Annotated in this window: 64 protein-coding genes and 1 riboswitch; of the genes, 47 read left to right on the forward strand and 17 right to left on the reverse strand. The window is 37.9% G+C overall.

From position 1 onward, the window contains the following. The first annotated feature begins 388 nt into the window (after positions 1 to 388). Positions 389 to 473, forward strand: a riboswitch (cyclic di-GMP riboswitch). 81 nt (positions 474 to 554) lie between these two features. Both ACI48O_RS19250 and ACI48O_RS19255 read left to right on the forward strand, forming a co-directional pair. After that, positions 555 to 1,841 carry a DUF5667 domain-containing protein gene (locus ACI48O_RS19250; RefSeq protein WP_435563471.1) on the forward strand — a complete coding sequence of 429 codons (1,287 nt, stop codon included), beginning with the start codon at positions 555 to 557 and terminating at the stop codon, positions 1,839 to 1,841. 238 nt (positions 1,842 to 2,079) lie between these two features. After that, complete coding sequence (locus tag ACI48O_RS19255; protein WP_435563472.1) at positions 2,080 to 4,362, forward strand: sensor domain-containing protein; 2,283 nt, start codon at positions 2,080 to 2,082, stop codon at positions 4,360 to 4,362. A gap of 101 nt (positions 4,363 to 4,463) precedes the next feature. Here ACI48O_RS19255 and ACI48O_RS19260 read toward each other — a convergent pair whose 3' ends face one another. Next, positions 4,464 to 5,378, reverse strand: coding sequence for a VanW family protein (locus ACI48O_RS19260; RefSeq protein WP_435563473.1), 915 nt, complete (start codon positions 5,376 to 5,378; stop codon positions 4,464 to 4,466). Between the two features lie 137 nt (positions 5,379 to 5,515). Here ACI48O_RS19260 and ACI48O_RS19265 point away from each other — a divergent pair, with 137 nt between their 5' ends. The 3 genes from ACI48O_RS19265 to ACI48O_RS19275 all read left to right on the forward strand — a co-directional run bounded on the left by ACI48O_RS19265 (position 5,516) and on the right by ACI48O_RS19275 (position 8,164). Next, positions 5,516 to 5,893, forward strand: a complete 378-nt coding sequence (locus tag ACI48O_RS19265; protein WP_435563474.1) for a PH domain-containing protein — start codon at positions 5,516 to 5,518, stop codon at positions 5,891 to 5,893. 214 nt (positions 5,894 to 6,107) lie between these two features. After that, complete coding sequence (locus tag ACI48O_RS19270; RefSeq protein ID WP_435563475.1) at positions 6,108 to 6,665, forward strand: transposase; 558 nt, start codon at positions 6,108 to 6,110, stop codon at positions 6,663 to 6,665. After that, entirely contained in the window at positions 6,662 to 8,164 is a 1,503-nt protein-coding gene (locus ACI48O_RS19275; RefSeq protein WP_435563476.1) for a YifB family Mg chelatase-like AAA ATPase, read from the forward strand. Before ACI48O_RS19270 ends, ACI48O_RS19275 begins: the two co-directional genes overlap by 4 nt. Before the next feature lie 27 nt (positions 8,165 to 8,191). Here ACI48O_RS19275 and ilvB read toward each other — a convergent pair whose 3' ends face one another. The 9 genes from ilvB to ACI48O_RS19320 all read right to left on the reverse strand — a co-directional run bounded on the left by ilvB (position 8,192) and on the right by ACI48O_RS19320 (position 16,034). Continuing rightward, complete coding sequence (gene ilvB, locus ACI48O_RS19280; protein WP_435563477.1) at positions 8,192 to 9,889, reverse strand: biosynthetic-type acetolactate synthase large subunit; 1,698 nt, start codon at positions 9,887 to 9,889, stop codon at positions 8,192 to 8,194. A 195-nt stretch (positions 9,890 to 10,084) separates the two neighbouring features. Beyond that, complete coding sequence (locus tag ACI48O_RS19285; protein WP_435563478.1) at positions 10,085 to 10,516, reverse strand: Hsp20/alpha crystallin family protein; 432 nt, start codon at positions 10,514 to 10,516, stop codon at positions 10,085 to 10,087. Positions 10,517 to 10,689: 173 nt separating this feature from the next. Continuing rightward, positions 10,690 to 12,513, reverse strand: a complete 1,824-nt coding sequence (locus tag ACI48O_RS19290; protein WP_435563479.1) for a diguanylate cyclase — start codon at positions 12,511 to 12,513, stop codon at positions 10,690 to 10,692. A gap of 128 nt (positions 12,514 to 12,641) precedes the next feature. Continuing rightward, on the reverse strand, positions 12,642 to 13,127 hold the full coding sequence (locus ACI48O_RS19295; protein WP_435563480.1) for a sigma-70 family RNA polymerase sigma factor: 486 nt from the start codon (positions 13,125 to 13,127) through the stop codon (positions 12,642 to 12,644). A 376-nt stretch (positions 13,128 to 13,503) separates the two neighbouring features. Further along, complete coding sequence (locus ACI48O_RS19300; RefSeq protein ID WP_435563481.1) at positions 13,504 to 14,280, reverse strand: SGNH/GDSL hydrolase family protein; 777 nt, start codon at positions 14,278 to 14,280, stop codon at positions 13,504 to 13,506. A 192-nt stretch (positions 14,281 to 14,472) separates the two neighbouring features. Continuing rightward, complete coding sequence (locus ACI48O_RS19305) at positions 14,473 to 14,859, reverse strand: rhodanese-like domain-containing protein (protein ID WP_435563482.1); 387 nt, start codon at positions 14,857 to 14,859, stop codon at positions 14,473 to 14,475. A gap of 136 nt (positions 14,860 to 14,995) precedes the next feature. Beyond that, positions 14,996 to 15,292, reverse strand: a complete 297-nt coding sequence (locus tag ACI48O_RS19310) for a rhodanese-like domain-containing protein (protein ID WP_435563483.1) — start codon at positions 15,290 to 15,292, stop codon at positions 14,996 to 14,998. Positions 15,293 to 15,334: 42 nt separating this feature from the next. Continuing rightward, on the reverse strand, positions 15,335 to 15,694 hold the full coding sequence (locus ACI48O_RS19315; protein ID WP_435563484.1) for a rhodanese-like domain-containing protein: 360 nt from the start codon (positions 15,692 to 15,694) through the stop codon (positions 15,335 to 15,337). A gap of 79 nt (positions 15,695 to 15,773) precedes the next feature. Continuing rightward, positions 15,774 to 16,034, reverse strand: a complete 261-nt coding sequence (locus tag ACI48O_RS19320) for a metal-sensitive transcriptional regulator (RefSeq protein WP_435563485.1) — start codon at positions 16,032 to 16,034, stop codon at positions 15,774 to 15,776. A gap of 249 nt (positions 16,035 to 16,283) precedes the next feature. On the opposite strand from ACI48O_RS19320, the gene ACI48O_RS19325 reads away from it, so the two are divergent. Beyond that, positions 16,284 to 17,945 (forward strand): CoA-disulfide reductase, encoded by a 1,662-nt coding sequence (locus ACI48O_RS19325; RefSeq protein ID WP_435563486.1) that lies wholly within the window; start codon positions 16,284 to 16,286, stop codon positions 17,943 to 17,945. 403 nt (positions 17,946 to 18,348) lie between these two features. Further along, the gene (locus ACI48O_RS19330; protein WP_435563487.1) at positions 18,349 to 18,804 is read left to right on the forward strand and encodes a hypothetical protein; all 456 of its coding nucleotides are present in this window, start codon (positions 18,349 to 18,351) and stop codon (positions 18,802 to 18,804) included. Between the two features lie 81 nt (positions 18,805 to 18,885). On the opposite strand, the gene tagU is transcribed toward ACI48O_RS19330, so the two are convergent. Beyond that, the gene (gene tagU / locus ACI48O_RS19335; protein WP_435563488.1) at positions 18,886 to 19,821 is read right to left on the reverse strand and encodes a polyisoprenyl-teichoic acid--peptidoglycan teichoic acid transferase TagU; all 936 of its coding nucleotides are present in this window, start codon (positions 19,819 to 19,821) and stop codon (positions 18,886 to 18,888) included. A gap of 249 nt (positions 19,822 to 20,070) precedes the next feature. Here tagU and ACI48O_RS19340 point away from each other — a divergent pair, with 249 nt between their 5' ends. Next, positions 20,071 to 20,526, forward strand: coding sequence for a hypothetical protein (locus ACI48O_RS19340; protein WP_435563489.1), 456 nt, complete (start codon positions 20,071 to 20,073; stop codon positions 20,524 to 20,526). 96 nt (positions 20,527 to 20,622) lie between these two features. Here ACI48O_RS19340 and ACI48O_RS19345 read toward each other — a convergent pair whose 3' ends face one another. Further along, complete coding sequence (locus ACI48O_RS19345) at positions 20,623 to 21,255, reverse strand: SdpI family protein (RefSeq protein ID WP_435563490.1); 633 nt, start codon at positions 21,253 to 21,255, stop codon at positions 20,623 to 20,625. Positions 21,256 to 21,257: 2 nt separating this feature from the next. Continuing rightward, positions 21,258 to 21,539: an autorepressor SdpR family transcription factor gene (locus ACI48O_RS19350; protein WP_435563491.1), complete on the reverse strand. Its 282-nt coding sequence runs from the start codon at positions 21,537 to 21,539 to the stop codon at positions 21,258 to 21,260. Between the two features lie 201 nt (positions 21,540 to 21,740). Between ACI48O_RS19350 and ACI48O_RS19355 the strand changes: the two genes are divergently transcribed. The 3 genes from ACI48O_RS19355 (at position 21,741) to ACI48O_RS19365 (ending at position 27,213) form a co-directional block, all read left to right on the forward strand. Then, complete coding sequence (locus tag ACI48O_RS19355) at positions 21,741 to 22,139, forward strand: VanZ family protein (RefSeq protein ID WP_435563492.1); 399 nt, start codon at positions 21,741 to 21,743, stop codon at positions 22,137 to 22,139. A 129-nt stretch (positions 22,140 to 22,268) separates the two neighbouring features. Continuing rightward, entirely contained in the window at positions 22,269 to 23,450 is a 1,182-nt protein-coding gene (locus tag ACI48O_RS19360) for a galactokinase (RefSeq protein WP_435563493.1), read from the forward strand. Positions 23,451 to 23,721: 271 nt separating this feature from the next. Beyond that, positions 23,722 to 27,213 carry an Ig-like domain repeat protein gene (locus tag ACI48O_RS19365; protein ID WP_435563494.1) on the forward strand — a complete coding sequence of 1,164 codons (3,492 nt, stop codon included), beginning with the start codon at positions 23,722 to 23,724 and terminating at the stop codon, positions 27,211 to 27,213. A 1,012-nt stretch (positions 27,214 to 28,225) separates the two neighbouring features. Here ACI48O_RS19365 and wecB read toward each other — a convergent pair. Both wecB and ACI48O_RS19375 read right to left on the reverse strand, forming a co-directional pair. Further along, on the reverse strand, positions 28,226 to 29,374 hold the full coding sequence (gene wecB / locus ACI48O_RS19370) for a non-hydrolyzing UDP-N-acetylglucosamine 2-epimerase (protein ID WP_435563495.1): 1,149 nt from the start codon (positions 29,372 to 29,374) through the stop codon (positions 28,226 to 28,228). A 161-nt stretch (positions 29,375 to 29,535) separates the two neighbouring features. Beyond that, on the reverse strand, positions 29,536 to 31,419 hold the full coding sequence (locus ACI48O_RS19375; RefSeq protein WP_435563496.1) for a peptidoglycan recognition protein family protein: 1,884 nt from the start codon (positions 31,417 to 31,419) through the stop codon (positions 29,536 to 29,538). Between the two features lie 275 nt (positions 31,420 to 31,694). Between ACI48O_RS19375 and ACI48O_RS19380 the strand changes: the two genes are divergently transcribed. From ACI48O_RS19380 to ACI48O_RS19435, 12 genes are all read left to right on the forward strand, one after another. Then, entirely contained in the window at positions 31,695 to 32,819 is a 1,125-nt protein-coding gene (locus ACI48O_RS19380; protein ID WP_435563497.1) for an acyltransferase, read from the forward strand. Between the two features lie 260 nt (positions 32,820 to 33,079). Then, entirely contained in the window at positions 33,080 to 33,955 is an 876-nt protein-coding gene (gene galU / locus ACI48O_RS19385) for a UTP--glucose-1-phosphate uridylyltransferase GalU (RefSeq protein WP_435563498.1), read from the forward strand. A gap of 561 nt (positions 33,956 to 34,516) precedes the next feature. Then, positions 34,517 to 37,093, forward strand: a complete 2,577-nt coding sequence (locus ACI48O_RS19390) for a YfhO family protein (protein ID WP_435563499.1) — start codon at positions 34,517 to 34,519, stop codon at positions 37,091 to 37,093. 80 nt (positions 37,094 to 37,173) lie between these two features. Then, positions 37,174 to 38,166, forward strand: coding sequence for a glycosyltransferase family 2 protein (locus ACI48O_RS19395; RefSeq protein ID WP_435563500.1), 993 nt, complete (start codon positions 37,174 to 37,176; stop codon positions 38,164 to 38,166). A 9-nt stretch (positions 38,167 to 38,175) separates the two neighbouring features. After that, positions 38,176 to 38,571 (forward strand): GtrA family protein, encoded by a 396-nt coding sequence (locus ACI48O_RS19400; RefSeq protein ID WP_435563501.1) that lies wholly within the window; start codon positions 38,176 to 38,178, stop codon positions 38,569 to 38,571. Positions 38,572 to 38,868: 297 nt separating this feature from the next. Then, entirely contained in the window at positions 38,869 to 44,367 is a 5,499-nt protein-coding gene (locus ACI48O_RS19405) for a PA14 domain-containing protein (RefSeq protein ID WP_435563502.1), read from the forward strand. Positions 44,368 to 44,640: 273 nt separating this feature from the next. Beyond that, the gene (locus tag ACI48O_RS19410) at positions 44,641 to 44,793 is read left to right on the forward strand and encodes a YwzD family small protein (protein WP_435563503.1); all 153 of its coding nucleotides are present in this window, start codon (positions 44,641 to 44,643) and stop codon (positions 44,791 to 44,793) included. Between the two features lie 430 nt (positions 44,794 to 45,223). Continuing rightward, complete coding sequence (locus ACI48O_RS19415) at positions 45,224 to 46,552, forward strand: glycosyltransferase family 2 protein (protein ID WP_435563504.1); 1,329 nt, start codon at positions 45,224 to 45,226, stop codon at positions 46,550 to 46,552. A gap of 330 nt (positions 46,553 to 46,882) precedes the next feature. Continuing rightward, positions 46,883 to 48,508, forward strand: coding sequence for a hypothetical protein (locus ACI48O_RS19420; RefSeq protein WP_435563505.1), 1,626 nt, complete (start codon positions 46,883 to 46,885; stop codon positions 48,506 to 48,508). 168 nt (positions 48,509 to 48,676) lie between these two features. Continuing rightward, complete coding sequence (locus ACI48O_RS19425) at positions 48,677 to 49,405, forward strand: WecB/TagA/CpsF family glycosyltransferase (RefSeq protein ID WP_435563506.1); 729 nt, start codon at positions 48,677 to 48,679, stop codon at positions 49,403 to 49,405. Between the two features lie 227 nt (positions 49,406 to 49,632). After that, positions 49,633 to 50,697: a glycosyltransferase family 4 protein gene (locus ACI48O_RS19430; RefSeq protein WP_435563507.1), complete on the forward strand. Its 1,065-nt coding sequence runs from the start codon at positions 49,633 to 49,635 to the stop codon at positions 50,695 to 50,697. A 186-nt stretch (positions 50,698 to 50,883) separates the two neighbouring features. Continuing rightward, on the forward strand, positions 50,884 to 51,945 hold the full coding sequence (locus ACI48O_RS19435; protein ID WP_435563508.1) for a glycosyltransferase family 4 protein: 1,062 nt from the start codon (positions 50,884 to 50,886) through the stop codon (positions 51,943 to 51,945). A gap of 96 nt (positions 51,946 to 52,041) precedes the next feature. Here the strand turns inward: ACI48O_RS19435 and ACI48O_RS19440 are convergent, their stop codons facing one another. Together ACI48O_RS19440 and ACI48O_RS19445 are read right to left on the reverse strand one after the other, a co-directional pair. Further along, on the reverse strand, positions 52,042 to 53,061 hold the full coding sequence (locus ACI48O_RS19440) for an LCP family protein (RefSeq protein ID WP_435563509.1): 1,020 nt from the start codon (positions 53,059 to 53,061) through the stop codon (positions 52,042 to 52,044). 131 nt (positions 53,062 to 53,192) lie between these two features. Next, entirely contained in the window at positions 53,193 to 53,828 is a 636-nt protein-coding gene (locus ACI48O_RS19445) for a YigZ family protein (RefSeq protein ID WP_435563510.1), read from the reverse strand. Between the two features lie 601 nt (positions 53,829 to 54,429). Between ACI48O_RS19445 and ACI48O_RS19450 the strand changes: the two genes are divergently transcribed. From ACI48O_RS19450 to ACI48O_RS19565, 24 genes are all read left to right on the forward strand, one after another. Continuing rightward, entirely contained in the window at positions 54,430 to 54,618 is a 189-nt protein-coding gene (locus ACI48O_RS19450; protein ID WP_435563511.1) for a hypothetical protein, read from the forward strand. Then, on the forward strand, positions 54,593 to 55,318 hold the full coding sequence (locus tag ACI48O_RS19455) for a response regulator (protein ID WP_435563512.1): 726 nt from the start codon (positions 54,593 to 54,595) through the stop codon (positions 55,316 to 55,318). The genes ACI48O_RS19450 and ACI48O_RS19455 overlap by 26 nt, the downstream gene beginning before the upstream one ends. A gap of 526 nt (positions 55,319 to 55,844) precedes the next feature. Further along, the gene (essC, locus tag ACI48O_RS19460) at positions 55,845 to 60,473 is read left to right on the forward strand and encodes a type VII secretion protein EssC (protein ID WP_435563513.1); all 4,629 of its coding nucleotides are present in this window, start codon (positions 55,845 to 55,847) and stop codon (positions 60,471 to 60,473) included. Further along, positions 60,466 to 60,717: a ubiquitin family protein gene (locus tag ACI48O_RS19465; protein WP_435563514.1), complete on the forward strand. Its 252-nt coding sequence runs from the start codon at positions 60,466 to 60,468 to the stop codon at positions 60,715 to 60,717. Before essC ends, ACI48O_RS19465 begins: the two co-directional genes overlap by 8 nt. Positions 60,718 to 61,578: 861 nt before the next feature. Next, positions 61,579 to 61,875: a WXG100 family type VII secretion target gene (locus ACI48O_RS19470; RefSeq protein WP_435563515.1), complete on the forward strand. Its 297-nt coding sequence runs from the start codon at positions 61,579 to 61,581 to the stop codon at positions 61,873 to 61,875. A gap of 27 nt (positions 61,876 to 61,902) precedes the next feature. Beyond that, positions 61,903 to 62,214, forward strand: coding sequence for a pore-forming ESAT-6 family protein (locus tag ACI48O_RS19475; RefSeq protein WP_435563516.1), 312 nt, complete (start codon positions 61,903 to 61,905; stop codon positions 62,212 to 62,214). A 105-nt stretch (positions 62,215 to 62,319) separates the two neighbouring features. Then, positions 62,320 to 63,672 carry a DUF6382 domain-containing protein gene (locus tag ACI48O_RS19480; protein WP_435563517.1) on the forward strand — a complete coding sequence of 451 codons (1,353 nt, stop codon included), beginning with the start codon at positions 62,320 to 62,322 and terminating at the stop codon, positions 63,670 to 63,672. A 21-nt stretch (positions 63,673 to 63,693) separates the two neighbouring features. Further along, positions 63,694 to 64,461 (forward strand): PP2C family protein-serine/threonine phosphatase, encoded by a 768-nt coding sequence (locus ACI48O_RS19485; protein ID WP_435563518.1) that lies wholly within the window; start codon positions 63,694 to 63,696, stop codon positions 64,459 to 64,461. A 57-nt stretch (positions 64,462 to 64,518) separates the two neighbouring features. Continuing rightward, the gene (locus tag ACI48O_RS19490; RefSeq protein ID WP_435563519.1) at positions 64,519 to 66,468 is read left to right on the forward strand and encodes a protein kinase domain-containing protein; all 1,950 of its coding nucleotides are present in this window, start codon (positions 64,519 to 64,521) and stop codon (positions 66,466 to 66,468) included. A gap of 61 nt (positions 66,469 to 66,529) precedes the next feature. Then, entirely contained in the window at positions 66,530 to 67,006 is a 477-nt protein-coding gene (locus ACI48O_RS19495; protein WP_435563520.1) for a hypothetical protein, read from the forward strand. Positions 67,007 to 67,023: 17 nt separating this feature from the next. Further along, entirely contained in the window at positions 67,024 to 71,991 is a 4,968-nt protein-coding gene (locus ACI48O_RS19500) for an Ig-like domain-containing protein (RefSeq protein WP_435563521.1), read from the forward strand. A 117-nt stretch (positions 71,992 to 72,108) separates the two neighbouring features. Then, on the forward strand, positions 72,109 to 72,429 hold the full coding sequence (locus ACI48O_RS19505; protein WP_435563522.1) for a hypothetical protein: 321 nt from the start codon (positions 72,109 to 72,111) through the stop codon (positions 72,427 to 72,429). Positions 72,430 to 72,472: 43 nt separating this feature from the next. After that, on the forward strand, positions 72,473 to 73,630 hold the full coding sequence (locus ACI48O_RS19510) for a hypothetical protein (protein ID WP_435563523.1): 1,158 nt from the start codon (positions 72,473 to 72,475) through the stop codon (positions 73,628 to 73,630). Between the two features lie 15 nt (positions 73,631 to 73,645). Next, a complete protein-coding gene (locus ACI48O_RS19515) occupies positions 73,646 to 74,368 on the forward strand; it encodes a hypothetical protein (RefSeq protein WP_435563524.1) in 723 nt (240 codons plus the stop codon). 21 nt (positions 74,369 to 74,389) lie between these two features. Continuing rightward, a complete protein-coding gene (locus ACI48O_RS19520) occupies positions 74,390 to 74,839 on the forward strand; it encodes a DUF5085 family protein (RefSeq protein WP_472850885.1) in 450 nt (149 codons plus the stop codon). A 1-nt stretch (position 74,840) separates the two neighbouring features. Beyond that, positions 74,841 to 75,290 carry a DUF5085 family protein gene (locus ACI48O_RS19525; protein WP_435563526.1) on the forward strand — a complete coding sequence of 150 codons (450 nt, stop codon included), beginning with the start codon at positions 74,841 to 74,843 and terminating at the stop codon, positions 75,288 to 75,290. A 38-nt stretch (positions 75,291 to 75,328) separates the two neighbouring features. After that, positions 75,329 to 75,853, forward strand: a complete 525-nt coding sequence (locus ACI48O_RS19530) for a YfjD family protein (RefSeq protein ID WP_435563527.1) — start codon at positions 75,329 to 75,331, stop codon at positions 75,851 to 75,853. 84 nt (positions 75,854 to 75,937) lie between these two features. After that, entirely contained in the window at positions 75,938 to 76,669 is a 732-nt protein-coding gene (locus ACI48O_RS19535; protein ID WP_435563528.1) for a hypothetical protein, read from the forward strand. A gap of 19 nt (positions 76,670 to 76,688) precedes the next feature. After that, entirely contained in the window at positions 76,689 to 77,405 is a 717-nt protein-coding gene (locus ACI48O_RS19540; protein WP_435563529.1) for a hypothetical protein, read from the forward strand. A gap of 24 nt (positions 77,406 to 77,429) precedes the next feature. Then, entirely contained in the window at positions 77,430 to 78,158 is a 729-nt protein-coding gene (locus ACI48O_RS19545) for a hypothetical protein (RefSeq protein WP_435563530.1), read from the forward strand. A 340-nt stretch (positions 78,159 to 78,498) separates the two neighbouring features. Next, positions 78,499 to 78,639 carry a sporulation histidine kinase inhibitor Sda gene (sda, locus tag ACI48O_RS19550; RefSeq protein WP_435563531.1) on the forward strand — a complete coding sequence of 47 codons (141 nt, stop codon included), beginning with the start codon at positions 78,499 to 78,501 and terminating at the stop codon, positions 78,637 to 78,639. Positions 78,640 to 79,356: 717 nt separating this feature from the next. After that, entirely contained in the window at positions 79,357 to 80,199 is an 843-nt protein-coding gene (locus ACI48O_RS19555) for a DegV family protein (RefSeq protein ID WP_435563532.1), read from the forward strand. Positions 80,200 to 80,299: 100 nt separating this feature from the next. Next, positions 80,300 to 83,581 carry a CapA family protein gene (locus ACI48O_RS19560; protein WP_435563533.1) on the forward strand — a complete coding sequence of 1,094 codons (3,282 nt, stop codon included), beginning with the start codon at positions 80,300 to 80,302 and terminating at the stop codon, positions 83,579 to 83,581. 397 nt (positions 83,582 to 83,978) lie between these two features. Continuing rightward, complete coding sequence (locus tag ACI48O_RS19565) at positions 83,979 to 85,391, forward strand: ATP-dependent helicase ComFA (RefSeq protein ID WP_435563534.1); 1,413 nt, start codon at positions 83,979 to 83,981, stop codon at positions 85,389 to 85,391. Positions 85,392 to 85,602: the final 211 nt, after the last annotated feature.

Below are 85,602 nucleotides of genomic sequence, written 5' to 3' on the forward strand. Positions count from 1 at the left end.
TCTAATTTGGTTTTTTGTTTTTCAACAATAAACATTCTTACCAAATTAACCTACGATTTTACGAGTAAGGAGCTAGTTTCGTTCATGATAACTCGGCGCCACAGCGCCTGTGGGATCTCTCGTGACACCTTTTCCCGCAGGAGTCTCGCACCTTCCGCTCCAATCAACAGCGTGCTCAAAATCAACATTGTTCTTTAACAAAGCTTTTAAAAAAGAAAGTTTTGTCAAAATAATAAACCCTCGCCTATTCCTATCGTACCTCTAAAATAATAATCAGCATATGGCATATCTTAAACATTTATTAAAATTCACGATTTGGATAAAATTTCCGACTAAATTACTATTTTAAAACAGTATCTCTATTCCTTATAATTTAAGTGACAATTAAAATCCGAAAGGGCAAACCTGGAGAAATTCAGGGACGCAAAGCTATAGGGGCTAAAGTCGAATGATTATGCCAGCCAGTTGCCGAAGAGCTAGCTGTTAAAAACTTCGGATCTATGTTCTCCTGAGGAATTTTAATTTGTTAATTATTTTATGGAGGTAATAACATCATGAAAAGAAGGATTTGTACAGCTGCGCTAACGTTAGTTTTTGCAATGGGAACTTCTGTTAGTGCCAATTCAGAAGCAGGCGACACCGCGGGTATTACACCAGATGAATGGCTTTACCCAGTGGACCAGCTTGCTGAGGAAATCGAGTTAGCGTTAACAACAGATTCAGAAGCAGAAGCGGCTCTATTGTTAGAACTGGCTGATGAGCGTTTAGCCGAAGCCGAGGTTCTTACAATCGAAGAGAATGCCGATGCCCAAGAAGCGGTTGGCACGGAACAGGACTCCACGGACGTCGAAACCGATGAATTAGTGGAAGAGACAATAACTGATTATACTGAAATACTTGATGAAGCCCAAGATGCGGTGACTGAAGTGATTGAAGACGAGGAAATTGATGATGAAGCTAAGCAAGAGCTGGCAGACCAATTAGAAGAGGCAACGGATATCGACGAAGACCTTGCTGATCAAATTGGCGAGGATCTAGTAGATGAAGTTGTAAAGATTCAGGACGAAGCTTATCTTGTTGCGAATGTGGTGCTCGGATTTGATGCTGAGCTTGTTAAATCCTTGCGCGGACAAGAGCTTGGCTATGGCGAAATCGCTAAAGTGATCGCTTTAGCTGAGGTTAGCGGCAAAACAGCGGATGAAATCGTTGCATTAATAAATGCTGGTGAAAAAGACTTCGGGGAAGTGTTGCAAGAACTTGGTGTTACGATGACTCAAGTAAAAACAGCAGCCCTTACAATAAAAATGGAATATCTTGAGCAGGAGATTGAAACTGCTCAAGCGGATGGCAATACGAAAGTATCTGAAAAATATACAAAAAAATTAGAACAGCTCACTGCTAAAAAAGAAAAGTTAGCATTGAAATTAAATCAAGGCGACCTTGATGATGAGGCTGAGGTTGAGGCCGATGATTCTGGGGACCAACAGGCTGTTACGGAAACTGGTGATCAGGCGACTGAAGGTGCTGGAACAGAAACTGATTCACTTGATATTTCCGCTCAAACTGTTCAAGTAGAAGCAGGTTCTCAAACAAAACAGGGTGCAAAGCAAGCAGTTGACGAAGCAAAGCAAAGCTCCGAAACCGCAAAAGGGCATGCGGATCAGGCAAAGAAACAAGCTGAAGTAGCAAAGGAACAGGAAAAACAAGCCGCGGAGGCAGCCAAACAAGAAGCTAAGCAAGCTGCGGAGGCAGCAAAGGAACAAGCTAAGCTCAAGGCCGAAGCCGCCAAAGAACAGGGAAAGCTGAATAAAGAGGATGCGAACAAAACGAAAGAAAAATAACTTACTATCATGTTAACAAGTTAATAAGGGTAAAGGTCCCGACTTCTAAGGTATAAAAGCCTAAAAAGAAGTCGGGTCTTTTTTGATTTTTCTATGCCAGTTAGTGAAATGCTAAATATTATCAAAAACTTACACATTAACAAGTGAATCGGGATTTTTGCATTGTCACGGTGAAAAACCATCTATAATATAGAATTACATAGAAACCGTATACAGATTTGATTAAAGGAGCATCCATGTGAAAAACCCACAGTTATCTTTAAGTGTTCCAAAACTACTGGCGCAAATGATTTTAGCATATATTATAGGTTTTATTCTTCATCATCAATTCGTGGATGAATGGATTCATCGTCAAAACTTCTCTGACGGTTTAGAGGAACTGTTGGTGTTTACTTCGTTTCTGTTCATTACTGCACCAATTTTTTATTTGATCGTTTATCGGTATTTAAATAAAAAAAGTAAAGAAGGGTACCATTTTTTACAACAATACAATCAATTAATGGAAATTTTAGATGATTCCCCGATTGGTGGATTTGTATATGGAAAAGACGGTTTTGAGTATGTGAATAAAAAATATTGCCAAATTGTTGGTGTAAAGGAAAAGGATATTATCGGAAAAAGATTTCTGGAGGCTAAACTTTTTGATGATGAAACAAATAAATTATTAAGTAGTAATGCCCAAAAACGATTTCATCATCAATTTGTTCCAGATTACTATACAGTCTCTTCTCGCCAAAAAAATAACGCAACATTGTCGCTTGAATTCCGCTCAAAGCTAGGAAACTTAAACGGCCGTCCGGTCATTTTTGGAACAGTCATCGATGTTACCGAAAAGATGAACTTAGAAATTTCGCTTAAAAAAAGTGAGCAATTGTATCGGCGATTATTTGAAGCTAATATGGACATTGCGTTAATTTTAGACAAAAAAGGAACGATCGTCGAAGTCAACAAAGCCGGTGAAGATGCATTCGGTTATGAAAAGTCCGAAATAATTGGCCAATCGTTTAATGGTTTTATTTTTGAACAGGGACGGCCGGAAGCATGGGATGTTTTTGATAAGGTCCTTCAGGGCCAGTCTATTCGCTATGAAACAAAAGTGATTGGCAAGAAGAATCAACAGGCTTCAATAGCAATCAGCATCATGCCCATTTATTTAGATGAGGAAATAACGGGAGCATTTGCTTATGTTCGTGATATTACCGTGCAGCGGGAACATTTGAATACGATCCAAAAAATGGCCTATTACGATTCCTTGACCGGGCTGCCTAATCGCCATTATTTTACCGAAGAATTTAATCGTCTCATTGATGAAGCTGGCAGTAAACATAAACGTGCTGCTCTTTTGTACCTAGATCTTGATCGGCTCAAAATGGTTAATGATAATTTAGGACATTTGGCTGGGGACAAGCTGCTGCAGATGACAAGTTGTCGATTTAAGGAGGTCATAAAGGAGCGGGGCTTCATATCAAGATTGGGTGGAGATGAGTTTACCGTCATTGTTCAATTTTTTGAATCCATTGAGGAAGTAATCGCCATTGCCGATGACATAATTACAAGTTTTGTTGAACCTTTTGGAATCGAAGGGAGCTCTATTCAATCAAAGGTAAGCATTGGGATAGCACTCTTTCCAGAGCATGGTGACAGTTACAAGGGGCTCATCCAAGCTGCCGATAATGCAATGTTTCATGCAAAGCGATTGGGAGGAAACCAATACAAAATATTTAATTCTGCATACAGTTCACACAGCAAAAAGCTGTTTGAATTTGAAAATGATTTTTCGAGAGCTATAGAAAATCAGGAGTTTTTTCTAGTCTATCAGCCAAAATTTGATGCCGATATTCATACAATAAGGGGAGTAGAAGCATTATTACGCTGGAATCATTCGCAAAAGGGTGAAATTTCTCCGGGTGATTTTATCCCGATGGCTGAAGCAACCGGGTTAATTGTTCCGCTCGGTGAATGGGTGTTACGAGAAGCATGCCGCCAGGCCAAAGCATGGGAGGCTTCAGGTTTCGCCCCGTTCCGAATAGCAGTGAACGTCTCTGCTTTACAGTTTCAACAAACGAATTTCCCAGATAAGGTAAGTGAGATCTTAGCTGAAAATGATTTAGACCCGAATTGGCTTGAAATTGAAATTCCGGAAGGAACGTTAATGGAAGAAAATGAAGTTGTCCATTTTGGAGTTTCTAGGCTGAAGGAAATGGGAATACATATTGCTCTTGATCACTTTGGAACCGGATATTCTTCCTTCAAATACTTGAAGCAGTTTCCATTACACACACTTAAGATTGATCGCTCATTTATTGAGCGGGTCCATCTTCATAAACAACGGGCAGCCATCGTCCAAGCAATTATCCAATTAGGGCAGGGCCTGGGTATACAAGTAGTTGCCGAAGGTGTGGAGACAGCGGATGAATTAGCCTTCCTTCAAAACCAAGGAATCGATGAAGTCCAAGGCTACTACATCTCAAAACCACTCCCTCCAGCCCAACTAGAAAAACTCATCCCACCACAGCATTAAAGCAGTGGGGGACAGTCCCCCGACAAAGTAAAGCGTCACACCAGCACCGCGCCGGGGGACTGTCCCCCGCTGCACTAAAGTATTAAAAACACCTGCTCTTATTATGAAGGAGCAGGTGTTTCTTCTGGTAATTCGCCTATCATTCGCCGGATTTTCCGCGGGATATAATTAATGCGGTCTGAAGAAAGAATCAAAACGACCATTTTCCCTTCACCAGCGTGGGCCCGAATCAGAATCGGTTGATTGTATTTGTTACGAAAAGTAAAATCAGGTCCGTACCAGCTGACCGTTGCATCACGACCCTCTGGGACATAGGGAACCCTTTTACTATGCGAATAGCGTTCCAAGACATCCAGCCCGGATTGATCCACTGCATTATACAATGTAGACGATACCTGGCAGATTCCACCGCCGATCCCCTCTGAGAGCTCGCCTTTCACAATAATTGGCGCAGACATATAGCCCTTCTCTTTAGTCCGTTTACCAACCACTCGGTTAAAAGAAAAGCTTTCTCCCGGAAACACAACAAAATTATTAATGGCAGCAGTCGCTAGGGAAATATTATGAGACCGTTCTTGATTGTGAGAATTATAAAAGGTAACATAATGGCCAATAACCTCTGTCCTTATATCTGATATCAATTCACTGTCTACTCGAGGAATAATTCGTTGAACCGGAACTTCAACTGTTGCTGGTCCTTTACCATACAAGTAGCGATAAAACTGTTCTGTAAATTCTCTTCGGTCTAACGAAACACCCGGTTTTTCGGATATGATATTGCCGCCGCGATCAAGCCTAGCATTAACAGGCTCTTTTTTGATTTGTTGATTCACCTGGTCTTCAAGTTGATCCAAACCTTTTTCATTAAAAAAAGGAAACAGAGAAACAGGCAGAAAAAAATCAGACCGGTTTACCACGGCGATCGTCTCGCCATTTTGGCTGATTGATAAATTATCTGCCGGTACCTCTACCGTACTACTTAATAATATAAATGGAAAAAGCCATATTAAATTCAATATCTTCACCCCATAGTTAGTATGAGTAAGATCTTTTTTTTAATGTAGTTAAAAAATATTTCAATAAAAAAAGGTAAATAAAAAAGAAATAAAGAAAAAATAAGAGATAAGATTATTTTGTGAAGGAGAAAATTACTATGGGACTACTAGATGGTTTTATCGGAAACGTTTCTGAAGTAGAGGTTGAAGAAGTAGAAAAAGAACTGCAAAAAATTGTTACAGATAATGAGCATGTTGAAAAGGCCTATAAACTTATTCGTGACTTATTGGTGTTTACCAATTTAAGAATGATCTTAATAGATAAACAAGGAATGACAGGGAAGAAGGTAGAATACCATTCAATCCCTTATAAAAGCATTACCCACTTTAGCGTCGAAACAGCGGGAACCTTTGACCTTGATGCAGAACTTAAAATATGGATTACCGGCTGGGAAGAACCTATCCTAAAACAATTCAAAAAAGACAAAAGTATCTTCGACGTCCAAAAAGCACTAGCCACCTACGTAGCAAAATAGCAAAACAAAACCGCTTCACCACATTAAAGCGGTGGGGGACAGTCCCCCACTGCTTTAACGTATTAAACTCTGATCCTACCAACACACACTAATATTGACTGATTTAAGGTGGATGAATTATGATAACGGTAATTAACCTTCCATTTTCAAACTTGATTAGCCGCCCCGTTACCCTCGTCACCCCTCAAACAAACCCATATAAGGAGGACCCCTCATGTCAAGAAAACCCCGCCCGTGGTATCCGGGACATGCCCATCACATTTACGCTCGCGGCAATAAACGTGCATTAATCTTCCATGAACCCCAAGACAACTTAAAGTATTTAGAAATATTCGAAGACGTCCGCGAAAAGTATCCATTTACTCTTCATTCCTACTGCCTAATGCCCAATCATCTTCATCTTCAGCTTGAGACCCCCGCAAACTACATACCTGAGATAATGAAAACGGCCCATTCACTTTACGCCATTTATCTCAACAAAAAATTAGACATCGATGGTCACGTCTTTCAAGGCCGCTACGGTTCAAAAATCATCCTATCCGATCAATATTTCCTTACCGTCAGTCGCTACATTCACTTAAATCCAGTTGAAGCCAATATAGTAACCAAACCCGAAGACTATCTATGGAGCAGCTATGCCTCTTATATTAACCTCACCGACAACCCTCACATCGACCGCACTAAAACCTTCTCTTATTTTCCCGAACCTCCCCATGAAACCTATCGTGAATTTGTGGAGAGAGAAGATGAACTAGGGGATGAAGGCATATGACAACAACCATCACAAGCATTGGCCTAAAAGGGCTGGAAGGATACCGGATCCATGTTGAAGTCCAGATCCAGCAGGGGCTAGAATCAATTACAATCGTAGGCCTCCCAGATGCTTCTGTCCGCGAATCGAAAAGACGTGTCGCTGCTGCTCTCCATTCGGCTGGTTATTCCTTAATCGGGCAAAAAATCATGATAAACCTCTCGCCCTCTGAGCTCAGGAAAAATGGTCCTTTGTTCGATCTTCCTATCGCAATTGGAATATTACAAACTTTAAATCTCATCCCTGCTTCATTAACAGATCAAACCGCTTTCATTGGTGCGTTATCACTTGATGGTACGATCCAGCCAGCCAACGGAATGCTGCCAGCCGTCATAGCGGCACAAAAACTTGGCATCAACCAAATATATATCCCTTACGACGAAAATCTGCCTTTCCTTCATTTTGAAAAAATAAAGATCATTTACGTGTCTTCATTAACTGAGGTTATTCAACATATCTCAGGTCAGCCCGCCCAGTTTATTATCCCTGACAAACCCAAAGGCCAAGAGCCTCCCAAACAATCCCACCTAGACTTCCAAAAAATCATCGGTCATAGTTACGCTAAATTTGCTTTAGAAGTCGCAGGGGCAGGAGGGCATCATCTATTAATGACCTGCCCTCCAGGGTGCGGAAAAAGTCTACTCGCAGAAAGCTTCCCTTCGATCCTGCCACCATTAAGCACTAAAGCCAAACTAGAAATGATTAGCATCTATCAATTAGCTGGGGCACCAATCCCAGATTATCATTATCCACCTTATCGGAGCCCCCACCATTCAGCCTCAGGTGTCTCCATTATTGGCGGAGGGCAGAATCCGAAGCCGGGTGAAATTTCACTAGCTCATCGAGGGATTCTATTCCTTGATGAAATGGCTGAGTTCACGAAAAAGACGCTAGAAATGCTTCGGCAGCCGTTGGAAAGTGGAGTGGTAACGATTTGTCGGGTCCGATCGACTGTCTCATATCCGGCCTCCTTTATACTTGTCGGTGCAATGAATCCATGTCCCTGTGGCTATTCAGGTTCAAACTCCCGCTACTGCTCCTGTTCAAAAAAGGAGATTTTTTCTTATCAAAACAAACTTTCAGGTCCAATCAGAAACCGCTTTGATATTTTCCTCAATCTGCAACCTGTTGAACTAAGCAGCTCACTAACAGATAATCAAGAAACATCCAGTCAAATTCGAAAAAAAGTAACAGATGCAAGAGAGCGGCAATACCAACGATATGGTGAAGAAATCAACAATAACCGTGTTCCTTTTGAGACATTAATCAAGGACCATCCAATGAGTCACAGCCAATTACAATACCTTCAAGAAATATCCATTAAAAGAAACTGGAGTAATCGTGTCCAAATTAAAATTATCCGACTCGCGCGAACCCTGGCCGACCTCAACCATACCAATAAAATCACCGACCAAAACCTAATCACCGCCATCAAACTAAGAACCCCTTCAACACACTAAAGCAGCGGGGGACAGTCCCCCGCTGCTTTAACGTGATAAAATAAGCTGGTCGTTGCTATGGTTCGGTGGTACAATCGGATACACATTTTCTTCTTCCACTACATTAAATTCCATCAAAACCGGCCCATCCTCAAGAAATGCTTTTGCAATCATTTCTCTTGCCTCTTCCTCGGTACTTGCTTTAAACCCTTTGATTCCATAAGCTGCTGCCAGCTTCACAAAGTCCGGAGAAGTCATTTTTACTGAGGAATACCGGCGTTCATAAAACATTTCCTGCCACTGCCTAACCATACCCAAATAGCCATTGTTCATAATCGCAATCTTAATTGGCAATTGGTATTGTACAGCAGTAATCATTTCCTGCAGATTCATTTGAAAACTGCCGTCACCTGAAACACAAATAACATCCTTCATCGGGCTCCCAACAGCAGCACCAATCGCAGCCGGAAGTCCATAGCCCATCGTCCCTAATCCACCGGAGGTTACCAACGTTCTAGGTTTGGTAAAATTATAATTGTTAGCCGTCCAAATTTGATGCTGTCCAACATCGGTAACAACAACTGTATCTTCTCCGGAAAACTCATCGAGCATTTTAATCACGTTTTGGGGTCTTAAAATACTATTCGACTTATCAAAAAGAGGGACCGTTCGTTTCATAACAGAAGTCTCGCTAACCCAATCCTTGATGTTTTCTCTGACTAAGCCGAAGTCTAGCTTTTCATTTAAATAATTTAGAAACTCCTTTGCATCACTGACGATAGGTAAATCGACCTGGATGATTTTATTGATTTCTGCGGGATCAATATCCACATGGACTTTTTTCGATTTTGGAGAAAATCCGCTAATTTTCCCAGTTACCCTGTCACTAAACCGTACCCCAATCGATACCAAAAGGTCGCAGCGATGAACTGCTTTGTTTGAGGCAAAGGTACCATGCATGCCCAGCATACCTAAGTGCAATGGGTCAGACACCCTCATTGCACCAAGCCCCATTAAAGAGCTCACTACAGGTATACCAGCTTTCTCAACAATTTCTCTTAACACTTGAGCTGCACCGGAAATTATTGTGCCTCCACCAATAAAAAATACAGGTTTTCTTGCACTTTCTATGTATTCAACTGCTTTTTCAAAAGTTTTTTCATTAAAGTTTTTAACAGGCTTGGGTTCAGGATAAGGCATCGCCATCAAATTTGAAAACGACCGGCTATTAAGAACTTCTTTAGATAGTTCAATAACAACAGGGCCAGGTCTTCCTTCGGTTGCGACAAAAAAGGCCTGGTTTATAACCGCTTGAAGTTCATTGACACTTAACACGGTAAAGATATGCTTAGTAATCGGGACATTTACACCTACAAGATTTAGATCGTCCGGGGACTCGCCGCTGATTTTATTAAAATGGTATTGTCCTGTTATCACCACAATAGGAACGGAATCACTATGAGCTGTTGCAATTCCTGTCACGCCATTCGTTATTCCTGCTGCAGAGCTTAATAGAACAACGCCAGGCTTCCCAGTTGCACGTGCATAACCGTCAGCAGCATGAACGGCAGCCTGCTCGTGCTTCAATTGTACATATTTGAAAAATGAATGTCCCGAAATTACATGATGAAAAGGAAGCAAGCCATCACTTTGACATCCAAATACATTTTTTACTCCTTGTGAAGCTAGTGACTCAATTAATAAGTCGGCACCAGTTAGCTCTTTCAAATCTATCAATCTATTCACCTAATTCCCAGTTTTTTAATAGTTTAAATTATCAGATAGAATTTGTATGTGAGTTTAGTCATAATAACATGGCTTTTTATGTAAAAAAGACCGCATTCAGATCAAATAAAACTCTGAATGCGGTCATTCGTCTCGCATGTAGTGTTGTAGTAAAAATCATTAAGCGTGTACGGCCCATTTTACTAGCCCAATATCTTAATGAATTTCAATCCGCTTCCGGTCAGGGTTTGAAATCATTAGCTTAGGGCATTTTAGCGTTAAGACGCCATTATTGAACGTAGCTTCTATTGTTTTGTCATCAATGTCCTCAACAAAGAAACGACGTACAAATTCGCCATAATGTCTTTCCTGGCGGATGTAGTTTTCTTTTTCGTCTTTGCTACTAGCTTCCCGTTTAGCTGAAATGGTTAAATAGTTGTTTTCATATTCCACGTTGATGGCTTCCTTTTCAAAACCAGGCATTTCAGCCTCAATGACATATTGATCTCCCGTTTCTTTGATGTCGGTTCTGAATTGATGAATGTCACCTCGGACAGATGCAAGGAAATTATCGTTGAAGAAATCGTTGAAAGAATCCCACATCTCACCCAAATCGCGATTTTTCCGTCGAGGTAAAAGACCGGCCATTCTAGATTCCTCCTTTCCTATGCAATTGTAATACCTTACACCTATATTTTACTCCTCTAAAAAATGAACATCAAACATATGCAATTGGCCACAGACCACCACCGAACCACAAAATACCACCACAATTTACTGCTTTAAAGGAGTGGGGGACAGTCCCCCACCACTGTGACGCGTTAAATTATGTATTCTGCTCCAGTTATAATCTCTTGTTGTTCTTGGATCATTTCGATGAAGGCTTCGACGAATCTTGGGTCGAATTGCTTGCCTGAGCAAGCTCGTAATTCATCGATTGCCTCATCAATTGTCTTTGTTTTTTGATATGGCCGCTCCGTCGTCATCGCATCGAACGAATCAATGATACACAATATCCGGGCCAGCTTCGGAATATTTTCGTCCTTTAACCCGAAAGGGTAACCGCCCCCGTCAAACCGCTCGTGGTGAAGCTCTACTAAAGGTAAAACATTCATCCAGTTCTTGTTGGTAGCAATAATCTCTTTCCCGAACGACACATGATTCTTAACTAATGCCCATTCTTCAGGTTCGAGCTTATCTTTTTTTAATAAAAGGTACTTCGGTATTTCTAACTTTCCGATATCATGTACTAACGCACCAAGGGCCAAAATATTTCGTTCATGCTCACTTAAATTAAGCTTTCTAGAAAAATCAATCGCATATTGGCAGACACGTTTGCTGTGCCGGTAAGTTTGAACATCCTTTGATAGAAACAACGATAATCGCTGATCGGCGCGCTCGAGCTCCTCCTCAATAAGAAAAGAAGTTTTCGCTAATCTCTCTTCAAATATCTGAACCATGTTTTTCCCATGTGCCTTAGACATATACATCGCTTGGTCTGCTTTATTCAACAGCTCGGAACTATTATAAGTATCCTTTTCGAGCTCCGCAATTCCGGCTGAAAAGGATAGACAGCCGTAGGGAAGCACTTCAACCCCTTCAACATAGGTATCATTGACTCGTTTCCTAACTAGATTAATAAAATGATATGCCTCCTGACTATTGGCACCCGGCATCAAAATCGCAAATTCCTCACCGCCATAACGAGCAGAAATAAATTGCTTCGCCACAGCATAGGAATCGATTATTTTCCCAAATGTATTCAGCAATTGGTCTCCTTTGATGTGCCCATATAAGTCATTAAACTTTTTGAAATCATCAAGATCCATGAGCGCCAAGCTTAACGGTTGATTTTTATTTTTAGCATTAGAAATCTCTTTTTCCAAAATTTCTTTAAAGCTACCATGATTATTTAATCCGGTCAGGTAATCCAATCTAGCTTTCGTTGAAACATCCTGGAAAAGTTGAAAGTTCTGATTGAATGCTATTGACAGCAGCATGGCAATACAAACAAACAAAAATAAACCGAATAACCCTTCATTACCAATTAATATACCCAATACAAGCGAAAATAAAAGAGTATAAGAATAGCTGATTAAGAACGTTTTATCCATTGTAAAACCGTCAAAAATCGCTCGGCTATTTTCTTTATTTAATAGGCAGAAATAAATAAACGTGAGAACGATATTAACCAAGAAATATCCACTTAACGCTAGAACATAAGGGAGTAAATTTGCTGAACCAATCTTTCCAATCTCACCACCGAACAGGATGAAAATATGGAAAGAAAAGATAATCATAAAGGTGTAAGAAGCAAAATTAAATACATGCTTCCACCAAACAATCTTCGTTTTCCAAATTCCAAAAATAATCGAATGCAAAAACAGGACATTCAAAGAAAGGAGTGGCCCATATAAAAATAAAATAGCTAAAAATACAGCTGAGTCCAGTGAAATATTTTTCTCGTAAGGAGGTATTGTAAACATGAAATGGCTGAGAATCAAAATTGCAAACAGAAATGCAAAGGTACTAGCAGAATGAATAGAGTCACGGAAATCAAATTGCTGCATAACAAAAAATAAGCCAATACCCGTTAACGAGACGACTGTTACATAGATTCTAGATAATGGTATTCTTCTTGCCATATGTATATCACTCACATCTATACAAAATTGAGGGAGAACCGAACAAACGACTTCTCCCTCACATCAATATTATAGAGGTTCATGAATATTTCGAAAAGAACAGTTTTTTGACAGGATTAAGAAAGTGTCTACTTAAAGTACATCTTTAGCTTTTCCCTCGCCCCTTTCCTCCACATCTTAACTGTGGAAATCGATACCTTTTCAAGCTCTGCGATTTCCCTTACACTCAGCCCCTTTATACAAGTATTTAAAAGCCAGTTCCTTTGCTGATCGGTCAAATCTATTAAAATAAAATCCAATAACTCCACTTCAAAAGGCTGACCAGAGTATGGGCCGCTGATGGATTCCCAAAACTCATCCTTCGGATAAACCGAACGGTCCGCTAACCGTTTGGCTTTTGTAAGCTCTGTTAAAAATAACCCTTTAATGTACGTATACGCATAATTTTTAAACTCACCTTTTGCAGGATTAAATCGCAACCGTGCCTCCCACAACCCAACAAGCCCCAATTGGAAAAATTCCTCCTTGTTCCTGTAAATATGCAGTGTATGCATAATCTTATAAATCATTGGTTCATATAAATGAGCCAGTTCCTCAAAGCTCTCCACGGTCATATTCCTTCAGGAAAGCGCGCCTGCCATTTGATTCCCGGGTAACATAACCATAACTTTTTGAAAAAGTAATGCCGAATTCTGAAAATGCACTTTTCTCTACAGATTTTGCTATTTTCCGTCTATAAAAATGTAAAACTAGTATCAAAAACCTTTAAATTATTAAAAAACACCCACATGTGAGCGTTCGATTTAATAAATATAAAAACTGTCACAAAATAGACAAAAACAAACAAACATGTATGCCACTCCCGACAATAATTGTAAAATTGCCCAGGAAATTTGTAGAAGGAACCAAATTATTTCCAGGGTTGAAAGTGGTTTTTTGTCAACAAAAAAACGGTTACTCCTCAAAAAATGGAGTAACCGCCATTATGTACTACTTTTTAATTAAATAAGCACTAACATACTCACACCAAACCTTATGTCCTTCTTCGTTAGGTGCGCTTTGGTCAGGTAATAAATAGGATTTAATATCCTCGGTATTCGGGTCAGGCCATAAACTCCAATGATCTAAATAGGTAAGTTGTTTTTCTGTTGCGTAATTTTTCAACTTATTAACTTGAGCAGGATAAATGCTGGCTTGAAAAATAGGGTAGGAGGGTTGTAATATAATTTCAGCCTTAGGTGAAGCTTCCCTAATTGTATCAATTGTTACCGACAAATTAGACAACGTGTCCTCAATACCAACTTCCCCATTGCTTTTTAATATAAAAGGCTCCAATAACACCATGTCAGCCTTCAAAGAAGCAAGTTCAACATGCTTTTCCTCTTCAATAAATTCAGCAGAGGTCAAGTCATATTCCTTGATTTCAACAGTAAGATGATCAGCGCCGAATGCTTCAAGTAATCTACTTTTTGTTTGAGCAGCCCAGCCAGTTTCTCCTCCTAGAGCAGACGATCCGGCGATGACAATTTTGAATGGTTGATTTTGTGTTAGTGTTTGTTTAAACCTTTCAACACTATTTTCTGGCCAATTACCGGCTAAAGGAAGAAGCTCGTCGATAACTTCTTTTTGAGAATCAGCTTTCGTTAAGTCGTCATTATTTTGCTCTGCTGCCTGAAGCACAGTAGTCTTTTCGCTCCAGTAATAATGGCTTGCTCCGATAAAAATAATGCAAACAATAGCGTAAAATATAGTTAAATAGGTCTTCATTATTATCGAACCCCAATCCCAACCAATAATTGATATAGTTTAAAAATACTAGTTCAATTATGACAAATAGAGAAAATATTGGCAATTGGATTTGAGCTGTTTCATAAATAAAATAGAAAAATACGCCAATAAAATTTGCATATCCATTACAAACAAAAAGCGACTGTCGAAAAAACAGTCGCTTTACTACGTTTATTCTATGTCTCCAGCCCAATCATTCATTCCACCCACAACGTTAACAAGGTTGGTGAAACCATACCCCTGCAGCTGTTCTGCCGCCGTAACACTGCGATTTCCACTTCGGCAAATGATTACCACTTCTGAATCCTTTGGAAAATCAGCCGTTTCTTCACTTAATGTACTTAATGGTAGATTGGTCATTCCAGGTATATGCCCTGCAGCAAACTCGTCCGGCTCACGAACATCAATAAAAACCATATCACTTTCCGGACTTTCCATTTTATTTGCGAGTTCATCAGTTGAAATGTTTTGAATTTCAGTGCTGCTGTTCATAAATTGAAAGCCAATAAAACCAACAAATAGGATAATAACGAGTCCAAATACAATTTTTTTCCCCATGTGATTGTTCCTTTCCTGATCGCAATTTTTTTAAAAAAACTAGCCGACAATATCTATTCACCCAAATTTTAATGGTCAACGCGAAATTAAACAATGTCTAAAAAATGGACATTATAGTTGTATCATAAAAGAGGTCTTACTCGATTTCTCCAAACCAGCTCATCATACCTCCGGTCATATTCGTCACGTTATAACCCCAGTATTCTAAAAATCTTGCAGCTTGGCTACTTCTTCCACCAGATAGACAAACAATAATATACTCTTTCGATTTGTCTAATTCATTCATTTTAAATTCAACAAGTCCAAGTGGAATATTCACCGCACCAGGGATTTTCCCCCCAGCTACCTCAGCTGCCTCACGGACATCGATAATATTAAGTGGTGTTCCTTCTTTTAATAGCTCTTCCACTTCTTGTGCTGAAATTTGCTTCATCTTGCTTTTCTCCTCCAACATTTTACGCAATACGTATTTCTTTTAGTTCCAGGCGCTCATACCGCCCTTTACATTAATTACTTTTTTGAATCCAGCTTTCTTAAGCAGCTTGCTTGCCTTATTGCTTCTCATTCCACTTTGACAAATGACCACGATTTCTTTTTCCTTAGAAAGAGCATTTGTTTTCTGTCCTAATTGGTGTAATGGAATATTTTTAAACTGGCGAATATGATTTCCTTTATATTCACCAGGTGTACGCACATCAATGAACTGGATATTGTTATTGGTTAAATAACTTTTCAGTTCAGTCGTTGTAATTTGCTTTACACCTTTAGTCGGAAGCATTCTCAATACTAAAAGCAAGACAAGGCCCCCGAAAATGGCTATATTAATTAAATCCATTCTATCTTCCTCCAAAAATTATACATTTACCCGTACAGGTATACAATTGTGCAAATAAAAAAGGAATAATCCTTTTTTATTAACGACTTTTGACTAGTAAATCGACTGCTTCTTTCACTAGCTCCTCAGAATTTTGCCCTTTAATTTCAGCATCTTTAACGCATCTAATTAAATTTGAACTAACGACAACTCCAATTGTACGGTCAATCGCCGTTCTGGCGGCCGAAAGCTGAGTGATAACATCTTTACAATCTTTATCTTCTTCCATCATTCGCAGGATTCCACGTAATTGACCTTCAATCCGCTTTACACGGTTTTTAATTTTATCATTATAATCCATCTTATTCCCTCCTATCTTTGAAAAACTAAACCATTTCCAAAATAGAACTAGATTTATAATATACCCTAAAGGGTATAATGTCAACCTGATATCTACGTTTACAATATTATAACAAAAAATTGATTATTATTAGGATAACCAAAATATAAACTTTGATATAACCTTGAAAATAGGGATAATTTCGAGAGCTAAATTCCTTCTTGATAGGGGGAGGGGTATGAGATATGATGTGGTTGGAGGTGGATAAAAATGGGTAAAAAAATAGTCATTGTTGGTGGTGTTGCAGGTGGTGCAACCGCTGCAGCAAGGTTACGAAGAATCGATGAAGAAGCTGAAATTGTCTTATTTGAGCGGGGGGAATACATTTCCTTTGCCAACTGCGGCCTTCCATATTACATAGGGGAAGTGATCGAGCAGCGTGAAATGCTCCTTGTACAAACAGTAGAAGGAATGAGCCGAAGATTTAATTTGGACATTCGTAATTTAAGTGAAGTAGTAAAAATCAATCGTGACGAAAAAACTGTTTCTGTAAAACATGTTGTAACAGGCGACACTTATGAAGAAAAGTATGATGCTTTACTTTTATCACCAGGGGCTAAACCGCTCGTGCCAAACTTCCAAGGATTAAATGAAGCGAATAACGTTTTTACGTTAAGAAATATACCAGATACAGATAATATTAAAGACTTTGTAGATAACAAGAAGCCGAGCCACGCAGTCGTAGTAGGTGGTGGATTTATCGGACTTGAAATGGCTGAAAACTTGGTTGAACGCGGAGTAAAAGTAACGATTGTTGAAATGGCCAATCAAGTCATGGCGCCAATCGATTTCGAAATGGCGGCCATTGTTGAACAGCATCTTAAGGATAAAGGTGTTGAGCTTATTTTAGAGGATGGCGTTAAATCAATCGAAGATGCCGGTAAAGCCCTCTTTTTATCAAGCGGTAAACGGATTGCAACGGACATGATCCTATTATCGATAGGAGTTAGACCAGAAAATCAATTAGCTGTTGATGCAGGCTTGGATGTCGGCGAACGCGGTGGCATTAAAGTAAATGAGTACATGCAAACAAGTGATGAAAGCATCTACGCCATTGGTGATGCCATTGAAGTTACGGACTATATCAATGAAAATCCGGCGATGATTCCGTTAGCTGGACCGGCTAATCGTCAAGGGCGGATCGTCGCGAACAATATTATTAAAGGAAATAAAGAGAAATATCCGGGCACACTCGGAACTTCGATTGCCAAAATCTTTGATCTTGCTGTTGCGGCAACAGGAAACAATGAAAAAACATTAAAGCGTCTTGGAATCGACTATGAAGTCGTTCATATTCACCCGGCAAGTCACGCTGGCTATTATCCTGGTGGCAGCCAAATTGCCTTAAAGCTCATATTTGACCGCGAGACTGGAAAAATTTACGGGGCTCAAGCTGTCGGTGCTAACGGAGCTGACAAGCGCATCGATGTCATTGCGACTGCCATCAAAGGCGGTTTAACCGTTCATGATTTAACCGAACTGGAATTAGCCTACGCTCCACCGTTCTCATCAGCAAAAGATCCGGTCAACTATGCAGGCTATGTTGCCTCAAATATTATTGACGAAGGCATCGAAACCGTTCAATGGCATGAGATCGATGAAATCATTGCAGGAGGCGGCCTGTTAATCGATGTTCGGGAACCGGTGGAGCGAGAAAACGGCTTTATTAGCGGTTCCGATTGTATCCCGTTAGATCAACTTCGCCAAAACATAAACGAGCTTCCTAAAGACCAAACGATTTATGTGTCTTGTCAGGTAGGGTTAAGAGGATACTTAGCGGCGAGAATTCTATTAGCTCACGGTTTTAAGGTTAAAAATCTCGATGGCGGTTGGAAAACTTATTGTCCTGTAAAGAGCAAAAGTGAAGGTTAAATAGTTGGAATTTTGAGTAGGCCCGGTCGGTGAACCGGGTCTATTTTTGTCGAATGGCAAGTAAATCTTTGATTTTGGCAAGTAAATCTAAAAAACGGCAAGTAAATTATAGATTTTGGCAAGTAAATCTGAAAAACGGCAAGTAAATCGTGATTTTTGGCAAGTAAATTTAAAAAACGGAGTAAATCGCGATTTGGCGATTAAATCACAAAAACGGCGAATAAATCAAAATTTCGGCGATTAAATCACAAAAACGGCGATTAAATCACAAAAACGGCGAATAAATCACAAAAGCGGCGATTAAATCAAATCCCACCCGATAAAAACTTCAAAAATCCACCCACTAAACAAACCCCACATAAATCCTACAATCCAAAATATACATAGTACAAGGTGATGCACTGTGAGAAGACGGAAAAATCCACTTATCCCTATTGCGATTGCCATCGCAGTCATTGGAATTGCCGTTGCGAGTTTAGTGGGATCGGTAAAAAGCAAACCAGAAAAGCTGGTTGAGCAATTTTTCGAGCTTGAGCAGGAAGGGGATTTTGGCAGTTCATGGGAACTCTTTCATTCGCAAATGAAAGAACGGTTTAATAAGGATCAATATATTCAAAGCCGGGCCCACGTATTTATGCAGGATATGAGCGCCAAAACCTTTACATTTGAGCTTGGCGGCACAGAAAAGCTTGATAAATGGAAGGTAGCAGACGGAGCGCCGAGTTTAAAAAATGTCCATGAAGTTACGGTGTTCCAAACCTTTCACAGCCGGTTCGGAAAATTTACGATTGAGCATCCGTGCTATGTTGTTCAAGAGAAAGGGGAGTGGAGGCTGCTCTGGGATTATAAGCAGGAGTGAGATGACAATAATAGCGACACATTACACACAAAAAAGCCACTGGTGCATCCATCACCAGTGGCTTTCACTATTTTACTATTTTTACTCTGCCTTTTTATTCAACTCTAAATGTGTCTTCATAATCTCTTGCACACGCTGTTTCTCCTCATCTGACACAACTAAATAATAAATCTTATTAATCATTGTCCCAGTTCCTGAGATCGTAACATGTTCAATATTTTTGCTGGCATTTTTATAATTTTGTTGAATATCAACCATTTCGCTGAAGGTAATATTTGTTTTGACATTATTTCCTAAAGCCTCAAATATGGACCCATAGTTCGTGATAGAATTTAAACTGGCACCCTTACGAATAACCCCTTGAATGATTAGGCGTTGCCGCTGCTGCCGTCCGAAATCTCCGTTAGGATCCTCTTTCCGCATTTGTGAATACAAGAGAGCATCCTGCCCATCTAAGCTGATCTCACCGATAGGAAAATCAACTCCGCCATAAGAAAAATCAAGATTATTATTAACTGTAACTCCTCCAACTGCGTCAACAATTTCCTGAAAGCCTTCCATATTAATTGTCATATAATAATCAATCGGGATATCAAGGAAATTTTCTACAGTGTCCATCGACATCTCTGGTCCGCCAAATGCATAAGCGTGATTGATTTTATCTTCCTTACCTCGTCCAATAATTTCTGTACGAGTATCACGTGGAATACTTAACATTTTAACTGAATTTTGATTAGGATTAACAGTAAGAACAATCATCGTATCGGAACGACCTTTGTCTCCTGCTCGCTCATCCACCCCTAGCATTAAAATCGAGAATGGAACTTGCTTCTTCAAAGAAACCTCTTCTGTGCGTTTGTCTGTTTTACGATCAAGTGGGTCATGAATATCCTCTAATGCACTAGATAATGATCTATAGAACATAAACCCATAGATACAAAGTCCAAGAAATAGTACTGATGCAATAATAGCTGTTATCCTGAGCCATTTTGGCTTGCGTTTTTTATTTACTGCCATTTATGAGAAACCTCCAAAAGTATTTACAATTTTAATTATAGTTCTAACAATACCAAAAAATTCCTAAAGTGAAAACTAAAAGAAGGCTTCTATCGTGAATTTTTCTAATACAAAATGTGATTAATAGATTTATCTATATTAAACCTTCATTCATACTAAAAATGGAAAACTATGCTACTATAAATGGGACAAAAATGACACGAAACTATGTATATAAAATATAGTAGGAAGGAAGAGGAGAGAGTAGCTATGAAGGGAGCAAAATGGTCCAAGGAAGCTATTGGTAAAATTGACCAAGTAGAGCAAAGAATCGACAGGAATACGATAAGAAAATTAAAACTCGACCTATTAAAAAAAGTGATATTGAGAGTGGAAGAGTTTTCAGTTCAATCATGTACCCAATGCGAGGAAAATAAAGAAAATCTCAACAAACTCATAACAATCGTGGTGAATATTGCAAACGGAAAACCCCAGAATATCAAGGAATACAACACGATTCTAATGGGAATCATCAAGCATTTAAAAAAAGCCCATGGCTTGGTCGAACGGGGCCAGTACATGAATCAATGGATCGTTTTAGGATTGATATTTGGTGTCGCTTTTATATATTTTAGTATTTATGCTGTATCATTCGGGTTAATGTTAGGGATTGGGATTGGTGCCATGTTGGATGAAGATGCGAAAAAGAAAGGCAAGCTCATATAAAGCTTAGCAATAAGAAGCAACTACCCAGCAAGATTCTGTCCGTGTCTAAGCAAAAAAACAGGGAAGAGCCTCGCTATGCTCTTCCCGTAAAACATTCTATGAAAGCTTCTTAAACAACCAGTAAGAATAAATGTAGGGTGCAATAATGATTACTGCAATCACCCCGATAATCACCGCTTCTTTAAAAGCTCCGCTTAAAAAGGTAGCAAGTATTAAAATAACCCCGCCGCCAAAAAATATCTTTCCTCCCAAACGATGCGTTTTTCTCCAAACCTCGTCATTACTGAGTGTCCACGGAGTTCGGATCCCCAGGAAGAAATTCGATCTTACCCGTTGCATCACATTCCCGAGCACAATGAAAATGGCGCCAGCGATTATTGTTCCTAAGGAAGACATAGGAATGTCATAGCCTAAGCCTATTAAAATAACGATGATGTTTAACCCAAAGAATAAAGTCAGCAATGAGTTAAAGATCATTTGATAGCTGCTTGAAAAATATTTATAATTGGCTCTTCGCGGATCGATTTTAGGTAAAAAAGCCACTGAAATATACAAAAGGGTCATTATTCCCACTTGTGTTAACATCGCATTAAACTTGGAAGAATATCCATTTGCTTCTCCATTAAAACCCCAATGTGTTGGTAACTCAGCTGGGAGCTTTGGATAAGCGATCGACCAAACTATAACGGTTAGGATGATCATTGCAATCGGAAAGACATGCTTCTTCATTATCAATTCCCCCTCTCTTCCTGTTGCCCAGTTCGTGTGAATTTCAAAGCCCAATTCATTAAGTCCTGAAAAACAGTCGTGTTTAAAGAATAAATGATGTATTGTCCTTTTTTCTCATCCTGAATTAATTCAGCGTGCTTTAAAATCTTTAAATGCTGAGAAATACTTGGTTTTGATATATGGAAGTGATCAGCGATTTCTCCTGCGGTTAAATCACGTTCCTTAAGTAAGTCAAGAATTTGCCTTCTTGTCGGGTCGGATAGGGCCTTAAAAGCAAGATTCAATAGGACCATCTTCTTTCAATTTAATTAGTTAATTAGTTATTTAACTAAATACTAAACCATAAGCAACATAAATTCAATAGTCATTTTAAGCTTGTGGTTTAAATAAAATGTAAACCTGTATATCCTTTTTTAACCTCGACTATAATGTCTCAATATAGAGGATTAGGGAGTTGGTTTATGTTGTTTAGGTGTACTCTTTCTATGTTATGGGGAGTTACCATTTTATTATTAACCTGTGTTTCAGATTTCTTTGGTCTGCTTCAGATGGAAACAATCCAAATTCGCTGGACGTGGCACCCAGAATTTTCTCAGCTTCTACAAATTCCTAAAACACTGGAGCAGAGTTATCTGCTCCAAAAATGTGGTCATATCTTAGCATTTCTTATTTTAACGATTGTGGTTCCAAAAGTTACGAGAAAAACCGGAGTGTATTTAATCATTTTTGCCTTTTTAACAGAATTGCTTCAGCTTTATTTTGGTCGGAGTGGAAGGTTCTTAGATGTTGGCTATGATACGATGGGGATTCTCCTTGGATTGTTCATCTCGCAAAGGGCAATACCATTCCTTCTATCCAAAAACAGGAGGATAATAGAAGTGTAACGATAGAAAAAGTTAATTGTTTCCACAATTCAAGAATAATTCATTGACGAGGTGGCAAACTTTGAATACGCTTATAGTTGGAAAGGGATTTCTCAGTAATATCAATCTCTTTAATGAGGAGTGGTTTACGTGGATTATCGCGCCCTTGCATCTGACTTTCAAGCTTCTTTTTCCCAAGGAGCAGACCGTTATTTCTTTTCTCCAGGCCGAGTAAACATCATTGGAGAGCATATGGATTACAATGGTGGCCATGTTTTCCCTTGTGCGATCACATACGGAATATATGGTGCTGTTAGTAAACGAAATGATCGATTGATACGATTATATTCAACAAATTACTCAGAGCAAGGCATCATCGAATTCACTCTTGATGATCTAGATTATAACCATGTCCATGGTTGGGCTAATTATCCTAAAGGAATGCTTTATTTTTTAAAAGAAAACGGTTATAACATACCACATGGTTTCGACTTACTCATTAAAGGAAATATCCCAAATGGTGCTGGTTTATCTTCATCAGCGTCTCTTCTTATGCTAATTGGAGAGATTATTCATAAACTGTTTGATCTTAACGTTTCAAGGCTTGATCTTGTAAAAATGGGGAGAGCGGTTGAAAATGAATTTATTGGGGTCAGCAACGGGATTATCGACCATTTTATTATCGCTTTCGGAAAAATGAATCATGGAATACTTCTAAATTGCCATACCTTCAACTACGATTACGTACCTCTAAATCTTCAACATTATAAAATCGTCATTATGAATTCAAATAAACACCATGAATGGACAGAATCGAAGTATAATGAACGCCGTGACGAATGTGAGCACGCCCTTCGTCATTTGCAGGGAGCCATAAATATACTTTCTCTAGCCGATTTAAATATGGTTCAATTTGAAAACTTCAAGCATTTAATTCCAACAAAAACGCTCGAAAAACGAGCCAAACATGTAGTAACAGAAAATGAGCGGGCTTTAAACGCCGTCAAAGAGCTCAAGCGTGGAAACCTGCCTGCTTTAGGGAAATTGATGAATGAATCCCATCTTTCACTTCGAAATGATTATGAAGTCACGGGTATTGAATTGGATACCTTAGTTGAGGCCGCCTGGCAGCAACCGGGAGTTCTTGGAGCAAGAATGAATGGAACTGGATTAGGAGGCTGTGCAATCGCTATTGTTGATGAAGATGAGATTGATCAGTTTATTGAGCGGGTTGGGGAGATCTTTCGTAAAAAAATCGGCTACGAGGCAACGTTCTATGTGACAGCAGTTGGGGATGGGGTAAAGGAATTGAATGTTGGGTCAGTTCACTAAATTTTTTCAATCTGATTTATCAATGATAATAACCATAATTTACAATAAATATAATCTATATTGAATAATTTGCTGCCAATTAATCAACTCGGCAGCATTTTTCTTTTAATTTAATTAACATGAGATAAAAGGGAGTCTACTAGTAACGTTATTTGCTATTATAACTGATAAAATTCCCGCATAATGTAATTTACTAGTTTTTGTAAAAAAAGTCGGTAATTAATGTATAATGAAGAGAAATATCAAAAAGTGTAAAAGGAGAGATTTATTTTTGGTTAGATTGATAGTTTTTAGTACATTTATTTTATTATTTTTTGTACCAACAACTTCCTTTGCATCTACTAATACGGATAGTGCCAGTTCTAATTCAGAAGAGCTAATCAATGCATCATCTAGTACAAATAGTACTGAGTTAGGTATTGAAGCACCTACTATCGAGAATACTGTAACCGTTACGAATGTAACTCAAGATTTGGAACCACCGGTTGTTCAAAACATCGAAGTGAGTCCGGTTGAGGCAACAATAGGAGAAGCAATTACTGTCAAGGCAAATGTCACAGATGACTTGTCTGAAATGGACTTTGTATATGCATCAATCCATAATGATGCGGCAGGAGAGGGCTTTGGAATTGTATTAAATTATAATGAAGCAGAAGGAAAATGGGTAGGAACGTATGTTGTAGAATCTATTACTCTAACAGGAGAATATACAGTAAAGATATATGCGGTAGATAAGGCAGGTAACAATATCTGGCAACCTGCAGGGCAAACCGTAACTGTATATAAATTAGATGATGATTGGGAAGCACCGGTAATTGAAAACATTGAAGTTAGTTCAAATGCAGTAACTTCGGGCGATCAAATATCAATTATAGCTAATATAACGGATTTTCAATCAGGTATAAGTGTTGTGTGGGCCAGTCTCTACTCACCTAATGGAGATCAATACCCAGTAGAGTTAACCTATGATGAAACAACAGGAAAATGGGTTGGAACCTATCTGTTTGGACCAACTTCAATGTCCGGAGACTGGAAGGTTGAGGTATTTGCAAGAGATCAAGCAGGAAATGATCAAACTCAATATGCCGACCAGTCCATTTCAGTAGCCAACCCTGATGGCGATTGGGAAGCGCCAGTTATTGAATCAATTGATGTGAGTCCAGGTACTGTAATGGCGGGTCAAGAACTAACAATCTCGGCATCTATTACCGATAACAAATCATTATCTTATGTTTTTGCAAATATAAGAAGTGATGACGGGGGTGAATATCTTCAATTAATCTATGATGTAACATCAGGAAAATGGGTAGGACGGTATCTTGTTAGGTCAAATACTAGTCCTAGTACATTGCAAATTGAAGTAAACGCAAGAGATGCAGCTGGAAACTTAGTTTCGCAATATGCTGACCAGTTGGTTACCGTTGAAAACCAAAATGGCGATTGGGAAGCACCGGTAATTGAAAATATTGAAGTGAGCCCATCCGAAGCTTCTGTAGGAGAAGAAATAACCATTAAGGCTGATGTCACAGATAATTCTTCTGGAATGCTATTCGTTAGTGCAGTACTTTATTTGGCTGAAGAATATGAAATGTCATTTGAATTAACTTACGATGAAACAGAAGGAAAATGGGTCGGCAAATATGTTGTTCCACAAAATGCTGCTCCGGGAGAATGGAATGTTGGTGTATTGGCAGGAGATGAAGCCGGAAACTTTTCAATCCAAAACACGGATATATTGGTTACCATCAATAACCCGAATGGCGATTGGGAAAAACCGTTAATAGAAAACGTTGAAGTAACTCCAAACCAAGCAACAGTTGGACAAGATATAACCATTAAGGCAATTGTTACAGATAATAGAGGTTTAAACAATGTCATTGCGACTTTATATTTCTTGGATAGTTATGGGTATGATGAAATTGCATTAACGTATAATCCTACAGAGGGAAAATGGGTAGGAAGCTATCTTATTAACTCTTATGCTGTACCAGGAAAATGGGAAATCGAGATATTCGCAGCAGATTATGCTGGCAACTATGAATGGGCATATGCTGATCAGTTAATTGATGTTGTAAATCAGAATGGTGATATGGAAGTGCCAGTTATTGAATCATTGACCGTTAGCCCGGGTACGGTGGCTAGAGGAGACGAGATCACCATCCAGGCCAATGTTACAGATAACTTTTCTGGTATAAAAAGTGTTGAAGTATATATTATGAAACCAAATGGCTGGGATACTGTAGAACTAACCTATGATGAAAATCAAGGCTTATGGGTTGGAACATATCTAGTTAACCAAGATGCAGCATTTGGTGAGTGGGATTTTGATTTTTATACACGAGACTATGCAGGTAATATAACGAATAAATTTTTTGAAAAAATAATAACGATTGTTGACGCAGAAGTTGTCATCGAATCTCCAAAATATGGCGATGCGCAATGGTACTATAGCGTAGGTAACTTCTACAATGCAGTATACTTTGCAGGCCTTGCTTTAGCTGAGGGAGATAAACGCCCAGAAGTTCAAGACCTAATGAACGTGGCATCAGCCGGATTGTTAAAAGTAGCAGGATCCATGAGTGCTTTAGATGCTAAAAATTCATATGAGCTATTAGTGAATACAGCAGGAGTACCGGTGGCAGTTAAAGCAGAAGCAGAAAACAGATTAACTCAAGAGCCAGAGGTTATTTCAGCAAGATATAGCGATGCGCAATGGTATTACAGTGTAGGTAACTTATACAACGCCGTATACTTTGTGGGATTAGCAATAGCTGAGGGAGATAAGCGTCAAGAAGTTCTAGACCTAATGAACGTCGCATCAGCCGGTTTATTAAAAACAGCTGAATCGATGAGTGCTTTAGATGCTAAGAATTCATATGAACTATTAGTCAATACAGCAGGAGTACCGGCAGCTGTTAAAGCAGAAGCAGAAAACAGATTAACTCAAGAGCCCGAGATTATTTCAGCAAGATATAGCGATGCGCAATGGTATTACAGTGTAGGTAACTTATACAACGCCGTATATTTTGTGGGATTAGCAATTGCTGAAGGAGATAAGCGCCAAGAAGTTCAAGACCTAATGAACGTCGTATCAGCTAGCTTATTAAAAACAGCTGAATCCATGAGTGCTTTAGATGCTAAGAATTCATATGAACTATTAGTGAATACAGCAGGAGTACCGGCAGCCGTTAAAGCAGAAGCAGAAAACAGATTAACTCAAGAGCCTGAGATTATTTCAACTAGATATAGCGATGCACAATGGTATTACAGTGTAGGTAACTTATACAACGCCGTATACTTTGTGGGATTAGCAATAGCTGAAGGAGATAAGCGTCAAGAAGTTCTAGACCTAATGAACGTCGCATCAGTCAGCTTATTAAAAGCAGCTGAATCCATGAGTGCTTTAGATGCTAAGAATTCATATGAACTATTAGTGAATACAGTAGGAGTACCGGCAACCGTTAAAACGGAAGCAGAAAGCAAATTAACTCCAGTAGTTATTTCAGCCAGGTATGGGGATGCTATATGGTACTACAGTGTAGGCAATTTATACAATGCGGTATACTATGCAGGATTAGCAATAGCTGAAGGAGATAAGCGTCAAGAAGTTCAAGACTTTATGAACGCAGTATCGGCACAGTTGTATGAAGCAGCAGCAACCTTGAACGAAGAGGGTGCAACATATGCATACCAGTTGTTAGCAAATACAACTGGAGTACCTGAAAATATAAAATTAGCTGCAGAAGAGTGGTTAGTGAACTAATTAAGGTACGGTTATTAAAGAGGTTTAATCGGAAGTTTTGTGTACAAATAGGCATAACTAGCAGAAACTAGCTAGTTGTGCCTTGATTTAAAAAAGAAGAGATTCCTTTAAATGTAGTAGAGATTTTGATGATGGAGTCCAACAATTCTACTAATGTTTTTATGTAAAAATTTGAACTTGCGTTTTTCTAGATTACTAATATAAAAAGACGACTCACATTCTGTTTACTGAATGCAGATTCGTCTTTTTTTGTTGGGATATCTCAAGATTGCTTTGTTTATTACCTAGAATCTTTAATATTCTTTTCAATTTCACAGTGAATTTAGCCATTATACCTAGTAATTCTTGACAATAGGACCCCAGGATTTAACTGTCCCTCACCTTCGGGTACTGTAAGAAACAACTTTCTAGTTCAACTACCTCAATAGCTTTTGACAATAATCTATTTCATCCTTTTCAATTGTAATCTCAACAGTTTTATTGATTAACATTTCTTATAGGACCAAATTCCAGAACTGAGTTAAAGAGATCGGTTCGATTATTTCCTCTTCCGGTGCAATATTAAGAAAATATTAAATGACATGTCATATATCGTACGCTCCATCACTTTCACATTAAATAGCTCATAAATTGACTTTAACTATAGGAATTTGAAAATACAAATCGGACCAATGGCTTTACGAGAATTTCATAGATCGTCATATATGGTCTAAATATCATTCATTGATGGTTGGAGTGGGAGGGTTTATTAAGACTTTTGTCCAATGTGTAAATCCCAAAAAAGGTATTAATAAAACAAGATGATAACAATATTGAGGAGTTAGAATTTATGGAGATGGGAAATTTTAATATGTATAAAGTGTACAAAAGCACGAGTTCTTAATAATAAAAGTTAGGTTTTTAAAAAGAAATTATAAATTTACTCAATTATTTAAGTACAAGACTCATTTTAAAAAACCTGTGTGGATAATATCCTACACAGGTTTTCCCATAATCTATTGACATAAAACTTTTATTTTTCTCCAAAATCCGTCGGGCGATCCTTTTTCAGTTCAAAATGATAGAGAATGGAATCAACGATTCGCTTTGAGGCAGTTCCATCCCCATATGGGTTTGATGCTTTTGCCATTTTATCATGGGCTACCTTATCGGATAGAAGTTCATTGGCAAGATTAAAAATCGTTTCCTCATCGGTTCCGGCAAGCTTAAGTGTTCCAGCTGCAACTCCCTCAGGGCGCTCGGTTGTATCCCTTAAAACTAATACAGGCACTCCTAATGATGGTGCTTCCTCTTGGACACCCCCGGAATCCGTTAAAATCAAATAAGCTCTTGAAGCAAAGTTATGGAAATCAATAACATCGAGAGGTTCAATTAAGTGGATACGGTCATTTTCACCAAGAATTCGATTCGCGATTTCTCTTACTACAGGGTTCATATGTACTGGATAAATAACCTGAATATCATCATGTTTTTCTGTTAACCTTCTGATTGCCGTAAACATATTTTCCATCGGCTTTCCAGTATTTTCACGACGATGAGCCGTCATTAAGACGAGTCGATCATTTCCGATCTTATTCAAGACTGGATGAGAATACTGTGGCTTTACCGTTGTTTGCAAAGCATCAATCGCGGTATTACCGGTTACAAAGATGAATTCATCCGGCTTATTTTCAGATAAAAGGTTCTTCTTTGATTGATTAGTTGGGGCAAAGTGAAGGTCTGCCAATACCCCCGTTAATTGGCGATTCATTTCTTCAGGATATGGAGAATATTTATTTCTTGTCCGTAATCCTGCTTCAACATGGCCAATCATCGTTGAGTTATAAAAGGCAGCTAAACTTGCTACAAAAGTTGTGGAAGTATCTCCATGAACTAACACAATGTCAGGTTTTACTTCCTGAATGACTTTGTTAAGTCCTTCAAGACAACGAGTGGTTACATCGACTAGGGTTTGTCTGTCCTTCATAATGTTTAAATCATAGTTCGGAACAATCTCAAAAATATTTAAGACCTGATCTAGCATTTCACGGTGCTGAGCCGTAACGGTTACAATTGATTCAATTTGTTCATCGTGTTTTTCTAATTCTTTAACAAGAGGCGCCATTTTAATGGCTTCGGGTCTTGTGCCAAATACAGTCATAACCTTAATTTTGTTATTCATGATTACCTCCAAAACTTTTCAATGAAATTTTTATAGTCTTTAATTAATCTGTGTAATCAACAACTTTGATAATATCAGATTTACATTAAAAACAAAAATGTTTTAAGAAATCAAATTAAATAAGAAAAGATGAGCTAAAATACGCAGCCCATCTTTTTTTATTACTGTTGTTGAGTTGTAACCCACCAACCGCGAGTATCGCGAACCCATTGTGCATTTTTCTCAGCAAGATCAAGGCCTGCAAAGGCACCGGTTCGAATTCGGTAATATCTTTCGAATCCTCCGGATGCTTCGTATGCTGCCCACCATCCTCTTTTAGTGAATTGTTCTAAGGCTTGTTTCGCTGTATCGTCTCCAAGAAAATCTCCTGTTCTAATACGATAGTTGTATATTGGTTCACCGAACTGCTGAGAAGTTGCCCACCAACCCCTAGTTATAACACGCTCAAGTGCGATTTTTGCGGCTTCATCTCCTGCAAACCCACCCGTTACAATTCGGTAAACGCCTGGACTTGTTGGTTCGTAGTAAGCCCACCAGTTAGTGTCACGTTGTAAACCCTCGAGTGCACTCTTAATGTTTTCTTCACCAACAAATTCACCTGTAACAATGCGATACATGGAAAATGCAGGTGTTGTCTTTTCATAAGTCATCCACCATCCGGTCTCGGACTTTACAGCCTCAATTGCTGCTGCAACATTATTTTCACCGGTAAACTCTCCTGTTCGAATCCGGTAATATGGAACTGTACCTTCAACAGGCTCATATGTTGCCCACCATCCAGTTTCAGCGCGAAGAGCATCGAGTTTCTCCTTTACTTTCCATTCACCGAGGAATGCACCAGTTAAAATAGCATAATATCTATTTTGAGGATCAAGTGCACCATATTCCTGCTTAACCAAGGAAATAAATTGTGACCAACCATTATTTAAGATAATACGGGGACAGTATTTCCCGGACCAGTCGCGATGTGGCTTTATATTTTCGATAGGAATATTAGTTTGATCCATTAAATAGGCAATCAGCTTTCTAGCATTTTCCTCTGCTTTTTGGTAGTTGCCGTCAACATTTTCGGTTATTTCAATCCCAATAGAAGTACGGTTTCCTGGTCCTTCATCATCACCTGCGTGGAAGCCTGATTCATTTAAAGGGAGATGCTGAATAATTTGAGTGTCATCAACGGTGAAATGCCAGGATACCCATGACTCTGGATTTGTTTGGGCCTGGTTTATAAGGTACTTGGCATGCATTTCTGCGTTTGCCCCTACAGCAGTATTTGCTGTGTTATGAACCGTGATATAGTCCGGTTTTAAGGTTGTTTCTGGTCGTACACTTTTATTTCCTGTCGGGATAAACATTTTTTTAAACGGAACTCCGTTGATGGTTGTTGTATCAAAAGTGCTAATAGTGTCTTCATAGTGTGCCTTTAGGGTTGTTATCCAAACCTGTTGAGAATTATAATCCACCAAATACCAGTTGCCAGCTTGCTTTACAACATTTACTGTTGATGGAGCAATGGTCTCTTCCGTTTTAAAATTGGTAAAAGGCTCACTATAGATATTAACTGTTTCCTCAAGAGTAAGCTTGGCATTCTTCGGATACAAATCCCTTAATTCAACCACATTTTCATCGTTATACACCCATCTTGGTCCCAAGTATGAGTCAATTAAGAACCATTGTCCCTTTCTTTGTTTGGAATGAACTACTTGAGGGCCAAGTCCCCCATCTATCTTTCCATTGGGATAGGAATACAGATAAATGCTGTTATTATTGTAAAGGATGTATTCTCCGCTTTTCTCAAAATTGGCATAAACCAACGTTGAAAATTTTCCAGGTGCTGGAGAGAAAATTTCGCTCTTACCATTTTCAACAGAAATGATGCTAAAATCTGTTGTCTCGGTTTGCACTATAGTGTCTGCTTGGTCCGTGCTGTTAGCTGAGGTGCTTTGAATATTTGTCAGAGTTAATCCAAATAATAGCATTACAACAACCAGGGCTTCTATTAATTTTTTCATAGTATTGTGTACAGTCCAGGACTGTTTTGTCACTCCTCCTCATCCTATAAATAAATTATTTTACTAAACTATTGATTATGAAACTAACCAATATTCTTTAATTATACCCAAAGAGGAAATTATTACAATTCCTTCTATGAAATTACAATAAGTGGTTTCATTCAATTTTATCAAAGTCCTTAATTCTCTAGTAAACTACTTAGTCTCTTTGTTTGCGTGGGAAATACAAGGGGAAAATCCCTCTAATACTAAGTTGACTTATAATATATAATGTTATTGTTAATTGTATATTATGGAGGTATATTATTTTGAAAAAAGAAAAATTAGATGAGGTAGAGATATTCCGAGGGCTTGCATTTTTAGCAGTAGTGTTTCAACATGCAATGGCTTCAATCTTTTATCGGCCTGATATAAGTCTTGAAAATATTACAATTGGAACAACTTTTTTAGGATTAACAAGATTTGCGGTCCCTTTGTTTGTTTTTATTTCTGGTATTGTGTTGTTTTACAATTATAATGCAAAGCTAAATTATCGAAGCTTTTTGCAAAAGAGATTTATACAAATCATTATTCCTTATTTTTTGTGGACTGTAATTTACTTTTTGTGGGCAAGTCTTTTAAACGGTGTTGGTTCTTCTAGTACAGGGACCCAAGTTCTAACCATTGTTAAGCTTTCATTAACCGGTACAGGTTATTATCATTTATGGTTTATGGTCATGATTATCCCATTTTATTTACTCTTTCCAGTGTTTAGGATATTTTTATCAGGAAAGAGAAAATTTACTACAAATCTTATGGTTGTAACAGTTATTTTCTTAATGAATTTAGGTTTGGTCTATGCTTTATCAAGAGGAATGATGCATTCTGATAATCCAAACTTGGGCTTTATTTTTAATTATTTAGATCGTAATTTTATTTTTTGGATATTCTATTTTATATTTGGTGGTTTTGTAGGACTGTACTACCAACAATGGAAGGATTTTGTTCAGAAGGTTCGAATTTTGAGCCTGATTGGATTAGGAATATGTATGTATTTCATTTATTCCGATATAGCAAAGATTAATTTGAAATTAACAGGTGATAATTACATTTGGAGTGCAGGTGTAACCGGGCCACTAAAGCCGTTTATGATGATCACGATTATCCTATTAATCATCCTTGTGTTTTCTTTTTCAGCAAGACTGGTGCTAAAACAATCAAAGTTAACACAAATATTAAATACTTTTGGTAAATATTCGTTTGGAGCTTATCTCATTCATGCTTTTGTTTTACGTTTTACAAACCAGTTTTGTTTGAGTTATTTGGGAATGACTAATATATATTTCCAAACAATTATTTCGTTTATTTTTTGTTCTTTAATAAGCGTGGCAATATGTTTTCTAATAAGCAAAATAAAAATCCCATTTGGTGAAATGATGGTTGGAAAAGTATAAATAATAAATAGTTTAAACAGAGGAAAGCACTCTAAAGCCCTTTTCGGAAAGTGAAATGGGCTTTTATTATGGCTTTTTTTTGACTTTATTTGAAAAGACTTATTTTTCCATTGGGATAAGATAATAATAGGTTGTATAAATCGTTTTCTTATGAAATAATTTTTATGTCAAAAATACTGGTAATTGAGGAATAAACTAATATTGGTTTCTAATAATTAGTTAGGTAGTCCATCACAATATTGTATAAAGGGGAATTATAAGTGAAAAAAGTAAGAAAAGCGATTATTCCTGCTGCGGGACTTGGAACAAGATTTCTACCTGCTACAAAAGCTATGCCAAAAGAGATGCTCCCAATTGTAGATAAACCAACTATACAATATATAGTAGAAGAAGCTATTGAATCTGGAATTGAAGATATTATTATTGTAACGGGAAAAGGGAAGCGAGCCATTGAGGATCATTTTGATCATGCTTTTGAATTGGAGCAAAATTTGCTTGAAAAGGGAAAATTGGAATTATTAGAAAAAGTTCAAGAGACCTCAAAGATGGTAGACATTCATTACATAAGACAAAAAGAACCAAGAGGACTTGGACATGCAGTGTGGTGTGCAAGAAATTTTATTGGGAATGAGCCATTTGCCGTATTATTAGGAGACGACATTGTCCAAGCGGAAACGCCTTGTTTAAAGCAATTAATAAATGAATATGATCGGACATACTCATCGGTAATCGGGGTAAAAAGAGTTCCGGAAGATCAAACTAACCGTTATGGAATAGTAGATCCGATTGACCAGTTTGGACGGTCATTTCAGGTTAAAAATTTTGTTGAAAAACCAAAATTGGGAACAGCTCCCTCTGATTTGGCGATTATCGGAAGATATGTTTTTACACCTGAGATATTCATGTTTCTAGAAAAACAGGAGATCGGTGCAGGTGGAGAAATTCAGTTAACAGATGCCATACAGAATTTAAACCAAATTCAGCGAGTATTTGCATATGAGTTTGAAGGTATGAGGTATGACGTTGGAGAAAAACTTGGATTTATTGAAACCACAATTGAATTTGCGCTTAAAAACGAAGAGCTACGAGAAGATTTGTTGAATTTTATGCAAAGAAAGCTTGGATCTGCTAAATAAAGGAAAAAGCAAAAGAGGCTGACCAAAATTTTGTTGAAAACGACTTTTTGGGACTAGCCTTTCTTTTTTGTGAAAAAATGACCGAAATATATGCATGTTATGGCTAAAATTAAACAATAATAGGAGAGATTACGATAAAAGCAAGTGTATCGTATTAAAAATATTCCATTTTATTACAGAATTAAGTAGACCTCGAAAAAAATATTATTAAATATTGTATATTTTTATTACATGTGAAATAATTTCTGATGTGAAAATAACTTATAAAAGCAATTTATTTAACATGATATGAAGACACCCATTCTTCGTAATTGGTGTTAAAAGAGTTCTGGAAATTTCCGTTTTTCGGAAAAACAAAAGGTAGGTGCAGGTGGAGAAATACAACATACAGTGAGAACGAAATGATGTAGGTGAAAAATTTGGTTTTATCCAAATAAGATAGAGTTCGCACTTCAGAGTTAAGAAATAAGAGAGTATTATTATGTCGCACTGGTAAAAAATGACTTTTAATAATACGCCAATAAATTTCTAAAAACCCATCATCAATTAAGGGAGAAAAAAATGAATCAGGTATTAGAAAAATTAAACGGTAATAAATATATCGGAAATATACTGTCCTTTTTATTACCATTATTATTATTTGGTTTGATATTGGCACAGTTTGGAATATATCCTTTTGGCAGTAAGTCTATATTAATAAATGATCTTTATAGTCAATACGTTCAGTTTTATAATCGTTTATATGATGTGTTTTTTGATGGGAAAAGTCTATTTTATAGTTGGGAAGCAGGATTGGGCTTAAACTTCACAGGGGTAATCGCGTATTATCTATCAAGCCCATTATCATTATTCATTTTATTTTTTGAAAGAAACCATCTTCCTGAGGCTATCGTCTTAATTACTATTGTTAAAATAGGCTTATCAGGAACAACGATGTATTTGTTTTTAAATCAATTTAAAGTTAATGATAGAATGCAGCTACTTATATTTTCAACACTTTATGCTTTAATGACTTTTTCAGTAGCATATTCATTTAATCTTATGTGGTTAGATGGAATATACATGCTACCCTTAATATTAATTGGAGTAGAATTTTTGATTAAAAGAGGCAGGTTTTCTTTTTTTCTTATAAACTTAGCAATCACATTTATTGCGAATTTTTATATCTCTTATATGGTCGGGATATTCACCTTTTTTTATTTTTTAGTTCGTTATTTCTCAATTCATGACAAGGCTCCGATATCTTTATTTGTAAAAAGGTTTTTTTTATTTGGAATGTCAACAGCTATTGCGGCAGGATTATCAGCGTTTTTAATATTACCTACCTATATTGCTTTAAAAACCAATGCTGTGGAATCTGCTACACCCAAGCCATTACCAGGTATTCATATGTTTGACTTATACGCGAAATTTTTTAATAGTTCATTTGATTCATTAGTTGATGGACTTCCTAATATATATGTAGGCTTATTACCATTATTATTATTTCCTTTATTCTTTATTTCCCAAAAAATTAAACTAAAAGAAAAGGTTTGTTTCTTACTTTTCACTTTACTAATATATTTTAGTTTCCAAAATTCACAATTAAACTTTTTATGGCATGGAATGGATAATCCAAATTGGTTTCCTTTTCGGTATTCCTTTCTATTATCTTTTTTAACCATATTTCTTGGATTCCGAGTCTTTCTTGTGCTGGAAAAAAATGTTTGGCCATATGTAAAAGGGCTGTATTTATTTAATGTATTTTTTATTTTACTTTTTACAAAGCTTACTCCAGATGTCATTAGCAATAAAGTTGTTTTTGTGAATATTGTTATCCTAACTCTTTATGTTATTCTATTGTATTTCAAGCTCCATCCTCTTGGTCATAAAGGATGGATTCATGTCCTCATCATTATCGTAGTTTGTTTTGATGTCTCCTATAATTCTGCTAGTATCATTCGGGGACTCGATAGTCAATTCCAATATCAATCCCGAGAAGCCTATAAAGGGTCTTCAGATTATCAAAGAATGATTTCTTGGATTCAAAAGAAGGATCCTTCTTTTTATCGGATGGATTCTAGAAATTCGTTGACATGGAACGATTCAATGCAATTACAATATAAAAAAATGGATAGCTTTAACTCACTATCCAACAATGATATGAACCACTTTTTAAATGTATTAGGATACTCAACAATGGAAAGTGTCTTCATTGCAATGAATGGCGGAATTATTACAACAGATTCTCTGTTAGGTTTCAAATATATCGTATCAAGTAACCCTATTAAAAAGCATGGATATGAAATCAAACATCGAATTGGAAACCTTCAGCTATATGAGAATAAAAATGTACTGCCGCTAGGCTTTGTCCTTAACAATCAAAAAAGCATTGACTTCGTTGAAAAATTTGATAACCCATTCCAAAAGCAAAATGAATTATTTAAGGGAACTAGCACAAAAAACGCTGCATCTAATTTGTTTAAGCCGTTGGAATCGAAATACATCCAATATGAGAATCTTTCAGTTGTTAAAGAAGAAGATGGGCAAAGATTAATAAAGAAAGATAAAACAAAAAGTGCGTTTATTACTTTTTCATTTCCTGTTTGGAAAAAACAACAATTGTATTCATTATTTAAATTAGAAGGCATTTCTAATACGAATGTTTATGTGAATGACCATTTAATGAGGAAAAATTACCCTACTCCACATGATAACCGAGTTTTAGACTTAGGGTCATTTCAAAATGAAACGGCATTAGTGAAAATAGAGGTATTAACTGACGAGTTAAAGGTTTTTGATTTCTTATTTTACGCCGTAGATATAAATTTGTTTGAGGATAGAATAAATGAGTTGAAGTCCCAATCTTTGAAAATAGAGAATTTCTCTGATACGGGTGTTAAGGGAAATATTAAGCTAAATTCTGAAAGTGTCCTATTTATGTCAATTCCTTACGATGAAGGATGGAAAGCGACTGTAGATGGTAAGGAAACTGAAACAGTGAAACTAGGCGGATTCTTGGGTGTTGAATTAGATGAAGGAAATCACAGAGTTGAATTGCAGTATGTACCTCCAGGCTTCCGTACTGGTTCTATTATTTCGATTTGTAGCTTACTCTTGTTTTTAGGGCTCGCTTTTTTTAATAAAGGAAAAAGCTAACAAATTAAAGTGTATCGACATGCAAGTATATGATGAGATGGAACGTCTTTGTATTAATTAGAATGAAGGTGAGCTGTAATATGAAAAAAATTTCAATCTTAATTCCTGCCTACAACGAAGAAGAAGTGCTGCAACAATTGTATGACAGACTAAATAAAGTCATTAGTACAATTCCTTTTTATGATTTTGAAATTTTATTTGTCAATGATGGAAGTAAGGATAGTACTTTACAACAGATTAAATCATTAAGGGAAAAAGACCATAATATTTCCTATGTAAATCTATCGAGAAATTTTGGGAAAGAAACCGCAATGATAGCTGGGCTGGACTATGCTGCCGGTGACGCTGTGATTATCATTGATGCAGATTTACAAGATCCACCGGAGCTTATTCCAGAAATGATTAGATATTGGGAAATGGGATATGATGATGTCTTTGCAAAAAGAAGGTCAAGAGCGGGAGAATCATGGTTGAAAAAGACGACCGCTTCCACCTATTATAAAATTTTGCAAAAAATGACACGAATTCCAATCCAAAAGAATACTGGAGATTTTCGATTGCTTGATCGTCGCTGCGTAGAAGCCCTGAAGCAAATAAGAGAAACTCAAAGATATACAAAAGGAATGTTTAGCTGGATCGGATACAATAAAAAAGAAATACTATTTGATCGGGACCCTCGTGCTGCAGGGGAAACAAAATGGAACTATCTTAAGTTAATGGACTTAGCAATTGAGGGAATTACGTCATTTACAACGACTCCATTAAGAATATCCGCCATGTTTGGGTGTGTGATTTCCTTTTTTGCGTTTGTTTATATAATCTGGATTATTTCAAAGACTCTTTTATTTGGAGAAAATGTTGCCGGTTATCCTTCGTTGATGACTGTCATCCTATTTTTAGGTGGGATCCAATTAATTTCTTTAGGGATTATTGGGGAATATTTAGGAAGAATATTTAACGAAACGAAGAATCGTCCCTTGTACTTTGTGGATGAATACAATAATGAAAAGGTTCTAAATGACAGAAGAAATCAGAATGAAATTAGTCGTCGTGAACACACACCTGCAAAGTAGGAGATTAGCATGAAAAATAAAAAAGAGGTTGTAAATTATCTGGTGTTTGGAGTGCTTACCACTCTTACTAATATTGTCAGCTATGGTATTTTGGCAAAAATGTTCCATGTGGATTATAAATTGGCCACAACAATCGCATGGATCATATCAGTTCTTTTCGCCTTTATTACAAATAAGTTATATGTTTTTAACAGTAAAGAGACTAATCTTATTCTCATAACAAAAGAATTTTTATCCTTTATTATTTTTCGTCTATTATCTTACTTAGTAGATTTATCCTTAATGATTTTGATGGTGGAGTGGATGAATATTGACGACTTATTTTCAAAAGTAGTTGCAAACGTCGTGGTCGTTATTATGAATTATTTTGCCAGTAGGTATGTGGTTTTTAAAACGGCAAAATAATGAGAGTAATGGGATTGATATTGAAGTTATGCTGAAAGGCGAGAGCAACCATGGTTTCTCTCAAATGAGCCAGAATCAATAGTGTTGTTTAATAAGGCCTAATAATAAAAAAAGACAACTTTTTGTTGTCTTTTTTTATGTAATGATTTATATCATAAAATGGATTGTCTGTTTATGACAAAAAAGAGAGAAATAAAAGCTAAATTCTACTATAAATTATGCTATTATAATCCTAAAGATACAAACTTGTATCTTTTTATTATTTGAATACAAAAATATTAATATAGTAGGAGGGGTTTGACCGATTTGTTTGAAAACTTAATATATCGAAAAACGTTTGTTGGAATAATGGCATTGCAGCTTACTTTAGGGATATCAAGTACAGCCGATGCACAAGAGGCAATTTTTCAGCCTCCTAAGGGAACTGTTGTTCACTACAACTGGGGAAGCGGAAGTCCAACAGGAATACCTGCAGACCATTTCACTGGAATCTTTGATCAATCCGGGAATTATACGGCTGGAGATTATTTTGTTCAAACATTAGCAGATGATGGAATCAAAGTTGAAGCCGATGGTCAGTGGTTAATTGACCGTTGGTCAGATTCAGGTGGAACGATTGACCGTGCTCTTTGGACAGGTGTATCTGCTCTACTTCCGCACACGGTGAAAACTCACTATTATGAAAATGTTGGAAATGCAAGTGTATTTTCCGATATCGTTCCTTTTGATTCCTGGGTTGCTTATTATTATCCAAATACAAGCTTGTCAGGGATTCCAACTGCTGCTAAAGTAATTCAGCCAACAGCACGAAAAGGACTTTCTGAAAACTTTGGAGTATATAGTCCAGCTGTTGGCGTTCCGGCAGAAAAGTTCTCCGCTCGCTATACTACTGCGAAAAGGATTTCAGCAGGTGAATATATTCTCCGAGCGAGAGCAGATGACGGAATCCGGGTATATGTGGATGGGAAAGTGGTAATTGACCGTTGGACGGACAGTGTATTCAGAGAGGATGCGATTAAATTAGAAATCGCCGATCGCTCTCTGACAAGGCAAGGAGAGCAGGATGTGCACTGGATTGAGGTACAGTATTACGACTCTGTCGGTGAAGGGAAAGTAGAGTTAGACCTTGAGCCATACCAAAATGCAGTAGATGATTCTTGGTTGGCTGAATTCTATCCGAACACTTCCTTACAAGGTACCCCATATGTATTAGGTGGGAAAAACTCTATTAATAAAATTTCCAACATCGATTTTAATTGGGGTTTAGGTTCACCACATACTTCCATACCAGCTGAACGTTTCTCTGCAAGATTTACAAAACAAGTAAATCTTGAATCCGGTATGTATTTATTTAATGCAATGGCAGACGATGGACTAAGAGTTTGGGTCGATGATCAGCTTGTTATTGATTCTTGGAATGATTCAAACAGTGGTATTCGAAGCGGCCAGATTTCCTTGGGGAGCGGCCAACACATCATAAAAGTTGAGTACTACGAAAATGTTGGTGGTGCAAGTGTTAATGTTGGATATCAAAGATACACCAGTATGCCTGTTCAGATAGGTGGAACAGTTCATTACAACTGGGGGAGCGGAAGTCCAGCAGGAATACCTGCAGACCGTTTCACAGGGATATTTGACCAATCTGGGTACTACCCGAATGGAGATTATTTTGTCCAAACTATAGCTGATGATGGAATCAAGTTAGAAGCAGATGGACAGTGGTTAATCAACCGATGGTCAGATTCTGGAGGGGACATTAACCGCTCGCTTTGGACGAATGTATCCGGGTTGGAAAAGCACACAGTGAAAACACACTATTATGAAAATGTTGGGAATGCAAGTGTGTTTTCGGATATTGTTCCATTTGATACTTGGGTTGCATATTATTATCCGAATAAAGGCTTGTCAGGCGTTCCAACAGCGGCCAAGGTTATTCAGCCCACAGCACAAAATGGACTTTCTGAAAACTTTGGAGTCTATAGTCCGGCAGCTGGAGTTCCGGCAGAAAAGTTCTCCGCTCGATATACTACTGCTAAGCGTGTAGCGGCAGGAGAATATATTCTTCGAGCAAGAGCAGATGATGGAGTCCGGGTGTATGTTGATGGAAAGCTAGTAATCGACAGGTGGACAGATAGCGCCTTCAGAGAAGACGCGATTAAGCTAGGCATTTCTAATAACCCATTGGCAAAACAAGGGGAGCAGGATGTACACTGGATCGAGGTTCAGTATTTCGACACAGTCGGCGAAGGGAAAGTAGAGTTAGACCTTGAGCCATACCAAAATGCAATAGATGGTGCTTGGTTTGCTGAGTTCTATCCAAATACTTCCTTACAAGGTACCCCATATGTAGTAGGCGGAAAAAACTCTATCAATCAAATTTCCAAGCTAGACTTTAACTGGGGATTGGGTTCACCTCTTGCTTCGATACCTGCTGAACGTTTCTCAGCAAGATTTGTTCAAAAAGTAAATCTTGAGTCCGGTCTATACTTGTTTAATGCAACTGCAGATGACGGGCTAAGAATTTGGGTGGATAATCAACTTGTTATTGATTCTTGGAATGATTCAAATAATGGCATTCGAAGTGGACAGATTTCCTTGGGGAGCGGCCAACACACCATAAAAGTTGAGTACTTTGAAAATGTTGGTGGTGCAAGTGTAAATGTTGGTTATCAAAGATTTGCCAATATGCCTGTTCAGATAGGTGGAACGGTTCATTATAACTGGGGATCAGGTAGTCCTAAAGGAGTACCAACAGATCGCTTTACTGGAATCTTTGATCAATCAGGAAGTTATCCAAACCGTGATTATTTTGTTCAAACTTTAGCTGATGATGGAATCAAGGTAGAAGCAGACGGACAATGGTTAATCAATCGCTGGTCTGATTCAGGCGGAGCCATTGATAGAGCGCTTTGGATGAATGTTTCTGCAGCGGATAATCACACAGTGAAAACTCACTATTATGAAAATGTTGGGAATGCAAATGTATTCTCCGATATTGTTCCGTTTGATTCTTGGATTGCTTATTATTATCCAAACATGACCTTGTCAGGAATTCCAACAGAAGCCAAAGTAATCCAGCCTACCGTCCAAAACGGACTTTCTGAAAACTTCGGAGTCAATGCTCCAGCAACTGGGGTTCCGACTGAAAAGTTTTCTGCTCGATATACTACGGCAAAGCGAATACCTGCGGGCAAATATATCCTTCAAGCAAGAGCGGACGATGGAATCCGAGTATATGTCGATGGTAAGTTGGTTATTGACCGCTGGTCGGATAGTGCCTTTAGAGAAGATGAAATTAAGCTGGAAATTGCTGATCAAACTCAGGCAAAACAAGGGGAACAGGATGTACATTGGATTGAGGTTCAGTATTATGACAATGTAGGTGACGGGAAAGTCGAGTTCAACCTTGTGTCCTATCAAACTTCAATTGATAATACTTGGATTGCAGAATATTATCCGAATACATCTTTACAAGGAAATCCAATCGTATCTGGAGGAAAGTACTCGATTAACCCAATTTCCAAGTTGGATTTTAATTGGGGCTTAGGGTCACCTAATGCTTCAGTACCTGCTAATTATTTTTCAGCCCGATTCTCTAAAAAGGTAAATCTTGAAGCTGGAACTTATGTTTTTTCAGCAAAAGCTGACGATGGTATTCGAATCCTAGTAGACAATAAGTTGGTGTTGGATGCTTGGAATAACAGTGATGTTTTAAAAACGAAAAAAGAAGCTGTCTATTTACCTAGTGGCGAGTATACAATTGTTGTGGAATACTCCGAGGGTTATGGTAATGCCAATATCCAAGTGGATTATCAACAAATCTCGCCAAATAATATCTATTTTTCAAATAATGAACAAATTTCATTTAATTGGGGCAGCGGAGGCCCAAGCAGCTACTCACCTGATAACTTTGAAGCTGTGTTTGATCAAACACAAACTCTTTCCGGAGGAGACTATTTCGTTCAAACTATTGCTGATGACGGAATTAAGGTTACGGTTGATGGACAGTTAAAAATTAATCGATGGTCAAACTCGGGCGGCCAAGTGGATCAAGCATTGCTATTGAATGTTCCAGCAGGTGAACACAGCATTCTGACTAATTATTATGAAGACAAAGGGAATGCATTTGTCTACTCCAATATCGCTAAATTTGATACTTGGGTGGCTTCGTATTATTCGAATCCATCATTAACCGGAGAACCAGTTGCGGTTAAATTAGTTGAACCAAAAGACAGCAATAAGGCATTATTTGAAAACAATCTTGCTGCAAGTCCGGTTCCAGGCGTTGTGCCGGCAGACAATTTCTCCGCAATTTACAGAACTGCCAAAAGAATTAATGCAGGGGAGTATGTTCTGAGGGCAAGAGTGGATGATGGAATTCGTATTCTTGTCGACGGTAAGCCGATTCTTGACCGGTGGACACCTAACGGATCGACCGAAGATGCGGTTGCATTAACTATAACCGATAATGCAACTTCCAACATTGATGAGAAAAATGTCCATTGGATTGAAGTACAGTACTATGAGGGGACTGGAAACAGTAATGTAGAAGTCTTCCTCCAACCGATGAATGAGGTTGTAAATACCGATCAATGGGTTGGTTATTTATTCCCAAATATGACTCTTTCTGGAAAACCAGTGATATTAGGCGGAAATGGAGCACAATCTCCTCTCACTCAATTGAATTTTAATTGGGGTACGGATAAACCGCATAATTTAATTCCGGCAGATAAGTTCTCTGCAAGCTTTATCAAAAAAGCTTACTTTAATACAGGAAACTATCAGATTAAAACTATTGCCGATGATGGAATTAGGGTTTATGTCGATGGAGTATTAAAAATTGATTCGTGGGTGGATAGTGCAGCCAATTCAAAAGAAATCATTGTTTCATTAAGCTCCGGTATTCATGAAATAAGAGTAGAATACTATGAAAACGAAGTAGGAGCCAGCTTATCATTTGATATGATTCAGGTCTTCGCTACTTCATTTAAGGAAATTGACCTTAGAACAAGAGCTAATATTACCGCAAAGGAAATTGAGTATTTCTTTGATTTAAAGAAACAATCAAATAGCCCGATTAAAGCTCTTGCCCAATCGTTCATTGATGCTCAGGATAAATATGGAGTAAACGCTCAATATTTAGTTGCACATGCTATTTGGGAAACTGGTTGGGGAGGTTCTAATCTTAAAACCTTTAAAAATAACTATTTTGGTTATGGAGCTTATGATTCCTGTCCATTTACATGTGGCTACTATTTTCCTACTGGGTTAGATAGTATCAATTACGAAGCGTATATTGTAAGGAAAGACTATTTATCCGAAAATGGTTCATATTTTAACGGGCCAAACTTAGTTGGGATGAATGTAAGATATGCAACTGATCAAAACTGGGCAAATGGTATTGCTAACTTAATGCAACAGATGAAGCCGTTTGATGCGGGATATTACGCACAAACTCCTATTTTACAAGGGTCATCAGTTCCGGCACCTAGCTTTGGAAGGGATATACCAGCAGGTCAGCCATATCCTACTAGCATTATTATTAACTATCAGGATGAGAAATATGCAACGGTTGTTACAGATGGGTTGACGTTTAGATCGCTTCCTTATACCCAGTCTTCTACAATTAAATCCACCTTGAATGCCGGCAAAGTGGTAAGAGTGTTAGGTTATAACACTGATGTAAAATATGTACCTAATGATCCAAGTGCTTACCCCTATGATAAGCTCTGGTATAGAGTCCTGGTTGATGGACAAGAAGGTTGGTTGTATGGAGGAGGAATAAGCTTTAATTAAAAGGCTATGTTAAAGATTATTGTTGGATAATTTTTGGTTCATACGAGAGTACTATTGTTTCTCTCGAATGAACCAGAATCAACGGAGTTTTTTAACATATCCAAAAAAATAAAGTTTATAAAAATATTATTATTAATTGGGAACACTTATTCTGAAATGGGTGTTCCCATTTTTTTTCATGAAATGTTCATATTAAAATATTGGAGAATCATTTACTTATATTTGTATATTTTATAAACTGATATAAGGATTAATTAAAAGGGTGGTTACTTTATGGATAAGAAAATTACCAATGCTAATTATTCTAAGGGTGATTTTTATAAAATAATACAAAAAGCATACAATAAGGGATTAACGGATAAAGATATCACAGTTAAAAAAATATTAGATGAAATAAAGCGTGACTTAATGTTGATAAGATTATAAAATAAATGGGATATCAATTAATATATCTTTAGGGTTTCCTCATATAGATTAATAAATTATGAGCAATGCTATTCAAGGAATGAATTGTATTGTTTTTTTTATTAATTAAAAATGGTTAAAATCAATGGAGTATATTCTTTACACATTGGAAAAGTGTTTAGATTCTGGTGGTTGAATTATATTCCATATTGATTAAGCCTTGCAGATTTAATCTTGATATGATACTCTTTTCTTTGGGCAAAAAGGCTCCTCATCAATCTTATAGAGGATCCTGTAGTTCTTAATTTTGTTTATATTAAAATTTTATTTAAAATTATTGTCTATTTTGTTAATGTAGATTTAGTTTTGAATAGAAAATTCAAATTTTCATATATTAAATAAGAGGAATTGCCTTATTTCGATCTTGAGATATTAAAGCAGGGGGAGAAAAATGGATTTTTTAGTTGAAATATTTGTTAACATCTTTTTAGGGATTATGTTAGTCTTGGCTGTATACGTCAATGTTCTTGCGATATATTATGTAATTTTATCATTCTTTGGGTTTGGAAAAGCAAAACGCGATTATGATATCATAGAAGATAAAACAAGATTTTTAATTTTAGTTGCTGCCCATAATGAAGAAAAGGTTATTGGTTCAACAATAGATAATCTAAATAAAATCCGTTACAATAAGGACCTTTATGATGTTTTTGTTGTTAATGACAATAGTACTGATAGAACTGGGGAAATCTGTGAAGAACTAGGAATGAAATATATTAACACTAACGAAGGATTGTTTCCTCGGGAAGGTGTAGGAAAGCCAGCCGGGTTACAATACGCATTACGTTATTTAGGTTTTGATAAACTTCCTGAAAAGTATGATTGTTTATTGATCCTTGATGCAGATAACCACGTTGATCCAGATATTTTAACTGAATTAAACTCTCAGTATGTTGCTAAAGGTGAACCTGAAGCTATTCAAGCTTATCTTGATTCAAAAAATTCCGCGACGAGTCTTTCTTTAGGTTATGCTATGAGTTACTATATTCAAAATCGATTCTTCCAGTTAGCAAAGTATCGTATTGGATTAATAAACTCAATTGGTGGAACAGGCTTCATTGTGAAATTAGATTATTTAATGAAACACGGCGGCTTCAGTTTCCGGTCTTTAACAGAGGATATTGAGTTGGAACTTGAAATTGTAAAAGATAATGGAAGAGTATTATGGAATCACTTTGTTCGAGTTTATGACGAAAAACCAGAAGATTTTAAAATCAGTATTCGTCAACGGACAAGATGGTCGCAAGGTCACTGGTTCGTGGCTTTTACCAACTTTAAGCCAATGATGAAAAAGTTGCTTACTGAAAAAGGCAAATTTAAAACAACTGACCAACTTTTTTATTTGTTTGGAATGGCAAAAGCAGTTCAATTAAGTATTGTATTGATTGGTGTTTTGGTATCGGTGGTATATAATATGATTGCAGCAGATTTTGGTGAAATTCCAGAACTTGCTAGTCGGATAACACCTTTATTATTTGGAACAAGTATCTTCTCATTAATTATTTTCGCTTATCAATTTATTTTCATGATGTATTATGCGATTAAGGTCGATACAAAGCAGAAGTTCCGATTCTTTCATATGATATTTTCTATTTTTTACTACGCATATACCTTTATTTATGCACAAATTGTCGGATTAATTAAGTGGAGACACCAACATACTTGGGTGAAAACGGAACACGTAAAAACAGCTGTTCATCATAAAAGACAAAAATCTTAATCAAATTTATACTAAATACAAGATTAGATAAAAAGTGGAGGACACGTCATAGTGCCTCCCTTTTTGTTGGGTATAAATATCGGATGATACCGTTTTCGATGGAAAAGAAAAATAATACATAACCATATTTTTAAAATAAATTTTAATTAATAAAATTTTTAAAAGCAATTTAGAAAAAAATAATTTATAATAGAACTCGTTAGTTTTGTTTTAAAGGTAAGTTGGATAAAATAGTGGAGTGATATTCCTTCATTAAGAAATTATCATGGCTTAATTTAAAACACTTCTCATCTATAATATTTAAAAATAAATGGGGCGTTAGAAAATAAAATGTATAATCATATTAAGGAATTAATGCTGTTAGTGGGTTACTCTATAATAGTCTTTATGGCATCAATTGAGATATTTTCTTGTATTATCTTTTTTACAGGTTTATCCCTAACTAAAGGGACTTTTTTGGCTGCATTTGTTGCAACTATTATTTTTCTACGTTTAGTTTTAATGTATAAAAAAGAACCTATACAGTATTATTACTGGAACTTTGGGATCATTATTGGAGTCTTTTTAATTGGAGGTATATTTGTTTTACAGTTTTATGATGTATCATTTGATGGTCAATCCTATCATCAGGAAGCAATTTATCAATTATCAAATAAGTGGAATCCTTTTTTAGGTGGCCCTGTACAGGGAGTTTCTGAAATTTGGATAAATCACTTTACCAAAGGTCCATGGATTCTATCAGCAGCGCTCTATGAAATAACAGGTTTAATTGAAACAACAAAAGTTTTTAATTTCACAATACTTATTGCATCTTTTTGCATTTCTTTCTATACAGTATCAAAGATTTTTCCAAAGCAATTTGGAAAACCGATGATCGTTTCATTCTTATTAGCATTTAACCCTGTTACTTTAACTCAACTAACTAGTTTTTACGTGGATGGACAAGTTTATTCACTATTCCTTATTATTTGTTGTTTAGGTTACTTAATTTATAAGGAAAATGGAATATGGGAATTAGTAATGCTATGTTTGTCAGTTGTTTTACTTATTAATACTAAATTTACAGGTTTACAATATTTTGTCATCATTTTTCTAGCCTATTTGTTTGTTTTGTTTTTATTTAAAAAGAGTGATGTTATAAAGCGTATTACTATACCTGTTCTTGCTTCATTAATTTTTTCAATTGCTTTTATTGGGTATAATCCGTATGTAACAAATACTGTAAACCACGATCATCCTTTTTTTCCATTAGCGGGTGAAGGATCCATTGATATTATAACCCCTAATAGTCCGGCAAATTTTGTAGGCAGTAACGTAATAAAAAATATAGCTAGATCTCTACTTTCAAAATCAGATAACCCTATTGCACCTAGGAATAGTGAGGTAAAAACACCATTCACGCTTGATGAAGAAGAATTAAAAGTGTTTATATCTCCAGATGTACGTGTAGGTGGTTTTGGTCCATTGTTTGGAAGCGCGGTGCTATTTTCAGTACTAGTCTTTTTAATTACTCTTGTCTTTGAACGGAAAAAAACGTGGTACGCAATCATTTCTATGGCGATTATCCTTTTGTCGATCGTAATAAAATCAGCTGCATGGTGGGCAAGCAATACACCACAATTGTGGATTTTGCCTATAATTATTGCTATTTTTGCATTCCTAGCAAAAAATAAAATATCAATCATGATGGGCTGGCTCCTTATTGCGATTCTGTTTACAAATACCATCCTAGTTTCTAGCTATCATTTTTCTAGTCAATATCAATTAAGTAAGCAAGTGGATTCACAACTTGATGAATTAGAAGAGCAAGGAACAAAGGTTAAAGTAAAGTTTGGAAATAGTAGTTCAAACAGAATAAGATTTATTGAACGAGATATTGAATATGAAATTGTTGATAAAATACCTTGTGAAAATAAACAGTCTTTTCCGCAGTCAGATACCGAGTATTGTAAATAATATTTGCAAACGAAAGAGTTATTTTAACAACAATCGTTGTTTTTAACTCTTTTTTGTTTATTTTCCTTTTTGAAATCCAGTTTAATTATCAGTAAAATTTTAATAGAAAATTTTGAAAAACGATGGTATATTCAATAAAACTATCGTGATAAAGGAGTTTTAACTATCTTGGAAACAATAAATATTCTTGGTATTAAAATCACTAACACCACATTAAAGGCGTTTACCAAAAAAATAACTGAACATATAATAGAAAGCAAGAAGACATTTATTGTAACGGCAAATCCAGAAATTGTGATGCGTGCCAGAAAAGATACATCCTATCAAAGCATCATAAATGATGCTGATTATGTTACTGCAGATGGAATTGGAATAGTGAAGGCATCTGCCATTCTGAAACAACCTTTACCTGAAAGAGTAGCCGGTTTTGACTTGTTATTAGAACTATTAAAAGTTGCAAACACAAAAACCTTGAAGGTTTATTTATTAGGAGCAAAACATGAAGTTTTAGAAAAAGCCGTTCAACATATTCAGTTAAACTATCCTGGAGTTGTAATGGTAGGATACCATCACGGTTATTTTGATTGGGAGGATCCTTCTCTTAAAAAAAGCATTCGAGAGTTAGAACCTGATTTAGTATTTGTCGGATTAGGCATGCCAAAACAAGAAAAATGGATCAGCCAAAATATCGGCTATTTCAATATGGGTATTTTTATTGGGGTAGGAGGGAGTTTGGACGTATTAGCTGGTAATGTTAAACGTGCCCCTAGTCTTTGGATAAAGTTAAATCTTGAATGGCTATATCGACTACTTAGTCAACCGTCTCGGTGGAAAAGAATGCTTGCGTTGCCCGGGTTTGTGGTTCGCGTTTTTTATGAAAGGATTTATAAAAAATAAATAATGAATCAATTATTAAAGAAAAAAGTACTGTGATCAATTTTTTGTTTCCTAAACATTATAAATATGAAACTTATCCCATTAATTTCGGTGTTACATTAACGTTGGGTTTCTTTCTTATTCACTCTGTGCTATAATCCTTAAGGATATATTAATTAAATGTTATTTCTATTCTTTAGCATAAAGTGTAGTAATTACTTCAGATATAGGATAACAGGAGGGGCAGTATGTTATATCTTACATTATTGGTTTGTTTTCTTTCGGTTTTTCTCCTGACACCATTGATAAAGAAGTTAGCTTTTAAAGTTGGAGCAACCGATAAACCAGGTTCTCGCAAAGTTCATCAACAAATCATGCCAAGACTCGGTGGATTGGCCATATATATAAGTTTTCTTATTGGGATTTTGATTCTTCAGCCTGATGACCGCTATCACCTACCTATCCTAATTGGGAGTATCATTATTATATTAACTGGAATTTACGATGATCTTAAGGAAATCTCTCCAAAAACAAAACTAGTGGGTCAAATTGCTGCAGCATTTGTTGTTGTTGTAATGGGAGATATGGGCGTTAAGTTTATTAATCTACCATTTGGCGGGGAAATCCACTTAGGTTATTTTAGTATTCCTCTTACGATGATTTGGATAATTGGAATTACGAACGCAATCAATTTAATTGATGGTTTAGATGGTTTGGCGGCAGGAGTATCATCGATTGCACTATTAACGATTGCAGGAATGGCTTTTGTAATGGTTAATTCGTATGTATTCATTGTGGCTCTTATCGTGGCTGTGGCCTCAATTGGTTTTTTATTTTTCAATTTTTACCCGGCAAAAATTTTTATGGGCGATACAGGAGCCTTATTTCTGGGATATATCATAGCGGTTTTATCGCTCTTAGGTTTTAAAAACGTTACGTTTATTTCTTTGGTAATACCTGTAATTATATTAGGCGTTCCAATTTCAGATACATTTTTTGCAATTGTAAGAAGAAAGCTAAATAAGCAGCCAGTATCCTCTTCAGATAAATCTCACCTCCATCATTGTTTATTGAGATCAGGGTTTTCACATAGACAAGCGGTGTTACTTATTTATGTTATGAGTGCAATATTTGGTTTAGCTGCCTTTATTTTCTCGCAGGCAACTGTATGGGGTTCGTTATTTGTGATAGTAGCATTGGTCATATCAATTGAGATTATTGTAGAAAAAATTGGACTAATCAAAGAAGACTATAAGCCATTGTTAAATTTTTTTGTTAAAGGTATTAAGCTAGTAAATATAAAAGATAGATAGAAAGACAAAAGTCTAGAAAACTATTTTAAAGTTTCCTAGACTTTTTTGTGTTTATTAAGATAGTGATGGTCATAACAGCCAACTTTGTTTCCAAGATATGTTTATGTTGTTGTAATAAATATCTGGAAACTTCGTTGGTTTTTATTCATCTTAATAGGTAATGATAGTAACAAGGAGGGCATTCAAATGTGGATTTTAGCTTTTGCCTTATGCTTTACTTGTTCCAATATAATTACGCCACTTATTAAAAATTTCGCGATTAGAATTAATGCTATCGATCATCCACACGAGCGCAAAGTACATAAGAATATTATGCCAAGACTTGGCGGATTAGCAATATATATAAGTTTTATGACAGGATTTTTGATAGTTCGACCGGATAATCCAAATTCAATTTATATTATAATTGGAAGCATGCTTATTATCCTTACCGGCCTCTTGGATGATTTATTTGAACTTCCTGCAAAAATGAAATTTGTAGGTCAGCTTTTTGCAACATTAACTGTTGTAATCATTGGTGGTATTCAAGTAACATTCATAAATTTACCGTTTGGTGCCCAACTTGAATTAGGAATATTCAGTATACCTTTAACAATAATTTGGATTGTTGGAATCACAAATGCTATTAATTTAATCGACGGCTTGGATGGGTTGGCAGCCGGTGTGTGCAGTATCGCCTTAACAACCATCACCTGGATGGCTTTTGTAATGGGAGATGGATTTGTATTTTTTATTGGATTGATTATGTTAGGGAGTACCCTTGGATTTCTAACCTATAATTTCTATCCTGCTAAAATCTTTATGGGAGATACAGGGGCATTGTTTCTGGGGTATATGATTTCGGTTCTCTCTTTATTAGGTTTTAAAAATGTAACGTTTATTTCGTTCATTATCCCTGCTATTATTCTCGGAGTCCCTATTTCAGATACTTTTTATGCCATTATTCGTAGGGTCGTCAATAAAAAACCTATATATGCACCAGATAATTCTCATTTACATCACTGTCTAATCCAATCTGGCTTTTCCCATCGTCAAACCGTCCTTCTCATATATGCAATGTCGGCCGTTTTTAGTATAATTGCCATAGTCTTTTCACGGGTTAGCCTTTGGGTTGGATTTACTTTAATTATTTCCTTACTGTTTATGATTGAATTATTTGCTGAGATTATCGGCTTGGCGGGAAATAACTACAGACCAATTATAAAATTTTTCCAGGGCTTAAGGTATCCAGGAAAAAAAGAAGTATAGCCCACAGTAGAGATTAGGGCTATACCTTTTAATTATTTATACTTTTAGAAGTCGATCCTTAGTACCTTTTGTAACAGTTGTATCGGGATCTTCGATTTATTTGGCATCTTTCGTTTCTTCTGTCTCTAAACTATCCAGTAAACCGAGATGGGTTTTAAGGCTTGTTTGAACATTTTCTACAGATTGTTCATCTAATTGGTAATAATAAATAGAATTTATTATGGAATTGCTACCTTCAAGGGATAATGATTCAATATTTAAATTGGTTCCTGCTGTTAAATAATCTATTAAAGATTTCATTTCACCAAAGGTTAAATTAGTTGTCATATTTTTTCCAACAGCTTCTATCATATCAGACTGATTTGGAATTGAATTGAAGGAGACAGCCTTTTTGAGAACAGCCTTAACGATTTCTTGCTGGCGTTTACCGCGCTCAATATCATTATCTTTATGTCTTGTTCTTGCAAAGGCTAACGCTTCTTCACCGCTTAGTTCTTGAAGACCCGGTTTCAAACGAATTGCTCCGGCACGATCTTTTGAATCCTGTTCAACAATTTCATAAGGAACTTCCACTTTGACCCCATCAAGAGAATTAACTACATCTATAAAGGCATTGAAATTCATTTTTACATAATAATCGATAGGAATATCTAATAGTTCTTGTACAGTTTCTATTGTTAGTTCAACTCCACCAAAGGCATGAGCATGATTTATTTTGTCTTTGTATTTTCTGCCAGGAATCTTCACATAAGAGTCGCGTGGAATACTGACTAATTTAACTGATTTTTCTTTTTCATTCAATGTAGCAACCATTAGGGCATCTGTTCTGGATCCCTTGCCAAAGTTTCTTTTTTCACTTTCATCTACCCCTATTAATAATATAGAAATATTGTCGAGTTTGGGGTCAGCTTTCTCGACTCTTTTTTGGGTTGTTTTAACAGGTTTATATGAGTCATTTATAACTGATTCAGCTTTTTTATAAAGGACGGTTCCATACACTGTTGCACTTACAAGGAAAACCAGTAAAGGAAATAGGATCCACATAAAAAATTTTTTACCTTTTTTCTTTTTCTTTTTCTTATTATCATAACGGGAAGAGTTTATATATTGAGACATGAATAATTCTCCTTATAAAAATAAATTGGTTCAATAATTCCAATAGACCAACTTTCATTTTACAACGAAATTTGTCTCGCGTAAAATGTATTTTTTTGAATTTTTTCGTAAAGGTTTGGAGAATTTTGAATTTATAGGATATCTAGCTCTAAATAAATTGTGTTTCCTTTTACTATTTCCCCTTGTCCATTCGTTAATTCAACCATCCAATCGATAAAGCTTTGCGTTTGGCCTTCTTCAACATAGGTTTCGATTTCAACCTTGTCCAAGTAGTGGATTTCTTTAATTGCATAGACAGAGGAGCGCAGTTCGTTTTCCAGCTTTCCGAGCCAGGTGTAATCAACGGTGGTGTGCATGATGCGCATCAGTTTTCGTTCAACGATGCCGATTGCATCCAATCCTTCGGAGGTTGCTTTGCCGTAAGCGCGGATAAGTCCGCCGGCGCCAAGCTTGATGCCGCCAAAGTAGCGGGTGATGACGACGACTGTATCTTTGAGCTTGCGCTTTTTAAGGACTTCGAGGATCGGCACGCCGGCAGTGCCGCTTGGTTCGCCGTCGTCGTTGGCTTTCTGGATTTGGTCGTGTTCGCCGATTAGGTAGGCGGAGCAGTTGTGGGTGGCGTTCCAATGTTGTTTCTTTATTTTTTGAATGAAATCTTGGGCCTTTTCTTCGGTTTCGGCTCTGGTGATGTGGGCGATAAAGCGTGATTTTTGGATGACGATTTCATGTTCGCCTTCACCTTTGACAGTGTAATAACTGGTCAGCATGTTACCACTTCTTTCTATGTAGGCTTGCTTGTTTGTGTTTTGGTTTTTGGCGTCCCTGCTCAAATTAGCTGGAGGTTCCATCTAGATTGAGCTGGCCGAGGACAAAATGTTTCGGCAAATCGCTTTGTTTTTTGACAAAAAGCGGGAGGAACTGATTTAAATCGTTGGATTGTGACAGGTCCTTACATGATGATTGTAATAAAATTTGCGATAAGAAGAAAGGGATTTGTGTTATAATGGGAATATTGCAAAAAGGGAAAATAAGGAAAAATTACAAACAGCATAGATTTTGACGGTGGATAGGAGAAAGGATTGATAAGAACTTTGTGCCATTAAAGTTGAAAAATATTTTATGTTGAGTGTTTGGGCACGGTTTAGAGATGCTGCTGAATGATTATTGTTTCACATTCCTACCCTCAAAAAGTCACGGGTTGAGTTCGAACAGTATAATAAGCTGTGAAAATTTTCCCGGTTACAGGGGACAGGCATTGATCAGTGTTTTGCTTCGACTGAATGAAGAATCATTATTGGGTGTGTAGGCAGACTTTGATGATAAATTTAATGATCAAAACGATATAGAACGATGTGACTGGCGTATTAGATGATGAAATGGTTTTTGATGTTCAAAGATACTAGAGTACTTATTGGATGTAAGGAAAGAGTGGCTTTGTTTTATAAGAATAATCATCATCCCCACATATCGATTGAAGAAATGAGAATGAATCTAAGGGACATTAAAGAAGCTGCGACAAGGGGGCGAAGATATGACAACAAGTATTGTGATTATTGACGACCATCAGTTATTCAGAGAAGGGGTAAAACGAATTTTAGGGCTTGAGGCTAGTTTTAAGGTTGTGGCTGAGGGGCAGGATGGACAAGATGCCGTTGCCTTAATTGATACATATAATCCGGATGTTGTGCTAATGGATATTAATATGCCGATTGTGAATGGAATTGAGGCAACACGGCAGTTAATGGAAAGGGATTCGGATACAAAGGTGATTATGCTTTCGCTTCATGCTGATGAGGATTATGTAATGCGTGCATTGAAAACCGGGGCACGCGGATATTTATTAAAGGAAATGGATGCGGAGATGCTGGTTGAAGCGGTAAAGGTTGTGTCCGAGGGTGGCAGTTATCTTCATCCTAAGGTGACCCATAACGTGGTGAATGAGTACCGGCGCTTGGTAGCGGCAACGGTAGAGAAGGTTGAGGATGGTGCTCAATTTTATCGTGGTGGTGCTGTTACAGTGGCAGGAGCATTGGCGGTTGAAATTCGGCGCCCATTGCATTTGTTGACGCGGCGGGAGTGCGAGGTTCTGCAGCTGTTGACAGATGGGAAAAGTAATCGCGGAATCGGTGAAGCGTTGTTTATTAGTGAGAAAACGGTTAAAAACCATGTGAGTAATATATTACAGAAGATGAATGTAAATGATCGCACACAGGCGGTTGTCGTGGCGATTAAGAATGGTTGGGTTGAGGTAAGATAGTTTTGAGTTGAGTTATGTAGGATTTTTTTGCTCGGATAAATTTATGGAAGAATGGCCCCAAAGGGACGTACAAGTCCTTTTGGGGCCTTTTTTTGTTTCCTAAAAGATATAGCTCGGAACAATATTTCGGAATGTTCCGATAAATAAAGACTTTTATCATAAGACATGATTAGTGCTAAAGTAACGAAATTATATAAGTTTCACCAAAGCGCAGTGATTTTTGTCGCTTTGGTGTAAAATGTTTACATGGATAATAATTTCCAATTATAAAGACGTACAATTGGAAATCTGGTTGTTGATTTCCGCTCCAGGTGCTCGCTTTCCGCGGGGGAGTCCGGGAGCCTCCTCGGCGCATAGCGCCTGTGGGGTCTCCCGTGACACCTTCTCCCGCAGGAGTCTCGCACCTTCCGCTCCAATCAACAGCGAGCTCAAAATCAACATTGTTCTTTAACACAGCTTTCTAATTAAAAGTCAGTAGACGAAAAAATCGACCGATTGTATAGATGCTTTAAGAGGAGAGGTAGCAGTGATATTAACGCTTTTTGATGAGGGGAAAGTTTTTCGGACCGTACTGCCGGAAAGGGTTACGGGAAGATATATATTGTCTTCGGAAGATGAAGACGGGCATCAGATTGATTTGATGGCAGTGGAGGAAGAGAACGGGCATTGGTATTTAAAGTCCAATAAATATGCCTTTTTGAAAAATCCAACCAGCTCCCAAATCGTAAAAGAAGCAAAAGTAGAGGTGTTTCAGACTTACACGATATATAGAGAAAATCGCCCAACGACTGCTTTATTGTACGTGGAGCCGCCGACAGCGGATGGGAATATTTTTACGAAGCATGAAGCAGCTCGAGGCGTCATTAAAATTGGGAGAGCAAAGGACAGTCATATTTGCTTTACCAATAAACTAGTATCAAGTTCGCACTGTACGATCGAATATCTTTCCGGCGGGCGTGCAGTCATTCGCGATCATAACAGTTCCAATGGTACATATGTTAATGGCAAGAAAGTCATAGAGAAAGAACTCTCGATTGGTGACACTATTTTTATCATGGGTTTGAAAATTATCTATAATGGCCGTCTCCTTTCGTTGAACAATCCGCATCGCTCGGTGTTTCTCGATAGAACGGCCTTTACACCGTTTAGTGTGGAAAAACCAATCATACAAGAAGAAGAGCTCCTCGATGAACTTCATCATGAGGAAATCAACGATAACCTATTTTTTAGATCACCGCGTTTTAAGCGGGATATCCAGCGAGCAGAGATCAAAATTGATCCTCCGCCACAGCCACAGAATATGGAAGAAACTCCGCTAATGCTGTTGCTCGGCCCATCGATCACCATGGGGATGTCTTCATTGTTCATGGGTATCATGACCTTTCAAAATGTGATGAGCACCGGAGGCGACTTAATGAGGGCGATGCCGACGCTCGTGATGTCGGTGAGCATGCTGATTGGGACAATCCTCTGGCCAATTTTAACGAAGCGTTATGAAAAAAGAAAGAAGCTAAAGCTAGAAAAAATGCGTCACGAAAAATATCAGCAGTATTTGGCCGATATGAATGAGGTAGTAAAAAACGAATGTCGTAATCAAAGGGAAATCCTGCTTGAAAACCATGTCACGCTGGAAAACTGTCTGTCCAGAATAATGCGGCGGCAGCGCAATCTGTGGGAGCGCGGACCGGGTCAAGCTGATTTCCTTGAAGTAAGATTGGGTATTGGCGACCTTCCGATGGTTGGCGATATTAAATTACCGGAACGGAAATTTACATTGGAGGACGATCATCTTCAAGAGACACTTTATGAAATGTTTGGAGCGAAGCCAGTATTAGAGAGTGTTCCGGTGACGTTGAGCCTGATTGAAGAACGGATTAACGGGATTATCGGTGATCGGAAAGAGGTAAAGTCTTTTGTTAAAGGACTTATTTTTCAACTGACCGCCTTACATAGTTACGATGAACTGAAGCTTGTGTTTATTTACGATAAGAATGAGCTTGATGACTGGAAGTTTGTGAAATGGCTTCCGCACGTTTGGAATGATGATAAGACGGTTCGCTTTATTGCCAGTGATGCCAATGAGGTGAAGGAGCTTTCTGCTTTTTTTGAAAAAGTAATAAGTCAACGTCAGGAGCAAGGCGAATTTGCCCAGGCAGATGCCGGACCTCATTACATAGTTTTTTCCATGAGCAAAGCGTTAGCGCCAAAAGCTGAGATGATCAATCTGCTGCTCCAAGAGAAGCATGAAATTGGCTTCAGTATAATTGCTCTTTATGATGAACTGAAAAATCTGCCGAAGGAATGCTCCAATGTTATTGAGCTGTCTAAAGAGTACTCAAAGATTTATGACAAAGACGATATTTCCGGTCAATACACAGGATTCAATGCTGACAGTTATTTGGAGGAGGATCCTGAGCAGTTGGCGGTTAAGCTATCTAACATTCAGCTCGATTCGTCGCAGGGGGCGTACAAGCTGCCTGAAATGATGACTTTCTTAGAAATGTTCGGTGTTGGAAAAATCGAGCACCTAAATGCACTGACACGTTGGAAGGAAAATAATCCGACAAAGACAATTGAAACACCAATTGGTGTCGATACGGCGGGAGAGCCGTTCATGATTGACCTTCATGAAAAATATCATGGGCCACATGGGTTGATCGCAGGGATGACGGGTTCGGGTAAGAGTGAATTCATCATGACATTTATCTTGTCGCTTGCGGTTAATTATCACCCAGATGAAGTTGCGTTTATCCTGATTGACTACAAGGGTGGCGGAATGGCAAATGCCTTTACGGAATTGCCTCATCTGGCCGGGACGATTACCAATCTTGATGGGGCTGCGGTTAAGCGCTCGTTGATTTCGATTCAGAGTGAATTGAAGCGGCGCCAGGAGATTTTTAGTGAAACAAGCCGACGCATGGATGAAAGTAATATCGACATATATAAATATCAAAAGCTGTATCGTGAAGGGCACGTAACGGAGCCTCTCCAACATTTGTTCATCATTTCCGATGAGTTTGCTGAACTAAAGGCACAGCAACCGGAATTTATGGAGCAGCTGGTTAGTGCAGCACGGATTGGACGAAGCCTGGGGATTCATTTGATTTTAGCGACACAGAAGCCATCCGGTGTCGTCGATGATCAAATTTGGAGTAATAGTAAATTTAGAATTTCGTTGAAGGTACAGGAAAAAGCGGACAGTATGGAGGTTATCAAACGGCCGGATGCTGCTGAGCTTCAGGTAACGGGTCGATTTTATTTACAGGTAGGCTTTAACGAGCTGTTTATGCTTGGACAGTCGGCGTGGGCAGGTGCGCCATATTATCCTGCTGATAAAGTGGAAAAGCAGAAGGATGACAGTGTGGTTGTGATCGACAATTTAGGCCGTGTCATTAAAAATGCGAAGATGGACCGTAAAAAAACAGTCGTTAAAAATCCGCCTAAACAAATCGATGAAGTTACCGACTATTTGGCTAAGCTTGCGTCCCAGGAAAATATTAACGTTCGACCGCTCTGGCTTGAGCCGATTCCTGAGTTTATTTATATCGATGAACTTATAGCGAAGTACAAGGTCGAAACGCCAAGCAATGAGCTGGATCCGGTTATTGGGGAGTATGATGATCCTGCGAACCAGCGTCAAATGGTGATGACGATGCCGATTACCCGTGAAGGCAATGCGGTGATTTATGGTGTTGCTGGCAGCGGAAAGACGACCTTCTTGTCGACTCTGATTTATTCGTTAATGGAGCAGCACACTCCAAAAGAAGTGAATTTCTATTTAATGGACTTTAGCTCCGAGACGTTGACATGGTTCCGAGAAGCACCGCATGTTGGCGAAGTGATGCTGTCGCATGAGAGTGAAAAGATTGGCAATCTGTTTAAAATGTTATCGGCTGAAGTGGAGCATAGAAAGAAGCTGCTGGCTAATTATGGCGGCGACTTTATTACTTATAATGGGGTTTCCGGAGATCGACTCCCTTCTTTGATTGTCGTCATCCATAATTATTCAGCGTTTTCGGAAATGTACGAAGACCATGAAGAGACGCTTGCGTTTTTGACTCGAGAAGGTGTGAAATACGGGGTTTATTTTATCGTAACAGCCATTAATACCGGAGCACTCCGCTACCGAATGCTTCAAAACTTTAAGCAAATGTATGTGCTCCAACTTAATGATCAATCCGAATATTCCGGCTTGCTCGGCAGTGTTGACGGTGTGTATCCGTCTAAGTTCAAAGGCCGGGGTATTTTTAAAAGTGATCTCACCTACGAATTCCAGACAGCGCAAATCGCTCGCGATGTAGACAATATGTTTAAGTTCATCACGGATTATTGCCCTGTTTGGGCCAATAATTGGACTTTGCCTGGTGCGAAAAAGGTGCCAACACTACCGGAAAAAGTTGATCTCGACTATTTACGAGGGGAAAGACTTGAATTGGGTGGTCATCTCATCCCTGTCGGGGTTGAAAAAGAAACGATGGAAGTTGCATTTTTTGACTTGGTTAATCCTTTTATTAGTTTAGTTGCTGCTATGAGCAGCGAGCAATGTAGCAGCTTTACACAAGGAATTGCTGAATTGTTTGCGACTAAAGAGGACAGGGAAATTCTTGTGCTTGATCCTAATCAAAATTTTGTGAATGGAAGTTTGGTTACCGACTATAAGTATGTTTTCGAGCCAACTAGGCTGGAAGAAGCGGTTGTTTACTTATTTAATACATTGGTGCACCGAAACAATACGAAGAAGGATGCGATTGAAGCGGGGCAGGAGCCGCCAACTTATGACAATATTACTTGCATCATTGATTCGTTTACTGATTTACATTCGTTCTTGTCCGAGGATGCACGAGATAAACTGAAGGTATTTTTAGAAAAAGGCAGCGGCTTGAACGTTCATTTGCTCTTATCGGATCGGGCTGATAAATTAAGCTCTATTTCCTTTGAGGCTTGGTTCAAGCAGCATGTATCCGTCAATGACTTCATCTGGGTCGGCAGCGGCATAACGGATCAATATGTTCTTAAAACGACGAAGGTGACCGGCGATATGTACAAGGAAGTTCCATCAGGCTTCGGCTATGTTGTGACGAAAGGAAAACCAGTGCTCGTAAAGCTGTTGTCAGCGACGGCTGGCGTGGAAAAGGAGGCGGTTTATCATGGATAAAGTTTTGGTAGAAGTGTATATCCCAGCCTCTGAAAAATCGTACGATGTCTTCCTGCCACTAGACAGTAAGCTTTATGAGGTTGTTTATCTTTTAGCAAGCACGATGGCGGAGTTAACACAGGGGGAATTTTCGGCTAATCCTGATACGGTTCTTTGCGACCGCAACACCGGTCAAATGTTAAACATCAACCTTACTGTCGAAGAGAACGGCGTAATGAATGGGACGAAGTTGATGTTGGTTTAGGTTGGGTTGGGAAGAGGCCTGTAAATTTAAGCAATATTATTGCAAATGGAACGTGTGCTAGTTGATTTTCTTCCCGTCCAGTAGATGAATGTTTTATGAAGGACAAATTGACAGATTTTTTGTGAGGAATTGTCCTAGATAGGACCTCAAGGACATTTTGCGTGGTTTTTTGCGAGGAAATGTCCTAGAGCGGCCGTCTCAAGGACATTTCGCATGGTTTATTGTGAGGAAATGTCCTTCATAGGCCGTCTCAAGGACATTTTGGATGGTTTTTTGAGAGGAAATGTCCTAGAAAAGCCGTCTCAAGGACATTTTGGATGGTTTTTTGCGAGGAAATGTCCTAGAAAGGCGTCTCAAGGACATTTTGGATGGTTTATAGTGAGTATTTGTCCTAGAAAGGCTCTCTCAAGGACATTTTGGATGATTTATAGTGAGTATTTGTCCTAGAAAGGCCGTCTCAAGGACATTTTGGATGATTTATAGAGCGGAATTGTCCTAGAAAAGCAGTCTCAAGGACATTTTGGATGATTTATAGAGAGGAAATGTCCCAGAGAGGCCGTCTCAAGGACATTTTGGATGATTTATAGTGAGAAATTGTCCTAGAAAGGCCGTCTCAAGGACATTTTGGATGATTTATTGCGAGGAATTGTCCTAGAAAGGTCCTCTCAAGGACATTTTGCCTAATTAATAGAGAGAAATTGTCCTAGAAAAGCTCTCTAAAGGACATTTCGCTATGAAAAAGTCCTTGAACAGGATTATCCAGGACAAAACCACCAGATAGACACAAGAAAAATTCCTCCATCAAGGTAATAACCCTATTTCAGAGCACAAATAACACATCTTTAAAGGAGGTGAAATAAAATGGCGAGATCGATTATGGTTGAACCGGCGAAGCTTGAGAATGCTGCTAACAAAATTGATCAACAGGCAGCTGATTATGAAAGCACTTATCGTAAATTATTTGCAGAGGTTGATGCAATGGCAGCTGCTTGGCAAGGTGCAGATAATACGGCTTTTACAAATCAAATCAAGACTTTTGAAGACGATTTCCAAAAGATGAAAAAGCTAATGGATGACTATTCCGAATTCCTTAAGCTTAGCGCTAAAGCTTACCGGGAAGCACAAAACGAAGTTAAAGCCCAAGCTTCAAGACTATAGTGCACAAAGGTTACGAATAAATGGGAGGTGGAGAAATTGGCAATCGATGGACTTAAAATTACCCTTGGTGAGGTTACGAAAACGGCGTCTCAACTCCGTTCATTTAATCAAACTCTTAATGAGAGGCTAAATGAAATCAAAAAAGACATGAACGCGCTTGCTCAATATTGGGATAGTGATGCGTCTAGTTCTATCAGATCAAACTTTAACGCACTTCAACCGAGATTTGAAGAATACCGTCAAGTGGTGGACAACTATGCAAAATTCCTAGACAACACGGTTACTCACTATAACGACGCTGAAAGCAAAATCAATAATAACGCAAACATGTTCAAATAATGAACTAAGGTTGGACCAGCGTTGGCTGGCTGGCAGCCTCGCTGGTTCAATCTCTTCCTAATCACTAAAACCCCAAAAATATCAAATAAAACGGAGTCGAATCAAATGATCAAACAGGTCGAACTGAATATAGAAAACTACGGAGTTTCAACATTCTTAACCTATAACACAACCAGTCTTGAGGAAGTCGAGCGCACCGAATTGGAGGTGATGCGGAATAGCAAAATTCCAGGATTGATGCCTTGTACGGTTCTAAAGCAAGAGGACGAAGTTTGTATCCGCTATGACCTTATTTCTCATACAACACTAGAGATGCATCTCAACCAGCCTGTCTCAAAAAAGATTCTGATCCAAAGCTTTAGCAATATTGCTGAAACCCTTATAGAGGCACAAAAATGCAATTTGAAGATTGAAAATTTCGTCTTTAATCCAAAGCATATTTATTTAGATAATTTTTCAAGCAGATTAGTTTTTATCTATTTGCCGGTAAAAAATAATGTTTTTGAAAAAGTATCCCTTAGAGATTTTTTAAAAGAGATTATCACCTTGGCTCCCTATGATGAAAGCGATGATATTCATTTTTTTATTAAATTACATAATTACCTCCTGCGGAGTGCTGAAATCGAACCAGACGAACTCTATGAAATGCTTCAAGAATGGAGTGAGTTGGATCAGCCGATAAACGATACAGTTGATCACCATCAAAACGATAACTTTTACGATGCATTGTCCCAGCCTAAAGTGAGTCCGGCTACAAACCTAAATCCGAACTTCTACAGCCCGGGAAATCCATCTGCGGTTAATAGTTCAATCAATAGCTCGGTCAACTCAGCAATGAATACCCCGGTCAATACAGTCAAAACAACCATTAATGGTGGAGTTGTCACCTCCGAATACAGCAGTCAGAAGAAGGAAAAGAAGCGTAACAAACAGTTAGAAATTGAAGAGGAAGTGCAATATAAGCGAATTACTCGAACGGAGCTTGGTGATGATAATCCGCTTATGAAAGGCGGGGCGCCATTGGGGGGTACCTCGATTAATATCGGGCCGAATGTCGGGGGTGCTTTTATCCAAAATACTGAGCCAGAAGGAACCACAGTACTTGGCGTCAATCGAGAGGAAGAAGAGGGGACGACGATGCTTGGAGTCGTCGGGCAATCAACACCGCGTCCGTATCTCTTAGCAACTTTGCTAAATGAAAAAATTGTGATCACAAAGGATGTTTTCAAAATAGGCAGAGATCCTGGTCAAGCTGATTATGTTTCAAAGAATAAAGTGGTAGGTCGAGTCCATGGGGTGATTATAATGGCCAATGGTGAGTATTTCTTTGAAGACAATTCTTCACGCAATGGCAGCTATGTTAACGGAAGTAAGGTACTTCCATACAACCGAATTAAAATCAAACACGATGATCAAATCAAACTGGCCAACGAGGAGTTTATTTTTAAGCTTTTTTAGCAAAAGAAAGAGGTAGTATAAATGGCATTTCAAATTGCATATCACACGGATGTGGGCATTAGAAAGAAAACAAATCAGGACGGCTTGCTGATCAAAACAGCCAAAACCCCAAATGGAATGGTGGGTTTGTTTGCGCTTTGTGATGGGATGGGCGGACTATCGCACGGAGAGCTGGCAAGTGCGACCGTCATAAGAGGATTATCCAATTGGTTTGACTCAGAGCTCCCGGATATTCTTGCCTCCGAGGAAGGGGCTAAAAACATCTCGATCCAACTTGAGCAGCAAATTAAGCAGCTTAATGAAAAAATCGTCCAGTATGGTGAAGCGCAAAATGTAAAATTGGGAACGACGATTACAGCAATGCTTGTCATCTTTTCAACCTACTATATCGTTCAAATTGGGGATAGCCGGGCATATAGCATCGATAGCGAACTAAAACAACTAACAAAAGATCAAACGCTGGTCGCCCGCGAGCTCGAGTATGGAAATATTACTGAAGCACAGGCGAAGATCGACCCAAGAAGAAATATTCTGCTTCAATGTGTTGGAGCTACGAGAGAACTAAATGTCGTGATAACAGAGGGGAAGCTAGCACCTGACACAGTCTATTTATTGTGTACGGATGGTTTTTACCATGAAATTACTGAACAGGAGTTGTATGCTGCAATGAATCCGGAACAGCTTCAAACTGAGACGTTCATGAAGAAAAGGGTGATTGAGCTCGTTGATTTGGTAAAGAACCGGAATGAGACGGACAATATTTCCGTTATTACCGCTAAAGTGGTCTAGCGGGGGCTTTGGTTTCAAACCAAGCTTTAGAACCACGTTTTAATGGGGGAATTTTTCTTGATTAAGATTGGCGCGATTATCGATGACAGATACGAAATTTTAAAGGAAATTGGCCGCGGTGGGATGAGCATCGTGTATTTGGCGATGGATAACAGGCTTAATAAATCGCTAGTTGTTAAGGATATTCGCAAGCGGGCAAATAGCGACAATGAGTTCCTCGTCAACAGTCTCGTTATTGAAGCGAATATGCTGAAAAAACTGGACCATGGAGCTCTGCCGAGGATTTACGACATCATTGAATCAGAAGGCGATATCTATGTTGTGATGGATTACATTGAGGGGGAATCGCTAAAGGAAAAGCATAGCCGTGACGGCAATCTCCCTGCGGACCTAGTGATCGATTGGGCAAAGCAGCTGGCCGATGTATTGGGGTATTTACATACGAGAAGACCTTTCCCGATTATTTACCGGGACATGAAGCCGGATAATATCATGCTGACCCCGGAAGGGAAAATTAAATTAATTGACTTCGGGATCGCCAAGGAATATAAAACGGAATCGTTAACCGATACGACAAACCTTGGGACAATCTCATATGCAGCTCCGGAGCAGCTTTCAGGCAAGAAAACTGATGCAAGGTCGGATATTTATAGCTTAGGACTCACGCTTTACAATCTTGTAACCGGCAAGGGTGTCAATGAACCACCATTTACGGTTAAACCCATTAGGGATTGGAATCCCTCTTTGCCGGAGGGACTTGAGCATATTATTACAAAGTGTACTGAGTCAGAACCGGAGAACCGTTATCAAAGCTGTGACGAACTTTACTATGACTTGGAAAATATAGACACGCTGACGAAGGGTTATAAAAAAAAGCTACTAAAGAAATTGTATATGTTCCTGGTCCCTGCTGTTTTATTTATATTGTTTTCAGTCACCACAGCTTGGGGTTACAGCGGCATGAAGAACGAGCAATTTCAGGATTATATGAAGCTCGTAAATCAATCCAATCGATATTTAATAAATGGCAAGGACGCGAAGGCTATTGAGCTCCTGGAACAGGCGATTACGTCTGTTGATAGTAAAAAGCCTGAAGCCTATATTAATTTGCTCGATATTTATATTAAGCGAGGCGAAATTGACAACGGTTTAGCCTCGATTGAAGCGTATATCCAAGATAAATATGGGAATGTTCATAAAAATAACGAAGTGTTATTCAAAATGGGGATGACCTATTTTGATTTGAAAAATGATTATGTATCCGCGTTGAAATATTTTCGGATGGTTGATGAAGAGGAGCTTCCGGATGCGAAATATTACAAATCCTTAGCTACCACGATGGGAAGCCTGAATGTAGATTATCAAAAGTTTGCTAACCATTTACAAGAGTTTGAAACCTATAATGATAGTTTGGCAAATAACCAGAAAAAGATTGATAACTATAACTCTTTGGCGGGGATCTATTTGTCTTATAAAGGTCAAATTCCGGATGCCAATACGAAAGCCATCACGGTAATTCAAAAGGCAAACCTTGTTTTGAAAAAATTAGACGATGAACACCTCCAATACAAATATGAGCTTGATTTTGATCAAAAGCTTGCACAAGCCTTCTACAGCAGGGCGATCAATTCAGAGGATAAAACGGTTGCCAGTAAGGACTTTGCTGAAGCGATTGAGCATTATCAAAATTTAATCGATCAAGATGTTTCGGATTCTGACAAAGAGGAGGCAATGGTCAAAATCGGGGTTATTTTTCAAGAGATGGGTGAAAACGGACAAGCTGTCGAGCAGCTTCGTTTAGCTCAAAAAAAATATCCAGAAAGCATTGAGGCACATATAAAACTGGGCAATCTGCTCCTTGATATCGAGCAAGGAAAAGAGGAAGGTCAGAGAAATTATAGTGAAGCAAAGAGCGTCTTTGACAAAGTGAGTCAAATTGATGATGCCGTAGATGATGAGTCATATAAAAAGTTTACTAGAAGATTGCAATTAGTAGGCGCCATTTAAATAAGAAGGAGCTCAGTGTTCGAGGGCTTAACGGAGAATCAAATAGAAGGGAGGCAGGGGAGTGTACTTTCAAATTATGTTTTATGGAGGCTTGGCCGGAGCGGTCATCACTCTTGCCATCTCCATTTTTGTATATATCAAAATGAATATTACCCAGGTAATCGAACATCTCACGGGGGTTCGTTTTCATAAAAAAAATAAGAAACAGCAGAGAGTTTATATCCGGAAGCTTAATGAAAGTGGAAAGCGAACAACGAACGAAATCAGGATCAGGAAGAAAGTGGTGGAACAGGACCGGGCTTGGTCAGAGGCTGTTGCGGCAACCGAGTTAATGAATGAAAGATTGGAAGAAACAGCGCTGCTTCATGATGAATATTGTCAAGAAACATCTTTATTAAGCGGGGAGCTTGATGAAACTTGCCTATTAACAAGGGATCAGGAAACCACCTTGTTATCGGGACTATTAGAAGAAGATCCTGATGAAAGCTTTAAAAAGGAAATTGATATCATGATCGTTCATGCGGAGACCATTATATAAGAGGAGATTAAAGTTAAATGATTAGTAGGAAAAAGAAGTCCAAAGTTAAGAAGAAAATGCTGTTGTTATTTTTTCCAAGTGCTTTGTTATTACTTTTTGCGATTTTGATTTTTAATAGTAGTGCAATGTCCAATTCAAAAATTGTTAATCGATACATTTCATTTGAGCAGCAGCAGCCTTGGAATGTAACGGTAGAACCAGAATTTAAAGGCGAGTGGTTAACGAATAAGGAAACTGTGTCCTTCATCGTTGACTTGAGTGAGGACGTAATAAGATGGAATGAAATGAATCCAAACACGCCTTTACCAACAGAAAGACCATTTGGAGTAACCGCAAGCTATGGGACAACAACGATTGATCCAACCACCATTATATATAAGGAAATCATGAATGATAGCGGGCAATTCGAAGGAAAATATCAAGTCGATATTCCTTTTAACCAGGAAGGGCAGCTTGATATTAACACTACTATTAAGAAGAACAACCCGTGGAAAGCGGATGAGTTAACAGCAGCATTTAACATTACAAAGGATACCACCAAACCGGAAATTGCTATATCAGGGATTTCAGATGGGGCGTATCTTAAGGCAGATGGCACCTTAAATGTTAAGATTTCTGAACTTCATTTTGATAAAAGTAAAATAACGATTTTACAAAAAGAGCTTAGCAGCCAGAAAGAATCCCCCCTTGAACTTGTATGGAATGATGAAACTCAGGCCGGAACACATACTTTTACAAACAGCGGTGATTATGAGATTACCGTGAACGGAATCGATAAAGCGGGCAACGCTTCTGAGGAGAAAAAGCTGCGCTTTACAATTAGTAAGGCAGACCCTGAACTCATTGTTACTGATAAGGATCGTTCAGTTCAAATTAATAACGGCAGTTTTTCGGCATCAAAAAATATCCAATTTAAAGTAAGCAGTAAAATTGCAATGGAAGAAGCAACAGCGAAGATCTTTAAGGAAGAAAAAGAAATTTCCCAAGGTGCAATGACGATCAATCCTGATCATCCGTATGAGGCTATTCTCGATAAGACCTTTACCGAAGACGGCAGATATCGGATTGAGGTAAACGTTTCGGATCAACATGTAAATGGAGAACAACACATCCTTACTCCATTTACATTTGAAATCGATAGTACAAAACCAACAGCTACTATTACCGATAGTCATGGCAAACCGGCCCAAGGGATTTACGGCAGTGATCAAAATATAACCATCAAAGTCAGCGATGTGAATTTTGATAAGGAAAAGACGATGCTTTCCGGGAGCAGAATTGATGCTAATGGAAACAGTAAAGATTTGAAGGATCTTTTAGTATTAGATAATTCAGGAGAAGAGATCCTGCCTGCCAATATTGAAGGTGAATACACACTAGAAGTAACAGCTGCAGACAAAGCGGGGAATGAAGCTCAGAAGCAAACCGCAAAATTCACGATTGACAAATCTTCACCGCGAATATCGGACAATATTGATAAACAATACTATAACGGTTCAGTTGAGTTTAAGCTTGGAATTGAAGATTTTTCGTTGAACCTCACTGATTCATTTATAAAAGTAACGAGGTCTTATGAAAGTACGATACAAGATCTTTCGCCGAGTATAACAGACCTTATTCGCACAATGCCTTCATCATTGTATTCATGGGCTCGTACATTTGATTTGGATGGCGATTATACAATAGCAGTCAACGCTATTGATAAATCCGATACATCCACTAATCAGACAAAAACGATTGATTTTACGATTGATACGATTCGGCCGGATTCTTTTATAAAAAATGTTAATAATGAACTTTATGATGCCTCGGTTAAAGGCGTTGAAATCGGTGTTACCGATAAAAATATTGATTTGAACAATACGAACTTAACTGTTAAAAAAGATGGAATTAAATTAAATGTAGATCCACTAAAAGTAAGCGGTGAGACCGCATCGAACATCTATAACTTTGAAGAGGATGGAGTTTATTCCATTTCGCTTGAGACTACTGACCTTGCCGGAAATAAAGCAGAAACGAAAACGGCGTCCTTTACGGTTGATACAAAGCTGCCGAAACTCGAGATTTCAACCATTACAGATGGTGAACATTATCAAGAGCTTAAAGAGGTAGTCATTACAGCAGAAGACTTAACTCTTCATGAAGCAACACTTGAAATTAAGCGCGACGGAGAGCAAGTTTCATTTGATTACCTAAAAGGAAATGGAAAAAACGCAAATTTAAATAAAGTGCTTCAATCAACTGACTTCACAGTTGAAGGTGATTACGAGATTATCCTGATCGCAACAGATCGTAATGGAAAAATCTCAGAACAAAGAATTACCTTTACGATTGATCATACCGCACCAGGAATTGAATTTTCCGGAATTAATAAGGGAAGCTTCCTGAAAAATGGAACACTTAACGTAAAAATTAATGAACATAATTTTGAAACAAACGACGTTACGATTACAGCGACAAGAAAAGTCGATCGTGATAAGCCGGAAGAATCCTATACAATCATGGAAGAAAATAAAGATTGGGAAAAGACTGGAGAAGAAACAACTTGGGAGCAATTCTTCAAGGAAGATGGCGACTATGTTATCAAAGTAACAGCTAGAGATAAAGCGCAAAACGAAAGTACGGAGGAATGGAATTTTACGATTGATAACATCCAACCAGATATTAAAATTTCCAACATGGATGAAAACGGGGATTTTTATAAAACGGACAAAGAGGTAACCATCAAGGTAACCGAGCGCAATTTCGAAGGCAATAACGTTCAAATTTATGCAACAAAGAAACTTGAGGAAAATGATCCGCCACAGCCAATCTATATCGGCGAATGGAAAAATACTGCGGAAGTTTCTAGCTTGAGTCATTTGTTTACGGAAGACGGCGAATATGAATTGACTGTTAAAGCGGTAGACGCCGCTGGTAATGATGTAAATAATGTCAAAAAAGTTAAGTTTACAGTGGATAAGACTCTTCCGGTGCTAACGATAACCGGAATTGAAAATAATCAACATTATAATGTCGATAAGCCCGTTACAATGTCTGTGACTGAGCGCAATATGATTTTAACCGAAAACAATGTTACTGTAACTAAGGATGGCAAACCATATCCAGTTGTAGGCCAACTTGAGAAAACAGGAATTACGGCACATCGAACCTTTACTTTTACAGAAGAAGGAAGCTACGTGGTGAACCTGAAATTAACGGATAAAGCAGGCAATCATCAGGAGCACGATCCTATTTCGTTTGTGATTGATAAAACGAATCCGGTCTTGAATATTAACGGAGTCGAGCACCAATCATACAACCCTTCAGCTAAATCGGTTACTGTCTCAGTCGATGAATTAAATTATGCAACGAATAACGTGGAACTAATGGCAACGAAAGATGGAAGAAGCTTAGATATAGGTGAATGGAAAAATACCGGAAAGTATTCAGCGCTCCAATATGGTTTTAATGCTGATGGTTTATATACGGTGTACATTAAAGCAACTGATAAAGCTGGCAACGGACCAATTGAAGCCGCTAAAACATTCACCATCGATACGGTGAAGCCGGCAATTGAAATTACGGGTGTTGAAAATGGCGAACATTACAATGTCGATAAACCGGTTACCGCTACCATTAAAGATGTAAACCTTGATGTCAACAAGATAACGGTTAAGAAGGATGGCGCAAGCTATAATGCCGGTGGATTCTCTGTTACTCATCATCCATATGAGGATTCCGTTGCAAAGCTAACCCATAACTTCAACGCTGAGGGCGATTACGAAATCATCGTCGAAGCAATCGATAAAGCCGGAAACAGCTTTAGCCAGCAGGTGAGGTTTACGATTGATAAAACGAAGCCCGTCATCACGCCTAAATTTAAAGGCGAAAATCGTATCATCAAGGACGGGGAGTTCATTAACAAAATCTTTACGCCTGAGTTTGCCTTGGATGAGAGTGAAGACATGATCGTATCGGTTACTTTAAATGGTGGTGCTAATGTTAAAAATAATATACCGCTTGCTTCAACAGAAATGGAGTATCATTATACGGTTCTTGCACGAGATAAAGCCGGAAATGAAAGCACATTAGAAATCCGCTTTACTTTAGATACAACGAACCCAGAATTAAATATTTCAGGTATTTTAGACGGATTCTTCAATAGAGACATGATTCCAAAGGTAACTTACTCAGATAAACATTTAGACCCAAGCAGAACATCAATCACGCTAAACGGGGAACCGTTTGTAAATGGTAAAAAACTAGACTTCGAGAAAGACTATGTGTTTAAAGCAGTCATAACCGATTTGGCGAACAATGTGACGACTAGAACGATCATCTTTACGATTGATAAAACAGGTCCAGTCATTAAGTTTAAGGAACCTATTTCGAACAGATATTTTAATAAGGATTTAATTCCGCAACTGTTAATCGAGGACTTCACGGAATATGACATCATCACGCAAACGCTTGACGGAAAACCTTATAAACTAGGAACCCCAATTAAAAAAGAAGGCAAACACGTACTATATTTTGAAGTTAAAGATAAAGCAGGAAACATCAAGCAAATCAGTGTTGAGTTTATCATCGACAAAACTGCTCCAAAGGTCGTTTACGAGGGCGTCAAAAAAGGCGAGAAATACTACAATCCAGTAGCGGTCAGCATCAGTCTCGATAATCCAATGGACAAAATTAAGTCCGTTACCATTAACGGCAAGGTTTTTGACGGGGAAGTGAGCGTCGAGGACGGACAACAGGTGATTAAAACTAGACTGTCTGATAAGAAATCGTATGAAATTAAAGTCAAAGCGACTGATGAAGCAGGTAATATCACAACATCAGTCCTACCATTCAGCATTGTCGAGAAGAGCTTAGTGGTGAAATTCTATGAAAACAAACCATTATTCATGGGATCTATCGCCGGTGTTGTTGGGCTAATTGGGGTAGCTGCTTCGCTTGCTTTGAGAAAAAGACGGACGGATGAGGTTGAAGTGGAAGAATAATAGGCTGTTTTGATAGTTAAAGGGAAAGGGACTCCTTTAAGTAAGGGCCCCTCCCTTTCCGCAACCTTTGAGAAGTGGGAAACTGTTTTATTTTTATAAAAAGAAGAAGGTGAGGACATGGGAATTAATGTGAGTTTAGCAACCTCTCAGGCGAATACAATAAAAAGCTACGCCTCGGTACTCCGGAATATCAGAAGTAATCTTGAAAACAATAAAGCGAACTTGAATGACCGTTGGCAGGCTTCAGAGGTGAATTCCATAAACAAGGCAATGGATGAATTAATGTCTGAAATTCACAAATTGTCTTCCGAACTGGAATCTATCGGGAACGATGTTAAAAGCGTAGCGATTGAAATTAAGAATGAGATTGCTAAGGAGAAGGCAGAAGCAGAGGCTAAAGCAAAGGCCGAAGCTGAGAAAAAGGCTCAAGCGAAATAGGGGATATTAAAACAATGTCAAAAGGTAAAAGCGGGGGTATATTTTGGAGCGTATTAAGATTAATACAGGAAAGATAAAAGATATTTCAACTAACATCACACACAACTCTAATAATATTAAGGAAGTTAAATATAGGTTTGATACTGTTAAGGGAGATATTGATTATCGAATTTTAAAGCGGAGAAATATACAGTCAAGATTGGATATTGCCTCAGGTTCCGTTTACAAAATCCACCAAGATTTAAAACAACTGGGGTTATTCCTTGAAGTGGCAAGTAATAAATACGACCAAACCGAAAATTTATTAGAAAAAATGGCAAAGTCTAAGTTTCCAGAGGGTAATTATTGGGAACTTATCAAAGCTGTTACAGGCGGTATTTCTTTTTATCAAGGGTCAAAATTGAATCTAAAATTGGGTGATTTAAAGTTTGACTTTGAAGAGATAAATGGTCGTACATTTCTAAAACTTAATGGAGGGAATCCAAGAGATTATAACAAATATAGAGATTTATTAATAGCAAGATTTGGGGGGAGTCCAAGCTTATGGAAAAAGAGTTTTTTTGAACAACTACTTACCAAAGGGATCCCACTTTATGATGAAGAAAATCGATTTAAATTTAACAATAGCTCAAGCTATCGTATGAATATGAGAAGATTTGGAACCAATCAATTAGATAATTTAAGCCAATACATAAGTCGTCTTGGTGAATCGAAGTTTAAGGCATTTTTAAAAAATACCGGAGATGGCATAATGAGTACTTTCACAGATTTTAATGTTTTTAAATATAAATCTGTTACACAAGGTTCTAGTAAAATGCTTGGTGTGGTCGGAACCGGAATTACTGTTTTTGAAAATTTTCAAGAGGCATATGGAGAAAATGGATTAAATAAGAAGCAATTTGCCATTGATATGTCGGTCGATGTTGTTTCTGGTGCAAGTGCTACCGCTTTAGGGGCCGCAATTGGTTCATTATTCTTTCCCCCGGTAGGTACGGTAGTAGGTGCAGGTGCAGTTATTGTATCCAACTTTGTCCTTAATGCAAAGATAATTTATGGTAAAAGTATAGTTGATATTACGAAGAACTATTTCAATAATCCTGAAGAGACTAAAAAAGAGATTAAAGAAGATATTAACAAATTTGTTGATAGTTATAATAATACAGCTAATGAAATTGGGAAAAAACTAAATGAAATTTTTTAATAGGAGAGGTATATATTGAAAACATGTAGGGAAGATGATTTTTTTCAATTAAAATCTGTTGGGCAAAGTCGAATGAGCCCAAAGAAAATATCTGGATTTTCATGGGCAGTTTTTTTCTTTGGGGTTATTATGACTATTGCCTCCTTTTCAGGACTTAACCCTAGTGATGGTCAAGTTAGTATTTTGTTGTTTTTTTTAATATCTATTAACCTTCTTTTCATGATAGTTCAATTCTTGTTCACAGTTTTCTTCACTAGTAAAAAGATGGCCTATAAATTTCAAAGATTACAAATGGTATTTTTAAGTTCCATTGCAGTTAAGTTTTCTCTTGATACATATCAGGCCTTCCTAGGAGTTAGTGAAGGATTTAATTCTCCAATGTATATAAAGATTTCAGCTTTATTATTTTTTATTGGTGGAATTTTATTTTTAATTCTTTCAACGTTTAGAGGAATAAAAAGGGTAAAAATAGGCGAGTTAAGAAAAGAAGGCAATGGTCTTTATAATTTTCAAAACTCAAAAGGGTACGTTAGTATACCCTTTATTTTTGGATTATCAATGTTTGGAGGCCTTGCAGGTAGATATTCCTCAGAATTAGCAAATGATGCAACTGTGTTTATTCTTCTTATATTTAGTGTTTTAATTCAATTTGCTACTGCATTGGCATTACCTGAGATTTTCCTTTTAATGTATTGTAAGTTCAGATTTGAGTCATTTAAGGTGAAAATTCCGAAATGATTCTAGAGAGGATTTGTAAGTGTGAAAATTAAGCGTTGTCCCATAATCTTTAATAATGTTATTAGTACAAAAGCGAAATGCAGAATGGATCGATGGTATGTTATCGCTCGTGAATTGAGAAATGCAGTCATTAAAAATGGGTTGTATGCTACCGGTCCTGTTATCTACAAAATAGAAAATGTTGATCTTTTCGAAAACGAAGCGGAATATACTTTTTACTTGCCTGTAAGTGAGCCAGTCAGCATGCCGGAAAATGAACAATATAGCTTTGTGGAAAAATGGAGCTTTAATGATGCACTTGTTTATCGCCATGCTGATTTGGATGAAGATATGAATCTTTCTTATAATATTCTTCGAGTTGGAGCTGAAGATACCGGATTAGTTATACAGGAACCTTTCTACCATATTTACCTCGATGTTTATGGAGAAGGCATCATTGACATTTTTGCACCAATCGTTGAGGAGAGTTGATATGATCAATCCGAATGACCATATACGATATACTAACGTTGTTTCAAGGAAATATCGCTATCATTATCAGGATATCGAAAAAGTAATGACGGATTTCGTTAGCGATCTTGTAAAGCTGAATGCATCTGTTAAAGGTCCGTTGTTTTATTCGATAAATAACGTGCCGCTTGATGAAGTGGTCAATGGTGAATTCTTTATGCCAATCCATCAGGATAGCTTGGACATAATGGAAGATATGAATTTCCATAGCTATTTTAGTATTGAGGATATGGTATCAATTTGTTTGGCTTCTTCTAATTTTGAAAGAGACACAGAAATTGCTTATCGTATGTTAATAGATTATATGGAGCTGCATGGATTAGCTCAGGTCAGCCCTATTTTTCATATTGTTTTCCGGGATGAAACGCTTCAATATATTTTTATTAAAATTGGGGTTTCGAAAGAAGAATAGTTTGGAATTGTGTAATTTTATAGGAGATAAATTAAAATATGGACCAAAATATTATTGAAGTAAGATCAAGACTTTTTCATAGAATTTGGCTATTTCTTGGTTCTGTTGGAATGGCTATTGCCAGTGTTTGGCTCTTCTTTGAAGGGATTAAGTTTGAATACAGAATGTCCTTGAATGCTATTGTCGCAAGCTTCATAGGATTACCATTCGGTTTGATGACCTTTCTTTGGAGTTGGAGGGCCTATACCAAAAAGGGTTTACTTTTTTCTATTAAACCTGGAGAAAATGGGCAAATCATTTATCGCAAGGGTGCAGTAAATTTTAGAGATATTAAGGAAATTGATGAAATTCAAGAATTTAAATTATACAAGCCTAGAACGATGGTTTTTTCAGATTTAACCATTAAAACCACCCAAAATAAAACGATAAAAATCCCGACGTATAACATATTGGCTGCACATGCTTTTAAGGATAATGTAGAGAAATATATCTATCCATACATGACATCAGAAGCACAGCAAAAATGGAAGAAAAGATATGAGAAGAAGGCAACTGTTGCCTAATTGAATACGAGAGCTTTAAGGTAACACATTTTCTACATAGGAAATGTGTTCTTTTTAGATTTTATCGGAAAGTAGGGTGTGTACATGTTAGGAAATTGCAAGGAAGAGGATTTTTATCAGATTAAATCTGTAGGCCAAGATCGGTTGAGTCCGCAGAGTATTTCAGGTTTTTTCTGGGCAGTAATATTTGTAAGTGTATTAACAACTATTGCAACTTCTAGCGGATTATTCCCTGAAGATAATGATGTTAGTACAGCAATGGTTTTAATCCTTCTTCTTAGTTATTTAATGCTGTTTATACAATTTATTTTTACACTATTTTTTACTTTTAAAAAAGTGGCTTATAAATTTGAAAGATTTCAATCTTTGTGTTTGAGTTTTATTGGTTTAAAGTTTTCGATTGATTTTTACCTAGCTTTTTTTGACGTTTGTGAACGATTTAATTCCCCTAATTATATAAGAAACACTGGTTTGATCTTAATGGGGGGAGGAGCCATTTTTCTTATTATATTCACGTTGCGGGCATTTAAGCGGGTAAGCCAAGGCAAATTAAGACAAGGTGAAAATGGTCTTTACGATTTTCAAAACTCCAAAGGATATGTTAGTGTTCCAGTTATTTTTGGTGTGACTATGTTCGGAGGCGCAACTGCAAGGTTATTCTCTGATACGGCTAGCAATTTTGAAGTTTTAGGGATGTTATTTTTTGCTGTACTCCTTCAATACAGTTTAGCCTTGGCATTACCCGAGTTTTTTCTATTAATGTATTGTAAGTTCAGATTTGAGACATTTAGGGTGGAGTTACCTAAAAAATGGTAGAGGGGAATTTCATAATAATATGTTAAGAAGTTGTAAGGAAGAGGATTTTTATAAAATTAAATCGGTTTCGTTCGGTCGATTGAGTCCTAGTGGAGTGTCAGGCTTTTTTTGGGGATGCTTTGTATTAAGTACAATTACAACAATATTCGCATTTATGGATAGCTTGTCAGCGGAAAGCACATTCATGACTTTGATGGTTTTATTTAGTTTGATTTTTTGGATATTTCAGTTCATTTTTAATTTGTTCTTTAGTATTAAAAAATTAGCTTATAAATTTCAAAGGTTCCTTTCACTATATTTAAGTTTAATAGGATTTAAGGTTTCAATTGATACTTATCAAGTATTTTTTGGTATTTGTTTGTCTGATGGAACTCCACCATATATAGAAAATACTGGTATTATTCTATTTTTCGGTGGAATTATTTTATTAATATTTTCTACACTGAGAGCGGTAAAAAGAGTAAAACAGGATGAGCTAAGGAAAGAAGGTAAGGGACTCTATAATTTTCAAAATTCAAAGTCCTATGTTAGCCTCCCAATCATTTTTGGTGTAACGATGTTTGGCGGGGCTATTGGGAAATATATGTCGGAAGTATCAACAGATTTTACTGTATTTTTATTTTTACTTTTTGCCGTAATCATGCAATATGGTATTGCATTGGTATTACCCGAGTTTTTCCTATTAATGTATTGTAAGTTCAGGTTTGAGTCATTTAGGGTGGAGCGGCCGAAATGAGTATAGAGAGGGATTTTTCAAAGTATGTTAAGAAATTGTAAGGAAGAAGATTTTTATCAAATAAAGATTGTTGGGCAGGGCCGGATGAGTCCAAAAAACATTATTGGTTTTTCTTGGGCGGTTTTATTTGTTAGTTTACTATCAACAATAGTGTGCTTTGCTGGGTTAATCCCTGATGATTTGGATATAAGTACATCAGCGGTTCTATTCATTTTGTTTAATTCATTACTTTTTTCTATTCAATTTATCTTTACGCTATTTTTTACTTTTAAAAAAGTTGTCTATAAATTTCAAAGATTTCAATCCATATTTTTGAGTTTTTTAGGAATAAAGTTTTCATTTGATTTTTACCAAGGATTTTTTGGTGTTTGTGAAGCATTCAATTCGCCTAGTTATATAAGAAACACAGGTTTATTTTTAATGGGGGGAGGGGTCATTCTCCTCATTATTTCAACAATGAGAGCCTTCAAGAGGGTAAGTCAAGGGGAATTAAGACAAGGTGGAAAAGGACTCTATGATTTTCACAACTCAAAAGGGTATGTTAGCATGCCGATTATTTTTGGTGTGACCATGTTTAGTGGGGCATTAGCAAGATTTTTTTCAGATATGTCTACAGATATTTCAGCACTTGCTGCGCTATTTTTTGCTGTACTACTTCAATACAGTTTGGCCTTGGCATTACCTGAGTTTTTTCTATTAATGTATTGTAAGTTTAGATTTGAGTCATTTAATGTGAAAATGCCGAAACGATGATATAGAGGTTATGTAACTGAAATATGATGTTATTAGTACAAAATCGTTATGCAGAATGAAGAAGAATTTGAGAACATTTAGTTTAGCTCTAAGTATTTTTGCTATAAAAATAGGCCAGAGTTCACCTGCAAAAAATGAACAAATTTACCTACCATGAGGGTATTTTTTTCATTTTGAATTTTTTTCCAAACTATTTTATAATTAGTAATCGTTGAGCCTGTGTTTTTATAAGAAGATCTTTGAAAATTGAAATCCTAGTGCCATTACCTCTCCTGTTTACTAATTTTCGGCTTTTTGTAAAAATATAGTATACACTATCATGATTGGAGTGAAAAAGGTAATGTCATCTTTGGATATTCTTACAGATCAGGATTTGATAGAGATACTTTATAAAGCAAATAAATATCAATTGGAAAAAGAGTTTATTGATACTTTGCTTACTGAAATCGAGCGCAGAGGCTTGGGAGTAGCGGTCAGTTAATCATAACTTTTTCATTTTTTACGCTGTACAAGAACAGCGTTTTTATTTTTGTTAAAATTAAGTGCATATTGGTGTTTTCTCATTTTTCTGATGGACAAAAGTTCCCCAAATTGTAATAAAAAACGGTATTGGTGACGAAAACCGGAAGTGAAGCCGGGAACAATGATACCGATCGCTCTTATTGGTAGCAAAACCGGCAAGAGGAATCATCGAAATTGCAACCAATCGCCCTCATTGGTAACAAAATCAACAAGAGAAGACAGCAAAATTGTAACCAATAACCCTCATTGGTAACATAATCTTCAAGAGAAGACAGCAAAATTGTAACCAATAACCCTCATTGGTAACATAATCTTCAAGAGAAGACAGCAAAATTGCAACCAATAGCCCTTATTGGTAACAAAACCATCAAGAGGAATCATCGAAATTGCAACCAATCGCCCTTATTGGTAACAAAATCACCAAGAGAAGCCAGCAAAATTACAACCAATCGCCGCCCTTAGGTCACAAAAACCAAGGACCAAAAGTCCAAAATTTGTCACCAGTTGCCGCCATCTCCTGCATTTGTATTGATAAAACCAGAAATTTAATTCACATAACCTTTTATGAAAAAAGAAAGGTTTGTATATCCGATTAATGCAATTTAACAGGTTATCATATAAAATTGTACTAAGACATAAAGTAGAAGAAAAAGTAATAAGGATGGTAAACCTATACATGAAAACGGCAATCGTAACGGATAGTACAGCGTACATACCGAAAGACATTCAAGAACAACTTCATATAAATATAATCCCGTTAAGCGTTATTTTCGGTAACGAGATGTACCAAGAGGAAAAGGAGCTTAAAGCTGAGGATTTTTACCACATGGTCAAAGAGAAGGAACTCCCTTCCACATCACAGCCGCCGATTGGTGAGTTTGTTGAGCTATTTGAAAAGCTCTCGGTGGACTATGATGCGGTTATTAGCATTCATTTGTCCAGTGGGATTAGCGGTACGTACCAGGGAGCGGTTGCTGCGGGGGATATGGTCGAAGGGATTAAGGTGTATCCTTTTGATTCGGAGATTAGCTGCATGGTGCAGGGTTTCTATGTGATCGAAGCAGCCAAAATGGCGCTCGACGGGAGCGGGCCTGATGAGATCATGGCACGGCTTACAGAAATGAAGAAATATGTATATGCCTATTTTATGGTGGATGATTTGTCCCACCTTCAGCGCGGCGGCCGCCTTTCAAGTGCCCAAGCTCTGATTGGGAGCTTGCTTCAGGTTAAACCGTTACTTCACTTTGAGGACAAGAAGATTGTGCCGTTTGAAAAGATTCGCACCCGGAAGCGGGCGATGAAGCGGATGGAAGAGTTGTTAGGGGAAGCCGTCAGCAGCGGAGAACCGTACGAAGCGGTCGTTATCCATGCCAATCGTGAGGAAGAGGCATTGGAATGGCGTACGGAACTTGAACAACAATTCCCAAATGTCGAATTTAAAATCAGCTACTTCGGCGCCGTCATCGGCACTCACCTAGGCGAAGGCGCCATGGGATTAGGCTGGTCAAAGAAAATGTAGTGTAGTGCTTTAAAGCGGAGGGCGCCTGTCCCCCGCCGCTGTGACGCATTAGCGTAGCGGGGGACAGGCCCCCGAATTAGTTGTTAGGTGGTGTTGCGTCATGTTGATGAACGCTTGGACAAAAGACATCATTGAAGAAGTACTAGATGGCACATGGTTTATTGAACCTTCTTTGGATTGGTATGCAACCAATGTAGGGGTCGTACAAAATCATTGCCAAAGAGAGAGAACGTTGTTTATAGCGATTGATAAGGAAACCTGGTTAGCTGGAACAGGAAATAAAGGTCATTATGCAGTTTGGGAAGATACCCATGAATTAATCCACCAGTTTACCACCAATATTTGTGGAGTAATCTGTCAGCGCCCGATTGAAAACTTGCCTCCTCATATTCCTCAGTTTTTAGTAAAAAACTCATACTCCGTGATAAAACAATTAGCGCTCAAAGCGAGACAGAAAACCCGCGCCAAAGTAATTGCTGTTACTGGAGTTGTCGGTAAAACCTCTACCACTAATATGATTGGCCATATCCTCGAGACTAACCATCAAGTTGAAAAAACCCTAGGTAATCACAACTCAAGAACAGGTGTTGCGCTAACTCTTGCAAGAAGTATCACAGATCCGGATTTTATTGTAATTGAAACGGCGTTGTCTGCTCTTTGGATGAAAAGCGGGAGCATCTCTTTGTTATCAAGGCCCCACATTGTTGTCATCACAGAGGTATCGTTAGGTCAGACAAATAACGATGTAAAAACAGCTAAAGATACAGCTATCATGAAAGCCAAAATAGCTCAAGGAATTGAAGTCAATGGCATAGCGGTTATCAACCGCGATATGAACGAATATGAACTTGTAAAAAATGAGGTTGAGAAATACGGTGCTACCGTTGTCAGCTATGGATTTCACAAAGACGCCGACAATCAAATCATTGACCATACATACACGAGTGAAGGATCCAGAATTACTGCTAAAATAAATGGGGAAATCGTTCACTATTATCTGCCTCTCTTAGGAAGAGGCATGGCTCAAAATTCACTGGCTGCCTTAACAGTGGCGGACCTCCTTGGCTTAACTATAGAAACGACCTCTCATGCGCTACTTACTTTTCCCAAGAAGCCGAAAGTATTAGACTTAAAAACATTAACGGTCGGAAAGATTCCGATCCATGTGTTAGATGATAGCTACAATGCGGAAGTTTCCTCTGTGAAGTCTGCTGTTGAAGTATACCAGCAGCTCGCTCCCTCATACTCCGGAAGGAAAATTGCTCTGCTCGGGGCAATCGTAAACTTAAAAGAAAATAGTGAATGGGTTCACCGTGAGCTGGGAGAATGGTTTGCTTCACAAGATTTTGATAAAGTCTTTGCTCATGGTCATGATATGAAATACTTCATGGAGAATATTTCAGCAGAACAAATTGGCGGCGTATATTTAGATGCAAAATCATGCGCTGAAGCTTTAAGGAATTACATACAGAAGGATGATTTTCTTTTGTTTAAAGGTTCGCAAAGAGGGTCCGATTTTGGACAAACTCTCGATAAGCTCCAAACTCATTCTTTTGAAAAAATAGATCCACTTTCCTTTCATGCGAAAGCTATCAATTTAACGAATGGTGAGCTGCTTTTTGAAGCTGGTTCGTCATCTGTTAAGCAACATTTCGGTTTAGGCCATGTTCTCTTTTTAACTTCCTTGCTCCGTAAAATAAGTCTGAAAAAGCTTGTTTTAACGGATAAAGTGACGATTAGTAATAAAACCGCAGCAGAATCAAAAGGGGATCAGGAATTTCACCTTAAAGGAGGAGAAACTGTATCCGTTTTGAAGCTTCTTCACGGGTTTATTTTTAAAAATTCACCTTCAGCAATCTTAGCTCTAGCAGATTTTCTGGATTCTGAAAGAGTTGAAGCATTACGGGCGATTCGCCAGAAGGTCCAACAACTAGATTTAAAGAAAGAGGTGGCGATTAACGTCACCGGCAGAGTATTAAAGAAAAAGCCCCAAGCTTATGATTTGAATGATCTCATCAAAGTGGGACAAGATTTGTTTAGCCTTTCATTTGAAGAGTTAAAGTATCTATCTAGCCCATTTTTTGAATTTCGTGATCGAGTGATCGACCACAAGAGCGTTTTACTTTCAAACGGCAAGGCTTATGCTGCCTACATGTTTGGGGAAAATCACAGTGAAGGTTTAGTATTAACCTTTATCAATCAAAAGCCGGTCATGCTCGCGATCACAGGGGCGCGAGATGAATTTCATCGCGATTTTGTGTTAACAAATCTGATCGATCGAATCCAAAACAAAGAAAAAGGTCAAACGGATTTGACCGCTGCAAAGGAAATTATCCAATCGCAAAAAGAAGAGGTTACTATAAACCTTCTTGGAGATACCTATTTTGGTGAAGATTACACCCGAAAAAGAACTAAGCAAGGCAAAGAGGATGCATTGACCAAGTTTGGTTATGATTACTCCTTTCAAAAGCTTGCGCCACTTTTTTTAAACGGTGATGTTAATATCGTCAATTTTGAAGCTGTTTGTATCGAATCAGGAACTCGTTCGCCCTATGAAGGAATCAAGCCTTACTTGTTATGGGCAGAAGGGGAGCCCTCGATTAAAGCTTTAAAAGCAGTTAATGTCCATGCAGTCTCGTTAGGAAACAATCATGCAATGGATTATGAGGAAGCGGGTCTATTGACAACATTAGCAGCCTTTCTGAAAGAAAATGTGACAACCTTTGGGGCGGGGAGAAACGCAGATGAGGCTGGTCAACCGTTAAAAGTTAGCATTCACGATTCATCAGTTTATATTTTTAATGCGTATTGGTTTAGAAAAACTGCCTATCGTTCGTTTGAGAGTTATGCTTGTGGAGATAAATCTGGTGTAGCTAGTTTGAGTGGGGACATTCTTGACCGAATTAAAGCAATCAAGCAGAAAGAGCCAAACAGTTTTATTGTGGTTCAGCCTCATTGGGGTGTGGATTTTTTAAAAACCAATCCGTTGCAGCGAAAATATGCCGAACAATTAATCGATGCCGGTTGTGACCTGATAGTAGGACACGGCCCTCACACCCTGCAAGAAATTCGTAAATATAAAGGAAAATGGATCATTTTTAGTGTCGGAAATGGTGTGTTCAATAGCAATGGAGAGTATGCAAAGTATAATGCACCCCCATATGGATTTTTGACACAATTAATCGTGAATCGAAAGGCTGGAATTTCTGTAAAACTATTTCCGTTTTTCGCCAACAATTTAAAAACGTTCTGGCAACCTCATTTTGTTGATGATCATCAATTTTTAGAGGTTCAAAAATTCCTCGAACAAGAAAAATCTGATATAGAAGAAATGTCTATTTTGGACAATGAATTTGGGAAACACTTTACTTTTGAATGCTAGTTTACGCAAGGGCAGCCGGTGTTTATTTTGTCAAAAAATTTTTGGCTGCCTTTTAAATTTAGGATCGGTTATAGTTGGCTGTTGATTTCCGTTCCAGGTGCTCGCTTTCCGCGGGGGAGTCCGGGAGCCTCCTCGGCGCTATAGCGCCTGTGGGGTCTCCCGTGACACCTTCTCCCGCAGGAGTCTCGCACCTTCCTCTCCAATCAACAGTGTGCTCAAAATCAACATTGTTCTTTAACACAGCTTAAATATAAAAAAGAGGTGATCCGTTTTGTATCCAAATCAAGCAAATTCTTTTAAAGAGGAGCCTTTTCCTGAATACACTTTTCCATCCTCACAGAGTCAAACCCAACATCCCTTAAACCCCGAATTTCCCTTCAACATCAACCTTCAAAAAATGACCTCTGGAAAACAACTGCTTTTTGAAGACCTGCCTTTCTCGATAGCAGAAATTCACAGTCATTATCAAAACGGGTATATTGCTTATCGCCGCGGTCTTGAAGACAATGGCAGATCGCCTTGTTGTATTCGTTGTGGCAATGATGATCCATCTTGGTTTGGGCAATTTCCGTGTGCGAGATGCGGAAAGAATTGTTCATACTGTCGCAAATGCATCATGATGGGACGGATCAGCTCATGTACGTCATTAATAAGTTGGTGTGGACCGGAACCGGAGATGAGGAATGAGTTAACATTTTTAGAGAAGCCAGGACAAGATTCAAGGTCTACGAAAGCAACTTTATTAGCCTGGACGGGAAAACTCTCGAAAGGTCAAATAAAGGCTTCTAACCAAGTCGTGGAGACGGTTGCTATGAAGCAGAAGGCTGAGCTGCTGGTTTGGGCCGTGTGCGGCGCAGGCAAGACCGAGGTGCTATTTACAGGAATCGAACAGGCCCTGCTACAAGGCCAACGAGTTTGCATTGCTACCCCAAGAACCGATGTCGTCCTCGAACTCACGCCGCGTCTGAAAGCGGCCTTTCCAACCATCCCAATTGCTTCACTATACGGCGGCAGCCCGGAACGCCATCTGTTTGCACCGTTAACCATCTCCACCACACATCAGCTCCTCCGTTTCTATCAAGCCTTTGATACGATCATTGTCGATGAAGTGGATGCATTTCCCTATTCTGCAGACGAAACCCTTCAGCATGCCGTAAACCAGGCGAGAAAGCCCGCCTCCACACTGATTTACCTTACCGCAACCCCAAATAAAAAATGGCAAAAACAATGTCGCCAAGGAAGTCTGCCCTTTGTCACAATTCCAGCCCGCTATCACCGCCATCCACTTCCAGTACCCGAGTTCGCCTGGTGTGGGAATTGGAACAAGCAGTTAAGAACAAAGAAAACTTTCCCTGTAAATGTATTGAAGTGGTTGGAAAAACGATTGAAAGAAGAGAAGCAAGCGCTGTTATTTCTTCCAAAAATAGAACTAATCTCAGAAATACTTCCGCTTTTAAAGACTAAATTTCCGAACAAAGAGATGGAAGGTGTCCATGCGGAAGATCCGGCCCGAAAGGAGAAGGTTTTGCGGATGCGGAATCGTGAAATCTCTATTTTATTAACAACAACCATCCTTGAAAGAGGTGTTACATTTCCGAATATCGATGTGGCTGTTTTAGGTGCAGAAGATCGAATCTTCACCGAAAGTGCCCTCGTGCAAATTGCCGGTCGAGTCGGTAGAAGTGCTGACTTTCCAAGCGGGAATATTACCTTTTTTCATTTTGGAAAAACAGAGGCGATGGTCAGAGCCCGGCAGCAGATTATTGAGATGAATAAAGAAGCGCGTCAGGCAGGTCTGGTGGATTATTAATGAATAGGCTGTTTTAAAGAACAATGTTGATTTTGAGTACTCTGTTGATTGAAGCGGAAGGTGCGAGACTCCTGCGGGAGAAGGTGTCACGGGAGACCCCGCAGGCGCTATGGCGCCGAGTTATCATGAACGAAACTAGCTCCTTACTCGTAAAATCGTAGGTTAATTTGGTAAGAATGTTTATTGTTGAAAAACAAAAAACCAAATTAGA

Origin of the sequence: Neobacillus terrisolis (assembly GCF_051233475.1) — a bacterium.
Taxonomy (GTDB): Bacteria; Bacillota; Bacilli; order Bacillales; family Cytobacillaceae; genus Bacillus_BU.

Coding starts and splice junctions, on each gene's coding strand:
- ACI48O_RS19340 (WP_435563489.1), top strand. CDS start 20,071: ATGAAGGGAGCAAAATGGTCCAAGGAAGCTATTGGTAAAATTGACCAA.
- ACI48O_RS19290 (WP_435563479.1), bottom strand. CDS start 12,513: ATGGCAAGAAGAATACCATTATCTAGAATCTATGTAACAGTCGTCTCG.
- ACI48O_RS19390 (WP_435563499.1), top strand. CDS start 34,517: ATGAATCAGGTATTAGAAAAATTAAACGGTAATAAATATATCGGAAAT.
- ACI48O_RS19445 (WP_435563510.1), bottom strand. CDS start 53,828: ATGCTGACCAGTTATTACACTGTCAAAGGTGAAGGCGAACATGAAATC.
- ACI48O_RS19300 (WP_435563481.1), bottom strand. CDS start 14,280: ATGAAGACCTATTTAACTATATTTTACGCTATTGTTTGCATTATTTTT.
- ACI48O_RS19320 (WP_435563485.1), bottom strand. CDS start 16,034: ATGGATTATAATGATAAAATTAAAAACCGTGTAAAGCGGATTGAAGGT.
- ACI48O_RS19450 (WP_435563511.1), top strand. CDS start 54,430: ATGATGAAATGGTTTTTGATGTTCAAAGATACTAGAGTACTTATTGGA.
- ACI48O_RS19305 (WP_435563482.1), bottom strand. CDS start 14,859: ATGGGGAAAAAAATTGTATTTGGACTCGTTATTATCCTATTTGTTGGT.
- ACI48O_RS19545 (WP_435563530.1), top strand. CDS start 77,430: ATGTTAAGAAATTGTAAGGAAGAAGATTTTTATCAAATAAAGATTGTT.
- ACI48O_RS19525 (WP_435563526.1), top strand. CDS start 74,841: ATGATCAATCCGAATGACCATATACGATATACTAACGTTGTTTCAAGG.
- ACI48O_RS19275 (WP_435563476.1), top strand. CDS start 6,662: ATGACAACAACCATCACAAGCATTGGCCTAAAAGGGCTGGAAGGATAC.
- ACI48O_RS19295 (WP_435563480.1), bottom strand. CDS start 13,127: ATGACCGTGGAGAGCTTTGAGGAACTGGCTCATTTATATGAACCAATG.
- ACI48O_RS19345 (WP_435563490.1), bottom strand. CDS start 21,255: ATGAAGAAGCATGTCTTTCCGATTGCAATGATCATCCTAACCGTTATA.
- wecB (WP_435563495.1), bottom strand. CDS start 29,374: ATGAATAACAAAATTAAGGTTATGACTGTATTTGGCACAAGACCCGAA.
- ACI48O_RS19435 (WP_435563508.1), top strand. CDS start 50,884: ATGTGGATTTTAGCTTTTGCCTTATGCTTTACTTGTTCCAATATAATT.
- ACI48O_RS19535 (WP_435563528.1), top strand. CDS start 75,938: ATGTTAGGAAATTGCAAGGAAGAGGATTTTTATCAGATTAAATCTGTA.
- sda (WP_435563531.1), top strand. CDS start 78,499: ATGTCATCTTTGGATATTCTTACAGATCAGGATTTGATAGAGATACTT.
- ACI48O_RS19470 (WP_435563515.1), top strand. CDS start 61,579: ATGGCGAGATCGATTATGGTTGAACCGGCGAAGCTTGAGAATGCTGCT.
- ACI48O_RS19355 (WP_435563492.1), top strand. CDS start 21,741: ATGTTATGGGGAGTTACCATTTTATTATTAACCTGTGTTTCAGATTTC.
- ACI48O_RS19530 (WP_435563527.1), top strand. CDS start 75,329: ATGGACCAAAATATTATTGAAGTAAGATCAAGACTTTTTCATAGAATT.
- ACI48O_RS19455 (WP_435563512.1), top strand. CDS start 54,593: ATGACAACAAGTATTGTGATTATTGACGACCATCAGTTATTCAGAGAA.
- ACI48O_RS19410 (WP_435563503.1), top strand. CDS start 44,641: ATGGATAAGAAAATTACCAATGCTAATTATTCTAAGGGTGATTTTTAT.
- ACI48O_RS19325 (WP_435563486.1), top strand. CDS start 16,284: ATGGGTAAAAAAATAGTCATTGTTGGTGGTGTTGCAGGTGGTGCAACC.
- ACI48O_RS19565 (WP_435563534.1), top strand. CDS start 83,979: ATGACCTCTGGAAAACAACTGCTTTTTGAAGACCTGCCTTTCTCGATA.
- ACI48O_RS19270 (WP_435563475.1), top strand. CDS start 6,108: ATGTCAAGAAAACCCCGCCCGTGGTATCCGGGACATGCCCATCACATT.
- ACI48O_RS19505 (WP_435563522.1), top strand. CDS start 72,109: ATGGGAATTAATGTGAGTTTAGCAACCTCTCAGGCGAATACAATAAAA.
- ACI48O_RS19500 (WP_435563521.1), top strand. CDS start 67,024: ATGATTAGTAGGAAAAAGAAGTCCAAAGTTAAGAAGAAAATGCTGTTG.
- ACI48O_RS19485 (WP_435563518.1), top strand. CDS start 63,694: ATGGCATTTCAAATTGCATATCACACGGATGTGGGCATTAGAAAGAAA.
- ACI48O_RS19250 (WP_435563471.1), top strand. CDS start 555: ATGAAAAGAAGGATTTGTACAGCTGCGCTAACGTTAGTTTTTGCAATG.
- ACI48O_RS19285 (WP_435563478.1), bottom strand. CDS start 10,516: ATGGCCGGTCTTTTACCTCGACGGAAAAATCGCGATTTGGGTGAGATG.
- ACI48O_RS19540 (WP_435563529.1), top strand. CDS start 76,689: ATGTTAAGAAGTTGTAAGGAAGAGGATTTTTATAAAATTAAATCGGTT.
- tagU (WP_435563488.1), bottom strand. CDS start 19,821: ATGGCAGTAAATAAAAAACGCAAGCCAAAATGGCTCAGGATAACAGCT.
- ACI48O_RS19400 (WP_435563501.1), top strand. CDS start 38,176: ATGAAAAATAAAAAAGAGGTTGTAAATTATCTGGTGTTTGGAGTGCTT.
- ACI48O_RS19430 (WP_435563507.1), top strand. CDS start 49,633: ATGTTATATCTTACATTATTGGTTTGTTTTCTTTCGGTTTTTCTCCTG.
- ACI48O_RS19415 (WP_435563504.1), top strand. CDS start 45,224: ATGGATTTTTTAGTTGAAATATTTGTTAACATCTTTTTAGGGATTATG.
- ACI48O_RS19420 (WP_435563505.1), top strand. CDS start 46,883: ATGTATAATCATATTAAGGAATTAATGCTGTTAGTGGGTTACTCTATA.
- ACI48O_RS19265 (WP_435563474.1), top strand. CDS start 5,516: ATGGGACTACTAGATGGTTTTATCGGAAACGTTTCTGAAGTAGAGGTT.
- ACI48O_RS19555 (WP_435563532.1), top strand. CDS start 79,357: ATGAAAACGGCAATCGTAACGGATAGTACAGCGTACATACCGAAAGAC.
- ACI48O_RS19395 (WP_435563500.1), top strand. CDS start 37,174: ATGAAAAAAATTTCAATCTTAATTCCTGCCTACAACGAAGAAGAAGTG.
- ACI48O_RS19465 (WP_435563514.1), top strand. CDS start 60,466: ATGGATAAAGTTTTGGTAGAAGTGTATATCCCAGCCTCTGAAAAATCG.
- ACI48O_RS19480 (WP_435563517.1), top strand. CDS start 62,320: ATGATCAAACAGGTCGAACTGAATATAGAAAACTACGGAGTTTCAACA.
- ACI48O_RS19315 (WP_435563484.1), bottom strand. CDS start 15,694: ATGGATTTAATTAATATAGCCATTTTCGGGGGCCTTGTCTTGCTTTTA.
- ACI48O_RS19440 (WP_435563509.1), bottom strand. CDS start 53,061: ATGTCTCAATATATAAACTCTTCCCGTTATGATAATAAGAAAAAGAAA.
- ACI48O_RS19310 (WP_435563483.1), bottom strand. CDS start 15,292: ATGAAGCAAATTTCAGCACAAGAAGTGGAAGAGCTATTAAAAGAAGGA.
- ACI48O_RS19560 (WP_435563533.1), top strand. CDS start 80,300: ATGTTGATGAACGCTTGGACAAAAGACATCATTGAAGAAGTACTAGAT.